Source organism: Fonticella tunisiensis (assembly GCF_004364155.1).
Classification (GTDB): domain Bacteria; phylum Bacillota; class Clostridia; order Clostridiales; family Caloramatoraceae; genus Fonticella; species Fonticella tunisiensis.
This window is the reverse complement of sequence record NZ_SOAZ01000003.1, coordinates 57672-173014: the sequence shown is the minus strand read 5'-3', so window position 1 is coordinate 173014 and position 115343 is coordinate 57672. Positions and strand designations below refer to the sequence as shown.

108 protein-coding genes, 4 pseudogenes, 1 riboswitch and 1 other annotated feature (2 of these 114 cut by a window edge) are annotated in these 115343 nt (G+C 36.1%); of the genes and pseudogenes, 70 read left to right on the top strand and 42 right to left on the bottom strand.

Translation table 11 applies throughout. The features are described from left to right. From EDD71_RS03090 to asnA, 9 genes are all read left to right on the top strand, one after another. Positions 1-250: the 3' end of a citrate transporter gene (locus tag EDD71_RS03090; protein ID WP_133627275.1), read on the top strand. Its footprint begins 1046 nt before the window's first position; only the last 250 of its 1296 coding nucleotides appear in the window; its start codon lies beyond the left edge, outside the window; its stop codon occupies positions 248-250. 207 nt (positions 251-457) lie between these two features. Next, positions 458-2593 carry a hydantoinase/oxoprolinase family protein gene (locus EDD71_RS03085; protein WP_133627274.1) on the top strand — a complete coding sequence of 712 codons (2136 nt, stop codon included), beginning with the start codon at positions 458-460 and terminating at the stop codon, positions 2591-2593. Then, positions 2590-3255 (top strand): hypothetical protein, encoded by a 666-nt coding sequence (locus tag EDD71_RS03080; protein ID WP_133627273.1) that lies wholly within the window; start codon positions 2590-2592, stop codon positions 3253-3255. Before EDD71_RS03085 ends, EDD71_RS03080 begins: the two co-directional genes overlap by 4 nt. Further along, positions 3248-4195 (top strand): sugar kinase, encoded by a 948-nt coding sequence (locus EDD71_RS03075; RefSeq protein ID WP_133627272.1) that lies wholly within the window; start codon positions 3248-3250, stop codon positions 4193-4195. The genes EDD71_RS03080 and EDD71_RS03075 overlap by 8 nt, the downstream gene beginning before the upstream one ends. A gap of 1 nt (position 4196) precedes the next feature. Next, positions 4197-4511: an orotidine 5'-phosphate decarboxylase / HUMPS family protein gene (locus tag EDD71_RS03070; RefSeq protein WP_133627271.1), complete on the top strand. Its 315-nt coding sequence runs from the start codon at positions 4197-4199 to the stop codon at positions 4509-4511. A gap of 19 nt (positions 4512-4530) precedes the next feature. Further along, a complete protein-coding gene (locus EDD71_RS03065) occupies positions 4531-4815 on the top strand; it encodes a hypothetical protein (protein WP_166636312.1) in 285 nt (94 codons plus the stop codon). 75 nt (positions 4816-4890) lie between these two features. After that, entirely contained in the window at positions 4891-5355 is a 465-nt protein-coding gene (gene hxlB / locus EDD71_RS03060; RefSeq protein ID WP_341472330.1) for a 6-phospho-3-hexuloisomerase, read from the top strand. Positions 5356-6397: 1042 nt separating this feature from the next. Continuing rightward, a complete protein-coding gene (locus tag EDD71_RS03055) occupies positions 6398-6685 on the top strand; it encodes a M48 metallopeptidase family protein (protein ID WP_133627269.1) in 288 nt (95 codons plus the stop codon). 142 nt (positions 6686-6827) lie between these two features. Next, positions 6828-7078 (top strand) — a binding site (T-box leader). Between the two features lie 145 nt (positions 7079-7223). Then, positions 7224-8240: an aspartate--ammonia ligase gene (gene asnA, locus EDD71_RS03050; protein WP_166636311.1), complete on the top strand. Its 1017-nt coding sequence runs from the start codon at positions 7224-7226 to the stop codon at positions 8238-8240. Between the two features lie 303 nt (positions 8241-8543). Here the strand turns inward: asnA and EDD71_RS03045 are convergent, their stop codons facing one another. Next, complete coding sequence (locus EDD71_RS03045) at positions 8544-8834, bottom strand: YmaF family protein (protein ID WP_133627267.1); 291 nt, start codon at positions 8832-8834, stop codon at positions 8544-8546. Between the two features lie 213 nt (positions 8835-9047). Continuing rightward, positions 9048-10193 carry a M20 metallopeptidase family protein gene (locus EDD71_RS03040; RefSeq protein WP_133627266.1) on the bottom strand — a complete coding sequence of 382 codons (1146 nt, stop codon included), beginning with the start codon at positions 10191-10193 and terminating at the stop codon, positions 9048-9050. Between the two features lie 507 nt (positions 10194-10700). Between EDD71_RS03040 and EDD71_RS15210 the strand changes: the two genes are divergently transcribed. From EDD71_RS15210 to EDD71_RS03010, 10 genes are all read left to right on the top strand, one after another. Beyond that, positions 10701-10877 (top strand): hypothetical protein, encoded by a 177-nt coding sequence (locus tag EDD71_RS15210; RefSeq protein ID WP_166636310.1) that lies wholly within the window; start codon positions 10701-10703, stop codon positions 10875-10877. Positions 10878-11250: 373 nt separating this feature from the next. Then, on the top strand, positions 11251-12039 hold the full coding sequence (locus EDD71_RS15700) for a transporter substrate-binding domain-containing protein (protein WP_243116381.1): 789 nt from the start codon (positions 11251-11253) through the stop codon (positions 12037-12039). A 30-nt stretch (positions 12040-12069) separates the two neighbouring features. After that, on the top strand, positions 12070-12720 hold the full coding sequence (locus EDD71_RS15695; protein WP_166636308.1) for an amino acid ABC transporter permease: 651 nt from the start codon (positions 12070-12072) through the stop codon (positions 12718-12720). Then, positions 12717-13439, top strand: a complete 723-nt coding sequence (locus EDD71_RS03030; protein ID WP_133627265.1) for an amino acid ABC transporter ATP-binding protein — start codon at positions 12717-12719, stop codon at positions 13437-13439. The genes EDD71_RS15695 and EDD71_RS03030 overlap by 4 nt, the downstream gene beginning before the upstream one ends. 248 nt (positions 13440-13687) lie before the next feature. Then, entirely contained in the window at positions 13688-13885 is a 198-nt protein-coding gene (locus EDD71_RS03025) for a hypothetical protein (protein ID WP_133627264.1), read from the top strand. Positions 13886-14184: 299 nt separating this feature from the next. Continuing rightward, entirely contained in the window at positions 14185-14352 is a 168-nt protein-coding gene (locus EDD71_RS15195) for a hypothetical protein (RefSeq protein WP_166636307.1), read from the top strand. A 13-nt stretch (positions 14353-14365) separates the two neighbouring features. Further along, entirely contained in the window at positions 14366-14782 is a 417-nt protein-coding gene (locus EDD71_RS03020; protein WP_133627263.1) for a secondary thiamine-phosphate synthase enzyme YjbQ, read from the top strand. A 198-nt stretch (positions 14783-14980) separates the two neighbouring features. After that, the gene (locus EDD71_RS15190) at positions 14981-15151 is read left to right on the top strand and encodes a hypothetical protein (protein WP_166636306.1); all 171 of its coding nucleotides are present in this window, start codon (positions 14981-14983) and stop codon (positions 15149-15151) included. A gap of 52 nt (positions 15152-15203) precedes the next feature. Further along, entirely contained in the window at positions 15204-16421 is a 1218-nt protein-coding gene (locus tag EDD71_RS03015) for an L-lactate MFS transporter (RefSeq protein WP_133627262.1), read from the top strand. A gap of 161 nt (positions 16422-16582) precedes the next feature. Then, positions 16583-17356: an ADP-ribosylglycohydrolase family protein gene (locus EDD71_RS03010; RefSeq protein ID WP_133627261.1), complete on the top strand. Its 774-nt coding sequence runs from the start codon at positions 16583-16585 to the stop codon at positions 17354-17356. A 100-nt stretch (positions 17357-17456) separates the two neighbouring features. Here EDD71_RS03010 and EDD71_RS03005 read toward each other — a convergent pair whose 3' ends face one another. Genes EDD71_RS03005 through EDD71_RS02995 form a run of 3 tightly spaced genes read right to left on the bottom strand, consistent with a single transcriptional unit; the run spans position 17457 to position 19359 of the window. Next, a complete protein-coding gene (locus tag EDD71_RS03005; RefSeq protein WP_133627260.1) occupies positions 17457-18122 on the bottom strand; it encodes an ABC-2 transporter permease in 666 nt (221 codons plus the stop codon). Continuing rightward, on the bottom strand, positions 18104-18982 hold the full coding sequence (locus EDD71_RS03000; RefSeq protein WP_133627259.1) for an ABC transporter ATP-binding protein: 879 nt from the start codon (positions 18980-18982) through the stop codon (positions 18104-18106). The genes EDD71_RS03005 and EDD71_RS03000 overlap by 19 nt, the downstream gene beginning before the upstream one ends. After that, a complete protein-coding gene (locus EDD71_RS02995) occupies positions 18982-19359 on the bottom strand; it encodes a GntR family transcriptional regulator (RefSeq protein WP_133627288.1) in 378 nt (125 codons plus the stop codon). Before EDD71_RS02995 ends, EDD71_RS03000 begins: the two co-directional genes overlap by 1 nt. A 295-nt stretch (positions 19360-19654) precedes the next feature. Between EDD71_RS02995 and EDD71_RS02990 the strand changes: the two genes are divergently transcribed. Next, positions 19655-20224: a nitroreductase family protein gene (locus EDD71_RS02990; RefSeq protein ID WP_133627258.1), complete on the top strand. Its 570-nt coding sequence runs from the start codon at positions 19655-19657 to the stop codon at positions 20222-20224. 122 nt (positions 20225-20346) lie between these two features. Here the strand turns inward: EDD71_RS02990 and EDD71_RS02985 are convergent, their stop codons facing one another. From EDD71_RS02985 to fba, 4 genes are all read right to left on the bottom strand, one after another. Next, entirely contained in the window at positions 20347-20550 is a 204-nt protein-coding gene (locus EDD71_RS02985) for a fumarylacetoacetate hydrolase family protein (RefSeq protein WP_133627257.1), read from the bottom strand. Positions 20551-20739: 189 nt separating this feature from the next. After that, on the bottom strand, positions 20740-23979 hold the full coding sequence (locus EDD71_RS02980; protein ID WP_133627256.1) for an ABC transporter permease: 3240 nt from the start codon (positions 23977-23979) through the stop codon (positions 20740-20742). Position 23980: 1 nt separating this feature from the next. Continuing rightward, complete coding sequence (locus EDD71_RS02975) at positions 23981-24685, bottom strand: ABC transporter ATP-binding protein (RefSeq protein WP_133627255.1); 705 nt, start codon at positions 24683-24685, stop codon at positions 23981-23983. A gap of 346 nt (positions 24686-25031) precedes the next feature. Continuing rightward, positions 25032-25895, bottom strand: a complete 864-nt coding sequence (gene fba, locus EDD71_RS02970; protein ID WP_133627254.1) for a class II fructose-1,6-bisphosphate aldolase — start codon at positions 25893-25895, stop codon at positions 25032-25034. A gap of 424 nt (positions 25896-26319) precedes the next feature. On the opposite strand from fba, the gene EDD71_RS02965 reads away from it, so the two are divergent. Next, positions 26320-26508 carry a family 4 glycosyl hydrolase gene (locus tag EDD71_RS02965; RefSeq protein ID WP_243116380.1) on the top strand — a complete coding sequence of 63 codons (189 nt, stop codon included), beginning with the start codon at positions 26320-26322 and terminating at the stop codon, positions 26506-26508. Between the two features lie 125 nt (positions 26509-26633). Here EDD71_RS02965 and EDD71_RS02960 read toward each other — a convergent pair whose 3' ends face one another. From EDD71_RS02960 to EDD71_RS02945, 4 genes are all read right to left on the bottom strand, one after another. Then, positions 26634-26813 carry an H-type small acid-soluble spore protein gene (locus EDD71_RS02960; protein WP_133627252.1) on the bottom strand — a complete coding sequence of 60 codons (180 nt, stop codon included), beginning with the start codon at positions 26811-26813 and terminating at the stop codon, positions 26634-26636. A gap of 476 nt (positions 26814-27289) precedes the next feature. Continuing rightward, complete coding sequence (locus EDD71_RS02955; protein ID WP_133627251.1) at positions 27290-28621, bottom strand: 6-phospho-alpha-glucosidase; 1332 nt, start codon at positions 28619-28621, stop codon at positions 27290-27292. 2 nt (positions 28622-28623) lie between these two features. Next, positions 28624-30201, bottom strand: coding sequence for a PTS transporter subunit EIIC (locus tag EDD71_RS02950; RefSeq protein WP_133627250.1), 1578 nt, complete (start codon positions 30199-30201; stop codon positions 28624-28626). A 136-nt stretch (positions 30202-30337) separates the two neighbouring features. Beyond that, positions 30338-31096, bottom strand: coding sequence for a MurR/RpiR family transcriptional regulator (locus EDD71_RS02945; protein WP_207669267.1), 759 nt, complete (start codon positions 31094-31096; stop codon positions 30338-30340). A 224-nt stretch (positions 31097-31320) separates the two neighbouring features. Here EDD71_RS02945 and EDD71_RS16200 point away from each other — a divergent pair, with 224 nt between their 5' ends. From EDD71_RS16200 to EDD71_RS02870, 15 genes and pseudogenes are all read left to right on the top strand, one after another. Next, entirely contained in the window at positions 31321-31767 is a 447-nt protein-coding gene (locus EDD71_RS16200) for a reverse transcriptase domain-containing protein (protein ID WP_479724189.1), read from the top strand. Positions 31768-31945: 178 nt separating this feature from the next. After that, positions 31946-32287, top strand: coding sequence for a hypothetical protein (locus EDD71_RS02935; protein ID WP_133627248.1), 342 nt, complete (start codon positions 31946-31948; stop codon positions 32285-32287). Between the two features lie 613 nt (positions 32288-32900). Beyond that, positions 32901-33218 (top strand): annotated as a pseudogene (locus EDD71_RS02930) (transposase); the annotation flags it as partial. A 156-nt stretch (positions 33219-33374) separates the two neighbouring features. Then, positions 33375-34103: a MurR/RpiR family transcriptional regulator gene (locus tag EDD71_RS02925; protein ID WP_133627247.1), complete on the top strand. Its 729-nt coding sequence runs from the start codon at positions 33375-33377 to the stop codon at positions 34101-34103. A 140-nt stretch (positions 34104-34243) separates the two neighbouring features. Next, a complete protein-coding gene (mngA, locus tag EDD71_RS02920; RefSeq protein WP_133627246.1) occupies positions 34244-36151 on the top strand; it encodes a PTS 2-O-a-mannosyl-D-glycerate transporter subunit IIABC in 1908 nt (635 codons plus the stop codon). 19 nt (positions 36152-36170) lie between these two features. Further along, positions 36171-38789, top strand: coding sequence for a mannosylglycerate hydrolase (gene mngB / locus EDD71_RS02915; RefSeq protein ID WP_133627245.1), 2619 nt, complete (start codon positions 36171-36173; stop codon positions 38787-38789). 886 nt (positions 38790-39675) lie between these two features. Further along, the gene (gene fni, locus EDD71_RS02910; protein WP_207669264.1) at positions 39676-40722 is read left to right on the top strand and encodes a type 2 isopentenyl-diphosphate Delta-isomerase; all 1047 of its coding nucleotides are present in this window, start codon (positions 39676-39678) and stop codon (positions 40720-40722) included. Beyond that, positions 40719-41690 (top strand): mevalonate kinase, encoded by a 972-nt coding sequence (gene mvk / locus EDD71_RS02905; RefSeq protein ID WP_133627244.1) that lies wholly within the window; start codon positions 40719-40721, stop codon positions 41688-41690. Before fni ends, mvk begins: the two co-directional genes overlap by 4 nt. Next, entirely contained in the window at positions 41691-42665 is a 975-nt protein-coding gene (gene mvaD / locus EDD71_RS02900) for a diphosphomevalonate decarboxylase (protein WP_133627243.1), read from the top strand. Between the two features lie 134 nt (positions 42666-42799). After that, positions 42800-43072, top strand: coding sequence for a hypothetical protein (locus tag EDD71_RS02895; RefSeq protein WP_207669263.1), 273 nt, complete (start codon positions 42800-42802; stop codon positions 43070-43072). 1 nt (position 43073) lies between these two features. Next, complete coding sequence (locus EDD71_RS02890) at positions 43074-44429, top strand: tripartite tricarboxylate transporter permease (RefSeq protein WP_133627242.1); 1356 nt, start codon at positions 43074-43076, stop codon at positions 44427-44429. 222 nt (positions 44430-44651) lie between these two features. Then, on the top strand, positions 44652-45761 hold the full coding sequence (locus EDD71_RS02885) for a phosphomevalonate kinase (RefSeq protein WP_133627241.1): 1110 nt from the start codon (positions 44652-44654) through the stop codon (positions 45759-45761). 352 nt (positions 45762-46113) lie between these two features. After that, the gene (locus tag EDD71_RS02880) at positions 46114-46620 is read left to right on the top strand and encodes an MATE family efflux transporter (RefSeq protein WP_243116379.1); all 507 of its coding nucleotides are present in this window, start codon (positions 46114-46116) and stop codon (positions 46618-46620) included. An 89-nt stretch (positions 46621-46709) separates the two neighbouring features. Beyond that, positions 46710-47564, top strand: coding sequence for a GNAT family N-acetyltransferase (locus EDD71_RS02875; protein WP_133627239.1), 855 nt, complete (start codon positions 46710-46712; stop codon positions 47562-47564). 128 nt (positions 47565-47692) lie between these two features. Next, on the top strand, positions 47693-48625 hold the full coding sequence (locus EDD71_RS02870; protein WP_133627238.1) for an HDOD domain-containing protein: 933 nt from the start codon (positions 47693-47695) through the stop codon (positions 48623-48625). Positions 48626-48939: 314 nt separating this feature from the next. On the opposite strand, the gene EDD71_RS02865 is transcribed toward EDD71_RS02870, so the two are convergent. Continuing rightward, on the bottom strand, positions 48940-49422 hold the full coding sequence (locus EDD71_RS02865; protein ID WP_133627237.1) for a hypothetical protein: 483 nt from the start codon (positions 49420-49422) through the stop codon (positions 48940-48942). 168 nt (positions 49423-49590) lie between these two features. Between EDD71_RS02865 and istA the strand changes: the two are divergent. Continuing rightward, positions 49591-50709: pseudogene (gene istA, locus EDD71_RS02860) on the top strand (IS21 family transposase); the annotation flags it as partial. 63 nt (positions 50710-50772) lie between these two features. Beyond that, positions 50773-50862 (top strand): annotated as a pseudogene (locus tag EDD71_RS16075) (glycosyltransferase); the annotation flags it as partial. A 175-nt stretch (positions 50863-51037) separates the two neighbouring features. Here the strand turns inward: EDD71_RS16075 and EDD71_RS02850 are convergent. After that, positions 51038-51328, bottom strand: coding sequence for a YmaF family protein (locus EDD71_RS02850; RefSeq protein ID WP_133627235.1), 291 nt, complete (start codon positions 51326-51328; stop codon positions 51038-51040). A gap of 313 nt (positions 51329-51641) precedes the next feature. Here EDD71_RS02850 and EDD71_RS02845 point away from each other — a divergent pair, with 313 nt between their 5' ends. After that, on the top strand, positions 51642-52739 hold the full coding sequence (locus tag EDD71_RS02845) for a UvrB/UvrC motif-containing protein (RefSeq protein WP_133627234.1): 1098 nt from the start codon (positions 51642-51644) through the stop codon (positions 52737-52739). A 138-nt stretch (positions 52740-52877) separates the two neighbouring features. Here EDD71_RS02845 and EDD71_RS02840 read toward each other — a convergent pair whose 3' ends face one another. From EDD71_RS02840 to pyrB, 10 genes are all read right to left on the bottom strand, one after another. Continuing rightward, complete coding sequence (locus tag EDD71_RS02840; protein WP_133627233.1) at positions 52878-53276, bottom strand: hypothetical protein; 399 nt, start codon at positions 53274-53276, stop codon at positions 52878-52880. A gap of 191 nt (positions 53277-53467) precedes the next feature. After that, complete coding sequence (gene carB, locus EDD71_RS02835; protein ID WP_133627232.1) at positions 53468-56656, bottom strand: carbamoyl-phosphate synthase (glutamine-hydrolyzing) large subunit; 3189 nt, start codon at positions 56654-56656, stop codon at positions 53468-53470. 61 nt (positions 56657-56717) lie between these two features. Further along, positions 56718-57779, bottom strand: a complete 1062-nt coding sequence (gene carA, locus EDD71_RS02830; RefSeq protein ID WP_133627231.1) for a glutamine-hydrolyzing carbamoyl-phosphate synthase small subunit — start codon at positions 57777-57779, stop codon at positions 56718-56720. Positions 57780-57892: 113 nt separating this feature from the next. Then, positions 57893-58450: an orotate phosphoribosyltransferase gene (gene pyrE / locus EDD71_RS02825; protein WP_243116378.1), complete on the bottom strand. Its 558-nt coding sequence runs from the start codon at positions 58448-58450 to the stop codon at positions 57893-57895. A 47-nt stretch (positions 58451-58497) separates the two neighbouring features. Beyond that, on the bottom strand, positions 58498-59394 hold the full coding sequence (locus EDD71_RS02820) for a dihydroorotate dehydrogenase (protein ID WP_133627229.1): 897 nt from the start codon (positions 59392-59394) through the stop codon (positions 58498-58500). Continuing rightward, positions 59387-60127, bottom strand: coding sequence for a dihydroorotate dehydrogenase electron transfer subunit (locus tag EDD71_RS02815; RefSeq protein WP_133627228.1), 741 nt, complete (start codon positions 60125-60127; stop codon positions 59387-59389). Before EDD71_RS02815 ends, EDD71_RS02820 begins: the two co-directional genes overlap by 8 nt. After that, positions 60111-60977 (bottom strand): orotidine-5'-phosphate decarboxylase, encoded by an 867-nt coding sequence (pyrF, locus tag EDD71_RS02810; RefSeq protein WP_133627227.1) that lies wholly within the window; start codon positions 60975-60977, stop codon positions 60111-60113. The genes EDD71_RS02815 and pyrF overlap by 17 nt, the downstream gene beginning before the upstream one ends. A gap of 2 nt (positions 60978-60979) precedes the next feature. After that, positions 60980-62194 (bottom strand): dihydroorotase, encoded by a 1215-nt coding sequence (locus EDD71_RS02805; RefSeq protein ID WP_133627226.1) that lies wholly within the window; start codon positions 62192-62194, stop codon positions 60980-60982. 28 nt (positions 62195-62222) lie between these two features. Beyond that, positions 62223-62654, bottom strand: coding sequence for an aspartate carbamoyltransferase regulatory subunit (locus EDD71_RS02800; protein ID WP_133627225.1), 432 nt, complete (start codon positions 62652-62654; stop codon positions 62223-62225). Next, entirely contained in the window at positions 62641-63579 is a 939-nt protein-coding gene (gene pyrB, locus EDD71_RS02795; RefSeq protein WP_133627224.1) for an aspartate carbamoyltransferase, read from the bottom strand. The genes EDD71_RS02800 and pyrB overlap by 14 nt, the downstream gene beginning before the upstream one ends. A gap of 433 nt (positions 63580-64012) precedes the next feature. Between pyrB and EDD71_RS02790 the strand changes: the two genes are divergently transcribed. After that, positions 64013-64495, top strand: coding sequence for a CYTH domain-containing protein (locus EDD71_RS02790; RefSeq protein ID WP_133627223.1), 483 nt, complete (start codon positions 64013-64015; stop codon positions 64493-64495). 49 nt (positions 64496-64544) lie between these two features. On the opposite strand, the gene bglH is transcribed toward EDD71_RS02790, so the two are convergent. From bglH to EDD71_RS02775, 3 genes are all read right to left on the bottom strand, one after another. Further along, entirely contained in the window at positions 64545-65984 is a 1440-nt protein-coding gene (gene bglH / locus EDD71_RS02785) for an aryl-phospho-beta-d-glucosidase (RefSeq protein WP_133627222.1), read from the bottom strand. A gap of 404 nt (positions 65985-66388) precedes the next feature. Beyond that, the gene (nagE, locus tag EDD71_RS02780) at positions 66389-67774 is read right to left on the bottom strand and encodes an N-acetylglucosamine-specific PTS transporter subunit IIBC (protein ID WP_133627221.1); all 1386 of its coding nucleotides are present in this window, start codon (positions 67772-67774) and stop codon (positions 66389-66391) included. Between the two features lie 450 nt (positions 67775-68224). Then, on the bottom strand, positions 68225-69484 hold the full coding sequence (locus tag EDD71_RS02775; RefSeq protein ID WP_133627220.1) for an Nramp family divalent metal transporter: 1260 nt from the start codon (positions 69482-69484) through the stop codon (positions 68225-68227). A gap of 465 nt (positions 69485-69949) precedes the next feature. On the opposite strand from EDD71_RS02775, the gene EDD71_RS02770 reads away from it, so the two are divergent. Genes EDD71_RS02770 through EDD71_RS02760 form a run of 3 tightly spaced genes read left to right on the top strand, consistent with a single transcriptional unit; the run spans position 69950 to position 73536 of the window. Next, positions 69950-70594, top strand: coding sequence for a TetR/AcrR family transcriptional regulator (locus EDD71_RS02770; protein ID WP_133627219.1), 645 nt, complete (start codon positions 69950-69952; stop codon positions 70592-70594). Beyond that, positions 70595-71293, top strand: a complete 699-nt coding sequence (locus tag EDD71_RS02765) for an ABC transporter ATP-binding protein (RefSeq protein WP_133627218.1) — start codon at positions 70595-70597, stop codon at positions 71291-71293. It begins immediately after the preceding gene. Then, a complete protein-coding gene (locus tag EDD71_RS02760) occupies positions 71293-73536 on the top strand; it encodes an ABC transporter permease (protein ID WP_133627217.1) in 2244 nt (747 codons plus the stop codon). Before EDD71_RS02765 ends, EDD71_RS02760 begins: the two co-directional genes overlap by 1 nt. 216 nt (positions 73537-73752) lie before the next feature. On the opposite strand, the gene EDD71_RS02755 is transcribed toward EDD71_RS02760, so the two are convergent. Beyond that, a complete protein-coding gene (locus EDD71_RS02755) occupies positions 73753-75447 on the bottom strand; it encodes a bifunctional diguanylate cyclase/phosphohydrolase (RefSeq protein ID WP_133627216.1) in 1695 nt (564 codons plus the stop codon). A gap of 516 nt (positions 75448-75963) precedes the next feature. Here EDD71_RS02755 and EDD71_RS02750 point away from each other — a divergent pair. The 3 genes from EDD71_RS02750 (at position 75964) to EDD71_RS02740 (ending at position 79458) form a co-directional block, all read left to right on the top strand. Next, a complete protein-coding gene (locus EDD71_RS02750; RefSeq protein WP_133627215.1) occupies positions 75964-76344 on the top strand; it encodes a PH domain-containing protein in 381 nt (126 codons plus the stop codon). A 322-nt stretch (positions 76345-76666) separates the two neighbouring features. Next, a riboswitch (cyclic di-GMP riboswitch) is annotated at positions 76667-76751 on the top strand. Between the two features lie 131 nt (positions 76752-76882). Further along, a complete protein-coding gene (locus tag EDD71_RS02745) occupies positions 76883-77887 on the top strand; it encodes a ketoacyl-ACP synthase III (RefSeq protein WP_133627214.1) in 1005 nt (334 codons plus the stop codon). A 35-nt stretch (positions 77888-77922) separates the two neighbouring features. Then, positions 77923-79458: a methyl-accepting chemotaxis protein gene (locus tag EDD71_RS02740; RefSeq protein ID WP_133627213.1), complete on the top strand. Its 1536-nt coding sequence runs from the start codon at positions 77923-77925 to the stop codon at positions 79456-79458. Between the two features lie 572 nt (positions 79459-80030). Here EDD71_RS02740 and EDD71_RS15185 read toward each other — a convergent pair. The 4 genes from EDD71_RS15185 to EDD71_RS02725 all read right to left on the bottom strand — a co-directional run bounded on the left by EDD71_RS15185 (position 80031) and on the right by EDD71_RS02725 (position 82419). Next, positions 80031-80174, bottom strand: coding sequence for a hypothetical protein (locus EDD71_RS15185; RefSeq protein ID WP_166636304.1), 144 nt, complete (start codon positions 80172-80174; stop codon positions 80031-80033). Positions 80175-80191: 17 nt separating this feature from the next. After that, positions 80192-81148: a hypothetical protein gene (locus EDD71_RS02735; RefSeq protein WP_133627212.1), complete on the bottom strand. Its 957-nt coding sequence runs from the start codon at positions 81146-81148 to the stop codon at positions 80192-80194. Continuing rightward, entirely contained in the window at positions 81129-81815 is a 687-nt protein-coding gene (locus tag EDD71_RS02730) for an ATP-binding cassette domain-containing protein (RefSeq protein ID WP_207669262.1), read from the bottom strand. Before EDD71_RS02730 ends, EDD71_RS02735 begins: the two co-directional genes overlap by 20 nt. Positions 81816-82029: 214 nt before the next feature. Continuing rightward, positions 82030-82419 (bottom strand): hypothetical protein, encoded by a 390-nt coding sequence (locus tag EDD71_RS02725; RefSeq protein ID WP_133627211.1) that lies wholly within the window; start codon positions 82417-82419, stop codon positions 82030-82032. 491 nt (positions 82420-82910) lie between these two features. Here EDD71_RS02725 and EDD71_RS15180 point away from each other — a divergent pair, with 491 nt between their 5' ends. Continuing rightward, the gene (locus EDD71_RS15180; RefSeq protein ID WP_166636303.1) at positions 82911-83147 is read left to right on the top strand and encodes a hypothetical protein; all 237 of its coding nucleotides are present in this window, start codon (positions 82911-82913) and stop codon (positions 83145-83147) included. Between the two features lie 276 nt (positions 83148-83423). Here EDD71_RS15180 and EDD71_RS02715 read toward each other — a convergent pair whose 3' ends face one another. Further along, positions 83424-84335: a LysR family transcriptional regulator gene (locus EDD71_RS02715; protein ID WP_133627209.1), complete on the bottom strand. Its 912-nt coding sequence runs from the start codon at positions 84333-84335 to the stop codon at positions 83424-83426. 275 nt (positions 84336-84610) lie between these two features. Here EDD71_RS02715 and EDD71_RS02710 point away from each other — a divergent pair, with 275 nt between their 5' ends. The 22 genes from EDD71_RS02710 (at position 84611) to EDD71_RS02605 (ending at position 105157) form a co-directional block, all read left to right on the top strand. After that, positions 84611-86608, top strand: coding sequence for an NAD(P)/FAD-dependent oxidoreductase (locus EDD71_RS02710; protein ID WP_133627208.1), 1998 nt, complete (start codon positions 84611-84613; stop codon positions 86606-86608). Between the two features lie 118 nt (positions 86609-86726). Beyond that, a complete protein-coding gene (locus EDD71_RS02705) occupies positions 86727-87590 on the top strand; it encodes a shikimate dehydrogenase (protein ID WP_133627207.1) in 864 nt (287 codons plus the stop codon). Positions 87591-87719: 129 nt separating this feature from the next. Beyond that, positions 87720-88937: an MFS transporter gene (locus tag EDD71_RS02700; RefSeq protein ID WP_243116377.1), complete on the top strand. Its 1218-nt coding sequence runs from the start codon at positions 87720-87722 to the stop codon at positions 88935-88937. Positions 88938-88956: 19 nt separating this feature from the next. Beyond that, positions 88957-89727 (top strand): type I 3-dehydroquinate dehydratase, encoded by a 771-nt coding sequence (gene aroD / locus EDD71_RS02695; protein ID WP_133627206.1) that lies wholly within the window; start codon positions 88957-88959, stop codon positions 89725-89727. Positions 89728-89801: 74 nt separating this feature from the next. Then, positions 89802-91013, top strand: a complete 1212-nt coding sequence (locus EDD71_RS02690; protein WP_133627205.1) for an MFS transporter — start codon at positions 89802-89804, stop codon at positions 91011-91013. A gap of 308 nt (positions 91014-91321) precedes the next feature. Further along, complete coding sequence (locus tag EDD71_RS02685; protein ID WP_133627204.1) at positions 91322-91597, top strand: hypothetical protein; 276 nt, start codon at positions 91322-91324, stop codon at positions 91595-91597. Positions 91598-92026: 429 nt separating this feature from the next. Beyond that, positions 92027-92665, top strand: a complete 639-nt coding sequence (locus tag EDD71_RS02680) for an RQC-minor-1 family DNA-binding protein (protein ID WP_133627203.1) — start codon at positions 92027-92029, stop codon at positions 92663-92665. 487 nt (positions 92666-93152) lie between these two features. Then, complete coding sequence (locus EDD71_RS02675) at positions 93153-93452, top strand: P-loop NTPase family protein (RefSeq protein WP_133627202.1); 300 nt, start codon at positions 93153-93155, stop codon at positions 93450-93452. A gap of 475 nt (positions 93453-93927) precedes the next feature. Next, positions 93928-94251 (top strand): PadR family transcriptional regulator, encoded by a 324-nt coding sequence (locus EDD71_RS02670; RefSeq protein ID WP_133627201.1) that lies wholly within the window; start codon positions 93928-93930, stop codon positions 94249-94251. 1 nt (position 94252) lies between these two features. Next, a complete protein-coding gene (locus EDD71_RS02665) occupies positions 94253-94444 on the top strand; it encodes a hypothetical protein (RefSeq protein WP_133627200.1) in 192 nt (63 codons plus the stop codon). 41 nt (positions 94445-94485) lie between these two features. Further along, complete coding sequence (locus EDD71_RS02660) at positions 94486-94926, top strand: hypothetical protein (RefSeq protein ID WP_133627199.1); 441 nt, start codon at positions 94486-94488, stop codon at positions 94924-94926. Positions 94927-95076: 150 nt separating this feature from the next. Further along, positions 95077-95502: a hypothetical protein gene (locus EDD71_RS02655; RefSeq protein WP_133627198.1), complete on the top strand. Its 426-nt coding sequence runs from the start codon at positions 95077-95079 to the stop codon at positions 95500-95502. A gap of 296 nt (positions 95503-95798) precedes the next feature. Continuing rightward, positions 95799-96008 carry a hypothetical protein gene (locus EDD71_RS02650; RefSeq protein WP_133627197.1) on the top strand — a complete coding sequence of 70 codons (210 nt, stop codon included), beginning with the start codon at positions 95799-95801 and terminating at the stop codon, positions 96006-96008. A gap of 258 nt (positions 96009-96266) precedes the next feature. Beyond that, a complete protein-coding gene (locus tag EDD71_RS02645) occupies positions 96267-96815 on the top strand; it encodes a hypothetical protein (protein WP_133627196.1) in 549 nt (182 codons plus the stop codon). A gap of 345 nt (positions 96816-97160) precedes the next feature. Next, positions 97161-99053, top strand: a complete 1893-nt coding sequence (locus tag EDD71_RS02640) for a sigma 54-interacting transcriptional regulator (protein ID WP_133627195.1) — start codon at positions 97161-97163, stop codon at positions 99051-99053. A gap of 356 nt (positions 99054-99409) precedes the next feature. Further along, positions 99410-99976 (top strand): putative sulfate exporter family transporter, encoded by a 567-nt coding sequence (locus EDD71_RS02635; protein WP_133627194.1) that lies wholly within the window; start codon positions 99410-99412, stop codon positions 99974-99976. Continuing rightward, positions 99977-100945 (top strand): 4-hydroxythreonine-4-phosphate dehydrogenase PdxA, encoded by a 969-nt coding sequence (gene pdxA, locus EDD71_RS02630; protein ID WP_133627193.1) that lies wholly within the window; start codon positions 99977-99979, stop codon positions 100943-100945. It abuts the gene before it with no gap. A 133-nt stretch (positions 100946-101078) separates the two neighbouring features. Further along, complete coding sequence (locus EDD71_RS02625; RefSeq protein ID WP_133627192.1) at positions 101079-101708, top strand: YhbD family protein; 630 nt, start codon at positions 101079-101081, stop codon at positions 101706-101708. Between the two features lie 2 nt (positions 101709-101710). Then, a complete protein-coding gene (locus EDD71_RS02620) occupies positions 101711-102445 on the top strand; it encodes a polymer-forming cytoskeletal protein (protein WP_133627191.1) in 735 nt (244 codons plus the stop codon). A gap of 49 nt (positions 102446-102494) precedes the next feature. Beyond that, complete coding sequence (locus tag EDD71_RS02615; protein ID WP_133627190.1) at positions 102495-103493, top strand: ABC transporter ATP-binding protein; 999 nt, start codon at positions 102495-102497, stop codon at positions 103491-103493. Between the two features lie 8 nt (positions 103494-103501). Next, positions 103502-104326 (top strand): ABC transporter permease, encoded by an 825-nt coding sequence (locus EDD71_RS02610; RefSeq protein ID WP_133627189.1) that lies wholly within the window; start codon positions 103502-103504, stop codon positions 104324-104326. A gap of 9 nt (positions 104327-104335) precedes the next feature. Further along, positions 104336-105157 carry an ABC transporter permease gene (locus EDD71_RS02605; protein WP_133627188.1) on the top strand — a complete coding sequence of 274 codons (822 nt, stop codon included), beginning with the start codon at positions 104336-104338 and terminating at the stop codon, positions 105155-105157. Between the two features lie 202 nt (positions 105158-105359). Here the strand turns inward: EDD71_RS02605 and EDD71_RS02600 are convergent, their stop codons facing one another. Genes EDD71_RS02600 through EDD71_RS02590 form a run of 3 tightly spaced genes read right to left on the bottom strand, consistent with a single transcriptional unit; the run spans position 105360 to position 106624 of the window. Next, entirely contained in the window at positions 105360-105641 is a 282-nt protein-coding gene (locus EDD71_RS02600) for a hypothetical protein (RefSeq protein WP_133627187.1), read from the bottom strand. Beyond that, complete coding sequence (locus EDD71_RS02595) at positions 105634-106080, bottom strand: hypothetical protein (protein ID WP_207669261.1); 447 nt, start codon at positions 106078-106080, stop codon at positions 105634-105636. Before EDD71_RS02595 ends, EDD71_RS02600 begins: the two co-directional genes overlap by 8 nt. Before the next feature lies 1 nt (position 106081). Next, positions 106082-106624 carry an RNA polymerase sigma factor gene (locus EDD71_RS02590; protein ID WP_133627185.1) on the bottom strand — a complete coding sequence of 181 codons (543 nt, stop codon included), beginning with the start codon at positions 106622-106624 and terminating at the stop codon, positions 106082-106084. A 747-nt stretch (positions 106625-107371) separates the two neighbouring features. On the opposite strand from EDD71_RS02590, the gene EDD71_RS02585 reads away from it, so the two are divergent. Further along, the gene (locus tag EDD71_RS02585; protein ID WP_133627184.1) at positions 107372-108511 is read left to right on the top strand and encodes a sensor protein KdpD; all 1140 of its coding nucleotides are present in this window, start codon (positions 107372-107374) and stop codon (positions 108509-108511) included. A gap of 88 nt (positions 108512-108599) precedes the next feature. Here EDD71_RS02585 and EDD71_RS02580 read toward each other — a convergent pair whose 3' ends face one another. From EDD71_RS02580 to EDD71_RS02560, 5 genes and pseudogenes are all read right to left on the bottom strand, one after another. Then, positions 108600-109235 (bottom strand): K(+)-transporting ATPase subunit C, encoded by a 636-nt coding sequence (locus EDD71_RS02580; protein ID WP_133627183.1) that lies wholly within the window; start codon positions 109233-109235, stop codon positions 108600-108602. A 12-nt stretch (positions 109236-109247) separates the two neighbouring features. Beyond that, positions 109248-111308 carry a potassium-transporting ATPase subunit KdpB gene (gene kdpB, locus EDD71_RS02575; RefSeq protein ID WP_133627182.1) on the bottom strand — a complete coding sequence of 687 codons (2061 nt, stop codon included), beginning with the start codon at positions 111306-111308 and terminating at the stop codon, positions 109248-109250. Positions 111309-111322: 14 nt separating this feature from the next. Further along, positions 111323-112999, bottom strand: a pseudogene (kdpA, locus tag EDD71_RS02570) (potassium-transporting ATPase subunit KdpA). A gap of 17 nt (positions 113000-113016) precedes the next feature. Further along, positions 113017-113094, bottom strand: a complete 78-nt coding sequence (gene kdpF, locus EDD71_RS16070) for a K(+)-transporting ATPase subunit F (protein ID WP_423244797.1) — start codon at positions 113092-113094, stop codon at positions 113017-113019. A 1841-nt stretch (positions 113095-114935) separates the two neighbouring features. Continuing rightward, a protein-coding gene (locus tag EDD71_RS02560) for a response regulator transcription factor (RefSeq protein ID WP_133627180.1) crosses the window boundary here: on the bottom strand, positions 114936-115343 show its 3' portion. The gene runs 288 nt beyond the window's last position; only the last 408 of its 696 coding nucleotides appear in the window; the start codon falls outside the window, past its right edge; its stop codon occupies positions 114936-114938.

Here is a 115343-nt window from a genome sequence, read left to right as displayed (position 1 = left end):
TGGAGCAGGTTCTGCCACACTTGGAATACTAAACGCAATTGGAGGCTTTACTCCAACATTACTCTTCCCATTAATCTACATACCAACAATCACAATGAACATTTCAGCTTGTCCAACACAGTCTTGGAACCTTTGGGCACTTAACTATTCAAAGGTTAGCGTAAAGGAATTTCTTTCCTCAGGTTTTTTATGGGCATGGGCGATATGTATTATTAATACAGCAATAGCGTTTATAATGTTTGGTGCATAAAAATATAAGAAAAGTACTGGTCGCAGGTCCAGGTCGCCGCGTCTTAGTATTTACAATTGAAAATTGACAAAATATTCAATATTAAATATAAACTGGTCTGCAGAGAACCTCTGCAGGCCAGTTTTAAAGATAAATATTTTTGGAAATTAAAGGGTTCTGTGAGTTTTTCTTTGTTTCCGATGAACTATAGGTAAGGAGGAATTAGATATGATAAAGAGATCAGTGAGGGTTGGTATTGACGTTGGCGGAACTCATACCAAGGCCGTTGCCATTGACAATGATACCCACGAGATTATTGGTAAAGCATCGGTTATGACAACACACGACCATGAGCTTGGTGTTTCGGCTGGTGTAATTGAGGCCTTTGAAAAATGCCTTACCGCCAACAATATTAATCCGGATGAAGTAATTTTTATAGCTCATAGCACAACTCAGGCAACTAATGCTTTGCTTGAAGGAGACGTTGCTGAGGTCGGAATCATAGGAATAGGTGCAGGAGGGCTAGAGGGATTCTTGACTAAAAGACAAACAAGAATTCCAGACATTGATTTAGGAACAGGAAGAATCATTAAAACTCATCATACATACTTAAAGAAAAAAGAAGTCAACGAAAATACAATAACTGCAGCTGTTAAAGAGCTTACTGACAAGGGTGCAACTGTTATTGTTGCCTCAAAGGCTTTTGGGGTTGACGATATAAGTGAGGAAGAGCAGGTTCAGAAGATTGCAGAAAAGAGAAACATACCTGTAACTGCTGCATCAGATATTAGTAAGCTTTATGGACTTACAAGAAGAACAAGAACAGCTGCAATAAACGCAAGTATTCTTCCAAAGATGCTTGAAACTGCAACAAGTACGGAAAAGAGCGTTAGGAAGGCAGGAATAAAGGTTCCTCTTATGATAATGCGTGGAGACGGTGGTGTTATGGACATTTCTGAAATGAAGAAGCGTCCTGTTCTTACAATGCTTTCAGGGCCTGCTGCCAGTGTTGTTGGAGCCCTTATGTACCTTAGGGCATCAAATGGTATTTACTTTGAAGTTGGTGGAACAAGTACAAACATTGGTGTTATAAAAAACGGAAGGCCAGCAGTTGATTACTCAATAGTTGGAGGGCATTCAACATATATAAGTTCTCTTGATGTAAGAGTCTTGGGGGTTGCTGGTGGAAGTATGGTAAGGGCAAACTCAAGGGGAATTGTGGACGTGGGACCAAGAAGTGCCCATATAGCAGGTATGCCATATGCAGTTTACACTCCGGAGGAGGAAATAGTTGACCCTCAGGTTGAATTCTTCTCACCTAAAAAAGGTGATCCGGCGGATTATGTTGCTATAAAGCTTAAAAACGGCAAGAGGGTAACAATCACAAACAGCTGTGCTGCAAACGTATTTGGAATTGTAACGCCTGAGGACTATTCTTATGGTAATGTAAATTCAGCAAGAAAGGCAATGGAACCCCTTGCAAAGCTTCTTGGAACAACCGTTGAGGAAGTTGCAAGGCAGATACTTCAAAAGTCCTTTGAAAAGATTAAGCCGGTTATAGAGGCTCTTGCGGAAAAGTATAAACTTGAAAGGGAGCAGATTTCCCTTGTTGGTGTTGGTGGAGGAGCCTCAGCACTGCTTCCATTTACAGCAAAGAATATGAACCTTGAATACAGTATACCTGAAAATGCAGAGGTAATATCCTCAATAGGTGTTGCTCTTGCCATGGTCAGGGATGTTGTTGAGAGAGTTATACCAAACCCAACCTCAAAGGATATTTCAGAGCTTAAAAGAGAAGCGGCGGAAATGGCAATTGCAAGCGGTGCTGTTCCAGACAGCATAGAGGTTCAGATAGAAATTGATCCTCAAACTTCAAAAATAACAGCAATAGCCTTAGGTTCCACAGAAGTTCAGACCACAGACCTTCTTAAGGCCTGCACAGAGGATGAGGCCAGGGAAATAGCAGCCAAGTCTATGGGAATATCGATGGATAAGGTGAAGCTTGAATGCAACAACAACGTATTCTATGTATTCTCAGGGGTAAAGGATGAGAAACCGGATAAGAAGCAAATAAGAGTTATTGATAAGAAGGGCTTTATAAAAATTCAAAGGGGAGACGGAGTAGGAAAGCTTTGCAGAGTAGCGGATCTTAACAATCTTGTAACTGGAATGTGGGATACCCTGTCGGTTTACAAGAGCGATATAAGGCTAACACCTGATTTTTACTTATGTATTGGAGGAAAGGTGCTTGATTATTCTGGAATGATGAGCCTTGATCAGCTATTCATGGTTATGGAAACAGAAACAATGCTACTTCAGCCGGAAGATATGGTAATAATCGTTGGAGCTAAGAATGACTTATGATTAAAGACATGGTCAGAGAGTTAAAGAATATAGATAAAAATATCTGGGGGCTTTACACCTTTAAGAGGGAACCCCTTAACAATAAAATTTCCCAAGGTGAAAAGCTTGTGATGATTGAAAGGGCTAACGAGTGTGGACATCAAGAGGCCATTAAGATAATAAACAAATATGGAAAAAGGTCCTGCCGTGAATATGCAAAGCTTCTTGGAATAAGCATTTCAGAGCTTGATAACGGTAAGAGTGGGGATTACATTTTGTTTGCTAAGTTTAATTCTCCCAATAAGATAACCGTATATATGGATAATGTTAAAAAGACAAAGGAAATAGTTACGGAGCAAAATCTCAATCTTCTTATAGATGAAGTTAAGATTGATGATGTTCTTATAGCCCATGAAATGTTTCATTTTATTGAGGACAATAACAGGGAAATATATACAAGAAAAACAGAAATAATGCTGTGGAAGTTTGGACCCATAAAATACAAATCAAAACTTGTGGCTCTTGGTGAAATTGCAGCTATGGCCTTTGCAAAGGAACTTCTAGGCCTTAGCTATTACCCAAATTTATTTGATATATTGCTTTTATATCCACATGATGAAAAAAGAGCAAAGGCACTTTATGACGAGTTGTATGCAATGAAAGGAGATGATCGCAATGCCTGAGATTATATTAGTAGGCGAACCTATGGCAATGTTTATTGCGGATTATGTTGGCAAGCTTGAGGATGTTGAGAAGTTTACAAGATCCCTAGCGGGGGCGGAGGTTAATGTTTGTATAGGTCTAAAGAGGCTTGGTTATGATGTTAGCTACGTAACAAAGCTTGGGGTAGACCCCTTCGGAAAGTATATTAAAAATTTCCTGGATAATGAGGGGATAGACACAAAATATATAACCTTTGATTCAAATTATCCAACAGCCTTCCAGATGAAAAGCAAAGTTGAAACCGGAGACCCAGAAGTTGTTTATTTTAGAAAGGGTTCTGCAGCATCCCATATGAGCAAGGAGGATATTGATAGGATAGACTTTGAGAGCGTAAGGCACGTTCACGTTACAGGAATACCTCCGGCCCTTTCTCTAAGTTGTAGGGAAGCCACCTATAGACTGATTAAAAAGGCAAGGGAGAAGGGGCTGTTTATAACCTTTGATCCGAATTTAAGACCTTCACTTTGGCCAAGCAAGGAGGAAATGGTCAGGGTTATAAACGACATTGCATCCAAGTGCGACATGGTGCTTCCTGGAATTTCTGAGGGAGTAATGCTTACGGGAAGCGAGAATCCGAATGAGATTGCAGACTTCTATCTGAAGCTTGGGGTTAAAATCGTAATCGTTAAGATTGGAGAAAAGGGTGCATTTGTTAAGACAAGAGAGGAGTCCTATACAGTACCAGGCTTTAAGGTTCCAATGGTAGTAGATACTGTTGGAGCGGGAGACGGATTTGCTGTTGGTATTATAAGCGGGCTTCTGGAGAAATTACCACTTAGAGATGCAGTAGTAAGAGGTAATGCCATAGGATCCCTTCAGGTAATGGTGCCTGGTGACAACGAAGGATTACCAGATAGAGCAAAACTCAATCAATATTTAAAAGAACAGGCGAGGGGATAGAATGCAAATACAACTTGCAATAGATAGGGTAAGTATTGAGAGGGCTAAGGAAATAGGAAGAGAAGCGTGCCCTTATGTAGATATAATTGAAGTTGGTACTTCATTGATAAAGGATTTTGGAATGAACTCCATAAGGGAACTAAAGGAGACATTTCCGGATAAGGTTATTCTGGCTGATATAAAAACAATTGATGAAGGTGCCTATGAATTCAAGGCTGCTTATAACAGTGGTGCAGACATTGCAACGGTTATGGGTGCAGAATCAATTGATACTACTTTAAGGGTATGCTACAAAATTAGCAAAGGAATTTCATAAAATCATGCTAATTGATCTTTTGGAAGTGGAGGATACTAAATTACAGAAGCTTAAGGAATTTACAGAGGCTATATTTTGTGTCCACCTATCCACAGATTCTGTAGGAGGTAACATAATCTCTCTTATAGAGGAATTCAAGGATAAGTTTTCCGAGATAACTAGAATAGCGGTAGCTGGAGGAGGCAGTTATCAAACTATAGCAGAAATAAAAGAAGCAAATGTGGATATCGTTACAATTGGCGGGGCTATAACGAAAGCACCGAATATAGCAGACGCTGCTAGGAAGTTTAGGGAGATGATATAGATGGATACGCTAAATGTAATACTTAATGAAATTAATTCTGTCATATCAAAGGTAGACAGAGCATAGCTTGAAGAAATTGTAAATTTCATATTCAAAGATAAAAGAATATTTGTAGATGTAGAAGGCCGTTCAGGTCTTATGGGAAAAGGCTTTGCCATGAGGCTCATGCATCTTGGCTATACGGTATATTCTGTAGGAGAAACTATAACTCCGGCCGTTGATAAGGGCGATATATACTTTTCAATATCAAGTTCAGGCGAGAGCGATAATGTGGTTGTAAACACCAAAAAGGCAAAGAATAAGGATTGCCATGTAATTGTTGTTACAAGCAAAGAAATATCAACTCTTGCAGCTTTGGCAGAGAAAGTATTAATAGTTCCAGGAACTACAAAGGGGGATGACGGAGAGCAGACAAAATCCGTTCAGCTGCTTAGTTCCCTTTTCGATCAAAGCCTGCACATAGTACTTGACGCATTATGCCTGATGCTAAGCTACAAGAATAATATTTCAAATAGTGAGGCTACCTCCAAACACTGGTAGGGAAGAAGGTGGCGTGTTCTTAATCTTAAGGATATGCCATCTTTTTGAATGATATTTTTAAGATGTTTTTGCAACGGCCTCTCTCCAGTTATGAACTAAAAAATATTTCCTGAGGATTTCATCACGAAACATTTCTATTATTTCTATTTTTAAGGGAAACAGTACCAGCATTTCAAAAATAACCACAAAAAAGGATAGAGAATTCCAATTTGAGAAAAAGGATGAAGGCTGGGCATCTATTTCTCCGATAAAAGTATGGAGCCCTCTATAAAGCCTATAGGTAATCAGAAATAACATTTACCTATTATTTAAAGGAAAAGAATGAGATTGTAAAAGTGGACTTCATATTCAGGGATAGTGAAAGCTACTATGTATTAAAAATAGCAAGTATATAGTCTTCACTGTGTAAAAATTAAGTTTAACGCACTGGAGTTTTAAGAGAAGTCTATAAGAATATGATGGCAGCTGTAAAGGCTCGATAATAACTTATTCATTTTCTTGCAACAAAACTGCCACAAAGCCATCTTATAGTAAAATCAATCCTATTGAAGAGCGTGTTAAATCCCTTGTAGATTATGGAACAATTCACAAGGTCAAGCAGATCAGGTTGTAGAGACTCTTACGGCAAATATGGGACAATTTAGTCTTCGGATAGGAAAAAGAAACCAAGAGGGTAATGCTAAGGAACAGCAGGGCAATACTTCTCAAGACAATATTGCGGAATATAATCGGAACAATAAACAGATACCGAGACAAAATACAAGAAGAGATAATACCCTAGATAAATTAATTTCTGACGGGGTAATTACACAAGCTCAGGTTATGCCGTAATGTAGGCGGTAGGCTTGGTTTCGGTCAACGAAACGCTAATACCCAAGGTAATACTTCTACTTCTAATGGCAAATCAAACAAATAAGAGCACTACAAGCCATTAGGCTTCTTACATATGAAATAAAAGGACGATATGCTGTTAATCCATCGGGCTTTGGTTTACATGCATGGTACTAAAATGATGTGAAACCAGTTTAGTCTTTTGCTTTATATGTTAGTTTCAATAAAAATTCCCCGCTTATGGGAAAGGTTTAGGGTAGTAGTAAAGGAACAAAAAAGCATTTGGGGAAGCTGCTCCAGCAGGGGAAATATAAATTTTAACTGGAGGCTTATAATGGCCCCCTTGTCTGTAATTGATTATGTTGTTATACATGAGCTTTGTCATCTTAAGCACCAGGATCATTCAAGTAAGTTTTGGAGTTTGGTTGAGTACGTTATGCCGGACTATAAGGAGAAAAAGAAGTGGCTCAGGGAGAATGGGGGAAGATTAAAGTTATAAAAATTTATGATAATACTATGCATGAGTTTGATGCTAAAAATTGATAAAGTATATGATGCATAAAAATGTTAAGCGAAAAATGTAAAAAAGTATATTGACACAACAACAGCTGAATATTATAATGGTAATAATTTAAAGATAACTAAAAACTATGAAGAGAAGAGTAGGTAAAAGCTGTAGTCAAAGCGAGTTGGCGGTGGTGGGAGGCCAATACGAGGCTTTTATTGAAGAACATCTCAGAGTTTCTAACCGAAATCCTTTTGGAGAGTAGACTTAGACGGAGCCTAACCGTTACATATAGGACAGTATCGAACGTTATTGTTCCGTACTGGTAGAGTGAGCAATTTTGCTAATTTGGGTGGTACCGCGGAAGTTAAGTCTTTCGTCCCTTTTTTGGGATGAAAGACTTTTTTAATTTATATTGCATGGCCATGCTTTATAAATAATATATGTCTTTTATTATATAAAATTTAACGATGAAGTTAGAGAAATATACACATGAAATTTACTAATAGTAAAAATTTAGGAGGCAATAGAAATGTTGAAAAATGATCTTATTATACCTGAAGGATATAGTTCTAAACTTGATCTTAGGGAAACTGAGGTTGCAATAAAGAGGATTAAGGATTTTTTTGAAAGAAAGCTCTCTGAAAAGTTAAATCTTACAAGGGTTTCAGCTCCATTGTTTGTAAAGTCAAACACAGGAGTTAATGACAACTTAAATGGTGTTGAAAGGCCCGTTTCCTTTGATGTAAAAGCAATAGGAGGAGCAGAGGTTGAGATAGTTCAGTCCCTTGCAAAGTGGAAGAGGATGGCTCTTTATAAATATGGATTTAACGTTGGAGAAGGGCTCTATACAGATATGAATGCTATAAGAAGAGATGAGGATTTAGACAACCTACATTCTATATACGTTGATCAATGGGACTGGGAAAAGGTTATAGATAAAAAGGATAGAACTATGAAAACATTAAAGTTAACGGTTGAGGCCATATATGATGTTTTTAAAGAGACAGAGAAGTATATATCTGAAATATATCCGTTTATTGAAAAGATTCTTCCTGAAAGGATAACCTTCATAACTACCCAGGAACTTGAGGATATGTATCCGGAACTTACTCCAAAGGAGAGGGAAGATGCGATATGCAAGGAAAAGGGCGCCGTGTTTGTAATGCAAATTGGAGGAGAATTAAAATCTGGCACAAAGCATGATGGAAGGTCTCCTGACTATGATGACTGGACCTTAAACGGAGATATAATATTCTGGTATCCGGTACTTCAGAGAGCATTTGAGCTTTCTTCCATGGGGATAAGGGTTGATGAAGAAGCTCTTCTTAGACAATTAAAACTTGCAGATTGTGAAGAGCGCAAGAATTTGGAATTTCATCGTCTCCTCCTCGAAGGAAAGCTTCCATATACCATGGGAGGAGGAATTGGTCAGTCCAGAATATGTATGTTCTTTTTGAGAAAAGCCCATATAGGGGAAGTTCAGGCTGGTATATGGCCAGAGGAAATGATTGAAGAATGCAGTAAAAACAATATATTTTTGTTGTAGGCATTAGATATGCTGTTTTCCCCTTTTTGTATACCAAGTAGGTGATTCTGGAAATTATGAAGAGCCTAAAATATATTCCGAATCGGACAGGATTAAGGCAAGAATATTTGATTCCTTGACTATTGACTTAAAGGAGATATTTAGATAAAAATTTATCTGGCTTGATAGGACTGATATTTTATTTAAAGTTTCAGATGTAAAACCCAAGGAGCGGGTTTAAATACTCGCTCCTTAGTCAGAGAAATGTATAGCGGCAGTTGAAGAGACTTTAAGCCATTCAACAGCCTCCTTTTTCGCACTTATCTACATGATTTCATCGCTTGAATAAACCTTCATGCGATGGATATGGCCTGCGGCATATGCTGTTTTCCCCTTTATAAGGTGGGTGTGCCCCCCTTCTGGCAGCGGGACAGCAGGTCCGGTATAAAAACCATATTCATGAACATGACCGTCATCGTAGGTTGTTACACCCTGAATATAGTGTACATGCCCTGGAGTATCAGGGGCATAACTTGTAATTCCAGCAAAGCCGTGGACGTGTCCATGCTCATAGGAGGTTATTCCTTCATAATAATGGGTATGACCATAGGTCATAATATCACCTTTTGCATTAACTTCCTATGGTATAATATTCAGGATGGAGTCCTGAGTTGCAAAAAAAGTAGTAATTTAGGGTAAAATGTCGAGTGCGATATGGTAATGAGGTTGATTTTTGCTACCAATATAAAAAGTGCCAGTCACCGTCGCCTGAAGAAACGATTATCCGATGACTGGCACTTTTAATTTACTTAGGAAGTTATTGCTGATCTATAGCGCACCTAGAGCTCTACATATTTTAATAAATGCCTCTACCCCATGTATTAAAATATCTTCATTGAAGTTGAAGTAGCAGCTGTGAAGGGGGTGAATGAAGCCCATAGCTTCGTTTTTTGCCCCCAGCATCATGAAAAAGCCGGGTATTGCCTGCTGGTAGTATGAGAAATCCTCAGCAAGCATCATGGGCCTGATGTCTACGGCCTTATCTCCTAAAGCATCCTTTACGATTGAGTAAAGGTTAGGGTCATTAACTACAGGAGGGTAAAAGTCCCTTATCTCAAGCTCAATTTCGCAGTTAAAACTCATCTCAAGGCCGCGGTTAATCTCCTGCATTCTTCTTTTAAGGGTGTTGTATATCTCTGGGCTGAAGGCCCTCATAGTTCCTTCAAGTCGTACCTTTCCCGCTAGAACATTTCTTGCCTCTCCGCCCTCAATTTTGCCTATGGTCAGAACGGCCCCGTCAATAGGGTCTATGCTTCTGCTTATAACGCTTTGATAGGCTTGAACCAGATGAGAGGCAATGATGATTCCATCAACACCCTTGTGGGGCATGGCGCCATGGCTGCTTTTAGCGTGTATTGTAATATCTATTTCACCATTTTGGGCCATCAGAGGACCTGAGGCGATACCTATTTTCCCTTCTTCAATGCCGGGGTAAATATGAAGGCCGAATATAGCTTCAACGTTATATTTATCCAGGTATCCTTCCTCAACAATGTTTTTTGCTCCACCCGGGCCCTCCTCGGCAGGCTGGAATATAAGGACAATATCCCTTTCTACGGTTTCAAGCCTTGACAGGTACATGGCAAGGCCGAGAAGTATAGCAATATGGCCATCGTGACCGCAGGCATGCATCCTTCCCTGGTGCTGTGAAGCGTAGGGTACGCCTGTTTTTTCTTCAACCATTAGAGCATCCATATCCGCCCTGAAGGCAATGGCCTTTCTGCCTGAAATACCCTTTTTGCGAACGATTATGCCGGTTTGTGCCGCCTCTTCAATTTCATATTCATATTCCCTTAACTTTTCCTTGATTACCTCTGAGGTTTTAAATTCCTTAAATCCTGTTTCAGGAATTTGATGAAGTCTTCTTCGTATTTCTATTATTGACCTGTGAATTTCTTGAAGTAACGCTTCCATCAGTATCCTCCTTGTAGAAAAATGACAGCCTAAACCTGTCATTGGCGACTGCTCCTTTACAACAAACTTTTGTTTGTGGTACTCTTGACACATGGCAGTCTTTTAAACACATTGGTATTCCCTTTATTAATTTTTTACTACTTTAGCATACAAAAGGTTCAGATGTCAACATAGGTTTCTTTTTCAGACAACCATTTGCTGCATGAACCAATCTATATAACTTCATCCTCGTATAAAAATTCATGGGATGAATATGCCTGCAATATGGCTTGCTTTCCCTAAGGTAAGATATATATGGCCTCCTCCTGCAATATCCTTTGCAGGACAGGTATAAAAGGCTTATTCATGAACATGGCCGTTATCACAGATTGTTATTCCCTGGATATAGTGTATGTCATGGAGTATCAGGGTCATAATACACCTATTTGAATAAAATTTCTATGATGTAATATTTATTTCACACATTCTGTTTGCAAAAAAAAGCAGGAATTTGTAATAAAATGTAGTATGTGCAATTGCATCAAAGACCAGACCTATGGGAAAGTAAAGTGGCAGGTTTTAAATACCTTCCTGAAAAGTAAATCCAGCAGCTGCAGGCATGTTGTGATTTCTGATAAGTGGCTGAAAACTCCTAATAGTACAAGCCTTGACAGGGCATCGCCCTTGGCCTCCGACAGGCTGTGAGAAAATTAAAAATATATACAATATCTTCATTAGAAAATTTGATAAAAGTTAGTTTTTTCACAGTCTGGAGGAGGCAGTTAACAATTGTAAATAGCTGATAAAGTTTTATGACCTTCTGCCAATATTATGCTTGAAACTATGTTTACTATATTATTCACAATGGTAGCATAAAAATGGCCTCCAATATGATTTTTAATATGGTAGCAAAAACTTATCAAGTTTGGTCATCTTATTGCTTTTATGCCAATCCAATTTGTTAAAATTTACTTCACAACTAAAGCTATATAAATGAAATTTTGCATATTGAAACTTGCAAATCTCTTTGATATCATAAGTACATGATAAAAATTAAAAGCTATAAGTTTAAGGGGAGATGAAAATGAAAAAATTTACGGCTGTTATTCTATCAATTTTTTTAACAATGTCTATCTTTGCAGGTTGTGCTAAAAAAGAAAGTTCAGCAGCAAATTCAAATGGAAAAACAAAAAAGAAATATATAATATCAACAGATGCAACTTATGCACCCTTTGAATATGAAGAAAACGGTAAGTATGTAGGTATAGATATAGATTTATTAGATGCTATAGCAAAGCTTGAGGGCTTTGAATATGAACTTAAGCCAATGAATTTTAAAGGTATAATACCGGCGCTTCAGGCTGGTCAAATTGATGGTGCTATAGCTGGTATGAGTATAACAGATGAAAGAAAAAAAGTTTTAGACATGTCTGAAGGCTATTATGAATCAGGCTTAGCTTTGGTAGTTAAAGAGGGTAATAACACAATAAAATCTTTAGAGGATTTAAAAGGAAAGACTTTTGCAGTTAAAAAAGGAACAGCTGGAGCTAAATTTGCTGAAGATAATAAAGAAAAATTGGGTGTAACTATAAAATACTTTGACAATACTCCTTCCATGTTCCAGGAAGTTAAAAACGGCAATGCTGATGCTACTTTAGAAGACTATCCTGTAATTGCATACATGATTAAAGTCGATCCAAACAGTGGTCTTCAAATAGCGGGAGAAAAGCTTACAAAGAACTACTATGGTTTTGCAGTTAAAAAGGGTCAAAATAAGGAACTTTTAGATGCTTTCAATAGAGGGCTTAAAAAGCTTAAGGAAAATGGAGAGTATGACAGGATTATAGCAAAATATATTAAAAAATAGCGGAGGGATAATATAAGGAGTTGAGATAGAGTGGACTTTATAGAACTATTTAGAGAAAGTTTTCCAAGCCTATTAAGTGGCTTAACAGTTACTTTAAAGATAACTGCTTTGGCTTTGGTAATTGCAACACTTTTAGGACTGTTATTCGGGCTTATGTCCATAAGTAATAACAAACTATTAATGTTTATAGCAAGAATTTATGTAGATTTAATAAGAGGAACTCCACTTATTGTTCAAGCCTTCTTTATATATTTTGGTCTTCCCACTGCGCTGGATTTTAAAATAAATGCTTTTTCAGCAGGAGTGGCTGCCGTAGGTATAAATGCAGGAGCCTATATGGTGGAAATTTTTAGAGCAGGAATTATGGCTGTAGATAAAGGTCAAATGGAAGCAGCCAGAAGCTTAGGTTTATCCTATAGAAAATCCATGGCAAAGATCATTCTTCCACAGGCTGTAAGAAAAATGATACCTGCTTTCATAAATCAGTTTATAATATCTTTAAAGGATACATCAATACTATCTGTTATTGGCATAAGAGAGCTTACGCAAAGTGGTGAAATAATAATAGCTTCTAATTATAGAGCCTTTGAAACTTGGGGCATGATAGGAATAATGTATTTTGTTATAATAATGCTTTTATCTTATACGGCTAGAAGCTTGGAGAGGAGGCTTGTTATATGATAGAAGCTAGAGGTATAAAAAAGAAATTTGGAAATTTGGAAGTGTTAAAGGGAATAGATTTTAATGTAGAAAAAGGTGAGGTGCTGTGCATTATAGGACCTTCGGGTTCCGGAAAAAGCACACTCTTAAGGTGTTTAAACAGACTGGAGGAGATTACTGAAGGAACTATAAAAATTGATGGTGAAGATATTCACGACAGAAAAACTGATGTAAATAAGTTAAGAGAAAAGCTGGGTATGGTTTTTCAATCCTTTAACTTGTTTCCGCATTTGAATGTACTAAATAATATAACTTTTGCCCCAGTTGAATTAAAAAAGATGGATAAGAAGCAAGCCGAAGAAAAGGCTAGATACTTGCTAAGGAAAGTAGGGTTGGAAGATAAAGCATTAGTATATCCGGAAAAACTTTCAGGGGGTCAAAAACAAAGAGCAGCCATAGCCAGGGCCTTAGCCATGGAGCCGGAAATAATGTTGTTTGATGAACCTACCTCTGCTTTAGACCCTGAAATGGTAGGAGAAGTGCTTCAGGTTATGAAGGACCTGGCAAGGGATGGCATGACAATGGTTGTTGTAACTCACGAAATGGGCTTCGCTCGTGAAGTGGCAGATAGAGTTATATTTATGGATGATGGACTTATTATAGAAGAAGCTGCCCCGGAACAACTGTTTACAGCTCCACAAAATCCGAGAACAAAAGATTTTTTAAGCAAGGTACTATAATTTTATATATAGCTCAAATGTTAATTATAAAAAGAACTAAAGCTATTTGATTTAGTTCTTTTTATAATTAAGCTCGAGCCAGTACCCACAAAGCTCATTTCATGCAGCCGCCATTGTTCTATCTGTAAATAGAAATTTACATTTATAAAGGCATGTTAAACTCTATTGTAGTTTAACATGCCTTTATAATTATATGAAAACAAAATAATTGGTTATGCTTTTAATAGTTTCAAAGCAAAGGAGTTTTTATGGGAGCAGTAAAATCACCGGAAGAGAAACTTTTACATTCATATTTTGATAGATTAAACCTGGTACCAAGCAAAAATATGGACGAATTTTTGTCTTATCTTTGTTTAAATCACGATGAGGAAGTTGTAAATAGGCTTGAGGATATTATGGATGTAAGGGCCGATGGGCTGGAGGAAAAAGCACTGGTCGTTATATGATTTGAATTTTTATATTGATGAGAATACTACGAAATTGCTGCTGTTAATCAAAGATCTGTTAAACGAAGAAATGGAAATATTTATTACCTGGGAAAGGCTGACTGATTTTGAACAATATTTTTGGTGAATAAATGCATTAAATAAGGCAGGTTTATATGTTGAATGGGAGAAGAGTTCAAAAAAGGAAGAAATCATAGATATATAAAGGAAGCAGGAATATGAAGAGGAAGCTGCTGAAGCTGTGTTTATTATATTTAAGGACAAGGAATTAATCGCCGGTTTTCAAGTTAATTATGAAGATGAATCAGGTAGCAAAAGGTTTGAGCTGTGGAAGAGAGGATGAGCTGTTTGAATTAAGGGAGTTCCAATATGGTACTTTTGCAATGGTATCATTTGTATATAATTATAATATGGATAAACTCTGCAAAGACGTACGTGATGATCTAACTACTATAAATTTAAGTTGAGTGGAGGGATAGCGTGAAAAGTTACAGAAAAGAGCTATGGTTTGAAATTAAAAAGAGAAGGGGTTTCGTTAACATTACCCATGAGCTTGAGGAGTGCCTGCGTGAAAGCGGCATAAAGGAAGGGCTTCTTCTTTGCAATGCGATGCATATAACTGCAAGTGTTTTTATTAACGATGACGAATCAGGTCTGCATAGGGATTTTGAAAACTGGCTTGAAAAACTTGCGCCTGAAAAGCCATATTCACAATATCATCATAACGGGTATGAAGATAATGCAGACGCCCATCTTAAGCGCACAGTAATGGGACGGGAAGTTGTTGTGGCGGTAACAAACGGAAAGCTTGACCTTGGCCCATGGGAGCAGATTTTTTACGGAGAATTCGATGGTATGAGGAAAAAGAGGGTTCTGGTAAAGATAATAGGGGAATAAATTATCGAAGACGATGAAACTACGTCATAGCCATATATTCCAAGAGAGACTTGGAAGTAATGTTATGGATTATGGAGGCTACTTAGCCCGGCTTTAGCCGGGCTTTATTTTTTGTTTAAAATTTAAGTAGCATTGTAAAAAAACATATTATGTAGAAAAAACTTAAAAAAACGCTAATGATAATCATATTCAATTAAAATGAAGATAAATGAACTCTCATATGGAATTAAACAATTTGAAAAGGTTCAGAAAGAGGTTGATAATGGAGTAAAAGATGTTGATGTAAAAATTCCAGGTCCTGAAGTACAGCCTTTATTAGAAAATTCGATTGTTTATGAAATTTTGAGGGATAGGAATAGGGAAGCATAAAAATTCATGGGATAAAATATACTTCAAGGTTCAATGAAAGGAGAGCAGTGAAATGAAAAATACGTTAAAGCGTAGTATATTAATATTGATAGGTACAGTTATTACTCAAATTGGTTTGGGTACAATTTATACATGGAGTTTGTTTAATCAACCATTAGTTAATAAATTTGCCTGGGAATTGAACAAAGTAGCCCTTACTTTTTCGATAACGAGTTTTTCTTTAGCATTTGGAACATTGTTTGCTGGAAGGCTTCAAGAGAAACTTGGCATTAGAAGGCTGGTGTCCCTGGCAGGAATAATAATGGGAGCGGGACTCATGCTATCTTCCAGAGCTAATTCTCTTCCCATGCTTTATATAACGGCCGGTATACTTGTTGGGGCAGCCGACGGCATTGCCTATATGACGGCTCTTTCAAATTGTATAAAGTGGTTCCCGGAGAGAAAAGGGCTAATATCGGGTATATCCATTGGGGCCTATGGAACTGGAAGCCTTATATTTAAATATATTAATGCAAGTTTGATTAATTCAAAAGGGGTTTCAGATGCATTCCTCTATTGGGGTCTTATGGTAATGGTACTCATATTAACCGGTGCTCAGTTATTAAGGGATGCAGCTCCTCAAAAAATTAACGCCTATAATAATTTAGGGAAGAATAACTTTACTTCCAGGGAGATGTTAAGGACTAAGGAAGCTTATCTTTTATTCATAGCATTTTTTACAGCTTCTATGAGCGGGCTCTATATAATAGGAGTTGTTAAGGATTTAGGCGTTCAATTAGCAGGAATTAAGCCCGAAGCAGCTGCAAATGCCGTAGCGATGGTGGCGATATTTAATACTGCCGGAAGAATAATACTGGGGGCTTTGTCAGACAGACTGGGAAGGCTAAGGGTAGTATTATTTAACTTTATAATTACTGCTGCTGCCATATTTATAATGAGTTTTGTACATTTGAATTCTGTGATTTTCTTCGCATGTGTTTCTGGAATAGCATTTTGCTATGGAGGAAACATTACAATTTTCCCTGCAATTGTAGGAGATTTCTTCGGTTTATTAAACCACAGCAAAAACTATGGAATTATATATCAAGGCTTTGGACTTGGAGCACTTTCAGGATCATTTATAGCGGCAGTTTTAGGAGGTTTTAAAGTTACGTTTATGGTTATAGGAACTTTATGTATTATTTCAATTATCATATCAGCCAAAATAAGACCTCCTAAAAATAATGCTAATTATTATAACAACTTACAATTGCCAGGGAAAATTGCTTAAAAAGTATCCTTTTCCAAACGCATATAGATGAAATAGCGGCATTTGCAACTGCAGTATGTTTAGTAGTAACTCCACTTGTCTTTGAAGCTGCAGGCCAAATAATGAAGTGAAACAGAATTGAGGTTGTTTCTAAGATTAAATGATTTTAGGAGGTGGAGAAAATGTTAGGTGCAATAGCTGGGGATATAATAGGCTCGGTATTTGAGTGGAACAACAACAGGAGCAAGGACTTCCCTCTGTTTTCAAGTGGAAGCGATTTTACTGATGATACTGTAATGACCATAGCAACAGCAGATGTCCTGCTGCATCATGGGGATTATGCAAAGGCCTACAAGAAATTTGGAAGGCTTTATCCTGGTAGAGGCTACGGTGGAAGATTTGCATGGTGGCTTGGCTCAGAGAGCTATGAACCATATAACAGCTTCGGAAACGGATCAGCTATGAGGGTAAGCCCAGTGGGCTTTGCCTTCGATACCCTTGAAAAGGTCCTTGAGGAAGCAAAGAAAAGTGCAGAGGTTACCCACAACCATCCTGAGGGGATAAAGGGAGCACAGGCAACGGCTGCTGCCATATTTCTTGCAAGGACGGGGAAGAGCAAGGAGGATATAAAGACATACATTGAAAAGGAGTTTCAATACGACTTAAGCCGAAGGCTTGATGACATAAGGCCCACCTACGAGTTCAATGGAACCTGCCAGGGTTCAGTTCCGGAAGCTATCATAGCCTTCCTTGAGTCAGAGGACTTTGAGGATGCCATAAGAAACGCCATCTCCATAGGCGGAGACAGCGATACAATTGCATGTATAGCAGGTGGAATCGCAGAAGCCTATTACGGTGGAGTGCCTGGTGAGATAAAGGAAAGGGTTATGGAGATACTGGACGAGAGAATGAGGGGGATTGTGGAGGAGTTTAGGAGTAAGGTGCTTAAAGAATAAAAATCTCTTCAATAAATTATTGTGGAGGTTATTTTCTTCGTACAAGATAATTGGTTAAACTATATGAAAACAATATGAGGCTGGTTAGATACCAGTCTCTTTAAAAATCCTTTGATTTATATATCCTTGTAGAAGTTCCAATGGATATTAGTGATATTAACGCAACCGCTGCAAAAGAAAGTATCTGAATTACAGATTTTGGACTGTTTCTTATAAAATTTAAAACTTCTTTGATTAAAGGATTGTTTTCGTGATTTAATATAAATTCTCCAAGTGCTTTAGGAAGTACTATTATAGTCATGAATAAAAAAACATTTACTATGTTCATCTTTACAGCACCAAACCTAAAATATAATGGATAATAAATCGAGTACATAACTAAAAGTACCCCAAAGACCATCAAAACGTTATTTATAGCTACATAATTCTTGGGCATGGCAAACCCGAATAGTTCAGCTAAAAATCCATCAATTATCATAGTGAAAATGCCGATGCATCCAAAAAGAACAACTGACAGATATTTTGCCAGGACAACTTCTATTCTTTTAACCGGAAGGCTGTTTAAGGCTATATGGCAGTTGTTTTTGTCGTCATAACTAACCGCATAGGTTATGAAAAGATATCCTATTGCCACTGCTCCTGCAACAAAACCTCCATTTGTATAATACTTTACGCCAAAAACATAAATTGCAAAAAAGCCATAGATGAAAGCAGTTAATAGAGTTTTCTTCTGTATAAGAATATCCTTTAATATGAGTCTAAGCATTTAATCTCCCCCCTAACTGTATAGACCATGATATCCTCAAGTGTAGGTCTTTCAATAATAACTTCGTTTTTAAATATTTTCTTGATTCTGTCAGTATTATCTGTTAGAGCTTCAAACCCAAAGCTGTTTTCCTTTATTGCTAAAAACTCTTTCCTTGTATCCTTGTCCAGAAGTTCTTTTCCTCCCTTTATTAGGGCAAAGCTTTCAAGTATATCATCCTTTGGTCTTGAGAACACTATGCTGCCATCATTTATGAATGTTATATAGTCTGCAATTTTCTCAAGGTCTGTAGTAATATGTGTCGAGAAGAACACACTGACTCTTTCATCTTGAATAAGGGATTGAAGAATCTCAAGCATCTCGATTCTAAATACGGGGTCTAGTCCTGAGGTAGGTTCATCCATTATAATGAGTTCAGCTCTGTGAGAAAGGGCAAGTGCAAGGGAAAACTTCATCTTCATCCCTTTCGACAGGTCCTTTATTTTCCTGCTGGGTGGAAGATTGAAATCCTTTATATACTTTTTAAAAGTTCCGTCATCCCAGTGCTTATAAAAAGGTGCGATTATCCTTTTCATCTCCAGGATTGACAAGTGTTCATAGAAATAATTCTCATCATATACAAATCCTATTTTCTCCTTAATTTCCTTTTCGTTTTTAATGTTATCAAGGCCAAAAACCTTAATTTCTCCTGAATCCCTTTTAATAAGATTCATTATTAGTTTTATCGTCGTGCTCTTCCCTGCTCCATTAGGGCCTATAAATCCCATTATATACCCTCTTTCGAGGCTGAAGCTTATGTCCTTCAGGGAAAACTTGTCATATTGCTTTCTTAGATTTCTTATTTCCAGAATATTGCTCATTACACTTCCTCCTCATATAAAAGTTTTAACATTTCCTCCAATTCCTCAAGACTTACTCCAAGGGATTTACCCTCTGCGACTATTTCCCCCATCTTCTCCTCAATCATTTTTATTCTCTTTTCCTTGAGCAATTCTTTGTTTTGAGAGGATACAAATGAACCCTTTCCCGGTACCGTTTCAATAAACCCTTCCCGTTCAAGTTCCTCATAGGCCCTTTTCGTTGTGATTACACTAATTTGAAGCTCCTGTGCAAGCCCACGTATAGATGGAAGGGCTTCGCCCTCTGAAAGTTCGCCTCTAATTATCAAGTTTTTAATTTGTTTTGATATTTGTTCGTATATAGGTTCCTGTGATGAATTTGAAATTATTAACCTCATAACAATCTCCTTTATGTATATATTGTATATACTGTATATCGTGTATATATACAGTATATACTTTTCTGTAATAGTTGTCAAGCTGCTTACAGCAGGGTTAATTTTCATTTTATCCATAGGCTTGAGTATTGTCGGTCCTATATCAAAGCCTCTCTGGTGTCCGGTTTTAGGATAAGGATACAAATAGACAAAATAGGGAAGGTAAAATCTGCATAATTATCATGTTTTTTCTTTGACACTACCTTTTGTTTAGAGTTAAGCTATTATTAGTGGATTTATTTAAAGGAGGGGTTATATGTTTAGGGATTTGGTATTAAAGAACAGAAGTTACAGAAGATTTTATGAGGAGCATGAAATCGACAGGGACACGCTTGTGGAGCTTGTGGACCTTGCAAGGCTCTCACCTTCTGCAAGAAACATGCAGCCTATTAGGTACATGCTCGTAAATGAAAGGGATAAAAATGCAGAGGTTTATACAAACCTTGTATGGGCAGGTTATCTTAAGGACTGGCACGGGCCTGAGGAGGGAGAAAGGCCTTCAGCTTACATAGTTATGCTTGGTGATAAAAGGCTTTCCAATAATTTTGACTTGGACACAGGAATATCTGCTCAAACAATACTCCTTGGAGCAGTTGAAAAGGGTCTCGGCGGCTGCATGATAGGCTCCATCAACAAACCAAAGCTTAGGGAAGTTTTAAATATTTCAGGTGATTATGAAATTCTCCTTGTTATAGCCCTTGGGAAACCAAAGGAGCCTGTGGTTATTGAGCCCGTTAAGGAAGATGGAGACATTAAATACTGGAACGATGTCGATGGAGTTCACCATGTTCCAAAAAGAGCATTAGAGGATTTGATAATAAAATAAATTAGCTGGAGCTGTCTTCTGTGAGGCGCTAAGATAATTAATTTCAGTTAACAGAGAGGCTTGAAAAATTAAATAGTTAAAAAGAAAACCTCCTCATGGTTTAATAGGTTTAATGCTTAAATTTAACCGTGGGGAGGCTTTTTATATGATGCGAGAATACGAAAAACTATTTTTACTTTAACCCTGTTTCTCAATCTTCCAATCCCTTCAATAACAACCTCCATAACATCTCCATTCTTAACCTCACTTATTCCTGAGGGGGTGCCGGTGGCTATTATGTCGCCGGGCTTCAGAGTTAAAATGGAGGTTATGTATTTCGGAACCATGGGTTTTTAGCGCTGAAGTCTTTGCTTTGCATATCCCTTGCGGTAAGGTATCATTATTCTAAGGGTTTTTATACTACCTAACCCATCTGCTAAGTTAGTTATTATTTCCATGCTTATCAGTTACACATGCATAGATAAGAGCATATATAGATGTGATTTACACAACTATATATGCTCCCTAATCTTGCCTTAATCCACTGATTTCAACGATTCTACCATGTCTATCTTTGTAAGCCTAAAATACATTACAAAGTTTACTATGACCGAAAAGAAGATTGTAAGTATTGAAGAATATATATAACTTAAAATGTTGATATTTCGTCCAAACATTACATAATCTATTTCAGCAGTTTCAACGATGAACTTATGAAGGAAAATGCCAAGTAGGAGGCCAAGGGCCATTCCCATCATGGTAAGCACCATATTTTCCCTGTAAACATAGGCCGAAACTTCATTATCATAGAAACCAAGGACCTTAATTGTTGCGATTTCCCTGAGCCTTTCAGTTATGTTGATGTTTGTTAAGTTGTAGAGCACTACAAAGGCCAGTACACCTGCTGAAACGATAAGTACCAGTACAACATAGTTGAGGCTGCCTATTATATCCTTAAAGTTTTTACTTATGCCTGTAGTAAAGCTTACAGAACTAATCTTTGAATTTTTTAGTAGGTCCGTTGATAGCTTGTTTTCAAAGGCCTCAGAGGTATCGATGGTTTTTGCTGCTATCTGCTGGAACTTTACCTTCTCGCCATATAACGACTCATAAAGGGTGGGTGACATGTAAACATAATGGGAAACGTAATTTTCCGTAATCCCTATAATCTTTACTTTAGTTTTTTTGGTATCTCCTTCCTTAATATATATATCATCACCTTTTTGAACCCCAAGCATTTTAGCCAGTTTTTCGGTTAATACAACGCCTTCATTGGTTAGGGACACCTTTTCTCCGGTGGTGCGAACCCTTAAAGTAATAAAATCCTTAAGCCTTTCGGTACTTTCAGGAATAACAAGTGTGGCACTCTTTTCATTGTTTCCATATACTGCATAAATGTTCTGTTCCTTCATGAACATGTAATCGGAAATTTTACTATTGTTGCCAAAAGTATCTATTATTTCCTTGATATCACTTAAATCTGTATTTTCCTTTAAGCTTACTATCATATCGTACTGGTATAGCTCGTCAAACTGCTTTGTAACAATGGACACTATTGAATCCTTTAACCCAAATCCCGAGAGCAGCAGTGCAGTACAGCCTCCAATACCAAGTACAGTCATAAAGAAACGTTTTTTATATCTAAAAATGTTTCTTGCAGTGACCTTTTGTATAAAATTAAACCTAGTCCACAGGAAATTTATTCTTTCAAGGAAAATCCTTTTTCCCAGCTTTGGAGCCTTTGGTCGCATGAGTATTGCAGGTTCTACCATAAGCTCCTTATAGCAGGCGGCCCAGGCAGCTGCTGTGGTTACAAGAACTGCAAAGGCTGTTGAAATTACAGCGTAAAAGACATTGAAATTCGTTATAACCGGAGGAAGAGTATATATGATTCCGTAGGCATTAAAAATTACCGTTGGGAACACCTTAAAACCTGCTAAAACCCCGAAAATGCTTCCTCCAAAGCTTGCAAGCATCGCATAGAGAAGGTATTTTGAAGCTATGGATAGCTTGCCATACCCTAGTGCCTTCAATGTTCCTATGTTAATTCTCTGCTCATCAACCATCCTTGTCATAGTAGTCAGGCACACCAGTGCGGCTACAAGGAAGAAGAAGGCTGGAAATACCCTGGCTATGGCATCTATTCTATCTGCGGCCTTCTCATAATCAACGAAATCCATATGCATATTTCTGTCGAGCACATACCATTTAGGCTTTTCAAGTTTGCTTATTTCCTTTTCGCCATCAGCTATTTTTCTTCTGGCATCTGCCAATTTTTCATCGGATTCCCTTTTTTGCCTTTCATATTCCTCTTCACCTTTTTGAAGTTCCCATTTAGAAGAATCAAGTTTTTTACGGGCGGCTGCAAGCTCCTTGAGGGCCTTTGACTTTGAAGCCTCAAGGGTTTTCTTTTCGTTATCAAGCTGTGTTTTAGAGGCATCCAGGGTTTTTCTTAAACTAATAAGTTGAGCCTCTGCATCTGAAAGGTCCTTCTTATTAGCCTCAAGTACAGCCCTGGATTTTTCAAGCTCTTCCCTTTGTCTTTCATACTCTTTTATTATGGCCTCTTTGGCATGCCTTTCCTCCTCTGGCAGGTTTGGGGTTATAGCCAGATATTCTTTAAGCTGATTAATTTCAGGTTCCTTTGCCTCAAGCTCTTTCTGGGCATTATTTAGCTGCTGTTCCGCAGCAGGAAGCTCTTTCTCAGCCTGCCTTTTTTTCTCGATAAATAGCTGGAGATTTTGGTTATATTCCTTTTCACCTTCCTGCAGCTTAACGTATCCATCGTTTATTTTTGCCTCTGCCTCTTTGATTGTCTTATTAAACTCATTTTCCTTATTTTTAAGTTCCTCTTCACCTTTAGCTATTTGTTTTCTGGCACTTTCAAGCCTGGATGCAGCCTTTGCAAGCTCAGATTTTTGTTCTTCTTCGCCCTCTGAGAGTTCCTTTTTGCTTTCCTCAAGTTTTGCATTTGCTTCGGATATTATTTCATCATACCGGATTTGAGCCCTGGCCTTTCCTGTATCCTCAAGGGCATTCTTTACGGGCTCAACAATTTTGTCATATTCATCATCATAACAAAAAAGCTCACGTGCACCTTTAACTGTCAGAAAAACATCGGTGTAAACAGGTATTTTAAAGTCTTCCTGGGGAACCATTATGAAGCTGTTGATCTTCCCACTTCCAATGGAGCTTGTTCCCCTCTCAAAGGAAATATAATAGGGAGTTTCAACTATACCTACAATGGTATATTCATTTACCTTCAAGCTTTCACTTATATCCTTGTCGGTTCCCGACGACAGTTTGATTTTAGAGCCAATGGATAGTTCAGGGTTTAGCATTTTACCCCTTTCGGTTACACATTCCCCGGGCTTTTCAGGTAATCTTCCTTCAACCAGCTTAACTCTGTTTATGTAGGATTTATCATCACCTTTCATTTTATCAATTGGAAGCCCTAAAACTTTAATAACCAGCTCTTTTTCTCCTACATCAACCAGTGCATCCATAGAATAGGTAGGCAAAACGCCTTCAATTCCTGGCACCCTTTCTACAGCCTTTATATCATCATCATTAAACCCCATTGTAGAAAGAAGCTTTATATCCATCAAACGGTAATCATCGAAATACTTATCGGCAGTTAATTTCATATCGGGAGACGTAGCTTTAACCCCTGCAAAAAAGGATACTCCTAAAGCTACTATGGCAAATATAGAAAGAAACCTGCTGAGGGTGCGCTTTATTTCCCTAAAGGTGTCCTTCATTAAAGCGCTCTTCATATCACCATTCAATCCTTTCTACAGAAATTGGATTATCATTAATTGATATGCCGTCCACCCTGCCATTTTTAATTTTGATAACCTTATCTGCCATAGGCGCTATAGCAGAATTGTGGGTAATAACCACTACGGTCATACCCATGTTTCTGCAGGTATCCTGAAGCAGCTTTAAAATGGACTTTCCAGTGTTATAATCAAGCGCCCCTGTTGGTTCATCACACAATAGGAGTTTTGGGTTTTTAGCCAGAGCCCTTGCTATGGCTACCCTCTGCTGCTCTCCACCCGAAAGCTGGGCTGGAAAGTTTCCCATCCTTTCCTTAAGCCCCACCAACTCTAAAACCTTTTTGGGTTCAAGGGGATTTTTGCATATTTGTATAGCCAGTTCCACATTTTCGAGGGCCGTTAGATTTTGAATCAAGTTATAAAATTGAAAGACAAAGCCTATATCATTTCTCCTGTACGCAGCCAGCTGTTTTGATGTATATTTACTTATCTCTTTTCCATCAACAATTATTTGCCCACTTGTAGGAGAATCCATTCCCCCAAGTATGTTTAAAACAGTGCTTTTTCCTGCACCGCTCGGGCCTACAACCACAACAAATTCTCCCTTATCTATGGAAAAGGATACTCCATCTACTGCCCTTATTTCCACTTCACCCATGCGATAGATCTTTTTAACATCCTTCAATTCTATATAACTTGCCAATTTAATCCCCCTTTCAATTTAGACTGAGTAGTACAATTATATATTTTACTTCTATCCTATGGAGATATCAAATTAAACAATGCTGAAGTATTACATCAGCATTGTAGTAATTGACTCTTCGTCAATATCATATCTCTTTAATTATATGGTTATATGGTATGAATATAATTATATATTATATGATTGATTATTTAAAGAATTGTTATAATTAACTCGTTGTGCCAGTTTTATTTTTAAAAGACGCTGTAATAAAAAATATATTGCTCTTACAACTACGCCTGCGCATTGTGGTCTTAATTAAACTGAAAAACCGCCTAACCTTAGGTTAGGCGGTTTTTCAGTTTAATTAAGCCTTGTTTATTGAACCGAAAAGTTCCATTTTTTCCTTAACTACTGCCTTGATAGCTTCGAAACCAGGAGCCAGGAGTTTACGCGGGTCGAAGCCCTTGCCCTGTAAATCTTTGCCGGCTTCGATGTACTTACGAGTTGCTTCTGCAAAGGCTAATTGACATTCAGTGTTAACGTTGATTTTGGCAACTCCAAGGGAGATAGCCTTTTGAATCATATCTGCAGGAATTCCTGTACCACCGTGTAAAACTAATGGAACGTTGCCAGTTGCAGCTTTGATTTTAGCTAAAGCGTCGAAGTCTAATCCCTTCCAGTTTGCAGGATATTTACCGTGTATGTTACCAATACCTGCAGCCAGCATTGTAACGCCTAAATCAGCAATTAGCTTGCATTCATTGGGGTCAGCTATTTCTCCTGCACCCATAACTCCATCTTCTTCTCCACCAATTGAACCAACTTCAGCTTCTACGGAAACTCCCTTTTCCCCTGCTATTCTGATTATTTCCTTTGTCTTTTCGATGTTCTCATCGATTGGATAGTGTGAACCATCGAACATAACTGAGGAGAATCCAGCTTCAATTGCCTTTAAAGCGCCTTCGTATGTGCCGTGGTCCAGGTGAAGTGCAACAGGAACGGTAATCTTTAATTCTTCCAGCATTCCATTAACCATTCCGACAACAGTGCGGTATCCACACATGTATTTTCCAGCGCCTTCGGAAACACCTAAAATTACTGGTGAGTTATTTTCCTGAGCAGTAAGTAGTATTGCCTTTGTCCACTCTAAGTTATTGATATTGAATTGGCCAACGGCATATTTACCATCTCTAGCCTTGTTTAGCATTTCTTTTGCTGATACTAACATTAAATCTACCTCCATAGTTATATATTTTGCAAAAAAAGAGTCAATATTAAAAACTGTGCTTGACAGTTTATTACCATAAATTATAGATTAATACTGCACCTGCTGTCATATATTCTATAAATACTATCTTAACAGAAAGAAAAGAGAAATTGCAAGTTCACATACAGAATATCAGTAAACTATTAAATTTGCAAGGTATAAATACTGTCAATATTTCAGAAATAGTCAAAGGAGTTTAACGAATTTACTTGGCTTGCCAGCCATATTGACTTTAGAACTTCTTTAAAGCGTATTGGTGAGTGGAATATATTTTTTATTGCAACGACAATTACGTTCATACTAAATCTGCAAAGGGAAAATATATAAAGCAAAGTTTCTCAAGTATGGAATACCGATGCTCGCGGGGACAGTTCATGGAAACATGATGGTAGAAGTTGCTGAATCTATAGCATACGATTTAAAGAAAGTTTTTGTTGTTATAACTAGAAATGAAGGTATAATATCTAATCTTCCAGAAGATGCCATGGTGGAAGTAGCTGGGAAACTAACAAAATATGGCGTAGTTGCGTATAAGGTTGGGAAGAGAGGAATATATAATACCAAGGCCATTTGATTTAAAGGTTCAAAAGGCTGTGGCAGAGGCTGTAGCGAGGGCTGCAGAAGTACAGAAATTAAACTTATAAATAAAAACCTCAGGTGTCTGTCATCATGGCACACCCTGAAAGGGATACAGGAGAGCTATTTGCCCTCCTGTAACTTTGAAACAGGAACCTCAATTTCCTTATTTGTAGTAAGATCCTTTACAAGGACTGACTCAGTGTCCTTATGTACTTCCTCAATCCAAACATTATTACCATTGTACTTCACATCAATTACGCCCGGTGAATTTTGAATTTCTATTGCTCTCTCGATTCTCATACCTGCACCCCTTTTTATTATATGGTGTGCAGATAAACATTAAAATATACCTTCAAAACTTGATATAAAAGAATTGGCTGAGATCTTCTGTGTTACTCCTTTGGGGCAAATAATATTATATAAAGGTATATCTATTACCATTAACGTGATAAGTAGAGCCCACGAGGAGAATCTGAGAATAGAGTATATAATTAATAATGATGTAGTACTCATGTATTTTACCATCAGGGGACTTTTAACCCCTAAAATTGGATAAATATTGCTACGCATTTATATTTGTCCATAATTGGCAATTTCATTTTTAAAATTGCCTATCTAAAGTTAATGAAATTGTTTTTTCATCTTTTTCAGTATTATTATCATTTTACCACATTGATATTAACATTTTTAAGCATATCTTTATTAACAATCATAAAAATAAAAAGCCAAAGGAAAGGCAGCTTTTGCTGTCCTTTCCCTGTGACTTTCCAAATTTATTATCTTAACTCTGGCCAGTATTCCTTATTAGCCTCAATGAGGTCATCAAGTATTTGTTTTGCCTGGAACGCTGATTTTACAGTCTTATTCATTGTAAAGGCCATAAGTGCCTTTTCATATGAATTTTCAAGTGCAGCATCCACAAGTAGTTTTTCAGCTGCTAATTGCTGCTCAATAAGCCCTTTGTAAAATGTTGGTATTTCTCCTACTCTAACTGGTTCCGGGCCATTTGAAGTAATATAAGCCGGAATTTCTACCATTGCATCATCTGGAAGGTTTTTTATTGCTCCCTTGTTTTCAACAATTACAAGGAATCTCTTTCTAAGATCGAATGCCAGTGATATTGCAACATCAACGATAAAAAGACCATGCACACCCACATAGAAGGCATCCTTATTCATTTCTCCTGTTGCTAAATATTGATCAACTGCATCGAATAATCTCTTTTCTCTTCCTTCCATTACTTCATTTGCTCTTGTTCTTTCTTTATTGGTATTTGCAACTATATGGTCTGATAGCAGATAGTATTGCATATATGGGTTTGGTATATATTCAGGGAACATATCCACCAAGTACTTAATGTTCTTATAGGTCTTTATCCAGGATGGATCTGAGTGCTGAACATCTACTTTGGACATATCTTCAGTTAGAAGTCCATGTACTCTTGCATGCTCCCTTAAAACAGGTAGCTTGTCTTCTCCGTTTACATATACTTTAGTAAACCATCCAAAGTGGTTTAATCCGAAGTAATCAACTGTTAATTCTTCTCTGGCTACTCCAAGAATTGCTGCCATATTTCTCATTACTCCAACAGGCATGTCGCAAATATTCATAATTCTGGAGTTTGGTCTGAGTCTTCTAATGGCTTCAGCAACAATTGACGCAGGATTGCTGTAGTTTACTATCCAGCATGTTTTCTTAGCATACTTTTCAACAAAGTCTATAAGCTCAATCATCGGAAAGATTGTTCTAAGTCCATATGCCATTCCTCCCGGACCGCAGGTTTCCTGTCCAACTACGTCATATTTAAGCGGAATCTTTTCATCAAGTTCACGCATCTTGTATTTTCCAACTCTCATTTGAGCAAATACGAAGTCTGCATCTTTAAATGCTTCCTCGGGATCTGTCGTAAGGACTAATTTTAAGCTTGGGTCCATCTCTTTGACAACCTCTTTAACAATTACAGCAACTTTATTTTGCCTTTCAGCATCTATATCATACATTCTAAGCTCTTCAAGCTTGAATTGATCCTTTCTCATTAATAAGCTTTTTACAATACCTGGGGTATAGGTACTTCCCCCTCCAGCTATAGTAAGTATAAATGTCTTCATAGTCATTCACCTCTTATGCCTAAATATTCATCTATCATTTTTCTAACCTTTGTAACATGCAGTCCATATACTACCTGAACATTTTTGTCCTTTATGATTACACCGCTAGCTCCAGTTTCATTAAGAGCTGCCTGGTCAACCTTGCTTGTATCATCTATTATAAGCCTTAGCCTTGTATAGCAGTTGTCAACCTTCTTGATATTTTCCTTTCCTCCAAGGGCAGACACGATTTTTGCTGCAACCTCAGCATTGGCTTCTGACTTAGACTTAGTTTTTTCAATGTAATCTTTCTTCATGTAAAGCTTAACTTCCTGTGTTTCTTCTTCTCTTCCTGGAGTTTTTAAATTGAGCTTTATTATAAGGAATCTAAAGATTACATAGTAAACTACTGCCTGTAAAAGCCCAATGAGGATGAACATTGGCCAGCCTGTTTTTTGAATACCCAGTGGAACATTGTATAATAAGAAGTCAATAAATCCATTTGGACCGATTGCTCTTACGTCAAAGATGTTTAATACAACCATTCCAAGTCCGTTAAGTACTGAGTGTATTACGAATAATAATGGTGCTGTAAAGAGGAATGAGAATTCAATTGGCTCTGTAACACCTGCGATTATAGATGTAGCAGTTGCTGGAATTAAAAGTGCTTTAATCTTTTCTTTCTTGTCAGGGTGTGCAGTTTGATACATCGCTATTGCAGCACCTACAAGACCAAACATCTTTGAAAGTCCACGAGCATCATAGATTACAGTTTTTGACAATTTTAGTATGCTTGGATCTGCCATTTCAGCAAAGTATATGTTTCTTGAACCTTCAATGATTTTTCCACCAATTTCAGCAACTCCACCTAATGGACTGTAAAGGAATGGCGTGTATACAAGGTGGTGAAGTCCCGTTGGAATTAATATTCTCTCTAAGAATCCATATATGAATATACCAAAGTTTCCTGTTGCCCTAATGAATTCTCCCAAACTTGAAATACCTTTCTGGATTGGTGGCCAAACATATGATAGTATCACAGCCAGAATAACGACTACGGGAATTAATATCATAAATACAAGCCTTGGTCCTGAATATATTTGCCATGCTCCCTCAAATTCAACGTTTACATATTTGTTGTGGAAGTATGCAACTATGATTCCAAGTATAATCCCAAGGAAAACTCCCATATCAAGGATTTGAACGCCCATAACCATAGCCTGTCCTGAACCTCTAAGTTTATCTACAGGAACTAATCTTTGAGTAAGGCTAAGGAATATATTCATAGCGTTAATAAATACCAGATAAGCTAGAACTGCTGTGAAGCCTGCATGTGACTTTTTCTCTTTAGCAAGCCCAACTGCAAGACCGACACAGAATATTAATCCAAGGTTAACAAGGATTGAAACCAGAGAGCCTGATAGCATCTTACCAAATCCAAATACTATTGGATTCTTCATGAAAGGTAATAGCTTTGCCAAGTTTGAGTTGGTAAGTATATTCCCAATCGCAATAATTATACCAGCAATTGGCAGTATTAGAATTGGTACAAACATACCTTTTGAAAATTGCTGCAGAGCGTTTACAATTTTCTTTTTCATAATTTTCTCCCCCCCATAGTTTTTTAAAAATTTTTATATTTAAAACTTTTACTAATTAGATTATATTTGCATCAATTGTTTATGAGAATAGTTGCAGATGATAAAGAAACATGTTATCACTAAAGATAACATGTTGTCATTTTTGCGTATTTATTTCTTCATAATATCTGAATATAAGATATTCTATAAGCATACATGTACTGGGGAAAAAGCTGTTTGGATAGATGTTTCTGTCATCGAGCTTATTCATATCGAATATTTTGAAGTTAATATCAGAAATTCTTGAAATGCTATTATCAATTTCTCTAGTAAATGAAATTACTTTTATTCCTCTTTGCTTTGCATAGTTCACCTTATCAAGAACCATCTTGGTTTCCCCGGATCTTGAAATAACAATCAAGGCTTCAATATCCATTATATTGTTTTCAAAAATACCAACGGTATCACCGCCGCTTGCAAAGAGGCATTTCTTACCAAGAACAAGAAGCTTTTTATTTAAATACTCAGCTATAATTCTAGAAAAACCCGTAGCATAAATAAAAAGAAATTTTTCTCTAGTGTATGTCAACAAATTTACAAAGCTTTTAACATCTTCATCTACTACGTATTTAAGCAATTGAGTTAAATCCATTCCATACAAGTTGGAAGCTATATTAATAACTGATTTATTATCTTTATGCACAAGAGGTTTTATATTATATACCATGTCAACAAAGCCTTTGTATCCAAGTTTTTTTGCCAATCTCATTATTGTAGAAGTTGACGTAAAATTTTTCTTTGCAACACCTCGAACTCCTAATTTCATAGCCATATCAATGTTGTTGATAATATATTCGAGTACTTGCTGCTCAAGATCTGTTATATCCTTATTTTTGGTTATTTTGTCCAGATCTATTTTCATTGTGTTCTTCCCCCACGTGAATCAATTTACTTTTTAATTATATCTAAACAAAAGCATAATTGAATAAAAATTATGATAAAATATTTTTAACAATAGAGGAAAATTTAGATGAAATCTATTATTACCTGAGTTCAGGATAATGATGTAAAAATTCCATATATAGCTCTGTTTTTTTACATGTATATTTTTGGACTTTTATCAGAAAAATTATTCTTCTTATGATAGTTAAGCAATTAAATGAGGATTATGGAATATATTCAGTATTCCATAATCTTCATTTTGTCTGTCTAATGGAACAGTTTTATAAACTTAAACCCATGCCTTTTCATTTGTTCAATATAAGTGCCTCAATATTATTTGCTACTTATCTAGGGTTATCACCTAATGCCATTTTACCTCAAGTTAAACCTTCTACATCTTCTGTAAGAAGCTTCACAAGCTGTCTTGCTTCTGTTAAAAATGGAGTTGGTGATAGCCCTCAGGGTGGAGTAATTTCTCCATTATTGGCTAACATCTACTTGGATTACTTTGACAAGAGGATGATGGCTAATAATATACGCATAGTGAGATATGAGGATGATATATTAATTTTGCAAGGACTAAGGCCGAAGCCGGTAGGCATAGAATGCTTGCCACAAGAATACTTGAGAAAAAACTCAAGTTAATGCTTAATAAGGAGAAGACGCATATAACCAGTGTTGATGAAGGCGTAGCCTTTCCAGGTTTCATATATATGGTTTGATGAAACAAAACTGTTTGACATTTCTAAGATGCAAGTCGGTACTTTGTATTGTTACTATGAATAGTAACATCTGAGGCTTTCCGGGAGCCGCCTTTTCTTTTTTGAGTGTCATTGGGCTGGCATTTAAAGTATCCTATGGTACATTATTTTTATATACAATACTGGATGCAATCTTTATTCCATTTTTTACAATACAACTATCTTCTTCTACCTTTAACGTGATAAGTAAAGCCCACGAGGAGGATCTGAGAATAGAGTATATAATTAATAAGGATGTAGTACTCAACGGAGGACGAATTATTAGCTCAATTATATTGCTTATACTGCTAACAGCTTTTAAGGATTTTACTATAATAAAAGTTTACTTTTTGTTTATAGGTTCAGCACCTATAGCATCCGGGTATTTTCTTTCAAAACTTAAAGGGGTACTTGAAGGTAAATAAACATAGCATTTTTCCCTGAGAATTATACAGAAAGGGTGGTAGCGGATGAGTTTACTTCCCTTTTTTATTATACCCTTATTTGCTTTAGAGGGACTTATGATGAAACGAAAAGCAGAGATAGAGGATTGCGAGAAACTGTACATGTCATAAATGATGTAGAATGTTCAAAAAGGGTTGAAAGGGCAGTTGAGAAAATCTCTGGCAAAGAGGTGATTGTTACTTTGGAGAAGGGTGCTGCATATCCAAACCATATTTACCCAAAATCACTTTTCGCTAAGCATTTAAAATTTCATTGAATATGGACAGGCATTGATGTATAAGAATTATATGGTATAATAGGATTATAATTGAAATTATTTTGTAAACCTCCCGTCCATTTTTAACGACTGGAGGTTTACGAAAAAATCTTTGCTTAAGCACCCTCGGAAGCATTATAAATACTGGATTCCCCGGCGGGTTTTAATCAAACCATATTGGAATTGAAACAAAATTGTCTATAACTTTAGCGTATTGTGGGTTAAAGGTTTTAATCAAACCATATTGGAATTGAAACACAACAGTAGCTTTCAGGCCTTCAAAGTTTTCTCAGTTTTAATCAAATGAGTGTAATAATCCTAGCAAAGAGGTTATATTACATAGTGATTTGGGATCACAATATACAAGCTTTAAATTTGCAGAATATATTTCAAGTATTAAAATCATTCACTCATTCAGTTCAAAGGGAAATCCCTATGACAATGCCTGTATTGAGTCTTTTCATGCTACCCTAAAAAAGGAAGAGGTTAACTTAGTAACCTATTATGACTTCAATGCTGCTAAGCTAGCAATATTTGAATATATAGAATCCTGGTACAACATAAAAAGAATCCATAGTAGCATAGGGGATATTACCCCTCAGCAATGTGAGGATAGGGCCAGAAAATCATCATAAAAAATTCGAGTTTTTGTGCCTACTATATTGATATAAGCCCATCTGTATTAGTGGTAACAATGGGATACAAACGGATGTAATGTTTAAAAATATTCAATTTTGTGATAACATTATATAAATGTAAACCTATGAAAAATTAAATGAAAGGTGAACATTATGAAGTTTGAGGAAAGGGTACGGATCTTTGAGCATAAGCTGAATGATACTGATGATCAAATAATCGATTATATAAGATCAAATAAGGAAGAAGTAATTAATATATCAATTCAGAAGCTGGCACAAAAATTATTTACGGTGCCCAACACCATAATAAGATTATCTAGGAAGCTGGGGTATGAGGGCTTTTCGGAATTAAAGTTAGCCCTTAAATCAGAAAATGATATCCGGCCAATGAAGCTATCTGATATTTCAGAGAATATCAGAAAGTCCTATGAGTTTGTGGATATGGAGGTAATTGATAAAATTGCAAGGAAGTTTGAGGAGTCAAAAAAAGTACTGTTTTATGGTGTTGGAGATTCAATATATTTCTGCGAGATGATGGCTAAAAATTTAAGATGTGTTGGGAAAAAAGCGGAGTTTTTTGTACATCGCCATGATATGATCTATAGTGCCGAAAATATAAATCCAAAGGATTTAGTATTTGTTATTAGTGCCTCAGGTGAGACAAAACAGGTATTGGAACCTACCGTTATAGCTAAGGAAAAGGGTGCCTTTATTATTAGTCTTACTCATCTCAGCGACAACTCACTTGCAAAGCTGGCCGCAATAAATCTTTATTGCTGGGCCCCTAAGCAAAAACTAAACAATTATGATATAACAGATAGAACCTCAATGATGATAGTGCTGAGAAAATTAAGCGAGCATTATTGGAAACATTATTGTTAAATCTATGTTAATAAATACACATATAAACCTTACAATTGATGATTATTGTGAAAAAATGAGAAGATTAAAGTCTTCTTATTTTTTTTTGCTATCATGAAGATATAAAGATATTATGTATATCTTATAAGGGAGTGATAAGGGTGGAGTTAAAGAAATTAACCAGTACGAAGTTAATTTCACTAGACTTGGATTTAAAAACAAAGGATGAAGTAATAAGATTTTTAGTAAAAAAGTTGGCAGAAGAAGGTAAGTTACACTCAGAAGAAGAGTTTTATAAAGATGTAATAGCTAGGGAAAAGCTGTCACCAACAGGTCTTGAGGCGGGCCTTGCAGTGCCCCATGGCAAGTCAAGGGCTGTTAAGGAAGCATCCTTTGCAGTTGCAAAGCTTAAAAAACCAATAGAAGACTGGGAGAGTGTTGATGAAAATAACAAAGTTGAATTTGTATTTTTACTTGCGATACCTGAAGAAGAGGCAGGCTCAACTCATTTAGAGCTTTTAGCAGAACTTGCAAAGAGAATTTCTAACTCTGAGTATAAAGAGCGACTTCAGAATTCCAAAAGTGCGGAAGAGCTTTATAGAAATTTAGATGATTATAAGCAGGAAAATTATAAGTTTGATGTTGTTAAGCCAGAGAAATCAATAGTTGCCGTAACAGCCTGTCCTGCTGGTATAGCACACACCTACATGGCAGCAGAGGCTCTTCAAAAAGCAGGAAGAGAACTTGGCATAGCTGTTTATGTTGAAAAGCAGGGGGCAAATGGAATAGAAGATCCTCATACAGATGAACAACTAAGAAATGCAGATGCAGCTATATTTGCTGCGGATGTAGCAGTTAAGAATGAAGAAAGGTATAAGCATTTACCAATATATAGAACAAATGTTACAGCTCCTTTAAAGAATGCTAAGGAAGTTATAGAGAAAGCTTTTGAATTAGCTAAGGACAAAGGAAAGAAAGAGTATAAACAAGAAATAACTAATAGGAAAGAAGATAATATATCATTAAAAAGTGAAATAAAGAATTCAATTTTAACTGGTATTTCTCACATTATACCTATAATCGTTGCAGGCGGAATGATATTAGCTTTCGCTGTATTAGTAGCTCAAGGATTTGGCTTACAGGAAATTTATAATAAAGAAAACTCATGGCTGTGGATGTTCCGTAAGTTAGGTGGAAATATGCTGGGAACCCTTATGGTACCTGTATTATCCGCTTACATGGCATACGCAATTGCAGAAAAACCAGCATTAGGTCCAGGATTTGCAGCAGGGGTTGCCGCTAACTTAATTAATGGTGGATTCCTTGGAGGTATGCTTGGGGGTTTCTTAGCCGGTTATATAATTAAGTACATGAAAAAATCATTCCCTGCAAAGGGTACATTTGCAGGATTTATAAGCTTCTGGGTATATCCTGTTGTTGGATCACTTACTGTAGGTGCATTAATGCTTTTAGTATTTGGAAAACCAGTTGCAGCTCTAAACCAGGGATTGTTAAATTGGTTAAATAATCTTTCGGGAAGCAATGCAATATTGTTAGGTGCGGTTATAGGAATCATGGTTTCATTTGACCTAGGCGGGCCAATAAACAAGGCTGCATATACATTCTGTATCGGTGCTATGGCAAACGGCAACTTTGTACCATATGCAGCATTTGCATCAGTCAAAATGGTTTCAGCCTTTGCAGTAACAGCAGCAACTCTGCTATTCAAAAGATACTATGAAGAATATGAAAGAGAAGTTGGTAAATCAACCTGGTTATTAGGGCTTGCAGGAATTACTGAAGGTGCCATACCTTTCATGATAGAGGATCCGCTTCGCGTAATTCCATCCCTTTGTATAGGTTCGGCTGTAACAGGTGCTATAGTAGTATCTTCAAATATAGGGTTAAGCGTTCCAGGTGCAGGTATATTCTCACTATTTGTTCTGCAGGGTGCACCATTAGTTAAAGCCGGAATTATATGGTTTGGTGCAGCGCTTATAGGTGCCGCTATTTCAACGTTACTATTAGTCGCAACACGTATACACAAACTTAATAAGAAGCAGCAATAAAGCAAAGGAAGTGTGCATAGTGAAGAAAAATGTTCATATAGTTCCACATATGCATTGGGATAGAGAGTGGTATTTTACTACGGAAGAGTCAAGAATTCTTCTAGTAAACAATATGGAAGAAATACTGGACATGCTTGAAAATAACCAGGATTATCCCTGTTATGTGCTGGATGGCCAAACAGCAGTTTTAGAAGATTATTTTGCTGTAAAGCCTGAATACAAAGAAAGAATAAAAAAATTAGTACAGGAGGGAAAATTAATTATAGGACCATGGTATACTCAAACGGATGAAATGGTTGTTGGAGGGGAATCCATAGTTCGTAACCTTTTATATGGTATAAAAGATTGTGAACAATTTGGGGAGCATATGAAAATAGGATATCTTCCAGATTCCTTTGGGCAATCTGCCCAGCTCCCCCAAATATTAAATGGATTTGACATAAAGTATTCAATATTCTGGCGAGGAGTTTCAGAGCGTCACGGTACAGATAAAACAGAATTTTATTGGGAAAGTGACAACGGCTCAAAGGTACTCGTTCAGCTGTTCCCATTAGGGTATGCCATAGGTAAGTATCTTCCAACTGATGAGGTGAAACTAAAAGAGCGTTTGGATAAATACTTTAGCGTGCTGGATAAAGGAGCAACTACAGACCACATAATTCTTCCAAACGGACATGATCAAATGCCTATACAAAAGAATATTTTTGAAGTTATAGAAAAGCTTAAGAAACTTTATCCTGAGAGAAACTTTTTTTTAAGTGGCTATGAAAATGTGTTTAAGGAACTAGAAAAACAAGACGGGCTGTCTACAATAAAAGGTGAATTTTTGGATGGTAAATACATGAGAGTTCATAGAAGCATTTATTCAACAAGGATGGATATAAAGGCAGCAAACACAAGAATAGAGAATAAAATCACAAATATGTTAGAGCCTATAGCATCAATAGCATATAGCCTTGGATTTGACTATCACAGTGGATTGATAGAGCTTATATGGAAGGAAATTATGAAAAACCATGCCCATGACAGCATCGGCTGCTGCTGTTCAGATAAGGTGCATAAAGAAATAATGTCAAGGTTTTTCATTGCAGAGGAAAAAGTTGATCAGTTAATTAACTTCTATATGAGAAAGATAGCTGATGCAATGCCATGTGATATAGCACTTGATAAACTGGTTGCCTATAATCTTCTTCCATATGAAAGAGAAGAGGTAGTACAGGCAGAAATAACAACAAAGATGAAAAGCTTTAGACTACTTGATGAAAATAATAATGAGCTTAAATTTGAAGTAGTAAAGAAAGAAATAATAGATCCTGGCTTAATCGATAGGCAAATAGTTCATTACGGTAATTATGATCCTTTTGTTAGATATACTGTACAATTTAAAGATATAATTCCTGCTATGGGATATAAGTCATATTTCATAAAGGAATCTGACTCAATGGTGGAGAGTATGCCCCAAGAGGTTAATAAAGTAGAAACAGAGTTTTATACATTATCTGTAAATGAAAATGGAACCATAAAAATTTATGACAAAAATCTAAATAAAACTTTTGATAATGTACTACTAATAGAAGATGGAGCTGATGATGGCGATGAATACGACTATTCACCGCTGTTGGATGACTTCATAATTTTAAGTGACAGGGTAAAAGCAGAATATTCAATGAAACAAAACAAGTATTTTGCCTATGTAGATATAAACTACAGGCTGGAAGTACCTAAAGATATTGAAAGCCGTAAGAAAAAGGTATGCGACAGCTTTATTGATGTAAAAATAAGTTTGAGGCTGCCGATGAATAAGCCATTGATAGACATCAAAATAGATGTAGAAAATATGGCAAAGGATCATAGGGTAAGGGCTTATATACCAACAGGTTTAAAATCCAAATTCTCTATATCCGATAATCAATTTGGCAGCATCGAAAGAGCGGTTGTTGATCCAGCAATGGAAGTTTGGGAGAAGGAAGGCTGGGATGAAAGGCCGGATTCAATATATCCAATGTTAAGCTATGTAGGTTTATCAAATGAAGAATATGGTGTGGCAGTTTTAACTAACAGTACAAGGGAATATGAAATTGTAGGAGAAAACTACGATACAATAGCTGTTACACTCTTTAGAAGCGTTGGATACCTTGGAAAGGAAGAGGTGTTGAGAAGGCCTGGTCGCCCTTCAGGAATTAAAATGGAAACTCCTGATTCCCAGATGATAGGAAATATAAAGCTGCATTTTGCCTTAACAACTCATGAAAAATCAACACTAAAGGCTAATGTTGCAAGGATAGCCAAAGAGTTTTTAACTCCTATATATACTTACAACAAGATGCCATACGACGCAATGAAGCTAAATAATGTTGATTTTAATGTTCCATGCAGCTACAGCCTGTTTACTCAAATGGATAAAAATGCAGTTATAAGTACTGTTAAAAAAAGTGAAAAAAATGAAGGCTTAGTAGTGCGTTTTTATAATCCAACAGACGATGAAAAGACAGCAGTCTTTAGATTTAATCGTGAATTAGTGGAAGTTCATAAGACAAACCTAAACGAAAGGGAAATCGAAATTATTAACTGCAATAACTCTGGAGAGTTCGAAGTTAATATTAAGAAGAATGAAGTTCAAACTATTTTAATTAGATAATAGGTAGTGTAAAATATTTTGTGTATTTATCTTAAATACTTTTCTTTCTTAGCAAGAATAGATTGATATTTCATATAATTTCATTTGTGATTGCAACCAATTTTTAAAGTTTTATGAATTAAGTTGCATAAAATTGGATAAAATATTTCATTAGGGGTAGTTTAGGCTTTGGTTAAGAACCTTTGAAGGCCTTGGTCTAAGAAGGTTCTTAACCAAATTTTTTAAGTTCATGTTACTATCATTTAATATTTATATATTTTTCAAGTCTACCAGGGTACATTATAATCAGTTTTCGCTAAGCATTTAAGATTTCTTAAATGTGGACAAGCATTGATTTACAAGAATTATACGGTATAATAGGATTATAATTGAAATTATTTTATAAACCTCCCGTCCATTTTTAACGACTGGAGGTTTACGAAAAAATCTTTGTTTGTGCACCTCTGGAAGTACTATAAATACTAGATTTTCCGGCGGGGTTTTAATCAAACCATATTGGAATTGAAACATAATAGGTGTCTGTATTATCGTTCTTGTCAAGAAGCGTTTTAATCAAACCATATTGGAATTGAAACTCATAATATTATTTTTAATAAGAACATCAAGATGATTGTTTTAATCAAACTGAGTATGCCACTTTATAGGGAGCCACTACAATAGAAAAGGAAACCTATAAAACCTGGAAAATTTTATCAGACTGAGAATGATCGTAGGAAAAGGAGAATTTGCGACATGTTAATGGTCGGGCGATTACTAATCGCCTCTTTTTAGTGATAATATTTATCATTTACAAATATATTTCATTATGTTACAATTTTATTGTTTTAATAAGGCCGAATTGGAAGGAAGCACTATATTTGAATAAATTATAGGGGGAAAGACAACCTTGGAAGATTTAAAATCAAAGAGCCAAATAAGAAGCGCACGAAAAAAGGAACATATACATCATTTTTTGCACAGTAATTTCGAGGGTGATAATTATTTTAAATATATATATCTGGAACACAATTCTCTGCCGGAGATAGATTTTAATGATATAGATACAAAAATTAGCTTTTTGGGAAAGAAGATAAGCTTTCCCATAATGATTAATGCCATGACAGGCGGTTTTGACAGGGCTGTAGAAATAAACAGCAGTCTTGCCAGAGTTGCAAAAAAATTAAATATACCGATGGCAGTGGGGTCCCAGGCCATTGCTGTAAATGATAGGGAGTATGAATCTTCCTTTAGGGTTGTGAGGGAAATATTAAAGGATGGAGTTGTTATTTCAAATATCAATGCCTTTGCAGGGGTAGATGACGTGCAAAGAGCCATCGATATGATTGAGGCAGATGGGGTTCAGATTCATTTAAATCCTGCCCAGGAAATTGTTATGCCGGAAGGGGACAGGAATTTTAAGGGGCTATTGAAAAACATTGAAAATATCGTAAGGAAAATAGATAAGCCCGTTATCATAAAGGAAATTGGCTTTGGCATTTCAAAGGATGTAGCCAAAAGACTTCTTGAGGTTGGAGTTAAGTACATAGATATAGGCGGAAGCGGGGGAACCAACTTTATAAAAATTGAGAGCGCAAGAAATGAGAAGTTCGACTTCAGTGAATTATTCGAATGGGGGATACCAACGGCCCTCAGCCTTTTAGAATGCAGGTCCCTAAGCAGTGATTTAAACATCATCTGCAGCGGCGGAATAAGACGTGCCGAGGAGGTAGTTAAGGCCCTGTGTGCAGGTGCGGATATGACAGGAATCAGCGGGCCAATTTTAAGGGAACTTTTAAATGGTGGAATTGAAGGCGCTGAGAAATATCTTCAAAACATTATATATAAATCCAAGGTAATCATGCTTCTTTTGGGCAAGAAGAATATACAGGAACTAAAAACTGTGCCCTACAAAGTGAAGGGCGAGCTTAAGGAACTCCTGAGTGATTCCATATGAATAGGGTTTCTACAAGAAAGGCTTTGGGCGAGGCACACAGCAAGCTAATTTTAGTTGGCGAACATGCGGTTGTTTACGGCAAGCCTGCAATAGCCATTCCCTTCCCGCTGAAGGTGAGATCTATTGTGGAAGAGTCATCTGGAAACATTATGTTTGAATCTGCTGTTTATACTGGACCTATTGACAGCATGCCCATGAGAATGAAAGGAATCTCAGAATGCATAAAAGAAACGCTGCATTATTTAGGTAAGCCCCTTGAGGGTTTACGTATTCGAATAGATTCAGCCATTCCATTAGGCCGTGGTTTAGGCTCTAGTGCCGCAGTAGCTGTTGCCTTAGTAAGAAGCCTGTTTTCCTTCTGTGGACAGGAGCCTTCACAAAGGGAACTCTTTTCCTTTGTTCAAATTGCTGAAACCCATGCCCATGGAAAGCCAAGCGGAATTGATATGGCTGCGGTATCAAGCGAGTGTCCGATTTGGTTTGAAAGGGAAAAAGAGCCAATCCCCGTTAAGACGAACGGTCCTCTATATATCGTTGCTTCGGATACTGGTAGAATCGGTGATACACGTATAGCAGTGGAAAATGTGAGAAAGAGATATCTTTTAGAGCCTGAAAAAGTGGAAAAATCCTTGGAGAAAATAGGGAAAATTGTGGATGAGGCAAAAAACGCCCTTTTGAATGGAGATATGTATTTACTTGGGCAATTACTCAATCGCAATCAGGAGGAACTTATATCTCTTGGTGTCAGCGATGACGGCCTCAATAGATTGATTGAAAGGGCAAGAAATGCAGGTGCATTGGGGGCAAAATTGACAGGCGGGGGTCTGGGTGGGTGCATGATAGCCCTTGCCGACAGCCTTGAAAGTGCCAGGATAATCTCAAGTGAATTAATGAAATCAGGTGCCTTCAGGAGTTGGTATTTTTCAAGCCAGGATGATAGTCTCTATGCTTCACAGGAGGTTAAATAAATGAAGGCTACAGCAAAAGCAAATACCAATATTGCGCTGATTAAATATTGGGGAAAGCGTGACGAGGAGCTATTTTTGCCTATGAACAGCAGCCTGTCTATTACACTTGACAGTTTTTACACCATAACAAACGTTGAATTTAGCAGGAATCTTAATAAGGATATTTTTATGCTGAATAACCATCAGGCAAGTGAAAGCGAATCAAATAAGGTTTTCAGATTTCTTGATAAAATAAGGAAATTAGCTGGTACTCATTTACATGCAGTGGTTACCTCTGAAAATAAAGTGCCAACAGCGGCAGGATTTGCTTCTTCTGCCTCGGGGTTTGCGGCACTGGCGGCTGCAGCAGCAAAGGCCCTGAATTTGGAGCTGGATGAAAGGGAATTATCCATATTGGCACGTCAAGGCTCAGGCTCTGCTTGTCGCTCTATTTACGGTGGCTACGTGGAATGGCAAAGGGGCGAAAGGGCAGACGGAAAGGATTCCTATGCCAAGCAGCTTTTGTCTGAGAGGGATTGGAATATCAGCATCCTCTCTTGTTTGGTAGCTTCCGGCCAAAAACAGGTATCCAGCAGGGAAGGCATGAAACGTACGGCTCTTACCTCGCCCTTTTATTCAGGCTGGCTTAATACTGTTGAAAAAGACTTGGAAAGGGCAAAGGAAGCAATAAGGCTTCGGGATTTTGAAAGCCTGGGGAAGATAGTGGAGGCAAACGCCCTGAAGATGCACGCCACAATGCTTGGGGCAGAGCCCCCAATTTTATATTGGCAAAGTGGAACCATGGAGGTAATGCACCATATCCAGAACCTCAGGTTGTCAGGTATCTCTGCTTATTTCACCATAGATGCCGGACCAAATGTGAAGGTTCTTTGCCTGCCAGAGGATGAACAGAGGGTGTATGAATCTCTGTTAACCCTGCCTTCTGTGCAAAATGTTATTATTTGCCATCCGGGGGCGGGGGTATCTTATTTATAAAGGATTTTCTTTATTATTGTAGGGGTGAATATTATTCACCCGCAAACGTCCATTTACGGGGGCGGGCGATTGATAATCACTCCTACGGATAATTAGTATTTCTATATACTAAATTAACAACAGGAGTTGAGCATATGAAAAGCACATATACAGAAATAAAAGAATCCCCTAAGGGCAAGGATTCAAAAATGAACATTGAAGTTTGGGAAGATCTTGTTAATATTAAGGACTTGGTTATATCACTTATTGTCTGCAGCGTAATGGCCCTTGGTGGATATTTCCTTGCGCCTAATAAACCTCCAAAGCCCTTATTTTTTGGTTTATCCGGTGCAATCCTTGGTTTTGTGATTTGCAGCATTTTTATTAAACCTAATAGGATATTTATAGAGACAGAGCAGGAGGATTAATATGACTACTACTTTAATTTTACAAATGATTGTTGCAGCTGTTATTGCAGCAATCATGTATACCATTATAGGTGCCGCTCCCGGGGCGGATGAAACAGCAACTATTGCGCCCATCACATTAGTATTGGTTTTATCAGGCCTACACCCTGCTGTGATTCTGACATTTTTTATATCAGCTATTGTGGCATGCAAATTAATAGATGCGGTTCCTGTTTCCACAGCAGGAATCCCTGCCGGGGTCATGTCTACTCCAATGGTAGAACACGCCATGGTACTCAAAAAATTTGGATTAACGGACACAAGCATTCGAAAAATTGCTTCAGGGGCTGTTGTCGGTACCTTTGTTTCCGTACCCGTAAGTTTATTTCTTGCTCGGGCTTTAGTTCCCTTCTCAACCGTTATAAAACAGTATGGAGACCCGGTATTTTTTATTGGAGCGGTATTATTAGCCCTAATGTCTAAGAATAGATGGGTGGCTCTAGCTTCAATACTGCCCTTTGCCCTGTTGATTCAAGGCCTTCGTCATCTATATTGGGGTATTGGAGCTGTGCCAAAGGGAACCAATGTATTTACATCTTTTTTTCTGGCAATTACCATAGGCCCTGTCATTTTAACTCTATTTGAGCTGCTCAATAAAGAGAAAAGAGAAAGTATGAAAAGATTTGATAAAAAGAGTATTTATTTAAAAAAGGCACAGGAAATCGGAAAATTCCCCAATCCCTTTAGGATTTTAACGAAAAAGGAGATCGTCTACAGTACGATGGCTTCTCTTATTGGTTCAGTTGCTTTTATTTTAAGCCCTGTTGGGCTTACCACCTTCTTTGGAGAGCTCTTTGCCAGCCGTACAAAGGATCCGGTGGAAAAGGCCTCCCTTGCAATATCAACCATGGAAGCCCTGGCTCAGGCAACCTATTTTTCAGGAACCTTGATTCCACTTATTGCCTTGGGGATTCCTTTATCCCCTATGTCCCTTGGACCGGCAAATCCACTATTTAATGCCCCACCGGTCTTTACTCTCCAGCATAATATGCATCACATATTATCTGGATTGGATTTTATTTCTGCAACTCTTATTGGAGCAGCTATTGCCTCAGCCTTTACATATTTTGTTGCGGTGAAGTATTCGCAGCAAATTTGTGCCTTTGTGTTTAAAAAAATCCCCCATGAGGCCTTGTTAGGCTTGTTCTTTAGCCTTGTATTATTGCTGGCCTTTATGGATGCAGGTTGGATTAATATTGCCGGTGTTCTTCTAATCGGGATTGTTGCGGGGGTATTATATCGTTTGGGAGTTAATTACGGCGTATTATTTATGATTTTATACTCGGCACCATGGATTATTAAGACATTAGCAGGTTAATAGAGAAAGTATTCCATTGAGCTGTGTATCATTCTGAACGCAGTAAAGAATCCCGGGATGCTCGGTAGGAGAATGCTAATATGAAAATAGGATACTGCAGGGGCGATTATAAATCGCCCGTTCATGTAGACAGTCACCTGTGGGCGAATGATATTCGCCCTACAATAATGATTTTCATTTTAAATTGTGTCGTTAATTAATAATTTGAAGGGATGTAGAGCCATGACACAATCAAGCTATAGTGCTAAAGCACCAGGAAAGCTTATGATTGCCGGAGAGTATGCTGTACTTGAGCCGAACCAAAGGGCTGTGGTCGTAGCCGTAAATCGTTATGTAAAAGCATATATAGGGCCATTCTCCCAGAATAAACTTTCTCTTCCACAGATGGGATTAGAAGATATTACCTGGGAAACAAGTGGCGAGAGAGTGCAATTTAGTGTATCGGATTCAAGGTTAAGCTTTATACAAAATTCAATTACTGTGGCAAGCCAATTTTTGCAGGAAAAATCGATTATACTTCGCCCATTTCAATTACAGATTGAAAGCGAACTTGATGACCCTGAAACAGGTAAAAAATACGGGCTTGGTTCAAGTGCGGCTGTTGTGGCTGCAGTTATTTCAGCCATATTATATTTACATAGCGATAGGGAAGAGCCTACTGCACTTGATGAAATTTTTAAGCTCTCAGCCATTGCCCATTTAAAAACCCAGGGAAGTGGTTCGGGAGCCGATATTGCCGCTGCTGTTTATGGTGGCTGGCTTGAGTATTCTGCCTTTAGTGCAAAATGGGTATTAAAGGAGTTTAAGCAGGGGGGAAAATTAACTGAGTTGATAGAGAAACCCTGGCCAAATTTGTTCATCAGGCCATTAACTCCGCCATCAACTCTTCAATTAGCTGTGGGCTGGACAAAGGAAGCAGCAGCAACAGGGCCTATGATTAAGAAGGTCCAAAGCTTTCGTGAGAAGAATTTACAAGCTTACAACGAGTTTCTAAAAGAAAGCTCTATTTCAGTTGCAAGGCTCATTAAAAGTTTTGAGATGAACGACTCCACAGAAGCCATTAATGCCCTTAAGCAAAACCGTAAAGCCCTCCAAAAGCTTGACGAAAATGCCGGCATAGCCATTGAAACAGCAAAGTTAAAAATTCTATGCTCTATTGCTGAAACCTTTGGAAGCGGCAAACCCTCAGGAGCAGGGGGTGGGGATTGCGGCATCGCCTTTCTAAAGGATGACGCTAAAATCCAGGAGATGTACAAAGCTTGGGAGGAGGCTGATATTAGCCCTTTAGATTTAAGTGTATCAAAAAAGGGGATTTCGGTGACAGGCTCATGAGTTGATATTTCTGGGAAAAAAGGCGGACAGTTATTCCTCAGTTTTGAAATCTTCTGGCTTGCTTATCCAATATCATCCGGGTATTTTCTTTCAAAACTTAAAGGGGACTTGAAGGTAAATAAACATAGACATCTCTTTCTAAGAATGTATAAAGGTTAGAAGGATGATGTCTATTTTTTCACGTATACTATTGATTTGAAGATGTTAATGTTAAGGTTTATAATTAATAATGAATTATATTACAATGATTTTATTGGTTAAATATTATAGTCCGGGGAATTGATGGAAACATAACGTCTGTTCGCTTTAACTTGCCATCATCTTTTGCTCATCTATAACCACTATGGTAAGTATGAATGTTGGAGCTGGACAAGGTGATAAGGCACGCAGATCCTGTTTTGAAGGCTGCATAATAAGTGCAATTACTGCAGCAATTTTAATTGCTATAGTTGTTCCTTTATCTCCTTATCTTACTATTTTATTTACACATGAGCAGGATGTACTTGATATTGCAAATAAGTCCCTGCATATTTACACCTACTCAGTTGTTGGATTTGGCATATGTATGGTTGAACAAGGTGCCTTTATAGGGTTAGGTCGTACAGGAATACCTCTAATCATGAGTATACTTAGAATATGGCTTTTAAGATATGTTTTTATTTTAGCAACGGAACATGTACTAGGATTTTATTCAGTATTTTGGGGTAATTTATTTTCTAACTACATGACAGCAATAATCACTACTATTTTAATTATGAGAATAAAATGGGTTTCTACTATATCACATAACTATATTAAAAATGATAATTCGATAAAAGAACCTGCTATTAGAAAATATCAACAAACTCATAGCAGCTAACGACATTAACATCTACCTTCCTTAAAGTGCGGATAATCATTAACTATTCCAAAAATTAAATAAAGTTTATTTTTCCTGGAGGCGATAGAATGATTATTTTTAAAAAAGTTACACACCTTGACTATAACGATTTACTTGATATAGCTAAGGATATTTGGGATGGAACTGATTATTTACCCTATGTTTTTCATGATTGGGTGGAAGATGAAGGTTACTTTTTAGGGGCATACGATAGGAACAATGACAAGTTAGTTGGATGTGCAAAACTTTCCATTCTTTATGATGGGACAGGCTGGCTGGAAGGATTGAGAGTTCATAGTAAATATAGGGGAAAGGGAATTGGTAGAGAACTTGCCATCAAAATATTAGATATTGCCAAGGAATTTTTGCGACAAGGAAGAATAAATCAAATTGCCTTTGCTACCCATGCTACAAATGTTGAAAGCATAAGTATAAATACCAAGCTTGGATTTGAAATGAAATACTCAAATATAATTTTATCAAAGGATGAAAATTATGCTCCAAGAATGAAGAAAGAGGATTTTACAGTGGAAAATTTTTATATAAGTTTTGATGATTTTAATAAACTTGATTATATTAGAAAACGTCAGGGACTTATTCCTCTGTCATTTAAATTTGAAAAGGTTACAAAGGATTTAATCGATAAAATGAATAGGAACAAGCAGTTTATTTCGATAAACGGATTCAAAGGAATGTATTCAATTAAGGGCGAGATAAGTTTTGAATGCTTTGAAACAAGTGTAGAAGCCCTGGATACCTTCTATGAATATTTTAGTATAATTTCTAAGGAGAAAAAATTATCCCCTCCATATACAACCATAATAAATGAAGATTTGCATTTAAAGGATAAGGCTATAGAACGGAAATTTATAACCTGGTTCGATTGGAAACCGGATTGCTTTTATTATGTCTTTACAAAATAGGCTCATGGACAAATATTGAGGATAAGATGGGTATGATTTGGCAAAGGGCGTAATAGTAAAGTTTCATCTTAATTTAACGAAAACTTAGCTAGATATTAAATGGAGCCAGATTGAATAGGAGGACAGTTATGAATTATACGGAGATAATTAAGCGCATAGAGGAATCTAAGGATTTACCAGTAGTGAACCGAGAGATAAATGAAATAATGGTTATGCTCAATGACTCTGAATCCCTCAATATAGAAGAACTTGCAGAAAAAATATCTAAGTGTGGTAATTTAAAAGAGACTCTGCTGGTCAATATAAATTCTGGCTATTTTAAATTAGCAAGAAGAGTGGAGTCATTATCGGATGCAATTATTTACTTGGGCATGATGACCGTAGAGAAACTGATAATAGCTTATCTGATTAAGTCTCTATTTCCAGATAACCTGGGGAAACCAACGAAATTAAGCAGAGATAAATACTGGAAACATTGTTTAGGCACTTCGATTGCAGCTAATATATTAGCAGAAAAATTAGGAAAGCAGGATAATTATAGATATTTCGCATATGGTTTAATCCATGATATCGGGGTGATGGTTATAGATGTATGTTTACCGGATGTTATCGATGAAGTAGTAAAAATGCAATATAAAGGTATTCATCAGATCGTGGCCGAGAGATTAATTATGCAAGGATATACACATACACATGCAGGGGCTTTGTTATGTGAAAAATGGAATTTACCTAATGATGTTAAGGCTATTATAGAACATCATCATACTCCATTAATGGCTGATGGTTATTTAGAAGATGTAATTATTATGAATGTAGCTGATTCTATTAGTACATTGTACTATGAAAGATTATTGTGTATGAATACTAACTATGTTTTTGATAAAAAGGCTATGGAAGTTTTAGGCATTTCAATGCAGGATATTGAAAGTATAAGTGAAGTTCTTCCACAGAAAGTCGATGAGGTAAGCAAACAACTTGGGTGGCAGCCTCTTGAGAATTGTAATCCTTTGCCGCAGTTTGGACATATGTTACTATCATCCAATTCGCTTTCACAAAAATAGCAATAAACGACTTTGCTTATGTTTGGTATAACCATCTAAGACCTCACACATATAATGGAGGACTTACACCATTTGAAGCGAGATATAGAAAATCAAAAGTATTAGGTTAAAGTGTTACAAAAATGCTTGACCACTGCACTTTACTTTTGTGTGTAAAAGTATGAAATAGCGACTACCTTAATCAAGGCCACTGGGCTAACTGAAGGACAGATTATTAAGATTAAGGAAAAACATTGGCAAGTATCTTTAGGGGAAGCATCCATAGATGTGATTTACACAAAACTATGGATGCTCCCGAGATTAAACCAGAAGCATTAATCTTTAATAATATACTTAATATCCAACAAATATATCTCTGCATTGGAATCTGGTGTTAGAGCATCTCTTCCAACAATAAGATCTCCCTTATGAGAAAATGAAATTGAATCGATTCGAGAAATTTCTGTTAAGTTTTTAACTTGATGAATTTCACCATTCTCATTCTTATATATTTCAAGCAGATCTTCATTACTCTTAACACACACAGTATCCTTATAAACATTGAATCCATTAATATGCTCGGATTTTATCCTGGTGTATTTTCCCGTTGATAAATCGTATACTCCCAATTCATTTGTCCTCCAGCTTGAGAAATCATGGAAATTAATGGAGTATATTTTATTATTGCTCAGCCTAGCATAACCTGGATATCTAAATTCAGATTTATATTTTTTAATCTCTGAGGTATTTAAATCATAAATTATATAATAACCCTGATTATCTATACAATCAGTCCATAGCAATTTGTTGTCTTCCATATGTTTATTGCATAATAGAAATGGACAGAGTTGCAAATAAAATTCCCCACTTTTGCAAACAAGAATTCCCCAGAATTGCAAAAAGCCATTGCAGGCACCACACCATAAATTTATCCTTGTAATAGAGAGACCAATCTCATTACAAGGGAGGAATGGGGAGTGCTAACAATGACTCAAGAACATAATACCAGAGGAATGTTCTTCGTGGAAGGAAAAAATATTTCTCAAATTTCAAGAGAAACTGGTTTTGACAGAAAGACTGTGAGGGCACGGCTTGAAAAGGATGATTGGAACAAAGAAAAACCAACGATTTCACATGGGTGCAGTTATCCGAGCCTTGATCCCTACAAAGCTACAATTGATGAGTGGCTTAATGCTGACAAAATGGCAAAGCGAAAGCAAAGGCATACTGCAAAGCGTATTTATGACAGGCTGATTGAGAAATATCCAGAAGACTTCGATGTCTCCTATCGTACAGTAGCAGGGTACGTTGCTGAAAAGAGAAAAGAGATTTTCGGCAAGGAGAAATGTGGGTATATTCCCCTTGAGCACATTCCGGGCGAAGCCCAGGCAGACTTTGGCGATGCAGAGTTTTATGAAAATGGAAAGCTATTCAGTGGAAAATATTTAAACCTATCGTTTCCGTATAGCAATAAAGGCTTTTTCCAACTCTTTAAGGGTGAAAACCAGGAATGCCTCTTTGAGGGTCTGACTGCAATTTTTGAATACATTGGTGGAGTGCCTCAAAGAATATGGTTTGATAATACAAGAACAATAGTAACTAAAGTATTGAAAGATGGTGGTAGAAACTTAACTGATGATTTCGTGAGGTTTATGGAACATTACAGGTTTGAATCGGCCTTCTGTAATGTAGAAGCAGGCCATGAGAAGGGCAATGTTGAACGAAAAGTTGGGTACCATAGAAGCAATATGCTCGTGCCAGTGCCTGAATTTCATAGTCTCAAAGAGTTTAATGAACAGATTTTAAAAAGGTGCGATGAAGACTCGCAAAGAGAGCATTATCGAAAGAATGCCACAATAGAAGAACTCTATGCAGAAGATAAAGCAGCTCTCCTCGATTTACCTTCAGTCTCATTTGACACTAGTAAATACCTTACAGTAAAGGCAAACGGGTATGGTCGGATTCACCTTAACAATGGCCTTCACGAATACTCTGTGTCACCTAAGTATGCCTACAGCCGTGTTGTTGTAAAGATAACTGCAAATCATGTAATTCCTCTTGATGAAAGCTATAGAGAAATTGTCAGGCATAATAGGCTTTACGGGCTAAAGTGACAGGCTCATGAGTTATGAGTTATTTAAGTGCCTGGCACTTGAGTTTACACAGATTCAGATATTTGTTTGTTTACATCATGGTATGAAGGTTTTGGTATGATACCTTTAGAAGCAATGGCATGTGGTACAACCGGATGCAGTTAAGAATATATTTGCATAAAAAAAATTTAGGTAGCCTGATAAAGGCTGCTATTTTATTTAAAGTTTGTGGCGGAAAACTCAGGGAGCGGGTTTCAACGCCCGCTCCTTAGTCAGATCAATGTATAGCGGAAGTTGCAGAGATCCTAAGCTATTCAACAGCCTCTTGTTTCGTACTTATCTACATGATTTCATCGCTTGAGTAAACCTTCATTCGATGGATATGGCCTGCGGCATATGCTGTTTTCCCCTTTATAAGATGGGTATGGCCCCCTCCTGGCAGTGGGACAGCAGGGCAGGTATAAAAACAATATTCATGAACATGTCCGTTATTATAGGTTGTTACACCTCGGATATAGTGTACATGCCCTGGAGTATCAGGGGCATAACTTGTAAATCCAGCAAAGCCATGGACGTGCCCATGCTCACAGGAGGTTATTCCTTCATAATAATGGGTATGACCACAGATCATAATATCACCTCTTTGCATTAGCTTCCTATGGTATAATATTCAGGATGGAGTTCTGAGTTGCAAAAAAAGTAGAAATTTAGAGTAAAATGTAGTATGAGCAATTACATTAAAGACCAGGCCTATGGGAAAGGGGAGTGGCATAAGCTGAATCATTGGGCATGAACCGAAGAATATAGCTGCAATAAAAACCTATGAAAGGGCAGGTTTTAAATTCCTTAAAACAATATAGAATATAGATAGATGGTGAGGATGAGCCGGAGTATGTTATGAGAATCTATAGGGATGAGGCTCAACATATTTTGGAGGAGATAGCGTGGACTTAAAGGAAAAAATCAAAAGACTCCCATCCTGTCCGGGGGTATATCTTATGAAGGATTCCCTGGGCAGCGTGATATACGTAGGAAAATCCAAAAACCTAAAGAGCAGAGTTTCATCATATTTTCAAAGCTCAAGGTCCCAGCCACCAAAGGTTGTAAAGCTAGTACAAAACTTAAAGGATTTTGACTATAAACTTACTGATACCGAGTTTGAAGCCTTTATGCTGGAATGTAAACTGATAAAGGAAATGAAGCCTATATACAACAAGCTGATGAAAAGCCCTAAATCCTATGTTTATATAAGGGTAGGAATCAAGGAAAAATATCCTGAAATTGAAATCACCAGCGAAGCCAACAGGGATGATGAAAGCCTGCATTTTGGGCCATACACCAACAGGAACACAGTGGAAAGAGGGCTTCAAGGTATTAAGGAATGCTGCAAAATACTGTGCAGCAACAACTCAAGAAGGGGTTCGGCCTGCCTTAATTATTCCCTGGGGCTGTGTATCGGCATGTGTTTGGAGGATTCTCCAAATGAAGAGTACCTTGCAATAGTTGATAGAATAGTAGGGCTCCTAAAGGGGAGCGATGAAAATATACTTGAGGAAATGAAATATAACATGAACAGTGCCGCGGAGAGCTTTGATTTTGAAAGGGCTGCCAGGTATAGGGACTATATAAGTGCGGTAAAATATCTAATCAATAAGGCCAGGGTTGTTGAATATACGGAGGAGAACAAAAACATAGCTGTTGTTGAGGATTTAAGGGACGACAGCTTTAAGCTTTTCCTTATTAAGGGAAACAAGGTGCTTTTCAGCGAAAGGTATGTGCCAGGGGATATTGAAGAATTAAAAGCTACATTAAAAACTAATATTATATACTACTTTAATAATAAAGCCAAAAATAACTCAATAGAAGTTGGAAGAGAGGATATTGACGAGGCCCAAATAATTTATTCCTACCTGAAAAGTAAATCCAGCAGCTGCAGGCATGTTGTGATTTCTGATAGGTGGCTGAAAACTCCGGATAATATAAACCTTGACAGGGCAATTAGCAAACTGCTGGATTTTATGATAAAAAGCAGGGAAGCATGATATTTGAGATAAATTTGAAGGTAGTTACAGAGATCAACTTGTTGGTTAAACCATATGGAAACAATAAGGGGCTGGTTAGATACCAGCCTCTTTAAAAATCCCTTGATTTATATGTCTTTTATTAAGGTTACAAGTACACTATCTGTCTAATTCTTTGCCGCAGTTTGGACATATGTTACTATCATCCAATTCGCTTCCACAAAAATAGCAGAAATCTATTTCAACATCTTTATACTTTGTTTTTTCCTGTACTGAATCTTCTGTTTGATTTTCATTTTTAATCCATAAATACAAGGAAATTGGTATAAATAATATAATTTGAATTATTTCCGTGTTTATGCCTATGGAATTTAAATAGTTATTTTTAAAAATTTCTATAAGTATGAAAGCGATAAAGGAAAATATTGTACTAAATATAACGATATTTCTAAAGCCTTTATAAAATTCATACCTTGCACGCAGTGCATATTTTTTTTCTAACAAACTAAATACTATGTAAATAACTATAATAAATCCCAGTTCTTTAATAAAATTCATTTACTCAACCCCATTCCCAAATATTAGAATTACATTTATTGAAATTTTAACATATAATTTTACATTTTTAAAGGATGAAGCAGAGCCTTAGAAGGGTTCGCGGTGTTTGAGGGAGAGCGAACCTTCTTAGGCTCTGCGAATCCGGTGCCATAGAACTTCTTTTCGAAGCGTAGCAGCGACAATATCTTTACTTATAAATAATATTCCTTTAGGGACAGCACATGAATTTCTTCCTGCCTTTGTTTTACGATAATAGCTTTCAAAAATTGACGGACTGTATCCAGACAGGTAAAGAGGGGAATTCTATACTCCAATGCCTTTCTTCTGATTTTAAATCCTTTTCTTTCCGTATCATTTCCCTTCGTAGGGATATTAAGAACTGCCTGGATTTTTCCTTTTTCTATGGCTTCCATGGCATGCTGGAAGGATAGGGCTTCACTGGGAATGTTGTTATCCTTTAAAAATTTCCATGTACCCTCTGAACAGTAGATTTTAAAGCCCTTGCCTATATAGTCTTTTATAACTTTAAGACCTTCCTTTCTGTCCACTTCTTTTAAGGAAACATATATATTTCCAGAGGTTGGGATATTAAAGCCTGCAGCAATAAATCCCTTGTAGAGTGCTTTATCATACTCCTTATCGATTCCCAAAACCTCACCGGTGGATTTCATTTCAGGCCCCAGGTAAACATCAACTTCCTGAAGCTTTTCATGGGAGAATACAGGAACTTTTACAGCATATAAATCTTTATTTTCTATTAGCCCCGTATTTGGAAGGATTTCGCAGAGCCTATCGCCAAGTATTACCTGAGTGGCAATCTGTATTATGGGAACTCCTGTAACCTTGCTTAAAACAGGTACAGTTCTGGAAGCCCTGGGATTTACTTCAATAATATAGAGATCTTTTCCATTATATACAAACTGGATGTTTATAAGTCCTTTTATATTTAAGCCCCTTGCTATTTTGCGTGTCGCTTCAACCAGCTCATTAACAGTTTCCTGCTTTAGGCTTCGAGCTGGATAAACGGTGATGCTGTCTCCAGAATGGATGCCACTTCTCTCGATGTGTTCCATAATACCCGGAATTAGAACATCATCTCCGTCTGATATGGCATCCACTTCTATTTCCTTACCTTTTATGTACTGGTCTATTAAGATGGGATGTTCACTGGAATAATTTATCGCTTCTTTCATATATTGAATTAACTTTTCTCTGTCATATACCACTTCCATAGCACGGCCGCCAATGACGTATGAAGGTCTTACTACTACTGGAAAGCCTAATTTATCCGCAGCATAGATGCCTTCCTCAATATTTTTTACTGCCATTCCTGCTGGAGTTTTGATTCCCAGGGCTTCCAGGAAACTTCTAAATTTATCCCTATCCTCGGCTAAATCTATAGAGTGAAAGGATGTACCAAGAAGTCTTACTCCATTTTCCTCTAACTCCTTTGCCAGGTTAATAGCCGTCTGTCCGCCGTATTGTACTATGACTCCCTCGGGCTTTTCCTGCTCTATGACGTTCATAACGTTTTCAATATTAAGGGATTCAAAATACAGCTTATCGGAAGTATCAAAGTCAGTGCTTACGGTTTCAGGATTATTGTTAATGATTATGGACTCATAACCGGCTTTTTTGATGGCCCAGATTCCATGAACGGAGCAATAGTCGAATTCAATTCCCTGGCCTATGCGAATAGGACCGGAACCAATAACGACTATCTTTTTCCCCGAAGAGATATTATTTTCGTTCTCTTCTTCATAACAGGAGTAGTAGTAAGGGGTTTTTGCATCAAACTCTCCTCCACAGGTATCTACAATTTTATATACAGGATAAATGTTGTATTCTTTTTTTATCTTATTCAATTGTTTCTTATCAATTCCTGTGAGGAAAAGAATTTCTCTATCTGTAAATCCCAGCTTCTTTGCCTCCTTTAGAAGGGGTGCGTTTAGTTCTTCCTCCTGAAGTCTTCTTTCCATATGGATGATCCTTTGTATGCCGTGCAGGAACCAGTTATCAATTTTAGTGATTTCATGGAGTTTTTCTATGCTTATTCCCTTTCTCAAGGCTTCTGCAATGGCAAAAATCCTTTCATCATCATGCTTATCTATTTTATTTAGGAGTTCTTCCTTTGTGAGGGTGGAGAGCTTTTCAAGTCTTAGTCCGAAAATTTTCCCTTCTAATGAAGTTATTGCTTTTAAAAGAGCGCTTTCAAAGGTTCGGTCAATGGCCATGACTTCACCGGTGGCTTTCATCTGTGTTCCTAGGGACCTTTTTCCATTTTGAAATTTATCAAAGGGCCATTTTGGAATTTTTACTACTACATAATCCAGGGCAGGTTCAAAACAGGCGCTGGTACTTTTTGTGACATCATTTTTTAATTCGTCCAGGCAGTAGCCAATTGCAATTTTTGCTGCAATTTTTGCTATGGGGTATCCTGCAGCTTTGGAAGCTAGTGCGCTTGAACGGCTGACTCTGGGATTTACTTCTATAACTACATATTTTTCGCTCTTTGGATCCAGTGCGAACTGAATATTGCATCCTCCCTCAATTTTAAGGCTTCGGATTATCTTTATGGCTGCTTTCCTAAGCATTTGATATTCCTTATCCCTTAAAGTCTGGGAAGGAGCTGCTACGATGCTGTCTCCCGTATGGATTCCTACAGGATCTATGTTTTCCATATTGCAGATGACGATGCAGTTATCCTTTTTATCCCTCATAACCTCGTACTCGATTTCCTTCCAGCCTGCTACACTTTGTTCCAGCAGAATTTGTCCAATAGGACTGCTGGATATTCCCTTTTTACATAGGTCTATGAGCTCCTCTTCGTTTTTAGCGATTCCACCACCTGTTCCTCCGAGGGTATAGGCTGGACGGATAATTACCGGGAATCCTGCTTCTTTAACGAAGGTCTTGCACTCTTCAAGAGTTGTTGCGATAATGCTCTTAGGAACCGGTTCACCAATTTGAAGCATGAGCTTTTTAAAGGCTTCACGATCCTCTGCCATGTGTATTGCAGATTCATGTATACCTAAAAGCCTTACGTTATTTTTTTCCAAAATTCCTGAAGTTTTAAGATCCATGGCGAGGTTCAATGCAGTTTGTCCACCAAATCCGGCCAAAATACCATCTGGTTTTTCTCTTTCAATGATTTTTTCGAGGATCTTTATATTTAGAGGTTCTATATATACTTTGTCTGCCATATTCATATCCGTCATAATGGTAGCGGGATTGCTGTTTACGAGTACAGTTTCAATGCCTTCTTCCCTTATAGCTTTGCAGGCCTGGGTTCCTGAATAGTCGAACTCAGCAGCCTGCCCAATAATAATAGGACCGGAACCGATAATCATAACTTTTTTTAATGTTTTATCCACTGGCATATACATTCCTCCCTAAGCCTTTGTAGTTTGATAGATACTTTAGAAATAATAGGTGCGGCAGTTAATTCATGGAGCTCAGGAATTTTTCAAATAGATAAGCTGTATCTTCAGGTCCCGGTGCTCCTTCAGGGTGAAATTGTACTGAGAATACAGGAAGTTCCCTGTGCCTCATTCCCTCTACTGTTCCATCGTTTAAGTTGACATGGGTTACAATCATTCCCTTGTCCTTTATGCTCTCAGGGTTTACGCTATACCCATGATTTTGAGAGGTTATATAGGCTTTTTCTCTTTCCATATCATAGACTCCGTGATTTCCTCCACGGTGACCATATTTCATCTTGTAGGTGTCTCCACCCAAGGCCAGGGCTAGAACCTGATGCCCCAGGCATATTCCAAAGGTAGGAAGTTTTTTAATGATTTTTCTGATATGGGGAAGATATGGCGACATACTCTTTGGGTCTCCCGGCCCATTGCTTAGGAGGACCCCATCGGGATGAACAGCCATGATCTCATCATAGGTTGAGTTATATGGAAAAATAGTAATGTCACAGTCAAACTCTTTTAAATTTCGAATGATATTTGCCTTTGAGCCAAAATCGATGACGGCAACTTTTGGACCTGTTCCTGGAATATGAATAATTTTGACGGTACTTACATCCTGTATAAGATCCTCTTTAAGAGGGACTGTTTTTATATATGTTTCAAGCTGTGCAATAGATAAGTTTTCGTTGGAAATTACGCATTTAACAGTTCCTTCTTTTCGGATCTTTTTTGTGATACTCCTTGTGTCTACATCATATACTCCAACTACATTCATTCGCTTTAGAAATTCATCCAGGGTTTCTTCCTTCATATAGTTTGAAGGGTGTTGAGAGATAGATTTTACAACAAATCCCTTTGCGTGGACCCTGTTAGATTCTTGTTCCAGCTTATTGATTCCATAATTTCCTATTAGTGGATAAGTCATTGTGATGACTTGACAGGCGTAGGAAGGATCGGTAAGGATTTGCTCATAGCCTGTCATAGAAGTATTAAATACCAGTTCACCAACGGATGTGCCTGTTTTTCCAAAACCTTTACCTGCATAAATTGTACCATCTTCCAAGTATAAAATCCCTTGCATTATATCCACCTCATTTTCTAAATTTTATTTGAGGCAGAGGGCTGCAGCTTAAGCATTCCCTTATTAGCCTCACTGGACTAAGTTAAAGGTTTTATCATTTTTATATTATAGCTTTATTTAATATTTCTACTTCCAGGTTTTATATAAGGAAGCCCCTGGTTACAAAGGGGGCATGATCCCTCCTCAAAACTTTCTGTTTTCATTTTTATTGCGCTGTAGATTGGGTAGTCAATATTGCTGTTTTCTCTATCTACTATGCAGGCAATCCCTATGACCTCTCCACCGAGCGATTTGATTACTTCTGCAGTTTCCAGGGAGGACTTTCCAGTAGTTACAACATCCTCTGTAATTAATACTTTCTGGCCTTTTTTGATTTCAAATCCTCTTCTAAGGGTCATTTTTCCATCTGCTCTTTCAGTAAAGAGAGCCGGCTTTCCAAGCTGTCTTCCTATTTCATATGCAACGATTATTCCTCCCATTGCAGGACCTACTACTATGTCGAAGTCTAATTCTTTTATTTGTTCTACCACAACATTTAAGACTTTTTCTGCTTTATCCGGATATTGTAGAAGCTTTGCACACTGAAAATATTTGCTGCTGTGGCGTCCTGAAGAGAGGAGAAAATGTCCCTCCAGAAGTGCCCCTGATTCCTTTAATAAGTCAATTACCACGGTATCCCCTCCTTGAACTTTTTCGGTATATATTATTAATACTGAGCTTATGCAATTCCACGGATTTCACTGATATCTTTAATACCCTCTTTTTCCATAAACTCCTGTATCCCTGAAAGAATATCAAGACATATGTCCGGTTTTATAAAGTTTGCAGTTCCAATCTGTACAGCATGGGCCCCCGCCATAATAAATTGAATGGCATCCTTTGCTGAAGTAATACCACCCATTCCCACAACTGGAATATTCACGGCCTTTGAAACATCGTAAACCATTCTTAGAGCGACAGGCTTTATGGCAGGGCCAGACAATCCGGCATAAATATTTTCAAATACGGGCTTTCTTTTATGAATATCGATTTCCATTGCCTTAAAGGTATTCACTAAAGAGAGGGCATCTGCACCTCCTTCACAGCATCTAAAGGCCATATCCACAATATCCTCCGCATTGGGAGACAGCTTTACCATAAGAGGTTTTTTGCAGCAGCTTTTTGCCTCCCGTACTACTTGATAGGCGATGCTGGATTTAACTCCAAATGCCATTCCACCATATTTCACATTAGGGCAGGAGATGTTGAGTTCTATCATGTCAACGTCCGTCTGGTTTAAAAGTTCTATGCCCTTGATATATTCATCTATGGTACATCCCCCAAAATTTGCAATGATTTTTGTTCCCAATCTTTTCATTCTGGGGAGTTCCTCATCAATAAATCTTATTACTCCGGGATTCTGAAGGCCTACACTGTTTAACATTCCACCTGGGGTCTCGTAAATCCTAAGTCCATTATTTCCTTCCCTGGGGTGCAGGGTTAGCCCTTTTGTTGTGATAGCTCCTAATTTTGATACATTATATAGTGAGGAATACTCCTGTCCAAATCCAAAGGTTCCGGAAGCAGCGATTATTGGGTTTTTAAAATTCACTCCTGCTATGTTTACATTAAGCATCCCATATCACATCCTCCCCTAAAAATACCGGTCCGTCCTTACAGGTCCTTCGGTTTCCATTTTTTGTTTTGCAGGTGCAGACAAGGCAGGCGCCTATGCCGCAGGCCATATGTTTTTCCATAGATACAAAAATTGGAACATTATATTCTTTACATAATTTAACTGTTTTCATCATCATTTTTTCCGGGCCACAGCATAACACTATATCATAGGATGAAGGGTTAAAAATTTCGGTAATGTATCCTTTCACTCCTGTATTTCCGTTTTCTGTAGTCAAATAAATTTTATCTGTATACTTCTTCATGTCATCGATACCGTATACTTCATCACGAAAACCGGCATATAGATGAAGGGTGGAAACCTTGAGATTTTTAGAGAGGTAAAGCATCGGTGCAATTCCTATGCCTCCGGATATAATGGCGGCTTTACCCTTTATATTTTCAACGTTAAATCCCTTTCCTAAAGGCCCCAGGATTTGTAATTGTTCTCCCTTCCTTAACTGGCTTAGAAACTTTGTGCCTTCCCCAACTACAGAATACAGAAAGGATATTTTATTTTCATGTATATCATGTATGCTGATGGGCCTGGGAAGCAGAGGGTTTAGTCCATAGGTTTTTAACATATAAAATTGTCCTGGGACTCCTTTGAATTTTCCACTTAGAGAGAGTTTATATATTCCTTTAGAAATTTCCATGTTTTCATCTACGATTTCAACTCTATATTGAAAGTTCATTCTGGATTTCCTCCCTCATTTTTATCACTTCATTCCTTGCACATATATCGAATTCATTCTCTCCACCCTCAACTTTTTTGTATGCAAGGAGTACCGCCCTTGAGGAGTTTACAACGCCTCCATTTCCATTTCTTAGATATACGGCTGCTTCTTTTGCTCCTCCCCCCTGAGCACCATATCCGGGGATGAGAAAGAAAGTGTGATTGAGTTTTTTTCTAAGATCCAATCCTTCTTCTATATGAGTACAGCCCACAACCCCTCCAATTGAGCTATAACCGCAGCTTCCCATAAAATCTAAACCTAGTTTTTGGAGTTTTTCACCAACATGTTGATAGACTCTTATTCCCTTTCTATCCTCAATGTACTGGATATCCTCAGCCCCGGGATTTGAAGTTCGAATGAGAGCAAATAAGCCCTTTTGATTTTCTTTTACATATTTTAAATAGGGAGTAAGACTATCAAGTCCCATGTAGGGGTTTACGGTGATATAATCGCTTTCAAAGTCTCCTTCAAAATGTGCTTTTGCATACATTTCAGCCGTCTTTGCTATATCTCCTCTTTTGATATCTGCAATGGTGATTAGTTTAAGGCTTCTCAGATATTCCAGGGTCTTTTTATATGCCATGAGTCCATTTAAGCCACAGGCTTCATAATAGGCGATTTGTACTTTAAAGCAGGCGGCTATATCAGAAGTTGCATCTATGATTTTTTGATTAAAGCGGAAGATAGATTCCTCTATGGTATTGAACTTTTCCATAAAATTTTTAGGAATGTAACTAACGTCTGTATCAAGCCCTACGCAGATTGGGCCCTTTTTCTCTACTTCATGATAAAGTATATCTGCAATCATGATTAGCCCTCCAATCCCTGAGATACATAGGATGAATTCTTATATACCACTTTTCCGGATTTAATTGTCATTACTATAACTCCATATAGCTTCATACCTTCAAAGGGGGTGTTTTTCCCTTTGGAAGCGAATTCTTCAGAGGAAACATTAACTTTCCTTTGAATATCTATTAAGGTTAGGTCACCGTCATATCCTATTTTGATTTCTCCCTTATTTAATCCCATGATTCTTGCCGGGTTTTTTGACATGATTTCCGACAGCTTGTTAAGTGTAATATATCCTTTCTTTACGAGTTTGCTGTAGCATACCGAAAAGGCAGTTTCTATTCCGGATATTCCAGGGACTCCATTTTGTTTATCCTCTAAAGTATGGGGAGCATGATCCGTACCTATGGCGTCTACCCAACCTTCTTGAATGCATCTAATTAAAAACTCTATATCTTCTTTTTTACGAAGAGGAGGATTGACCCTATATTCCACGTCTTCTGTAAGTGCAATATGATGTGGTGTTACTTCGCAGGTAATGTCATATCCACTTTTCTTTGCTTCCACTATATATTCCATAGCTTCCTTTGTGCTTACATGGGCAACATGAAGGGGACATCCTGTAAATTTTGCCAGAGAAATATCTCTCCAGGTCATTGTGTTTTCTGCGAGACGAGTATCTACTTCAGTAAGTTCTTCATTTTCTGCATGGGTAATAATTCTAATTCCTTTTTTCTTTGCCTTCATCATTGCCTCAATCATTACTTTGCTGTTTAAAACTCCTTTACCATCATCTGAGATAAATTTTACAGAAGGCTCAAGTTCATCAATGTGGTTTGTATCTTTACCGCCCAATTCTCTTGTAATGGAAACTGTTTGATGTACATCTACGATGCCAACTTTTCCAGCTTTTTTTAGCACATAATTTACAATATCCATGTTGTCACAAACAGGCTTTGTATTTGCCATCAGGTTTACTGCTGTATATCCTCCCTTTATGGCTGCTAAACTTCCGGTTAACAGGTCTTCTTTATGTGTTAAGCCTGGATCTCTAAAATGACTATGCAGGTCTATGAAGGAAGGTAAAAGCATAAGTCCTCTGGCATGCAGGGTTTTACAATCTTTATTTAAATTTTTTCCGATCTCCTCAATAAACCCATCTTTAATGTAGACGTCCCCGGGGAAGTCCTGGGATGCGTCCACAATCCTTGCTCCCTTTATTAAAAGTTCCATTGCTGCACCTCCAGGCTCAATTATCTTTTTATATTTCTGTAAGTCTATAGATTTCATCACAATACCTGCATCTATATTCCCCCTTTGACTCATCAACCAGATAGAATTCATGGGGGATGTAGTTTTCCATGGAAGTTATGCACCTTGGATTTTTACATGTTATAATGTCCTCAACTTTTTCCGGTAGTTTGGGATAAATCTTTTCTACTATATTTTCATCCTTTATGATGTTAATTGTAATATTAGGATCTATAAGCCCCAGTGCTGTAATATCCACATCGATTGCATTTTCTATTTTAATCATATCTTTTTTACCCATCTTTGAACTTGAAGCATTAATAATGAGGGCCACAGAAAAATCTGCTTTATTCAGCGCCAGATAGTTAAATATTTTAATTCCTGTTCCTGCTTTAATGTGATCTATAACAATTCCTTTTTTTATACTGTTAATCGTTAACATGTTCATCCACCCCCAATAATTTTAATATGAGTGCCATTCTTACAAACATTCCGTATTTTGCTTGCTTGAAATAACAGGCCCTGGGATCGGAGTCTACTTCATAGGCAATTTCGTTCACTCTGGGAAGAGGGTGGAGAACAATCATGTCTTTGGGTGCTTTCTTCATTTTTTCTGCATCCAATATATAACTGTCTTTCAGGCGGATATAATCCTCTTCATTGAAAAACCTTTCTCTTTGTACCCTGGTCATATAGAGGATATCAAGGGAGTCTATGACTTCCTCCAATTTTTCATTTTCGATAAAATCGATGTTTCCCTTACGTAAAACTTCTTTCTTTATATAATCAGGAATTTTTAATTCTTCGGGAGAAATTAGGATGAATTTGTTGTTTTCATACCTTGACATGGCTTTTAGAAGGGAATGTACAGTTCTTCCAAATTTTAAATCGCCACATATCCCAATGGTAAGATTAAACAGACGTCCTTTTAGGATTCTTATGGTTAAAAGATCCGTTAATGTTTGTGTGGGATGCTGATGCCCTCCATCTCCTGCATTGATTACTGGAATATCTGAATACATGGAGGCAACTTTAGGAGCTCCTTCCTTTGGATGTCTGATAACGGCAATATCAGCATAGCATGAGATGGTTCTTATCGTGTCTGCTACGCTTTCACCCTTTGCGACTGAGCTTGAATTGGGCTCGTAAAAGCCAAGTACCTTTCCACCAAGTTTTAACATTGCTGATTCAAAACTCAACCTGGTTCTTGTGCTGGGTTCATAAAAAAGAGTGGCTAAAATTTTTCCGTCACAGAGATGAGAAAAATCTTTTGGATTGGATATGATTTGCTCGGCTAATTTGAAAATTTCTTCTAATTCTTGAACGGAAAAATCCATGGGATCGATTAGGTGTCTTCCTTTTAACATAATTTTCTCCTCCTTTTTAGCCTCACTGGACTAGATTTAAAGGATAATAAAAATGCCTTCCTTTTATGGAAGGCATATGTATACTTTTCTATAATATACTTTAAAAGGTATAAAAATTATGCGTATACTAAAAAATTATCATCTGAATTTATGCCTTCCTGGCCTCACTGGACCAAATTTAAAGGTTGATTTTTATTAAAGATATCATACTATTTTTTTGTTGTCAAGAATCAAATGATAATTTTATGCCGGGGATTGCAAAACGGAAGTGATACGGTTGTATATTCCGTGTTATAAGAGCAGTGCTTGGGGAAATTTTAATAAACATGTCAGCCAGAAAATCAGTCAGCATAAAGGCTTGTTGCTGTCCACAAAAAACTTAAGAGATGATAGAATAGAGATATGCATATTTAAAATTTACCGAGGTGATTAAATGGCTGTGGAAATAGAAAGAAAGTTCCTTTTAAGTTTCATACCCGATAACCTTAAAATCCAGGAGAGGAAAACCATATATCAAAGCTATCTTGCAACTGGAAAGGAGGAAGTAAGGATTAGAAGGGTTGAATGGGAAGATAAAAGCAAGTTCTATATGACCTACAAAAACAGGCTTAATAATAAGCAGGGCAGGGAAGAGATAGAAATCGAAATTACTGAAAATACCTACCATCAGCTAAACAATAAATCCGTACCTGTCATAAAGGATAGGCTTGTTATTGAACTTGGGAATGGCCTATATGCTGAAGTTGATATTTTTAAAAATATAGGTTTTGAGCTGAAAACTGTAGAAGTTGAGTTTAAATCCTATGAGGAAGCTGAGGGTTTTGTGCCGCCTGACTGGTTTGGAAGGGAACTTACGGGGACAAAGGAGTATAATAATCAGTCCCTGTGGATGAAGGTTAATGGAAGGGATAGTTGACATGGAAGTAAAAACAAGGTGTGCTCCTTACAGGAACACACCTTGTTTTTTATAATTCTTCTCCATTGCTTTCTATAACCTTTTTATACCAGTTGAAGCTCTTCTTTTTAATTCTCCTCAGGGTTCCATTGCCTTCATTGTCCTTATCAACATAAATGAATCCATAGCGCTTTTTCATTTCTCCAGTTGATGCGCTCACAAGGTCAATTGGCCCCCAGGTTGTATATCCTATTAAATCAACACCGTCTTCAATAGCTTCGGCCATTTCGATGATGTGATCCCTCAGGTATTGAATTCTGTAGTCATCGTTTATAACATCGCCCTCTTCAACAACGTCAACTGCACCAAGGCCGTTTTCAACAATGAAGAGAGGTTTCTGGTAGCGATCGTAGAATTGATTTAAAAGATATCTCAATCCCTTGGGGTCTATCTGCCATCCCCAGTCTGAGGATTTGAGGTATGGATTCTTAACCCCTCCAAATATATTTCCAGAGGCTTTCTCTGCATTCTCACTTGCTGTGCTTACAACAAGGCTCATATAGTAGCTAAAGCCTATATAATCCACTGTATGTGCCCTTAGTATTTCCTCATCTCCAGGAAGCATTTCAATATTTACGTTGTTTTCCTTGAAGAAGCGCTTTATGTATGAAGGATAATATCCCCTTGCCTGAACATCCCCGAAGAAGAGTGAAATTCTGTCCCTCTGCATCGCCTCAAAGACATCATTTGGATGACAGCTGTATGGATAGGTAGGTATACCTGCTATCATGCATCCTATCTTTGCATCAGGGATAATTTCGTGGCAAGCCTTAACTGCAAGTGCACTTGCTACAAACTGATGATGGATAGCCTGGTAGACTACCTGGTTTCTATTTTCTCCCTCCTTGAGGATGATTCCACCGCCTATAAAGGGAACATGTGCCATAACGTTGATTTCATTGAAGGTCATCCAATATTTAACTTTATCCTTGTATCTTTCAAAAAGGGTTTTAGCATATCGTACATAGAAATCAATGAGCCTTCTATCTCTCCAACCACCATAGTTTTTAACAAGCCCCAGAGGCATTTCATAGTGGGATATGGTAACCACAGGCTGGATGTTGTATTTTAAAAGTTCGTCAAAGAGGTCATCATAAAACTTCAGGCCCTCTTCATTTGGAGTTTCCTCATCACCATTTGGGAAGATTCTTGTCCATGCTATTGATGTTCTAAAGCATTTAAAACCCATTTCGGCGAACAAAGCTATATCTTCCCTGTATCTGTGGTAAAAGTCGATGGCTTCATGGGATGGATAGTATACTCCCTCCAAAGTATCTAAAACTATTGAAGGATCCGATGCTATTTTGAACCTGTCAGGGCCAACTGGTAAAATATCTGCTGTTGATAGCCCCTTTCCACCTTCACGGTATGCGCCTTCAGCTTGATTGGCCGCAATAGCGCCACCCCAGAGAAAGCCCTCTGGAAAGCGTCTTGATTTTATAGTGCCCATTTTGATTCCTCCCTGCTATATATTTTTCTGTGAATTTCTATAAATCTTCAAAGGCCTTTCGAAATTTTTACGATAATTATTATATTATAAAAGTAAGTATATTATTATATAATGCATGCTACAATCGAAAATTAGAGAAACTGTACCGGTACAGTTTGTTGTTGAGTGGTCAGTAGATATCTCATTAAGTCATATTTGTATTGTGAGGTGCACTACATACAGGGCTGGACTTTTAAAGCAGTACATCAGGCTGAGTGAGAAGAGCTTATGTAGGAACCAAGGGCACAGGCAAGTTCTGCAAAGATAAAAAAATCCTTTTTGTTACGCAAAAAAGCTGTTGACAAAATATGTATGTCAACAGCCTGACAGGAGTCTTTCGACTCCTGTATATAAGCTTATAAAATTTACATTATGGTCTTAATATGTGTTACAAGTGGATCGGCAATTGTACCTACGACTACCTGGAAGTTGTTTGAACCCATCCTTAGAACTCCAGTTGCTCCAAGTTCCTTAAGTCTTGCTTCGTTAACCAATGAACTATCCTTTACAGTAACTCTTATTCTTGTTACACATGCGTCAATTACACTTATGTTTTCCTTTCCACCAAGGGCCTTAAGTATTTCTGACCCCTTTTCCTTGAGTTTGTTGTTTCCAAGGTTTGAAAGCACAGCGGATTCCTCATTTATTCTTCCTGGAGTTGGCAGGTTATATTTCTTGATAACATAAAGGAATATGATGTAGTAGAATATAGCAAATATTAAACCTATTACAATGGCAAGTAAAGGTTTGCTTGCTATTCCAAAGCTTAATATATAGTCTATGAGACCAGCCGAAAATCCAAAACCTAATCTTATGCCAAGGGCTGTTGTTAATGCCAGTGATAAACCGGTAAGAACAGCATGTATAAAATAAAGAGCCGGAGCAATAAACATGAATAGGAATTCTATTGGTTCAGTTATTCCTGTTAGGAAAGATGTTAGGGCAACTCCAAGAAGCATACCGGTAACTGCTTTTCTATTTTCTTTCTTTGCAGCTGATATCATGGCAAAACATGCCGCTGGGAGTGCAAACATCATAATTGGGAAGAATCCTGTCATAAAGGTTCCTGCAGTTGGATCCTTGGCAAAGAACCTTGTAAGGTCTCCGGTTACAACTTTACCCGATGCATTTGTAAACTCACCGAATTGGAACCAAACAAAGGAGTTAAGAACATGGTGAAGTCCAAAGGGTATTAATAGTCTGTTTAGGAAGCCAAATATTCCAGCGCCTATTGCCCCGGAATTTGCAATTGCATTTCCAAAGGAGCTTATTGCATTTTGAATAAGTGGCCATACATATCCTGCCAATACACCAATGATTAGTGTATAGAAGGATGTAACAATTGGTACAAATCTCTTTCCACCAAAGAATCCTAAGAAATCTGGAACCTTAATAGCCTTATATTTGTTGTATAAATATCCTGCTAAAACACCTACGATAATTCCTGCGAGAACACCCATATTAATTTTTTCATTAAAGGTAGCTGCAACCTTTGTAAGAACAAAGTATCCAACTGCAGCTGCGAGTCCTGCCACACCGTTATTTTCCTCTGCAAGACCGATGGCGATACCAATGGCAAAAATAAGAGCAAGGTTTCCAAACACAGCATCACCCGCTGCATTCATCCATTTGATGTTTAATACGTCCTCTGCTCCAAGTCTTAGTAAAAGTGCTGCTGCCGGAAGAACGGCAACTGGAGTCATGAGTGCTTTACCAAGCTTTTGTAAGCCGGCTAGAAATTTGTTATTCATATGATTCCCTCCTAAAAATATATTTTTAATTTGATTGGATTAGGCTAATTAACAGTTTTAAAATAAAAAGAGCAGAAAGGAATTGTAATCCTTTCGCTCTTGCCTCGTTGCAACTTATATTTATAATCAATTTTATCCTAATTATAAATTATTTTATTGTTCAATGTCAATATCCAGGGAGTAACTTTTATATATCCATGGCTATATATTCAAATCACATCTTCTGCAACCATGGCTATTTGAATGGAGGTATTCGATTGTATATTCTATAAGGAATGATAGAATAGAGATATGCAGGGAGCATAACAAGGTAATTTGGGGCGAACCAGGTAGTTTGTCAAATCTAGACTGGGCAGAGGCTGATATACCGGTCTTTAATGGATATGTAGACTACATAAAGGGGAGGGGGAGTGATATTGGGCTATAAAATTCGATGGAGTCAATGCTTAATTACCTTAAATAGCTTATCAGAAGCATTATGTTAAGCGTTGTTACGATCAATCCGATTATCCAGAGATAAAGCTTTTGAAGGTTGTTGTTTGCAAACTTGCCCATAACAGTTTTAGATGATGTTAAATATATTTGAAGGAATATTGTTATTGGAAGTTGAATGCTCAAAAACATCTGAGAGTATACCAGACCATTAAAGGGGTTTTTTATAAAGAATATGATTAAAGCAGCAGTTATTAGGGTTATGCCCACTCCGGTTTTGGTATGGGAATCATGAATATCGTACGGTTCCATGAAAAATCCCGAGAAAATGCTTCCTCCAGCCATACCTGCTGTAACGGATGAGGAAATTCCAGAGAACAAAAGTGCAAGGGCAAAAACTACCGAAGCAGTATTTCCAAGCATTGGTCTAAGCATCTGTTGAGCCTGAGAAAGCTCAGTTACGCTGATGTTCTGGGTGAAAAAGGTTGCGGATGCTATTAATATCATTGCACTATTTATTGCCCATCCCGTTATCATTGAAAAAAGGGTATCCAGGAACTCATATCTCAGCTGTTTTGTCATAATAGATTCATCCTTAAGGTTCCACTGCCTGCTTTGGATAACCTCAGAGTGTAGAAATAGATTATGGGGCATTACAACGGCTCCAAGAACGCTCATTATAACAGGCATAGAGCCAGGAGGGAAGGAAGGAGTAACCCATCCGGCAGCTGCCTTATGCCAGTTTATATGAACGAGGCTTAACTCAAAGATGAAGGAAATACCTATTAAAGATACAAATCCAATAATCCATCTCTCCAGTCTTCTGTAGGAGTTAGTTAAGAGCATCCATAAAACTATGATTAATACCAGTATACTGCCTAATTTTATAGGGATGCCAAACAACATGTTGAGTGCAATTGCCCCGCCAAGAAGTTCCGCAAGAGCAGTGGATATTGCTGCCATAACGGATGATGATAGCGCAATTTTGCTTATCCAGGGTCTTACGAACTTGGTTGAAGCTTCAGACAGGCAGTAACCAGTAGCTATTCCAAGGTGGGCAGCATTGTGCTGAAGGACTATTAGCATAATGGTAGCCAGAGTTACCATCCAAAGCAGCGAGTATCCGTAATTAGAACCTGCAGCAACGTTTGAAGCCCAGTTGCCGGGATCTATAAATCCAACAGTTACTAGAAGTCCGGGGCCTATATACTTTATGAAATCGAGAGCCATAAATCTGGGTTTATGTTGTCCACTAAACTGTTTCTTCAAAAATTTCATTCTTATACCTCCTTCATATGGGATAAATAGCAATTAATAATTAATATCTATTGATAATATTATAATTCTTCAAGTTTAAAAGTAAAGTTATCTTATTCATAATTTGAAGGATTGCATAGGTTTTTACTTCTTTTTTTGATTTTATAATTGAAAAACTATATAAATCCACTGCTGCAGAAATTAAACACTGTTAAACAAAATTATTTCATTGATTTATGGCTTAAACCATAAGGCTGCAGTTATATTAACCTGATTTATAAAAATTACTTCAGATATCATCTCTCTATAATGCTTATCATATTTTAAATTATGCAAATCATATATTTTTTAATATCATATTGATTTAGAAAAATTTTAGCTCTATAATATGACTGTAAGGTCATATGACCAATAAGTCATATATTTCGATTCAAAATGTCGCTATATAGATTATGCTTATTAAACGAAGGAAAAAGGAGTGATAAAGTGCCAAAGGATACATTTTTTAATCTCAGTGAGGACAAACGGGAGAAGATAATGAGGGCTGCAATCAGTGAATTTTCGAAAAACGGTTTTGAAAAGGGAAACGTAGGCAACATTGCAAAAAGTGCCGGAGTTGCGAAGGGCAGCATGTATCAGTACTTTGAGAACAAAAAGGAGCTTTTTCTATATTCAGTGCAGTGGTCCATGGAGCTTCTTGTGAAAAAATATAATAAATACATCACCATGACAAATAAGGATGTCAATATTTTCGATTACTTTTATCAGAATAGCAAGGATATTTGGGTTCAGCTAAGGGATGAAAGGGAAGTTGTTATTTTCATTCAGGATGTATTTCTTGGTAAATACAGCAGATTTACTGATGAATCTATGGCCTGCATGATGAAATTTTCAGATGAATATATACTTAAACTGATTCAGGATGGCAAAAGCAATGGTTCTATTCGAAAGGACATAGATGATAAGCTGCTTTCTCTTTTTCTTACAGGAGTATCGTTTAAATTTAAGGAATACCTCATGAAGAAAGCGAGAATAGCAGGTGAGGATATAGTAGATGAAGATTTTGAAATGATGGAAAAGGAAATTAAAGCCATGATTGAATTATTAAAAAATGGAATGGGGGCAAAATAAATGTTTATAAAAGTAGAAAATTTGAAAAAGAGCTATAGGACTGGAGATGTGAAAACGGATGTTTTAAAGGGCGTCAAAATGAGCCTTGGTAAGGGCGAGATTGGAGTGATTCTTGGGCCTTCAGGATCGGGTAAATCAACTTTACTTAATATAATAGGTGGAATAGACCGCTGCGACTCTGGAAAAGTAACGGTGGATGACATTGAAGTTACTAATCTCACAGATGATCAGCTTACAGATTATAGAAGGGAAAATATAGGCTTCATATTTCAGTTTTATAATTTAATACCAAACTTAACTGTAGGTGAGAATATTGAAGTGGTTTCAAACATCAGCAGGTCTCCATTGGATACAGATGAAGTGTTAAAGGCTGTAGGAATGCTGGATAAAAAATATAGATTCCCAAGGGAGTTAAGCGGAGGAGAGCAGCAGAGAGTTTCAATTGCAAGGGCAGTGGTTAAAAACCCGAAACTCCTATTGTGCGACGAGCCAACAGGAGCTCTGGATTTTTCAACATCCAGAGAAATATTAAAGCTTTTGCAGCAGATCAATAGGGATTTTGGCACAACCATACTTATGATAACCCATAATACGGCTATAAGCGCCATGGCTAACAGGGTTTACAGGATGAGAAGTGGAGAAATTGTAGAGGAAATAATAAATGAAAGGATTATCCATGCAGAAAGGATTGAGTGGTAATGGTAATTAATAAAAAAATAAAAAGAACCATGATGGAAAGCAAGTCTCAATACCTGGGATCCCTAATGCTCATTATAATAAGCTGTCTTCTTTATACCATGTTTAATCAGCTAACAACTAACATGGTTAATCTGACTTCTTCCTTTGAAAAAAATTATGTACAGGAAGATGCAAGCTTTATAGCTGATAAGAAGCTTGATAACATTGAGGATTTAGAATCAAGGTTCAACATGATAATAGAAGAAACAAGGTCCATTGATTATTTAGTTTCTGAGGATAAAACCCTCAGGATATTCAGCGAAAATACAAAGGTTAATATACCTGCAATAATTGAAGGGAATAAGCTAATTGGCAGTGATATCCTAATCGACCCTGCCTTTGCAAAGGCAAATAAACTGAAAATAGGAGACAGCATAAATATATATGGCAAAGATTTAAAAATAGCTGGCTTCATGTCTCTGCCAAACTATATATATCCAATAAAATCAGAAAGCGATATATTAAACGACCCAAACAGATTTGGAATAGCGGTAATAAGCAAGGATGATTTTAATGAAATCAATAAAGGAAGCAGCTTCTATACTCTAAAATTCAATGGAGATAAAAAGGATGTAGATAATAGAATAGCACAATTTAAAGATTATTTGAAAAGTGAAAATATAATTATACTAAAATGGACAAATATTGATGAAAACCCAAGGGTAACATATGTAACCTTAAAAATTGATGGTATCAATCAAATAAGTACCTATATGCCTGTATTTATACTGCTTCTCACCTGTATATTAACAGGGATAGTAATGTGGAGAATGCTAAAAAGGGAATTTATACTAATTGGAACCCTATACGCACTTGGCTACAAAAAAAGAGAGATTGTGAAGCATTATCTAACATATCCCTTATCCATAGCACTGGCAGGTGGAATAATAGGGACAATATTAGGGGCTTTCACCTTAAGGCCCATGCTTAACTTTATGGTAATGTATTTTAATATACCAGTAGACTATGTAAGCTTTGACCTAAAGTATGTTGTAATTAGTTTACTGCTGCCCATATTCTTCCTTGGAATTTCTGGATACTTTGTTGTAAACAGGGCACTGAAATATTCCCCCGTTGAGTTAATGAAGGGTGGAAAGGAAAAGGGTAAGGTTAGCTTCATCGAAAGGAAGCTAAAGCTGGACAGGCTTAAGTTTTCAACCAAGTTTAAAGTGAGGGAGCAGCTTAGAAGTATACCAAGAAGTGTATTCCTTTTACTTGGAGTTGTTTTTGCAACCATGCTTTTGCTCTTAGGTTTTGCATCAAAAAGTTCTATGGACTTTTTGATGAAGGATGCCTATGAGGATACCTATAAGTATCAATACCAGTACATTTTTAACTCTCTACAGCATGGAGCGCCTTCAAATGGTGAAGTTTTCTCAATATCACCCTTTACATTGAAGTCGGACAGTAAAACAGGATTTTATGTTTATGGAATAAGTCCGAACTCAAAATATATTTTGCTTAAAGATAAACAAGGAAACTGGCTAAGCACTGATAAGGTTATTATCACAAAACCTCTGGCAGATAAGCTCGGCGTAAAACCTCATGATACAATAAAGGTTGTCAACAAGCTTGATTCAAAAGAATACAGCATTACCGTCGATTACATTGCTGAGACATATACAGGTGAGTACATCTATATGCCCCTTGTAGAGTTTAATGATATGCTGAAATATCCATCTGACAGCTACATTGGACTATGGAGCAGTGATAAATTAAACATATCTGAAAGCAGTTTACTAAGCATAACGACAATTGATGACTTCAAAAAGGCATTAGATTCTACGATGCAGCCCCTTAAGTCATCAATAGGTATCATGGCCTTTATATCCTTTATAATAGGGCTTATAGTCATATATGTTGTGACTTCGCTGATTATAGAAGAAAACAGGGAAAGCATATCCCTTTTGAAGATTCTTGGGTACAGAAGGAAGGAAGTGTATTCCCTTATATTAAACAGTTCTTCATTTATAGTTTTGATTGGATACATTTTAGGAGTGCCTCTGCTTCTTGTGTCATTGAGGGCAATGTTTAAGTCAGTAACAAAAAGCATGAATTTTGCCTTTCCCGTAACCATCGAATACGGCTACGTCTTTATTGGATTTGTGGTAATTTATCTTACCTACGAGTTGTCCAAGTTTTTAAGCAGGAGGAAGATAAACAGAATTTCAATGGCTGAAGCTTTAAAGGCTTCAAGAGAGTAAAAAAGAGGCGGTTAACAACGATGAATATAACCTCAATCCAGTGTTAATAATGAAAGTAGAAAATTGGATTGAGGTTATTTTAATGCCAGGAAGGTCAGAGGAAAATCATATTATACAATTTTTATATTATGAGTAGAAGCATTGGCAAAGTGGACTTTTTAAAGATGATAATGATAAGGCAAGGCGGCTCATTCTTAATAATGAACCGCCTTCATTTTATATAGCATCAAATTTATCCTTATTCTCTTCAATTATCTCTATAAATGCCCGAACAATAATCGGGTCAAACTGAGTTCCACTGCATCTTTTTAATTCTAAAATTGCATCATAGCAAGTCAGCTTACTATTATATGGCCTGTTGGAGGTCATTGCATCGAAACTGTCTACAACAGCAAGTATTCTTGCAAGATATGGTATTTCGTTCGCCTTAAGGCCATTTGGATATCCGGTACCGTCATATCTTTCATGATGGTGCCTTATTAGTGGAATTACATCTTTAAGTGATTCAACATTTTTAATTATTTCTACTCCGCTTATCGGATGATGCTTAAATATTTCCCATTCTGCATTTGTCAAGGGCGTTTTTTTAATTAAAATCCCCTTTGAAATGCTTATCTTTCCAATATCATGTAAGTAAGCTCCATATTTTAATACTTTTTTATCCTCATCTGTTAGTCCAAGTTTTTCTCCCAATAACTCTGAATACATAACTATTCTTTCAGTATGTTCATAGGTATATTTATCCTTAGAATCAATAATGCTTAGAATTGTTTTAGCAGTGGTTATTATATCGATATTAGCTTTTTCAATATCTTTTTTCAATTTATCCAGAATAGAGCAGCAACTATCCAGCCTGTTCTTATCAAATAATTTAACTCCATTTAACGCATCATCTGCACTTTCTATTAATTCCAGATGAGTTTTTCCATGTTGAGGAAATGTCGATGTACCAATCGAAACTGTAATCTTTCCCTCAGGTTGATTTTCTTTACCTTTAAACTTCCAATTTTCAATATCAAATCTAATTTTCTCAGATAATTCAGCAGCACCTTCTTCATTTGTATTTGGAAGTATAATGGCGAATTCATCTCCTTTATATCTTGTAAGAATGTCTTGCTGCCTTATATTTTTCTTTAATAAAAGGGCTATTTCCTTTAAGAGCTGATCGCCACAGTGACAACCATTAAGTTCGTTGTAATAGTTAAAATGGTTAATGTCCAATAAAATTATTGAAACTGGACGTCCTGATTTCTTGGATATTTCAATTTCTTTTTTTAGTGAGGCATGGAAGAATCTGTGGTTGTAAACTTCTGTCAACCCATCAATATTAACCAAGTGTGATAGATTTTCGCCGTATTCTCTTTCGATCTTCACATAATATCCTAATGGCCATGCAGTGAGTATGAAAACTCCTACCAAAATTAAGTCATTCTCAAAATATTTGTTTACCAGGGTTTTAGAAATGAAGCTAAGGTCAATTGCTAATATTATTAAGGATGATATAGTTGCTAAAACTGCTCCCCATTTAATACCGGACTGTATGGTTGAGGTTATAATAATAAATAGAAATAAGAATTTATACTGGCTTGTGTAGCCTCCGGATATAATAATTACCACTGAAAATATTAAAATATAAATGGAATCTTCTATACAGCGTTTTATTTTATCCTGTTTCGTTATGTAATTTCTTTTAGAAGAAAATGACCATATACTAAATATAAGTATTAATATAATAAATGTCAGCGATAAGGAAAAAACACTAAAATATTCGGTATTGCTAAAAACAACATCATTGTCGTCATTGGAAATGAGTGTAAAAACAATTATTGCGCTTAGAAGTAAGGAAGCTAATTTGACAATTGATATTATTTCGCGTATTTTCTGTTGTCTATTATACTGTAAACCTGTCATATTGTCCCCACCTACCCTGGCAAGTTAATATAAATATAAAAGATGGGAAGACCATTCTTTTATACTTTTCTACCTTTAACGTGTTTGAAAGTTTAAAAATGGTTCTAAATAAAAGTTCTGATATTGATAATTTTAACATATCGTAATTATTAATACAATTAAAGGAGTCGTTTCCTGCCCAATTTAGGCCTATATTACTAAATAATGTAAAAATAACCGTTGAACACGAAGATATGTTTAAAACCTAAAGGGATTTTTACAAACTCTATGGGGAATTGTTTCAGTTGCTTCAAGAAAGCAGATAGAAAAACACAGTGATATCTATAATGAATTCTAAAAAAGTACGACGGGATTCACAAAAGGTCCCGGGGCTTGGCGTTATAGTTTAGGTGACAGAGAATTAATTAAAAAAGCCTGTTAAAAATCAACTATTAAGATAGTACCAATTGAAGGTAATATAGATAAATATTATAAAATAGGATAAAATAGTAAATAATACAATTGGGAGGTATTGTTATGGCTGAGGCTGTAAACAAAATCTTTAACTTCTACAATGAAGTGCCTGTAACCGAGGAACTACAAAGGTTGGTTCATCCATCGGAAAAAATTCAGTTTTCAGTAAAAACAATCAGAGATGTTGCGGTTTTTACGGATAAACGTATGCTAATAGCAGACAAACAAGGTTTAACAGGCAAAAAAGTTGAGTACTATTCCATACCCTATAAAAGCATCGTTACCTATGCAATTGAAACTGCAGGGACATTTGACCTGGATTCAGAAATAAAATTAACACTTTCCGGTGGACTGAACATTGAACTTAAATTTTTCAAGGATAAAAAAATGGATAGTTTATTGTTCAAGGTTTATCATACTATAACTGAGTTTATGTTTGGGTAGAAACTATTAAATACGATTTAACCATGCAGGATGCCAATCGCTTACGATAGGCATCTTTTCTATTCTACTAAGGTTATATTTAGATCCCAGTTACATCAATATATCACATTTCAGGTGCATCATAAATAAAGGTTAAGGCTATAGAATGAAGGATGTTGATTAAATAATCTTAACACATATGAGAAAGCTAGATAAATCAGAGCTTTAACCTGGAATTAATCTTGTTTTCCAGTTTATCCGCCAACAAAATATGTAAAGATATGTAGTAATCAGTCGAAAATTCTATATGTGATGATTTACTATTTTAATATTACAACTTTATACTTAATAAGGGCAAACTTATCGAAAGGTAAGGACGCAAAGCCATGGGTCTAAGGAGAGTTTTCTAAGATAGCCAGGCTGCTAGGTATAATGCTGCTAGATTTTATGGTGGATAGTACATTCTGGGGCTATCAATTTTTGTCTAAGGGCATTATCCTCAAGAAAAAGCATAATAATTAGACCGACTTAAAAATTATCATTTATGGAGGAGATGCGTATGTTTAGAAATGTTTGTATTATAGGAGTAGGAAGTTACCATCCGAAAAGGATAGTAAACAATGAATATTATGCTAATCACTTTGAGGCCTATGGAATGAAGGAGCATGCCATTGGTTTAATGAACAAGCTGGGCAGGGAAACAAGGACCCTCGCTGAAGAACATGAAAACAGCATAACGATGAGCGTTGAGGCAGCTCAAAGGGCTCTGATAAATGCAGGAATTACTGCAAGGGATATTGATGCAATTATATCGGCATCGGACACACCAGAATATTTAACTCCGTGTTGTGCACTAATTATAAAAAATGAAATAGGAGCTGAAAATGCAGCAAATGTATTTGATATAAATAATGACTGCATAGGAATGATTACGGCAATGGATATAGCTGCAAGATATCTGAAAACCGATAAGAAATATCGCAGAATAATGGTTGTAGGAGCTATAAATATAAGCCCATTTGCAAGGGAAAATGACCTTGTTGTTTACTCATGTATATCAGACGGTGCAGCAGCCGTCATATTGGAGGTACGAGAAGAGGAAGAAGAAAGAGGAATTATAGGTTCAAGGATGTTTACTGATGATACATACAATAAAACAATAAGATTTCCAGCCTGTGGGCTTTCAAAGATCACAGATGAAAGCATCAGTTCATACGACAGGAAAATGGAATGGAACCCATTTGATTTTAGTTTTCTTTCTGATGAATGGGCAAAACTTATTACAAGTTTGCTTGGGGAGTATGGGTATACTACAAAGGATGTTACCCATTATTTTATGTCTCAGTTTTCAAAGGCCGACGTTCAATTAACGCTGGAAAAACTAGGAGCTTCATTCTTGCAAACTACCTTTGTGGGAAATAAATATGGATATACAGGCTGTGCAAGTCCAATTATGGCACTGGATGACAGATTAAAAAGAGAAAAGTTCGACAGGGATGATCTAATAGTATTCTGCTCCGTTGCCGGAGGATATACAATGGCAGCTTTATTATATAAGTGGTGATTCGAATAATTTCAATGGGGATCAGGTGATTAAATGTGGAAAAGAGAGTAAGTACAATAGAAAGTTATCAAAGGAAAACACTTAAGTTTGTTTTAACCATTTATTCCATAAGCGCTTTTTTAGCAGGTGTATTATTTATTGGGATGAAGCTTTTAGGATTGTACTATGAAATATCATGGAGAAAGCTAATCATATTAGCAGGATTAGTTGCAGTTGAATTGGCGATATTCATGACAATGTATAAGATAACAGTGAAGAATGCTGAATCTTGGAAAAAGAGATTCCCACTTTTAAAGTGTATAATCCTAATAATTTCATATACAAACTATGCTTACCTAGTTTTTATGGTTCCATCAAAGGAGCTATGGATAAGCGTTTTTTATTTTATAATATTGGGGGCATTATTCCTGGATGTAAGGATGATTACAATTTCTATAATTATAAGCATTGGATGCCAGGTAGCAGCCTTTGCCATTAACCCTTTGCTTATGCCTGAGAATCAGGTGTTTGTTCGTGAATTAATAATAAGAATTATTGACATAAGCTTAATATCCTTTGGTATATTTATTTTTACACTGTTTGCATCAAGGCTTTTAAAAGATATTGAGAAAAATGAGGAAGAACTTAAGGAAAGCAATGAAAACATTCTAAAATTGTTTAACAGGGTGTCGCACTTTGCCCAGACGCTTTTAAGTGCCAGCGAAACTTTATCGGATATCGCCGAGGAGGGAAACAACTCAATACAGGAGATAGCAAGTACAAGTGAAGATTTGAATGAAGATAGTAATGAAATGCTTGATAAGTCCAATTTGAACAGGGAAATACTTCAAAAGCTTCTTAATATCAATAAAACTGTTTCTGCAAAAATAGCAAAAACTCAGGAGGCTTCAGAGACCTTAATAAGTGTATCGAACGAAAATGAAAAATCATTGAAGGACGTCCTAGACATTATTGAGGATATAAAGTTAAGCATTGAAACTACATTTGAGGCTACAAAGATTCTTGAGGAAAAGTCAAGAGAAATGGACGATATTCTATCAATAATAAGCAGCATAGCTGATCAGACAAATCTACTTGCTTTGAATGCTTCCATTGAGGCTGCAAGGGCAGGTGAAATGGGTAAAGGATTTGCAGTAGTTGCCGAAGAAATTAGAAAGCTTGCAGAGAACAGCAGAAAATCTTTAAATGATGTTGGTAAAATTGTAGGCGAATTTAAGGCAAGAACCAACATGGTAGAGGAACTTATGACAGAGAATAATGGAAAAATAACATCAGGTAATACTATTCTAAGGAATACGGCTGAAAGTATAAACAAAATGATTGAAGAGCTGAAGTTATCTGGAGCAAACATAAAAGAAATAAATGGACTTATGTCTACTCTTCTGTCAGAAACGCAAAATGCTGTATCATTCAATTCAAATATAGCTGCCATTACAGAAAGTGCCATGAATAAATTTAAAGTTTTGAATGAATCCCTTAATCAAAATGCCGCAATGAGTGAAGAGATAGCAGCAAGTGCAGAACATTTAAGGAGCATTGCAGTAGAGATGAACGAGCTTATAAAGAAATAGGTGCCAGCTATATCATTTTTAGGGATAGACAACAATGCAATAAATTGTACCATTAAGAATGAAAACTTAACAGCAAGTTAACGATCCCTTAAAGATGCCTTTAAATTACTTAATAAATAGTTATTTCAAGGCATCTTTTTTATTAAATTAACTTGTTTTGCTAGTTCATTTTTTAATAAGCTGTGATAAAAAAATATATGAAAAGAACTATTTTAGCGAGCAACTAGAGGTTCGTAGCGAGAGGGTAGCTGACAAGCCAAAGTAGAGTTCAGGGAAAAAGAGAATGATTTGCCATTAATCGTCCCAATGGTTCTCAAAACAAAGTATAAAAACAACTCCGGTATAACCTTTATATCACTTATCTTTAGTCATTATTATCTTAACGTGGTTAAAAATAATGTTTTTAGTACTTTGGATGTGCAGGAAATTACGGTGAGATAGTGAAAAGTCGATCAGACCTTGTTTGCCTGACCGACTTTTATTGTTTCAAATGTTGCATATTTTGAAGTTCATATTCTCATGAGTCACGCATTATAGTTTGAGTGACTTTTGTACTTAACCGTCCATAGTCCCTACCTAGTCCCTATAATCACTTCTTCACTTAAGAATCCAATACTTCTATTATTAAATCCTAAATTGCCTAAAACTCCTAAAATAATAATTACCCCTATAATTATTAATAAAATGATTATAATGCTTATAATTAATTTTTTCATTCGTTTGGTATCTCCTTTTATATAAATTTACTTTGCTTTTTGGCTAAAATTAAAGATGTTGCCACGAATCCAAATGTAATAAATATAATGTAAAATACAGAAGCTCCTACGGAAACTTCAATTGGCTTAAGCAACTTGAATGTACCTTTAAAAGAATAATATTTATGTCCTATAACGCTAATAATATTTTTTAAGTCATACTTACCTAAAGACGGAATAAACATGTTATAAACAACAATTATTATTATTGGAATTACACTGCTCTTAAATATTGTTGTAAGGGTGAATCCTATTAAAGCGAATAATAAAGCAAGAAAACCGCTTAATGTAGCTGCACTGAAAATATTTTTAGAATTTGAAAAAATAGTCATATTGAACTCTGAAATAGGTATATTTTTTATAGCATTCTTATACATTAAGCTGCCAGCAAAGATACATATAGAATAACTTATAATTAAAGTTATAAGGATACCTAAAATCATTGAAAGTATTTTAGCTAATGTTACTTTATACCATTCTTCTCTAACTGCCTTAACCTTTATCGTTTTAAACTTCAAATCATAGTTTGCAATTAAAACACCATATATACCAAATATAAAGGGAAATATTAGAAAAGTGGAGAATTCTAATATCTGCCAAATTAAATACTTGGGATTATTTACAGAAATCATTCTAGATACATTATCGTAGTCGTACTTTAAAACATTATCAACTTGAACTACAGTAGTTCCATTAGGATTTTCAGTTTCTTCAACCTTAGCTTCACTTGACAAGGCTGCTTTTACATCTTGTCCGCTTTGAATATAAAAATCCTTACTGCGCTGATATTGAGCATATGAATTTTTCATATTATTCATATTTGAATATATATTAAAAACCATTATTAGAGTAATAAAAGCTGTAATAACAATTAGGATTTTTGAATAAAATTGATATTTTATTTCATTTATAACATTAAATAATATTTTCATCATATATATCCCCCAGATTTTCCTTATTTAAATCCAAATTTTCAAAATATGTTATTTGGGAATCTTTAACAATATAAAGTTCATCAATCAAATTATTATAAAAGTCAAATTGATGTCCTGTTAGTATTATAGTCATATTTTTTGACCATTCTTTGAGGCTTTTCTTTAACCCTTTCATAGACTCATAATCTAAACCATTTGAGATTTCATCCATTATTAAATATTTAGGCGAACATATCTCAACAAGAGCAATAAAAAGCTTTTTTCTCTGGCCATAAGAATATGTACTTACCTTTCGTTTTAATATATCCCCACTCAAATATTTTAGTGCAATGTTATAACATTCTTTTTTCTTTAATTTTCTGAAGTTCATTAAATCAAGATTCTCAATTCCTGAAAGATTAGTATATAAAGGAGCATCGTCATAGATTGCTAAAACTTCATCCCTAACATCTTGGAATTCCTTTTCATCAAACAAAATTTGTCCTTTGTAATTTTCAAGCTGAACCAAACATTTGATAAATGTAGTTTTTCCTGCACCATTCTCCCCCATAAGGAAAGAGATTTTATTCTCTGGAATATTTATATTTACATCCTGAAGCACCTTGTTTTTGCCATAATTTTTACTTAAATTTGTTATAGTTATCATAAAGCTATCTTTTCCTTTCAAGTACTAAAATATTATATTAAAAAGCAATTCATTATAGTAATTTACTTGGTCGTTTAGATTTATAATAAAATAATAGTTTCACTTATTCAACACTTTTTCAAAATAATGTTAAATTTATTAAGCAAACAGGAAATCTTATAGTATTTCATAAAACATGAGAAGGCATTTATACCACGCCTTCCCATTAATCCCTTAATAATAAGTATTCAAAATCTTATTCCCAAAGATAAGAGCCTGAACCATATACTCGATAGTAGTCTGAATAGTCAGTTTCATAAACAGTCACGTCTCCCCATGGAGTTACTATTCCTGCACCTATAGTTTTGTCCCCTCTGTATCTATGCATTGTTGACGTAGTTGAGATTCTAAAAATACCGTTTACTCTAGCTATATTTGGAAAGATATATCCTTTTTGTTGATATGCATAGCTAGATGAAATAGTACTTCCGTTGTAAGTCCATTCAATTATGTCTTTTGTCCACATAAGAACTGAACCTCTCTTGAATTCAACACGGCTTGTTTGTGCATAAGCAGGTATACTTACTAGGAACAGCACTAGAAGTGAAGCTACTCCTATTCTTTTAATTAATCCAATTATTTTCACTTAATACCACCTCTCAAAAGAATTAGAATATATTTAAGTAATAGTGCACAATACTCATCATTATATTACCATATTTTTGATATATTGTAAATAATTTCACATTAAATCTTTTAAAATCTTTGCATTAAATATATAACTTTGAATTAGATATTGGCAACAAGAATTACATTAAATTTCACAACAAAATTCACACATTGGTAGGTTATGGAATCGGGTATGGTTAACGCAGTTTAAACTTTCCCCCTAGATTTCTACTGATGGAACATCGAGGCTACTTAAGCTGTTATAACTGCAAATAAAGAAGAAATTAGTCAATCGAAAGAACAACTTTAAATTTAGTCTTAAATTGCAATATTAAATGCAACACTAAGAAGTTCAAAGAGGAATTTGAATTTCAAAATGAAGGAACAGAATATAGAAGCGGAAGGACGATACTCGTTAGATATGTTTCATCGGATAGGATAATTGAGTTTATAGCTGAGAAATTTAAAGTGTCTAAAGTAGACATAAGAATGAAAAACTCAAGGAGAGTTATGAAAGCAAAGGCACTTTTAGTTGTGCTTATGAGGAGTTTATGTAACTTTAGATGTACAGATATATCAAAAACCCTGGGGAACATAACGCAATCAAGGATGTCGAAACTAAGCAGCAGGGGCTTTGCACTTATTGGCGAGAAGGAAGAGCATAGAGGGATTATAAAAGAATTTATGAAGAGTTATATATCTTAGGCATAGATGAACTTTTTTAAAAAAATATAATAGGAATGATGACAGGATATCCCTGTGAGAGACGGAGCTGATTGTCATTAATCGTCCCAAGGGAAATAGATAATGGAATATAACTGTTTTGTTTCAGATTCAGAAAATTAATTGACAAAATACTTACTAAGAGATGTAAGGACGGTTATTAATTATTATTATTTACAGTAATTTGGACAAGTTAAATTATAAACGATACAGTAAATTAACCGTCCCCATTAATTACTTCTCGATTAAAATTAATTATTATAGTGAATTATCTTCAATAAAAAAATGATTTTTGCAGTAATTCACTGCGAAATCTTTGAACCGATGTACTGTAGGGCTCAAATACTTATTTTTCAAATAAGCAAGATAAATAAATCGCTTATGAGGTGGGTTAATTATTGGTAAAATCTTCACATTAAAATGCTTCAGTATCCATATATTTGGTACAACAGCAATGCCATAATCAATGGAAACTAAACCGGCAACGGCACTATCTTCCTCTACTTCACATCTAATTTTTGGTGTAATATTAACTTTGGCAAATAAGCTATCGATAAGAGGGCGAATACCACTCTCTTTATTATAGTATACAAAAGGAAAAGGCGCTGTATCTCTTAAATCGATGCTGTCATAAGCTGCAAGTGGATGGTTGCTTGAGACAATGAGCACCAGTTCTTGCCTGGCCAATGGTATAAAATCAATAGCCGGTTCATTCTTTGCAAGAGAGCAAAATGCCAAATCGAATTTTTCTGCTTTAAGTCCTTGAATAATATTTTTAGTGTTTCCTTGACTGAAGTTAAAGGATATATTTTTATTGGCTTCGTTACTGAAAAAATTCTCAATCATTTTAGGTACAAAATGAGGACCTAATGTATAAATGAAAGCCAAATCAATGGTACCATGAGAGGGGCTTACTAGTTTTCTCAATTCCTTCTCGCCTTTTTCAAGTTCACTTAGCGCAGTATCCACATAATTAAGAAAAAAGCGGCCATATTTGGTTAAACGTACATTCCTTCCCTGCTTTTCAAAAAGATAAGTTCCTAAATCCTTTTCTAATTCTGAAATAGCATATGTTAGAGTTGGCTGAGTAATAGATAACTTTTCAGCTGCCAATGTGTAGTGCTCTAGCTTGGCTAATACTCGAAAATACTCCAGATGTTTTAAGTTCATTGGGGCTCAATCCTTTCCATACTGGATACAAGTTATTATATCAAAATATATAAAAAATTTCTATAAATAAAGCTATAAAGTTTGATTAGATTTATGGTAGTATCCATATTACAATAAAAGTGTGTTAAGCATTTAACACTATTAAATGGTTGTATGTTTGCGATTTAAATATATTAAACAGGTTGAGAAAGTTGATTAAGATGAGTTTTATAGCTATAAACTCAAAGAGTTAAGTGAATTTAGCATATGCTACATTTAAATATGGAGGTAGGGAAATGACAAAATATCCTAATATTTTTAGCCCATTTAAAGTTAAAAACATGACAATAAAAAACCGAATAATAATGCCGCCAATGGGTACAAATTATGCTGGACAAAATGGTGAAATTAATAATGATCACATTAAATATTATGAACAAAGAGCTAAAGGAGGAACAGGATTAATAATAGTAGAAAATGCAGCAGTTGATTTTCCTTTAGGATCAAATGGTACAACGCAACTTAGAATTGATCATGATAGTTTTATACCAGCTTTGTATAGGCTAACTGAAAGATTGCATAAATATGGCGCTTGTGTTGCAATGCAAATTAATCACTCCGGTGCTTCTGCAGTTCCTGAAAGGATAGGTTGTCAGCCAGTTTCAGCTTCAAATATTCCTTCTAAAACTGGTGGAGCAATCCCAAGGCCTCTGGAAAAAAAAGAGATATTGGACATAGTAGAAAAGTACGGCAAGGCAGCAAAAAGAGTACAAACAGCAGGCTTTGATGCAGTTGAAATACATGCTGGCCATTCATATTTGATTTGTCAATTCTTATCACCTATTTATAACAAACGCAGCGATGAATTTGGTGGAAGTTTGGAAAATAGGGCTAGATTTGCAAGAATGGTAATTGACAGCGTAAGAGCTGCAGTAGGACCTACGTTTCCAATCCTGCTTAGAATCAGTGCAGATGAGCTTTTAGAGGGTGGCAATACTTTAGAAGATACATTAAAGATTTTAGAATACTTAAATGATGAAGTTGATATATTCGATGTTTCTGCAGGTCTAAACGATTCCCTTCAATATCAAATAGACAATATGAACCTCCCGGATGGTTGGCGTTCATATATGTCTAAAGCTGTAAGAGATAAGTTTAATAAACCAACGATAACAACAGGAAACATTAGAAATCCAGAAATAGCTGAAAAAATTTTAGCTGAAGGACAAGCTGATCTAATAGGAATAGGACGTGGTTTAATAGCAGATCCCAACTGGGTTTCAAAGGTTAAAAACAATCAAGAGGATATGATAAGAAAGTGTATTTCCTGTAATATAGGCTGTGCAGGTCATAGAATAGGTTTAAACAGGCCTATAAGATGTACTGTGAATCCAGATACAATAAATGAAGATGCTTATAAAAATAAAAAGGTGAATAAGCCAACTAATGTAGTAGTTATCGGTGGGGGAACTGCTGGACTTGAGGCAGCCTGTACCGCTGCAGAGGTAGGCTGTACAACATTTCTTTTTGAACAAAAGCCATATCTTGGCGGACTAGCAAAAGAAATTTCAAAGCTGCCGGATAAAAATAGAATTTCCTACTTGCCTGATTATCTGGTGAAGAGGGCTGAAAAGTTAAAGAATTTAATTATTTATACTGGTACAAAAGCTGATGTCAAAGCTATAAAAAATCTTAAACCCGATGTTATAGTAAATGCTACCGGTTCTAAACCGCTGCTTCCTCCTATCAAAGGTTTATTGGAACGCATCGATAAAGAAGGAGAAAAGTTATATTCAATATTCGGACTTCTAAATAATATTGATAAGTTTAAGTTTAAAAATCTTGAAGGCAAAAAAATTGTAGTCATAGGTGGGGGAGCTGTGGGACTGGATGTTGTAGAGTTTTTTGCTGAAAGAAAAGCAAAGGTTTCAATAGTTGAAATGCTTCCCATGCTTGGAAGAGATTTAGACGTTATAACTAAACTCTCTATGATGAATATAATTAAAGAAAACAACGTAGATGTTCTTACAGAAACAACACTTGTTGAAGTAGCCTCAGACCATTTCAAGGTAAAGAAAGATGATAAGGAACAAAACCTATACTTTGATTACGGATTTGTGTGCCTTGGTATGAGGCCGGAAAATTCTGGATTAGAGGAGCTGCAGGAATATTTTAAAGATGAAGCTGTTGAGGTAATTAACATTGGAGACAGTGCCAGAACTAGAAAAATAATAGATGGCATGGGGGAAGGTAGAGATATCCTTCTGACACTGGAAAAGATAGGTGCAATGTAAATAATGATTACTATAACTTGCTATTCTGCTATGCTAAATTATAGCAGAATAGCAAGAATATAAAATATTAAAAATATGCTTATTTATTACAATAAGTAAATGAAAGGAAGGATTTAAAATGGCTGAACGCATCACTGGAAAAACACAATTAATTGGTTTAATTGCAACACCAATTTCTCATTCTTTATCACCAACAATGCACAATGAAGCTTTTGCAAAACTAGGATTGGATTATGTATATCTTGCCTTTGACTGTGGCATTGAACAATTGGAAGATGTTGTAAAGGGCTTTAGAGCATTAAATCTTCGTGGATTCAATGTATCAATGCCAAACAAAACTGTAATTCATAAGTACCTGGATAAACTATCACCAGCGGCAGAATTAGCAGGTGCCGTTAATACAGTGGTTAACGACAACGGAGTTTTAACAGGTCATATTACTGATGGAGTAGGATATATGCGTTCACTTAAAGAAGAAGGCGTTGATATTATAGGAAAGAAAATGACTCTTATTGGAGCAGGTGGAGCTGCAACAGCCATTTGTATTCAAGCAGCTTTGGATGGAGTAAAGGAAATTTCTATTTTTAACCGTAAAGACGATTTCTATAAGCGTGCTGAAAAAACAGTTAGAGATATAAATGAAAAAACAGGATGCAGGGCACAATTGTTTGATTTAGCTGATACAGAAAGATTGCGTGCTGAAATTGCAGATAGTGTAATTTTAACAGATGCAACTTCTGTAGGTATGAAACCTTTAGAGGATTTATGCAATATACCTGACCCTTCCATGCTAAGACCTGACCTGGTAGTATCAGATGTTGTTTATATTCCTAAAAAGACAAAACTTCTTGAAATGGCTGAAAAACAAGGCTGCAAGATTATTAATGGTTTAGGTATGATGTTATGGCAGGGAGCTAAGGCTTTTGAACTTTGGACAGGACAGGAAATGCCAGTTGATTATGTTAAAGAGATTCTCTTTTAATCAAGAGAATCTTAACAAATTCATAAATTTTTTATACCCTAATTTGTGAAATTTTAAACATAACACGAATAAATTTAAGACTTAGGAAAGAAGTATAACTTCTTTCCTAAGAGATAGGAGGGATTAATCTTGAAAAAAAATAAATATATGCCAACAGCGATTTCGTTATATGTCAACTATTTTGTACACGGCATGGGTGCTATTATTCTAGCACAAAACATGCAATTCTTAATGAAACAGTTTGGAACAGACAAGGCTGGAGTAGCCTATGTTATTTCCGCACTTGGAATAGGACGTTTACTAGTTTTATTCGTTTCCGGTGTATTATCTGACAAGCTTGGTCGTAAGCCTTTTGTTTTTGCAGGAATGGCTGTATACTCAGTTTTCTTTGTAGGAATTTTGTTTAGTAAAAGTGTTTCAGTAGCATTTGTATTTGCACTACTTGCAGGTATGGCAAACTCAATACTGGATGCAGGAACTTATCCAGCTTTAATGGAAGCATTTCCGGAAGCTGCAGGTACTGCAAATGTTATAATAAAAGCATTTGTATCAGGTGGCCAGTTTGTTTTACCACTGCTTATTGGATTTTTAATTAATAACAACTTGTATTTTGGATATTCATTTATATTTTGTATAGCAATCTTTGTAATTAATGCAATATTCCTTATCAAATTACCCTTTGCTGATCAGGCTAAAAAAGAAGAAAAGGCTTCCAGTTTGGATGAAAATTCAAATAATCGCTTTAGAAGTAACCCTAAGTTTTGGGTTGAAGGGTTAGCTCTTATTATAATTGGATATACTGCAACAGCAACATTTTATCTTATATCTGTTTGGCTTCCAACCTATGGTACTGAGGTAGCCAAGATGTCGAAAAGCGCTTCCTTAACTTTAATAAGCTATTATAGTATTGGTTCTCTTTTATCTGTATTTATTACATCATACCTGGTAAAAAGCTTGGTGAAGCCTGTAGTTTTTGTATTTATCTATCCACTTTTTTCATTAATGTCTCTTTTACTTCTATGGCTAGTACCAACTCCTACTGTTTGCATTATAAGTGCATTCTTAATTGGATTTACAGCAGCTGGAGGAGTACTGCAGTTAGCGTTAACAACAATGGCCGAACTGTTTCCTTCAAATAAAGGTAAAATTACTGGTATTGTTTATACTGCATCGAGTTTGGCAACCTTTACCATCCCAGTAATGACTGGTATTATATCTAAAACAAGTATTAGCAACATAATTTTGCTTGATATCATTATAGCAGCTATAGGTGTTCTATTAGGATTAATTGTTAATGTACGCTATAGAAAGGTTATGAATGTAGAAGCTAAGCCAATAAATGCTTAGATTTAGAAAGGGGATAGAAATGACTAAAGTAGTTAAGATTAGAGATGTTGTTATTGGTGAAGGTATGCCTAAAATTTGCGTGCCAATGGTAGGGGAGACTATTTCTCAGCTTATTGAAGAGGCTAATTATTTAAAAGGTCTTGATTTAGATGTTGTAGAATGGCGCGTAGATTTTTACGAAAATGTTACTGACATCGATAAGGTTAAAGAAGCATTACAGGAGATTAGAAAAGTTCTAACTACTCAGCCTATAATTTTTACCTTCCGCAGTGCTAAAGAAGGTGGACAGAAGGAAGTAAGTACTTCATATTATGTTGAATTAAATAAAGCTATAGCTGCAACAAAGCTTATTGATGTTATTGATGTTGAACTATTCAACGATGAGAAGGATGTAAAGGAGTTAATTGAAGCAGCCCATGCAAATGGTGTAGCAGTTATTATATCTAATCATGATTTTCATAAAACACCAGCAAAAGAAGAAATTATATCACGCTTGCGAAGAGCTGCCGAATTAGGAGGAGATATCCCTAAAATTGCAGTGATGCCTACTTGCACTGCAGATGTAATCACACTGTTAGATGCCACACGTATTACAAGAGAACAATATGTTGATGGTCCTATAATCACAATGTCTATGGCTGGAAAAGGTGTTATAAGCAGACTCTCCGGTGAGCTCTTTGGTTCTGCGTTAACATTTGGTGCAGCTAAAAAGGTTTCTGCACCAGGACAAATTCCTGTGGTAGATTTACGTAAGATCATTGAATTACTTCATAACAACCTGAAAAAGTAATTTATACCGCTAATATAATAATCTATTAGTGGTCTCTTTTGCAACACAATGTATGATAATAATGGGAGGAAGCCATGTTTAAAAATGAGTATTTTACAACGGCATTAGGGATATATATAAGTTATTGTATGTTAGGTATGATCCTAATTTTACTTTCATCTAATATGGCATTTTTAACAAAGCAGTTTAACACTGATGCCGCAGGAATAAGCTTTCTAATTTCTACGGAAGCCCTGGTACGTTCGGCAACATTATATGCTGCTGGAAGGCTATCAGATAAATTTGGCAGAAAGAAGTTTTTATGTTTAGCTCCAATTTTAATGGTAGTTTTTTTACTAGGCGTACCTCTTTCAACAAGCTATGAATTAGCTATGATATTTTCAGCATTTGCAGGTATATCTCATGCTTTTATGGATGCTGCGAGCTATCCTTCTTTAATGGAATGTTTCCCAAAGACTCCAGGAACAGCAAATGTTTTAATAAAGGCTTTTGTAGCCACTGGAGGGGCAGTTTTGCCATTTATCATAGCATTTTTTATAGGGAGAAATATGTTTTATGGAAATACGTTCTTTGTAATAGCTTTATTAGTATTTTTAAATGGGTTATTCATATTTAGCAGAAAGTTCCCAAAAGTAAATGAACCCAATAGTACAGATAATAGAGTAAAATTAGAGAAAAAGTTTGCAGAAGAACCTGTATTTAAAAAAGAAGGTATAGCGCTAATAATAATTGGTTTTACTTCTAATGCTATTTACACAGCATTTACAATATGGATACCTACTTTTGCAAAAAAGGTTTTAGGTATGAGTCAAGTAAGCTCCTTAAAATTTATAACTTATTATAGCATAGGGGCTATTGTTTCTGTTTTAATATTAGCAATACTTTTACAGAAAACAATAAAGCCTGTATCAGTTACAGTGGCTTATCCAATAATAGGACTAACTTTACTTATATTAGTATTAGTTTTTAAGACAACAGCAGTTACAACAATAGGTTTTTCTTTAATAGGATTATCGTCAGCAGGAGTGCTGCAAATGGCTCAAACAACAATGGGTGAGCTTTTCTGGAAAAATAAAGGTGCGACAATAGCCTTAGTTTCTACCGCCAGCGGTGTAGCAGCAGCAGTAATTCCAGCTTTAACAGGTCTTATTTTAAGATATTATGGTATTTTATATGTATTCTATTTTATGGTGATCGTATATGTAATTGCTATTTCAGCAGCTGTTTTTGTGAAGTTAAGATATGATAGAGTTGTTGTGAAAGAGAGATATGTGATTAAAGGGTAGGTTGTTTATCAACAAAATAAGTAAATAAATTTATAAAATCATTGCGCAGCAAGCAGTCTAATCACGCTTGCCGCGCTTTTTATTTAATCCTCGTCATCCTCAAAAAGATCAATCTCGCTAATACTTCTGCTCATGACATGAAATATTCATTATAGGTCTTTTCCTTTGCCTTTCAAGGCATAAATGTCATCCCAATTCTATTGCTATTTTATTGAGGTGGTATTAATTGTACTTAGTTGTTACTTAGGTTTGTGTGTCTTTAAACATTCATAATACATATATTAATATTGAGGGAGGGATAATTTATTATGTATTTAGGAATAGCAGCACTGTTGATCATCATTATTGCATATTATTTTTTCAACAAAGAATATGCTAAAAAACTGGCTCTTGAATTCATGTTCTATGTTGAAAAGAAGGCTGAAGAACTTGCTATAACAGAAGGAAAAGAAAAATTCGAATGGGTAGTTTCACAATATGAAAAATTACCGGCTTATGTTAAATTAATGATAAGCAAAGAAAAATTTAGAGAAATTATTCAGCAACTTTTTGATGAAGCTATTTCGAGATTAAATAATCAATAAGAGATGTTTTTTCGGTAAATTTCCTTTTGTTTCTTGAGGTTTTGTAACGTTCCAAGTAGAAGAAAATTCATTAAATCTACTTGGAATATTTTATGTTAATTATTATGTTGAATTTATAGCCTTTGGGGTGTCGCTTGATTAGTATATCAGCGGTCTCCAAAACTGCTGGCCTGAGGCTCGAGTCCCTTCGTTTCCTATAGACAAAATCTTCTTGTTTCTGCATTGATATCTATTCATTACTTTATAAAGAATTTCACCGTTTCGCAAATATTATATTAACTGATGCCTTATACTGCAATTCTACTTGGATTAGATGAATATTTAAATTGGAATGGATGTGGTTGATATGCAACTTATTTTTATGTAGTATAAAATTATATTGCCACATTAATAATTTAAAGTTGATTTTTACTACAAGGAGCTTATATTATGGCAAGGAAAAAGAGAGTATCCTATACCCTTGATACAAAGGGAATAAAAAGCCTTGATGAGGAAGAAATAAGGGCAATTCTTAGGGCTGCAGACGAAATAATAGGAAATGCAGGCAGAAGTATGCTTGCTAAAATCCTAAAGGGTTCAAGGGACAAAAAACTTCTTGAACTTGGATTGAACAGCTGTTCTGTATACGGCTTTTATAGCAGATTAAAGCTTGAGGACATAACAGCAAGAATAGATTGGATGATAGCAGAGGGCTACCTTGAAATAAAATACTACGGAAAACTTCCGATGATCATTTTCTCGGAAATGGGATGGGAAATGGAAAGGGAAACATATGCCGGGGAGCTTTTGAACAAGCTTATGGACCTATTTGAAAGCGATGATTATTCCTTTGTAAATGAACTTAAGGATAGAAATAGAGGAATGATACTTCTTCTACTTCAAAAAATAAAAGATTCTAAGGATACACGCTTTATACCAATTCTTAAGGCTTGGGGGGAAATAGAATATAAAAAGGTACGAAAGGCAATATCTGAGGTTATAAATTATATAGTTAAGGAAAACACTGTATCTGATAATGTACTCATTTTGGATGCCTATAGGAAGGGAAAAGTTACGCATGGATATTAATAAGCACCTAAGGGTGACGATTAATGATATTGTAGGACAGCACACAAAATAGATACTCTCTACCCTTCAGGTCAGTTATGTTCTAATTGTGGGCACCAAAATACAGAGGTAAAAGACTTAAATATATATGTTTCCAATTATAAAATTAAAAATAAAAGGAAGTAGAAACCTATATAATTCTCCAAGTTATGAATTAAGGTAATTTTATTTTTAAACTTGGAGAATTATAAGAGAATGGGCATGTCCTAAAGGAGGTACCAACCAAGATAGAGATATTAATGCAAGAGAACTATTCTAAATCAAGGGTTAAAAGAGTTAAAAATGTTGGTGGTATAAGCCTGTTGAGAAGTACGGTAGAAACTATCGGAATTTAAGTCTGTGGAGATAATAGATTGAGAGATCATTGATGCAGGAAGTCCCATTTGAATTTATGGCCCATGCCTATGGTATCAAGGGTCATAAGTAAGAGGTTGAAAGGCTTTTAACGATGTGCAAACTCTGGGACAGGAAGGATAAGTATGGCAGTGAGCTTTCAAAGTGGATGATGCAGAAGGTGAGTATATGCAGCTGCCTCATTACTCAGCTTAAGATAATACTTATAAATGAGCCTGTGATAGGGCTTGGCCCAAAGACCATAAAGATTACTAAAAATATAAATATCCGAACTCAAGGGAAAGGGTGTATCCATACTTATAAGTACGCATCTTCTGGATTCGGTTCAGGATTTGTGAGACAGGATACTCATTATGAAGGATGGAAAAATAGTTTGCACCCGCGACAGGAATGACTTTGAAGAAGGGGATACTTCCCTTATAGTTACACTAAAGCTTGAAAAGAAATTGCTAGTGAAATTAACATAGTAAAGATTTAAAACAAAGGCTTTCTGTGCTGAACTTTAAGGAATTAATAGAAAAGGATGGGGATTTGGACCTATTCTTTTCGTTAATACTAAAGCCTGAATCTCCCTAACTTATCCATCATGTCCCTGTTCATTTCTATAAGAATTTTTGCAGACTCTGCTACTTCCACCTAAGAAAAAATATTATATGCATTACAAGCATAGGAAAATTTCATGCTTTATGCTTGTTTGGAGAAGTTTTTTTAAGGCAATTAGCGGTGAGATTAATTATTTATCCATAGGTTGTTAGCGATCCTCCATAAACATGAAAAAATTATCTTATTTTCATTAAGCAGCACTTTACATCAACACTACCTTGCAATACAATATAGTTAGGTAATATGTATTGCAAGGTAGTGAGGGTATGGCTAACAGGACACAACTATTAAAGGGTATACTTGAGGGATGTGTATTGAAAATAATTGAAAATCATGAAACCTATGGGTATGAAATAGTTGAAAAACTTAAAAATATTGGGCTTATTGATATTAGTGAGGGAAGTATTTATCCTCTTTTAATAAGGCTGGAAAAGGCAGGGTATCTTAATTCCCAGTTTAAGGAGTCTCCCTTCGGACCTAAGAGAAAATATTATACCCTGTCAAAGGCAGGAGAGGACGAACTTAAGGACTTTGAAAATATGTGGACTGAAATGAAAAATATTGTGGATAAAATAATGGGGGATGAGTAAAATGGGTAAGATTAATAAGTATGTTAAAGAAACAAATCATTTTAAGAGTATTCTTAGAGAGGAATATCTAAAGGTATTCGACGAAATTATATCCTACATAAGAGCATCAGAGCTTCCAGAAAGTGACGCAGAGCTTTTAATACAGGATATTCTCAGCAACTTCCTTGAAGGACAGAAAAGGGCAGGAGTGTAGATGAAATAATAGGGGGTGACTACAAAGCCTTCTGTGATGAGATGATAAGGGAAATTGCAGGAGACAGCGACACTAGAAAAAGAATGTTTTTCAGCAAAATGTTCATATTCTTCCAGATAATATTGCTATTAACGGCAATAGATTTTGGTATAAGCGTTTTAGTTGATGGCATGCTGATTAATAAGCGCATTAATCTTATATACAGCATAAGGATTTATAATGTGCTTTTGTGGGGTATAGGAGTAATAGTAATCAAGTGGGTATTCTATGGAGTCAAAAAGTCAGCCTTTAAGGGCAAACCAGTGGTAACTATGAGGGATAGATTGACATTTGGAGGCCTATTCGCTTTACCCGTTATTTTATTACTGGTTTTGAAGTACATGAAGCTAGATAACATAGTTCTTTTTTCAATAAATGGATTAGTTTTTATATTTATTCTTCTAGCTCTAACATACGCTTTTAGAAGGGCATCTTATAGGTGACAGGCACATGAGTTATTTATGATATAGTTGTAATTATCTTCTATATTATATATTGAATCCATAATAAAGTATTTTCGTACCAAATTAATTTAAGGCTCTGTTAAAAAACAATGTTCAAACATATTTATAGTATAAGAAAGGAGTAAAAATATGAAAAAAAGAAAAGCTTTCTTGAAATATTTTATACTTATTTTAGCAATAAGTAATCTAATTATTGCTATTAGCAGATTCAACATACATAAACAAAGAGGCTACTACATAGGAAAAATTGAAAGTATAAATCAGAAAGACGGCATTGCCACAATGGAAGTTTCTCCCATATCAAGTAGGCGTTATTTTATATCTGAAATCAAAGCAAATCATCAGATAAAATATAAATTAGATAGTATATCGGTTTCAGGAATAGCCGACCCAAATAAAAAACATAAAATACCTAAATTGGGTGAACTTGGCGAAATGGTCAAAAAATTTAAAGTAGGTGATACTATTATATTTAAAGTTGCGAACAATCACTACGATAAGAATGAATATATTTTAGAAATTGAAGAACTTGCAGTAGACCTAACTTTGGAATAATTGCTTTTTATACAAATAAAAAAGAACATAATATTCTTAAAATATGAATTGAGGAAATTTTATATTTATAAATCTTTGATATAACTAACTTTTTCTTAATACAAAAGAAATTTATCCTAAATGTTGAATAAATTAAATGGCACCAAAATAATCCAACAAAGATGTGAATTCCATTTATCTATATTCGACAAGAATGCTTTTTATCCTTTGAAGAAATTATAAAATTCAGAAAGAAACAAAATTACAAATGGTTTTGGCTCAACTTGATTTTAGTATTTTCACCAAAATACTTTATTATGGATTCAATATATGATATAGAAGATAATTACAACTATATCATAAATAATACAGAGGGTCAGGCAATTATAGCCTACAATAAAAGAGGTAGTTTTGCTCCGCCTGAAGGATTGAATGAAAACCTTCATCCGGTATGTTCAATGGGTTATGAACTTACCTACTGGGGAAAGGATGAAGATTACCTCAGCTGCTTAATACAAACTTATTAATTTTTAGTTATCCACAGGTAAGTTGGATAGCTTATTAAAGTGCACTTAAAATTACAAAAAATTATGCACGATCGAGGATTTGCATAAATTTGAATTGTGCAATTTCCTCAATTACCATCAATACAAATATGTGGTATAATATTAAAAATAATTAAGAATATGTTGTATAATATAGAAATAATTGGAGGATATAACCAGTATAAGTTTATGCGGTAGTTATGTGAAATCTATAGGTTTATTTTATTGGAGGGAATGATCTTGCTGGATGACAAAGAAAAAATGATAAAAGCAAAAGAAATTCTGCAAAAAATAGCAAATGGTATTAACCCTGTAAATGGAAAACCCATAAATGACGAAAGCTTTTTAAACGATCCAAGAATAATACGGTGCTTTTTTTATGTATCGGATGTATTAAGCAAAGTGATTGAGGGGAAGGTTAACAAAACTGGTAACAAACCGAGTAAATTTATCATTACGGATGAGGAAAAGAAATTGGTCGTATTTCCTGAACGTAAGATTGGAGTAAATGAAATTGCAAGATGTATCAATAGTGTAATTGATTTAAGCAGGAGTAAGAAATTAACTGGTGTTGAATTAAACAAACAGTTAAAGAAAATGGGTTTATTAAGTGAGCATAAAAATGAGCATGGAAAAATGCGAACCGTGATCAATGAGAAGTCAAAAGATTATGGAATGGAAATCGAAAAAAGAAATTATAACGGAAACGAATATGAAATGGTAGTTTTCAACGATATTGGAAAGAGGTTTATATTAGATAACATAGACATGATTATGAATTATGAATGATAGACTTCACCTATCGCATCAAATTATTGGAGGAGTATTTTAACAAGGCACTCTCGACGCCACCAATCTGTTCATGAGCTTGGCAGGTTTATTTTTAGTACAAAAGTATGTTATAGATGATTTGAACATTAAGGGGAGAAGTGTCTTTTTTATCTTTGCAGTATTAGTGACAGTGTTTTCTTCAATTACAGGAATGACTGCAAGGAAATATCTTAAAATTGTATTTCAAGGTTATATTTGATATTATCGAAAAAGAAGAAAAATTTATAAAAGGCAGAATATGTGATTAAAATGTGATTTTACAGGATCTTGACGTAATGATGAAAATATCGGGAGGCATTATGTATGGGCGAAATTGTGCTTATTGCTCCCTATGAAAATCTGGGGAATATGGCCAGGGAGGTTATCAAGAAAAACGGCTTTGATATTGATGTTGTCATAGGGGATTTGAGCGATGGTGTAAAGGCTGCACAGAGGGCCGTAAAGGAAGGAGCTCAGGTTTTAATTTCGAGGGGAGGAACCTACACCATGATTAAGGGGGCCGTGGAGGTTCCGGTAGTTGAAATAAAGATGAGCTCCTTTGACATACTGAGGGGATTTAAAAATTTAATGAAATACCCGGGGAAAATAGGGGTTGCCGGATATAGAAATGTCATCTACGGATGCGATACGGTTGCTGAGCTTTTAAACGTCGATGTTGAGATGTTTCTTTTTGATAATGAAGTAACTGCCCCATTGGTGATAGAAGAGGCGATTTCTAGAGGCATTAAAGTTTTTATTGGAGATGCCATAGGATATAAAAGTGCCAGGGCATATGGCTGTGAAAGTTATTTAATAACCTCCGGAAAGGAGTCTATATATGACTCAGTACAGGAGGCAATGAGGATACTTGAGGTGACTAAAACTGAAAAGGCAAAGGCTGAAAAATTTAAAACCATTTTGGATTTTATAAACGATGGAATACTTGCTGTAGACAAGCATGGTATAATCACCACTTTTAATCCGGCAGCTGAATGGATATTTCAAAGGAGGGCATCGGAGGTTGTCGGAAGAAAGGTAGGAGAGGTTATTCCCAATACCGGCATGCTCAAGGTTATTGAATCTGGGAGCAAGGAAATAGGCGTTCTGCAGGATATAAACAGGTGTAAAATAGTCACAAACAGAGTTCCTATTGTTGTGGATGATAAGATAGTCGGAGCCGTTGCAACCTTTCAGGATGTTACGCAGATACAGGATTTGGAGTATAAAATAAGGCGTGAACAGGTTAAGAAGGGTTTCGTTGCAAAGTATAACTTTGATAATATAGTTCATGTAAGCAGGGCGATGGAGGAGTGCATTGAAAGGGCTAAAAAGTACAGCAAAATAGATTCTCCAGTTTTAATCCTTGGGGAATCCGGTGTAGGAAAGGAACTATTTGCTCAGAGCATTCATAATGAAAGTCCAAGGAGAAATGGACCCTTTGTCGCTGTAAACTGTGCAGCACTTCCGCCAAATCTTCTTGAAAGCGAGCTATTCGGATATGTTGAGGGGGCCTTCACGGGGGCAAAGAGAGGCGGTAAACCGGGGCTTTTTGAACTTGCCCACAAAGGAAGTATATTTCTGGATGAAATAGGGGAGCTTTCAATGGAATTTCAGGCAAGGCTTTTGAGGGTTCTTCAGCAGAAGGAGGTTATGAGGATTGGGGATGATAAGGTAATCCCCATAGATGTAAGGATCATAGCTGCAACTAACAAGGACATCGCCAAAATGGTCAGTGAAAATAAGTTCAGGGAGGACTTATATTACAGAATTAACATACTAACCCTTTACATACCGGCATTAAGGTTTAGGCGGGAAGACGTTATTCCCCTTATAAACCATTTTATAAATAAGTATTCTCTTAGATATGGCAAAAATATAACAGGCATAAGCAGTGAAGTTCAGGATTATTTATTATCCTACAATTACAGGGGTAATATCAGAGAGCTTCAGGGCATTATGGAAAGGGCCGTAGCTCTTTGCGAAGGGGATATAATACAGCTAAAGGATGTAGAAGCTGTTTCTAATGTAAAAGAAGACACAACTATAAATAAAGAGTTTTGTGATGATGTTCCACTTATAAGCCTTCGGGAGCTTGAGATAAACTATATAAATAAGGTAATAGAAAAGTGCTGCGGAAACATAAGCGAGGCTGCAAAAATACTTGGAATAGATAGAAGCACCATCTGGAGAAAGCTTAAAAAGGACACTGTTGTCTAATACAATAGTGTCCTTTTTGCAACATCAGAAAGTTGCATTATGCAACGAGAGAAATCCAAAATTAATGAAAAATCATTAAATTAACTCGTTGTGCTAGATAAATTTACAGATCAACACTGCGATAAAAAATATATTTCATTCACCAGTACGCTTAGCAAAGAAGTTCTAAGGCTTGGGATTTGAAAAATCAAGAACTTTCGTTAAACTCGCCTTGCTTAAGCCACGAAAGTTCTAGGATTTTTCTGCATCCCTTCGCCAAGAACTTATATTTGATCGCTTTATGTGAATTTCATATATTTTTTATCGACCCTCTGCCCCTGAACTAGCACAAAGTATTACATTAGGTTTGGCATGGTATTTGCATAAATATACTAAGAAGAAGTACACATGGAAATAATGAAAACTATTCAAAAGGAGTTGCCTTAACCACGAACGATGGGCCCTTCTATACAATGATAGTCCTTGGAGCAGCTCTTGACTTTAAAACCATAATTAAGGCAGGAGCTCCTGGATTACTCCTTGGATTTATGGTGGTTATTTTAACAGGACTTGCTGGATATTATACTTATTCACTTTTTGGCGTAAAGAAGGCAGTTGGTGCTGCAATCGGTACAACAGATGGAAGCGCGGTAGCAACGCCTTCAGCTATTGCAGCAGCTGATCCAAGGCTTGCAGACATGGAAATAGTATCGAAGGTTAAGGTTTCAGGATTGTTTCTCACGGGGGGAGATACTGCAATTGGAGTAATTAAAAACCTGGGGTCGGGAGGATCAAAGATATTAAGTGAACTTCTGCCTGGAATACCACTGATGTCCTTAAAGGGAGGAAATTGGGACGGACTTAAGGCTGTAACAAAGGCAGGAGCCTTTGGGAAGGAAGATTCAATAGATTACTGTATAAAAAGGTTAAAGGAGAAATGCTAAATGTATCTGATAGGAATTACAATGGGAGATCCGGCAGGCGTCGGACCAGAGGTTACACTGAAGGCAATAACTTCAAAGCACAGCTTTAAAGCCCAATACGTTATCTATGGGAGTGTTAAAGTTATAGAATATTACAGAAACCTGCTTGGGATAGAGCTTCCCGTAAATAAAATCTCAAGGGCCGGCGATTACAAGGGCGGCAGAATAAACGTTATAGACGTTGTAGATATTGCTATGGAGGACTTTGAAATAGGAAAGGTTTCACCAAAATGCGGTGATGCAGCCTTCAGATATGTTGAAGCTGCTGTAAAGGATGCCCTAGAGGGGGATATCAGGGCAGTAGTTACTGCACCCCTTAACAAGGAAGCCCTTCACCTAGGCGGGCACAACTTTGATGGACACACAGAGATATTTGCAAAACTTACAAATACAAGCAAATACTCAATGATGCTATTTGGAGGACCACTTAAGGTTATACACGTATCAACCCATACATCCCTTAGAAACGCATGTGACAGGGTAAAGAAGGAAAGAGTTTTTGATGTTATAAACCTTGCAAACGATACCCTCAAGAAAATGGGCATAAAGGAGCCAAGGATTGCAGTTGCAGGGCTTAATCCCCATGCAGGAGAATCCGGCATATTTGGAGATGAGGAAATAAAGGAAATAACCCCTGCAATAGAAATGGCCAGGGAAAATGGAATTAATGCAGAGGGGCCTGTTCCCCCTGATACTGTGTTTTTAAAGGCGGTAAAAGGTAAATACGATATCGTTGTGGTCATGTACCACGACCAGGGTCATATCCCGGTTAAGCTTCTCGGCTTTGATACAGGAGTAAACATGACCGTTGGCCTTCCAATCATTAGAACCTCCGTCGACCATGGAACTGCATTTGATATTGCAGGAAAGGGTATAGCAGATGAAAAGAGCATGATAGAAGCTATGAAAACTGCGGAGATGTTTAATTAGGTGCCAGGCTCGTGACAAAGATTCCATTTGTCACGAGCCTGGCACTTTTCTTTAAATATTTTCAAAAAAATGGTGATGGCATTTGCAATATAACAGTGTTATGTTATACTGAAAATGAAAGGAGGATATTTCCATGGAAGAGGAACTTATATCTAAGAAAGAGCTTTTAGAGCTAACGGGTATATCCTACGGGCAACTCTATAGATGGAAACGAAAAAATCTTATACCAGAAGAATGGTTCATTAGAAAATCCACCTTCACAGGACAGGAGACCTTTTTTCCAAAGGATAAAATCCTTGAGAGAATAGACAAAATCAAGAATATGAAGGATGATTTATCCCTTGATGACCTTGCAGACATATTCTCACCTAAGCCTGCAGATATTTTTTTAAAGGGTGAGGATCTTGTTAAAAGAAAAATTGTTTCATCAATGGCCCTTGATATATATATGAATATAAGGGGGAACACAGAAGTTTTTTCCTTCGAAAAAATTCTGTCTGTGGCAGTTTTGGAAAAGTTCCTTCAAACAGGTTCTGTAAGCATTGAGGAAAGCAGTATAATACTTCAAAATCTTGAGGACGGCTACAAAAACTTCAAGGATAAGAATTGTGAGATGGTTTTCATTAGGAAGCTTGGGGTTGCAACTTGCTTTCTTTTAAGTATTCCAAATGAACTATATATCGAGAAGACATCAAAGCTTGTAGAGAGAGTCAATATTTCAAAACTTATTGAAGAAATAAAAATTAAGCTGGGAGGTATATGATTATGGAATTTGAAGGAAGACAGGATTTAAAAATATCGGGTGCAGGCAGCGCATCCGGCGGAAGCTATAACGAAGTCAGGATAAGCGGTGCAGGAGAAATTAAGGGAGATATTGATTGTAATGAATTCAAGGTTAGCGGTGCATCAGAAATAAAAGGAAACGTTAAGGCCAAGTTTGCACGCATAAGTGGTGCATCGGATATAAGGGGTAACCTTATAAGTGATGAAATATTGGTCAGTGGTGCCTCAAACGTTGGAGGAGATGTTATTGCTAAGAGGGTAAAGATATCAGGAGGATCAAATATTAAGGGAAACCTTTATGTGGAGGACGTTGAAATATCAGGAGGAATAGAGATAAAGGGGGATTGTGAAGCTGAAAACTTCGCAGCAAGGGGAGGATTTGATATTGGTGGCCTTCTCAATGCAGGAAATGTTGATATTAGAGTAGGAGGACTCTGCAGGGTTTCTGAAATTGGCTGCGAGAGGATAGAGGTAAAGGTTGCAGATTCTGGTTTTTTTGCACTCAAGAAGCTTATAAGCGATATATTTAACTTTAGAAGCAGCTTAAAATGCACAGTGATAGAGGGAGACGATATATATCTTGAAGCAACAACAGCAAAAATTGTAAGAGGAAACAATGTTGTAATTGCTTCGGACTGCGAGATTGAGCTTGTAGAATACAAAAACGATCTTAAGGTACAGGGAAATGGAAGAGTAAAGGAACAGAGAAGAATATAAACACTGCGAGTTAAATTGCTTATTTTTATTTAGGGATGGTGATGGTTATATGGAAACAGCTGTTGAGGTTTTAAATTTAAAAAAATATTTTACAAGCTATAAAAAGAAATTGTTTAAAAGGACAGAAAAAAAAGAGTTTAAAGCTGTTGATGGGGTTAGCTTCAACATATACAAAGGCGAGATATTTGGGCTCCTTGGTCCTAATGGAGCTGGAAAAACAACGATCATTAAGATGATAACGGGACTTCTTCGTCCCACTGAAGGTAGTGTAAAGGTCATGGGAATGGATGTAGATAAAAACCCTATGGAGGCTCTGGGAAGCATTGGAACTGTTCTTGCGGGGGATAGAAGCGTCTACTGGAAGCTGACTGCAAGGGAGAATCTTGAATATTTTGCTGCACTTTACGGATGTGATAGAAGGGAAGCTAAAAAGCGTACAACAGAGATTTTAGAAAAGCTTGGGCTTATTGAAAAAGCTGATGAGTTGGTTGAGAAGTTTTCTACCGGAATGAAGCAGAAGGTTGCCCTGGGAAAGGCACTTATTCCAAACGCTCCCGTGGTTCTTCTTGATGAACCAACCCTTGGACTCGATCCACAATCGGCTCTTAATCTTAGGGAAATTATACTCCAGCTAAAAAAGGAAGGAAGAACTATACTTTTAACAACTCATTACATGGAGGAAGCTGATTTTTTAAGTGACAGAATTGCCATTATAAACGGGGGAAGGATAATCGCTCTGGATACTCCTGAAAACCTAAAGAAGAGCATCAATGAAGTTAAGTCTGTGAAAATTGAGCTAACAGGTGTTGGGGAAAAGCTGATTGAAGAGTTAAAAGGACTTAATGGTGTGAAGAATGTTATAAGCAGTTACGATGTTAATAAAAGGTCATATACCCTTACAGTACATCATGTAGACGGAGAAGCTTTGATGCAAAGGTTTATTGATATCATATCAGAGAATAATTCAAGAATACTCAATATCAACGTATTAGAACCATCCCTTGAAGATGTGTTTATAAATCTCACAGGCAAAAGCCTTAGGGAGTAGGTGAAGCTATGAGGAGAATAAGAACTATTGCTGCTGTTGCCCGTAAGGAATTTATAAAGATGGTGAGATATCCCACCTGGGTGATACAAATGTTGATCTGGCCCTTAATATTTCCATTATTATATATTTTGAGTGCCCATGGATTTGCAGGACCGGATAAATCAGGACTTGAGCTGTTTAAAGCAGCCACAGGCACCGAGAATTACGCAGGTTTTATAGTTGTAGGAATTATGGCCTGGATGTGGGTTAATATAACGATGTGGAGCTTTGGAAGCTATTTAAGGGAGGAACAGATGCTTGGAACCCTTGAGTCGAACTGGCTTTGTCCTATTAACCGTTTTGATTTCCTCATAGGAGCCAGCCTGGTTTCAGCCCTTCAAGGTCTTTTTATAGCAGTGGTATCCATGCTTGAATATAGATTTATATATGGAATACACTTTGATGGAAATGTATTTTTATGGCTGCTTATGTTCCTTGTTACGGTTCCGGCAGTTTATGGGATGGGGATGCTTTTTTCAGGCGTTGTTCTATGGCTTAAGGAAATAAATGCAGTAGTAAATCTTGTAAGAGGTACCATGATGGTACTCTGTGGGATAACCTTCCCGACAGCAATAATGCCTGGCTGGATGCAGATCCTTTCAAAGGCACTTCCCTTTACCTTTGGACTTCAGGCTGCAAGGACTGTAATGGTAAAGGGAGGAACACTTAAAAACGCTTCTGGCGACATATTCATGTGCCTTGCGGAAGGGATATTGTTGCTTTTTCTGGGGAGAATTGTATTTGATAGAATAGAAAAGAAGGTAAAAATCTCCGGTTCTCTGGAGAGGTTTTAGGGGGGCCTTATGAAAAAAATATGGAATGTTTTCAGAGCAAGATTTTCAATAAGCATGAAAATTTACTTTAGATATCCTGTAAACTTCATTATGACTCTATTTGACCCCATAATTTGGCTTACGCCATTTTATTTTATGGGAAAGAGCTTCAGCAGTGGAGGCAGCGTTGTTGGTTTTGAAAGATATACAGGAAACTCGGATTATATGGGATTTCTCATAATAGGATATATGATAACAAGCTATGTGAGCACAGTTTTCTGGACCACTGGCTTTTCCCTCAAGGAGGAGATGCGCCAGGGAGTGCTTGAATCAAATTGGTGTGCTCCAGTCAATAAAATAGTTATGCTGCTTAGTAAAACGGTGTTCTATTTCTGTGCAACTACCTTTGAGATAATATTAACCTTTATCGTATGCCGTATTGCCTTTGGGTTTAAATTGTCTTCAGACCTTTTTCAAGCAGTAGGATTTTTAATTCCAGGTATCATAGGCATGATAGGCATTGGAATGGCTGTTGCAGCCCTTGTGCTTGTTGCAAAGGATGCGAACCCCATAATAGACCTTGTAAACTCAGTGCTTTCAGCATTATCTGGCAGTTTCTTTCCTGTAAAGGTTATGTCCAAGGGATTTTTATTCGTTGCACTTGCCATTCCATTAACCTATGTATATGACAGCAGCAGAGCAATTCTTATAAATCAGGTGCCATTATTTCCACTTTGGCAGGAACTTATAATAATTATATGTGCAATGTTTATATTATGCTTTGTTGGAAGCTTTATTTTTATCAAGGTTGAGAAAAAGTGCAGAAGCCTTGGAATACTTGGGACGCACTAGTGTGATATGGTCAAGAACGTACGCTTGCAATTGGAGGCTGCATAATACTTGTAGATACGAAAAAGGCACTGTGACTTGTTTAGCACAGTGCCTTTCTTATACATCAACTGCCTTTTTCATTATTAACTTTTTAAATCTTATCTTGTCAATCTGTAAGTTTCTCTTTGATGCAACAGCAGAACCCCCTCAGAGCTTCCATTTATTAATTCACTATCTTAAACTCCTTAACAATATTATCAAACCTTGCTCCATGTCCTTCACTTGCTTCCACAAAGTACTGCTGCTTGATAACAAAGGTACCTCCCTTTGTATTGTCTATGAGGTAATACTTAATCACCTTATCATTCCATTTATTTCCTCCTTGGGCCTGAATGAGTATTGCATTAGTAGGTTCTGTAACCTTTCCCCTATTATTTACGATTTTAAAATCTTTTTTAAGAGCTTTTTCTATTTCAGCTGATAAATCTTCAGGCTTCTTAATCAAGCACCTGCTCTATTGTCATGGATACCTCAGGAAGGTTTTGTGCTACATTTTTAGGAGTTATTACATCCTTACCATCAATGTTATCCATTTTATACATTTCCTTGTCTAAATATATAATATATTTCATTGGGCTTATTTCAAGGTCAACCTTGGTTTTCTCCCCTGTACCCTCAAGGTTTTGTTCTATTGTTTTGTTAGGCACAAAAAGTTTTCTTATCTTATCAGCTGCAGCACTTCCATATCGAGTGTTTGCAAGTAGTATAATAACAAGGACAGCGGCTACGATTCCATACTTTAAAAAGCTTCTTCTTTTTATAGGAATCACCTTTCTTTCTTCTAGATTCAACCTATTCTCTATGTTCTTCCAAACCATATCCTTAAGCTCGACAGCCTCATCTGTTCCCTTAAGCAGGACTTCTTCAATTTTTTTATCCTTCATATCATCCATGGTGTTCACTACCTCCTTCTAATAGTTCAATATACCTTCTAAGTTTTTGTCTTCCCTTAAAGAGTCTTGATTTTACCGTATTCAAATTTATTTCTAGAATTTGTGCTATCTCACCTTCACTAAAACCCTTAAGATATTTAAGCACTATGGGGATTCTATTGATATCATCAAGTTTCTCTATAGCCTTATATAGACTTTCATATTCCTCAAACCTATACCTATCCTCATCACAACCAGGGAGTCCACTTTCGATAAAGTCATCCATAGGAATTGTTTTAGAATTTCTGCTTAATATTCTATTGCATTCATTGATCAGGATCCTATAAAACCATGGTTCAAATGTTCTATTTATGTCAAACTCACCTATATTTTTATAAACTCTTATAAAGGTTTCCTGAACAGCATCTGCAGCATACATCTTATCCTTAGTAATTGCCATTGCGGTCCTTAATGCAGATTCAGAATATTCATCATAAAGTTTTGCAAAGGCGTTTTTATCGCCCTGCTGTATTTTTAATAATATGTTTTTTTCCACATCTACACCTCCTTAGCGAAGCTATAAGCATATTCTAGCCAAAAACCGTGATTAATGACTACTTTCATATATATATACCCTGTAATAAGGTAAAAAGTTTTCACTCAACTGAAAGTTGAGTATAATAATTAATCCTGCAAACGTAAGTGATAGTATAATTGCAATGTCTTTAGTAAAAGAACTTAGAGAATTCTATGGTTCGGTATTTTGTAAAAATAATTCATTATGGATTCAATATATGATATAGAAGAATTTGTAAAGGTAGTTTAATGATTGGAATTTGTATTAGCTTTAAATTTTCTTTTTCAAACTAATGTAGTATAAGTCGTTTTTTTCTGTTGTGCATATATAGTTTAATGGAAATTTACTAGCCTTAGCTTCATACACTTTTAATAATATTTTCAAAAGCTTATAATATAATAATAGTTATATATAAAATTCAAGGATTTATAGACACCTGCTGCGATAAAAAATATATTCCATTCACTGCTGCGCTGTGTAAGAAGTTCTAAAGCTCGGTGTGGCTGACAAGTCAACAACATTCGTTAAACTTGCATAAGCTCAAACACAACTAATAGTTGTAAGGTTTTTCAGCACCCTTTCACTAAGAACTTCTTCTACCTGCTCGTTAAAGTGTTCATTCTATATATTTTTTATTTCTGCCACTTTTATAGTATAAAAATATTTAAAGTTGTATTATTAAAAGAATACATGAAATAACATTATAAATTAAAGGGACTGATAATTATGGTTGAAGAATTTAAGAGAATAACTCCTAAAGAAGCGTTAAAGAAACTAAAAGAAGAACAAAGAGGGCATTTGAAAATATATTTAGGCTATGCTCCAGGTGTAGGTAAGACATATTCAATGCTTAACGAAGCTAATAATAGACTTAAAAAAGGCGAGGATATTGTTATTGGATATTTAGAGTCTCATCAGAGAAAAGAAACTGAAGCTCAAATTGGAGAGCTTGAAATTATCCCAAGAAAAAAGATAGAGTACAATGGAGTTATCATGGAAGAAATGGATACCGAGGCTATTATAGCAAGAAGGCCAACAACAGTTTTAGTAGATGAGCTTGCACATACTAACGTTCCAGGCTCCAAAAATAAAAAAAGATATGAGGATGTTGAAGAGATTTTAAACCATGGAATTAATGTAATATCAACACTAAATATACAGCATTTGGAAAGTTATAATGATGTCGTAAGACAAATAACGGGAGTTACTGTGAGGGAAACAATCCCCGATAGAATAGTTGAAAACGCTGATGAAGTTGTGGTTATAGACATTGCTCCGAATGCTCTCATCAATAGGCTGAAGGGTGGATACATATATAAACCTGAAAATATTGGAAGAGCCTTGAAAAACTTCTTTAGAAAAGGCAATCTTAATGCTTTGAGGGAATTAGCTCTAAGAAAAACAGCAGAAGAAGTTGATGAAGAGCTTGAGGAATATAGAAAGGAACATGGAATTAAAGAAAACTGGCATGTTATAGAAAGAGTAATGGTATGCATAAGCTCCAGTCCAACTTCTAAAAAATTAATTCGAAGAGGTGCAACAATAGCAAGAAGATTTAAATGTGATTGGACTGTTGTATATGTTAATTGCACAAAGATATTTGCACCTAAGATGACAGAAAAGGATAAGAAAATGCTTGAAAGTCATTTTAGATTGGCAAAGCAGCTTGGGGCCGAAGTTGTAACTTTAACAGGGAAGAGTATTCCAAAAGAACTCGCAAGGTTTGCTGCAGAAAAATATATTACTCAAATAATAATTGGTCATAGTACAAGGACAAAATGGCAGACAATTCTTAGAGGGTCAACTATTACAAAGTTACTTAAATTAATTAGAGATATAGAAGTTCATATCATACCAAATCAATAAAAATGTCCTAATATTTAACAGATAATGTTTTGTAAAATATATCTAATAGATTTTATAAAAAGCTTCCCATGCAGGGAAGCTTTTTAAATCATAACTTTCCTTTCTGTTTAAGTATATTAGCAATTTCCAAGTTAAGTTTTAATACATTTACTCTAGGCTCTCCAAAAATTCCAAACTGCCTGCCTTCAGTATGCTTTTCGATGAGTTTTTCAAGATCTGAAACCGGAATTCCAGTAGCTTTTGATATAGAAGTAACCTGTATTCTAGCTGCAGCAGGGCTTATGTGAGGATCAAGCCCTGAACCTGAGCTTGTTAGAAGGTCTGCTGGAATATCTTCCTTTTTAACTCCAGGATGAGATTTTATAAAATCATCAATGTCCTTTTGAACCCTTTCATAAAGAGCCTTATTTGAAGGAGCAAGGTTCGCTGAACCTGATGATACTCCTGCATAGGCTGTTTTTCCGCTCGCATCAGGAATAATATCCTCTTTTTTATAGGTATTATAGTTTACAGAAGAAATCCTTCCATGAAAGAATCTTGGATCACCAAACTGCTGTCCTATAAGCTCAAACCCTACTTTTGTGCCGTTAAACTCTACTATGCTTCCGTTAGCTTTCCTTGGAAAGATTACCTGGCTTATTCTTGTCATTGCAAGGGGATAAGCAAGACCGCATATGACCATTAAAACTAAACTAACAAGTATTGCCCTTATGAGAGTTTTCATTATTTCTACCTCCTACCCCAAGTTTAGAACTTTTAAAATAGGGTTTATCAACATATCTATTACTTTAATGCCTATGAAAGGAACAATCATTCCACCTAATCCATAAATTAAAATATTTCTTGTAAAAAGAGCTTCAGCCTTCATAGGTCTATATTTTACTCCTCTCATTGCAATTGGAATTAATGCTGGAATTATTATTGCATTAAATATTAATGCTGATAGTATTGCACTTTGTGGAGTAGCAAGTCTCATTATATTCATTACATTCATTTGAGGAATAGCAATTGAAAATATAGCAGGAATAATAGCAAAATATTTTGCAACGTCATTTGCTATACTAAATGTTGTTAGGGCTCCTCTAGTTATAAGAAGCTGCTTTCCAATTTCTACGACTTCAAGAATCTTTGTTGGATCTGAGTCAAGGTCAATCATGTTTGCAGCTTCCTTAGCAGCTGTAGTACCGCTATTCATTGCAAGCCCTACGTCAGCCTGTGCCAATGCAGGAGCATCATTTGTACCGTCACCAGTCATGGCAACAAGCTTTCCTTCTGCCTGCTCTCTTTTAATAGCCTCTATTTTATCCTCAGGCTTTGCCTCTGCGATGAATTCATCAACCCCTGCTTCCTTTGCTATTGTTGCTGCAGTAAGAGGGTTATCACCTGTACACATAATAGTTTTAATTCCCATCTCTCTAAGTCTTTCAAATCTCTCAACAAGACCAGGTTTTACAGTATCCTTAAGATATATAACACCTATTATGTCCTTATCGACTGACACTGCAAGGGGTGTACCACCGATACCTGCTATTTTTGTTGTAACTTTGTCAAGATCATCTGGAATCTTACCGCCTAAATCCATTACGAATTTTTTTATAGCGTCTGCAGCACCTTTTCTAATCTTAGTACCGTTTTTCAAATCTACTCCACTCATCCTTGATTGAGCTGTAAACTCAATAAATTCGGCATCTTTATATTCATCTGCATTTACCTGAACACCTAACTTATTCGCAAGTTCTATAGTTGATCTTCCTTCAGGTGTTTCGTCCTTTAGGGAAGATATCAGAGCAAACCTTGTGATTTCTTTCTCTGTATGCTTTCCAACAGGTATAAACTCTGCTGCAAGTCTATTTCCATATGTTATTGTGCCTGTTTTATCAAGAATCAATGTATTAACGTCACCACAGGCCTCAACAGCCTTACCTGACATAGCAATAACGTTAAACCTTGTAACTCTATCCATGCCTGCAATCCCTATAGCAGATAATAGACCACCTATAGTTGTTGGTATTAAGCAAACAAGCAGGGCAATCAATGTTGATACAGGTATAGTAATCCCAACGTATTTTGCTAATGGATATAAGGTTACAACAACGATTAAAAATATCATAGTTAAGCTAACAAGTATCATTGTTAAGGCAATTTCATTAGGAGTCTTCAGTCTTGAAGCACCTTCAACAAGATTAATCATTTTATCAAGGAAAGATTCTCCAGGTGTTGCCGTTATCCTTATTTTTAACCAGTCGCTAACAACTTTTGTTCCACCTGTAACAGAGCTAAAATCCCCGCCTGCTTCCTTCAAAACAGGTGCAGACTCACCTGTAATTGCAGATTCATCAACCGATGCAAGACCCTCGATTACCTCACCATCGTTTGGGATTAAATCTCCTGCCTCAACAAGAACGATATCTCCCTTTTTAGTTTCACTTGCATTTATAATCTTAATATTTCCGTTTTTATCTATAAGCTTTGCTTTAGTGTCCTTACGTGTCTTTTTTAAACTTTCTGCCTGTGCTTTTCCTCTTCCCTCTGCTACAGCTTCTGCAAAGTTAGCAAATAAAACAGTAACAAAGAGTATAAAGAAAACTATTCCGTTATATAAATGAAGATTAGAACCTGTCTCCCCAAAAGCATTAGGGAAAATAGTAAGGAAAAGCGTAATAAAAGTTCCAACTTCAACAATAAACATAACAGGATTTTTTATCATATATTTAGGGTTAAGCTTTACAAAGGATTCTTTAATGGAATCCCTTAAAATCTCCTTTGTTATAAAGCCTTTTCTTCTATCATTACTCATTTATTTTCACCTCATCAATGTCCTAATGTTAAATGTTCAGCGATAGGTCCCAGTGCAAGTGCAGGAAAGAATGTTAATGCACCTACAATTAAAACAACTACAACAAGAATAACAGTAAATAGTGCATTGTCAGTTCTAAAGGTTCCAGGCCCAACTGGTATGGGTTTTTTTGAAGCAAGGGATGCTGCAACTGCAAGGAGTGCAATAATTGATATATAACGTCCAAGGAACATTACAAGGCCTGTAGAAATATTCCAGAATAGCGTGTTATCTATAAGCCCTTCAAAGCCTGAACCATTATTTGCTGCTGATGAAGTAAACTCATAAAGAACCTGTGAAAGTCCGTGAAATCCCGGGTTAGTTATTCCTGCAAGTCCTTGCTTTGTAAGCAGTGATATTGCAGAAGGAACAAGTATAATAAATGGATGAATTAATATTACCAGTGCAATCAATTTTATTTCTTTTCCTTCGATCTTTTTACCTAAAAACTCAGGGGTTCTACCAACCATAAGCCCACAAAGGAAAACTGCCAGAATTGCATACATAAGCATATTCATAAGCCCAACGCCTTCTCCACCGAATATGACATTAAGCATCATCTGCCATAGCGGCACAAGCCCTCCAAGTGGTGTTAGGGAGTCGTGCATGTTGTTTACAGATCCTGTTGTAAAGGCTGTCGTTATTGTTGTAAATAATGCTGAGTTCGCAATACCGAATCTTACTTCCTTACCCTCCATGTTACCCATTGATTGATTTAATCCAATGTTTGTAAGTGCTGGGTTTCCGGATTTTTCAGCATAGTAGGCAAGTGACAGGGACATTAAAAACAGCATTGCCATAGAAGCAAATATAGCCCACCCCTGCTTTCTGTTTTTAAGTGTTAGACCAAAGGCATACACCAGGGCTCCTGGTATTGCCATCATAGAAAGCATTTCAATTAAGTTGCTCAGCGGAGTGGGGTTTTCAAATGGATGAGAAGAGTTTGAGCCAAAGAATCCTCCTCCATTTGTTCCTAAATGTTTAATTGACTCAAGGGATGCAACAGGCCCTAAAGGAATATCCTGCAGATTTCCTTGTATTGTTGTTACTGTTTGATTAGGAGTTAATGTTTGAGGAACTCCTTGAGAAACTAAAAGCAGTGTAACAACAACTGAAAATGGAATTAGAATTCTTGTTATTGTTCTTACTAAATCTACAAAAAAGTTTCCAGGGATTTTCTTGCCTGCAATGCCTCTAATAAAGGCAGTAGCTGCTGCAAAGCCTGTGGCTGCTGATGTAAACATTAAAAACGTAATAGCAGCCATCTGACTTAAATATGATAGCCCCCATTCTCCTGAGTAATGCTGTAAATTTGTATTTGTTATGAAGCTTATTGCTGCATTAAAAGCAAGTGAGGGTTCCATTGCCTTATTTGAATTGGGGTTAAACCCTAAAAGGCTTTGAAATCTAAATATAATATATACGAGCAATGCCATTACTCCATTTGTTAATAGTAATGCAACAGTATATTGCTTCCAATTCATAGCATGCTTTTTTATTCCTGTTATTTTATAGATAAAGTTATCAACTACATCAAAGAACCTGCTGCCAAAGGTTTTCTCAAAATTTATGACCTTATAAACATATTTTCAAATAAAAATTGAAAGAAGAACAAATATGGCCAAAGTAATTGCTATTTGTAAAAAATCCACTTAAACCAACCTCCAAGTTAAAATTTCTCAGGATTAAACAGTACATAACCAAGATAAATAAATAAAAGAAAGACTATTATCAGAAGTACTACCATTTTCATAACCTCCATCTATTATTGAATTCCATCAATTTGCTTATCGCACCAGTATGTGAAAATTATCATAAATCCGAAGCATACTAGTAGAATAGCTATAAATATTAGGTCAAACATTATATATCCTCCTTTAATGGTCAATTGGATTTACAGATACTTATCATATTATGCATTACATTTAAACAAAAGTTTGTTAAAATTGTTGATTTTGAATTTTTATATTGTTTAAATCCAATCTAAGAAGATTATTCGCATAGCTCATAGTTATTTTTCCTTTTTTTTAAATTTTTTATTGGTAAAGTCAATTGATTTATATTTTTATTAATTCAAATTTTATTCTTATGTCCTTTTCTCTTAACTATTAATACATTAAAATTTTGAGAAAGATAAGCTAAAAGGAGGTATACATAAGAGAATACCTCAATTACCAAATATCATGTTAATGTAGAGCCAATAGAGATGACAGAGAAAACAGACTAGAGCGATTTCAAGATAGTTCCTTGATTTACATTTGTGACGGTTTGGATATACTCCTATTATGTGTCATATTTAGTGTTATTTGGTGAAATTCCCTTTGAATATTTTGGTGTCTGTTGAGAGTATAGGGTGATGTGGGGATACCACCTGAGCGCCCAGTAGAATTCTATATAAGATAAATTGAGAAAGGATAGTATGAAAATTATCTTTTTTCATTTATCTTTGAAGAACCAAATGTACTAAATTTATATAATTTGCATTTTAGGCTAATTTTACTAGAAGCATTTTATTTAATCTTCTGTTTTTAGAATCATTTTTTATTATTTTAATGTTATTATATTGTGATTTTATCAGCATATTTTATTGTGCTGTGTAATAACAAAGCAATGATCCTGATTATGAGGTTAAAAAAAGATATTATAGATCTTTATATCGATCCTCCCAAACATGCAGTCGCACTTTGTTCTAATAAAAATGGACCGCTTTCCGTAAGGCCATATTTAGGTAGTTCTTGAACAAAATCAGGATATTCCAAAAGATTACCTGCAACATATAGGCGGACAGAGCCTGCAGTGCAAATAGTTGCAGCTTTTAATCCCCATAATGGTAAAGATTTTGCCAAGTGTTATGATGTTGAAAATTATGAAATTTTTTAGACTTTTTTACCGAGATTTAAAAAAGTATCCAAACAAAGAAGTTCATATTATTTTAGATAATCTTTCTGTATATAAAACAGCAGAAAGAGTCTGGAATACGCATAATCCTAACCAATAAATTTAAATTTTACAATACATCAAGTAATGCAGCATAGCTCAATCTAATAGAGCCTTGGTTTGGTATAATTAATAGGCTTGTACTAAATAACTCAAATTATCAAACGCGTCAAGAGTTAATAATTGCATTATACTAAGATATATTTTATAGCAATGCGCATCTAAAACATTATGTTTAAAAAATTGTTTGACGTTAGTAGGAAGCTATACACCTAATTATTTGTATTACTTTTTAGTTTTAGCACTAGCATAATACGTTAAATTAAAGGAATGTCCTTAATTTTTCCTAATACAATAATATCCTTCCATTATCTGTAAAAATAGTGATTACAGGAATAACTTTTCGTGGCAATTGTCATGATTAATGAATGAAATATATTTTTTATTGCAGCGTCTCATGGAGCCAAAACCAGAACAACAAGAAAATTAGATAAAAAATAATAATTAAGAACAGTCATACTATCACATAATTTGGCAATCTGCAAAAATTAAAAATTACTACAGAAGTTGCCTCCTGTAGTAATTTCCAGTTTGAATTAATCTCTTCCATATAAATTTACTCATATCTGCGAGAGCTCTCGGAGCGTGCTTTTAATAAACGGAAAACTGATAACCGATTCCCCATACAGTTTTAAGATATTTAGGATTGCCTGGGACTTCTTCGATTTTGTTTCTAAGGTATTTTATATAAACCATGATGCTATTGTAATCTACTGAGTTTTCATGCCAAACATTCTGATACAGTTCCTCTTTGGAAAATACGCGATTTGGATGTTCCATAAAGAATTTTATGAGTTTTATTTCCTTTGAGGTTAGTTTAATTTCTATGTCATTCTTATAGAACTTATAGTTCTTCAAATCAAATTTAAAAGGTCCATGAATTATAAAGTCTGAGGGGGTATTATCAAGCAATATTTCTCTTCGCCTTTTGATTTGTGATCTTACTTGTGCACAAAGAACAGGAGGACTAAATGGCTTTGTTATATAACTATCTGCTCC

What these genes read in the sequence shown, in the direction of transcription:
- EDD71_RS02955 (WP_133627251.1), bottom strand. Translation starts at nt 28,621, where the DNA reads ATGAAGACATTTATACTTACTATAGCTGGAGGGGGAAGTACCTATACC.
- EDD71_RS02625 (WP_133627192.1), top strand. Translation starts at nt 101,079, where the DNA reads ATGGAAGAGGAACTTATATCTAAGAAAGAGCTTTTAGAGCTAACGGGT.
- EDD71_RS02650 (WP_133627197.1), top strand. Translation starts at nt 95,799, where the DNA reads ATGGATTCAATATATGATATAGAAGATAATTACAACTATATCATAAAT.
- kdpB (WP_133627182.1), bottom strand. Translation starts at nt 111,308, where the DNA reads ATGAGTAATGATAGAAGAAAAGGCTTTATAACAAAGGAGATTTTAAGG.
- EDD71_RS02925 (WP_133627247.1), top strand. Translation starts at nt 33,375, where the DNA reads ATGAAGTTTGAGGAAAGGGTACGGATCTTTGAGCATAAGCTGAATGAT.
- EDD71_RS02745 (WP_133627214.1), top strand. Translation starts at nt 76,883, where the DNA reads ATGTTTAGAAATGTTTGTATTATAGGAGTAGGAAGTTACCATCCGAAA.
- EDD71_RS02895 (WP_207669263.1), top strand. Translation starts at nt 42,800, where the DNA reads ATGAAAAGCACATATACAGAAATAAAAGAATCCCCTAAGGGCAAGGAT.
- EDD71_RS02670 (WP_133627201.1), top strand. Translation starts at nt 93,928, where the DNA reads ATGGCTAACAGGACACAACTATTAAAGGGTATACTTGAGGGATGTGTA.
- EDD71_RS15195 (WP_166636307.1), top strand. Translation starts at nt 14,185, where the DNA reads ATGAATCAGGTAGCAAAAGGTTTGAGCTGTGGAAGAGAGGATGAGCTG.
- pyrB (WP_133627224.1), bottom strand. Translation starts at nt 63,579, where the DNA reads ATGTTAAAAGGAAGACACCTAATCGATCCCATGGATTTTTCCGTTCAA.
- EDD71_RS02675 (WP_133627202.1), top strand. Translation starts at nt 93,153, where the DNA reads ATGTGCAAACTCTGGGACAGGAAGGATAAGTATGGCAGTGAGCTTTCA.
- EDD71_RS02820 (WP_133627229.1), bottom strand. Translation starts at nt 59,394, where the DNA reads ATGCTTAATGTAAACATAGCAGGAGTGAATTTTAAAAACCCAATAATC.
- EDD71_RS02990 (WP_133627258.1), top strand. Translation starts at nt 19,655, where the DNA reads ATGTTTAGGGATTTGGTATTAAAGAACAGAAGTTACAGAAGATTTTAT.
- EDD71_RS02610 (WP_133627189.1), top strand. Translation starts at nt 103,502, where the DNA reads ATGAGGAGAATAAGAACTATTGCTGCTGTTGCCCGTAAGGAATTTATA.
- EDD71_RS02850 (WP_133627235.1), bottom strand. Translation starts at nt 51,328, where the DNA reads ATGATCTGTGGTCATACCCATTATTATGAAGGAATAACCTCCTGTGAG.
- EDD71_RS15700 (WP_243116381.1), top strand. Translation starts at nt 11,251, where the DNA reads ATGAAAATGAAAAAATTTACGGCTGTTATTCTATCAATTTTTTTAACA.
- EDD71_RS02680 (WP_133627203.1), top strand. Translation starts at nt 92,027, where the DNA reads ATGGCAAGGAAAAAGAGAGTATCCTATACCCTTGATACAAAGGGAATA.
- EDD71_RS02790 (WP_133627223.1), top strand. Translation starts at nt 64,013, where the DNA reads ATGGCTGTGGAAATAGAAAGAAAGTTCCTTTTAAGTTTCATACCCGAT.
- EDD71_RS02665 (WP_133627200.1), top strand. Translation starts at nt 94,253, where the DNA reads ATGGGTAAGATTAATAAGTATGTTAAAGAAACAAATCATTTTAAGAGT.
- EDD71_RS03075 (WP_133627272.1), top strand. Translation starts at nt 3,248, where the DNA reads ATGCCTGAGATTATATTAGTAGGCGAACCTATGGCAATGTTTATTGCG.
- EDD71_RS03015 (WP_133627262.1), top strand. Translation starts at nt 15,204, where the DNA reads ATGAAAAATACGTTAAAGCGTAGTATATTAATATTGATAGGTACAGTT.
- EDD71_RS03055 (WP_133627269.1), top strand. Translation starts at nt 6,398, where the DNA reads ATGTTAGTTTCAATAAAAATTCCCCGCTTATGGGAAAGGTTTAGGGTA.
- EDD71_RS02690 (WP_133627205.1), top strand. Translation starts at nt 89,802, where the DNA reads ATGTTTAAAAATGAGTATTTTACAACGGCATTAGGGATATATATAAGT.
- aroD (WP_133627206.1), top strand. Translation starts at nt 88,957, where the DNA reads ATGACTAAAGTAGTTAAGATTAGAGATGTTGTTATTGGTGAAGGTATG.
- EDD71_RS02595 (WP_207669261.1), bottom strand. Translation starts at nt 106,080, where the DNA reads ATGAAGGATAAAAAAATTGAAGAAGTCCTGCTTAAGGGAACAGATGAG.
- EDD71_RS02585 (WP_133627184.1), top strand. Translation starts at nt 107,372, where the DNA reads ATGGTTGAAGAATTTAAGAGAATAACTCCTAAAGAAGCGTTAAAGAAA.
- EDD71_RS02710 (WP_133627208.1), top strand. Translation starts at nt 84,611, where the DNA reads ATGACAAAATATCCTAATATTTTTAGCCCATTTAAAGTTAAAAACATG.
- EDD71_RS03025 (WP_133627264.1), top strand. Translation starts at nt 13,688, where the DNA reads ATGGGAGCAGTAAAATCACCGGAAGAGAAACTTTTACATTCATATTTT.
- EDD71_RS02980 (WP_133627256.1), bottom strand. Translation starts at nt 23,979, where the DNA reads ATGAAGAGCGCTTTAATGAAGGACACCTTTAGGGAAATAAAGCGCACC.
- EDD71_RS02890 (WP_133627242.1), top strand. Translation starts at nt 43,074, where the DNA reads ATGACTACTACTTTAATTTTACAAATGATTGTTGCAGCTGTTATTGCA.
- EDD71_RS02660 (WP_133627199.1), top strand. Translation starts at nt 94,486, where the DNA reads ATGATAAGGGAAATTGCAGGAGACAGCGACACTAGAAAAAGAATGTTT.
- EDD71_RS02580 (WP_133627183.1), bottom strand. Translation starts at nt 109,235, where the DNA reads ATGAAAACTCTCATAAGGGCAATACTTGTTAGTTTAGTTTTAATGGTC.
- EDD71_RS02885 (WP_133627241.1), top strand. Translation starts at nt 44,652, where the DNA reads ATGACACAATCAAGCTATAGTGCTAAAGCACCAGGAAAGCTTATGATT.
- mvk (WP_133627244.1), top strand. Translation starts at nt 40,719, where the DNA reads ATGAATAGGGTTTCTACAAGAAAGGCTTTGGGCGAGGCACACAGCAAG.
- EDD71_RS15190 (WP_166636306.1), top strand. Translation starts at nt 14,981, where the DNA reads ATGAAGATAAATGAACTCTCATATGGAATTAAACAATTTGAAAAGGTT.
- EDD71_RS02705 (WP_133627207.1), top strand. Translation starts at nt 86,727, where the DNA reads ATGGCTGAACGCATCACTGGAAAAACACAATTAATTGGTTTAATTGCA.
- EDD71_RS03000 (WP_133627259.1), bottom strand. Translation starts at nt 18,982, where the DNA reads ATGAGCAATATTCTGGAAATAAGAAATCTAAGAAAGCAATATGACAAG.
- fba (WP_133627254.1), bottom strand. Translation starts at nt 25,895, where the DNA reads ATGTTAGTATCAGCAAAAGAAATGCTAAACAAGGCTAGAGATGGTAAA.
- pyrF (WP_133627227.1), bottom strand. Translation starts at nt 60,977, where the DNA reads ATGATTGCAGATATACTTTATCATGAAGTAGAGAAAAAGGGCCCAATC.
- EDD71_RS02620 (WP_133627191.1), top strand. Translation starts at nt 101,711, where the DNA reads ATGGAATTTGAAGGAAGACAGGATTTAAAAATATCGGGTGCAGGCAGC.
- EDD71_RS02815 (WP_133627228.1), bottom strand. Translation starts at nt 60,127, where the DNA reads ATGAACTTTCAATATAGAGTTGAAATCGTAGATGAAAACATGGAAATT.
- EDD71_RS16200 (WP_479724189.1), top strand. Translation starts at nt 31,321, where the DNA reads ATGATAGTTAAGCAATTAAATGAGGATTATGGAATATATTCAGTATTC.
- EDD71_RS03070 (WP_133627271.1), top strand. Translation starts at nt 4,197, where the DNA reads ATGCAAATACAACTTGCAATAGATAGGGTAAGTATTGAGAGGGCTAAG.
- EDD71_RS02960 (WP_133627252.1), bottom strand. Translation starts at nt 26,813, where the DNA reads ATGAGAATCGAGAGAGCAATAGAAATTCAAAATTCACCGGGCGTAATT.
- EDD71_RS02760 (WP_133627217.1), top strand. Translation starts at nt 71,293, where the DNA reads ATGGTAATTAATAAAAAAATAAAAAGAACCATGATGGAAAGCAAGTCT.
- EDD71_RS03010 (WP_133627261.1), top strand. Translation starts at nt 16,583, where the DNA reads ATGTTAGGTGCAATAGCTGGGGATATAATAGGCTCGGTATTTGAGTGG.
- EDD71_RS02950 (WP_133627250.1), bottom strand. Translation starts at nt 30,201, where the DNA reads ATGAAAAAGAAAATTGTAAACGCTCTGCAGCAATTTTCAAAAGGTATG.
- kdpF (WP_423244797.1), bottom strand. Translation starts at nt 113,094, where the DNA reads ATGGTAGTACTTCTGATAATAGTCTTTCTTTTATTTATTTATCTTGGT.
- EDD71_RS02805 (WP_133627226.1), bottom strand. Translation starts at nt 62,194, where the DNA reads ATGGAACTTTTAATAAAGGGAGCAAGGATTGTGGACGCATCCCAGGAC.
- EDD71_RS02715 (WP_133627209.1), bottom strand. Translation starts at nt 84,335, where the DNA reads ATGAACTTAAAACATCTGGAGTATTTTCGAGTATTAGCCAAGCTAGAG.
- pdxA (WP_133627193.1), top strand. Translation starts at nt 99,977, where the DNA reads ATGTATCTGATAGGAATTACAATGGGAGATCCGGCAGGCGTCGGACCA.
- EDD71_RS02965 (WP_243116380.1), top strand. Translation starts at nt 26,320, where the DNA reads ATGGTAGAAGTTGCTGAATCTATAGCATACGATTTAAAGAAAGTTTTT.
- EDD71_RS02800 (WP_133627225.1), bottom strand. Translation starts at nt 62,654, where the DNA reads ATGTTAACGATTAACAGTATAAAAAAAGGAATTGTTATAGATCACATT.
- EDD71_RS02655 (WP_133627198.1), top strand. Translation starts at nt 95,077, where the DNA reads ATGAAAAAAAGAAAAGCTTTCTTGAAATATTTTATACTTATTTTAGCA.
- asnA (WP_166636311.1), top strand. Translation starts at nt 7,224, where the DNA reads ATGTTGAAAAATGATCTTATTATACCTGAAGGATATAGTTCTAAACTT.
- EDD71_RS02875 (WP_133627239.1), top strand. Translation starts at nt 46,710, where the DNA reads ATGATTATTTTTAAAAAAGTTACACACCTTGACTATAACGATTTACTT.
- EDD71_RS02755 (WP_133627216.1), bottom strand. Translation starts at nt 75,447, where the DNA reads ATGACAGGTTTACAGTATAATAGACAACAGAAAATACGCGAAATAATA.
- EDD71_RS02775 (WP_133627220.1), bottom strand. Translation starts at nt 69,484, where the DNA reads ATGAAATTTTTGAAGAAACAGTTTAGTGGACAACATAAACCCAGATTT.
- EDD71_RS03005 (WP_133627260.1), bottom strand. Translation starts at nt 18,122, where the DNA reads ATGCTTAGACTCATATTAAAGGATATTCTTATACAGAAGAAAACTCTA.
- EDD71_RS02605 (WP_133627188.1), top strand. Translation starts at nt 104,336, where the DNA reads ATGAAAAAAATATGGAATGTTTTCAGAGCAAGATTTTCAATAAGCATG.
- nagE (WP_133627221.1), bottom strand. Translation starts at nt 67,774, where the DNA reads ATGAATAACAAATTTCTAGCCGGCTTACAAAAGCTTGGTAAAGCACTC.
- EDD71_RS02765 (WP_133627218.1), top strand. Translation starts at nt 70,595, where the DNA reads ATGTTTATAAAAGTAGAAAATTTGAAAAAGAGCTATAGGACTGGAGAT.
- EDD71_RS02985 (WP_133627257.1), bottom strand. Translation starts at nt 20,550, where the DNA reads ATGGTTCCGAAATACATAACCTCCATTTTAACTCTGAAGCCCGGCGAC.
- carA (WP_133627231.1), bottom strand. Translation starts at nt 57,779, where the DNA reads ATGCAAGGGATTTTATACTTGGAAGATGGTACAATTTATGCAGGTAAA.
- EDD71_RS03085 (WP_133627274.1), top strand. Translation starts at nt 458, where the DNA reads ATGATAAAGAGATCAGTGAGGGTTGGTATTGACGTTGGCGGAACTCAT.
- EDD71_RS02840 (WP_133627233.1), bottom strand. Translation starts at nt 53,276, where the DNA reads ATGAATTTTATTAAAGAACTGGGATTTATTATAGTTATTTACATAGTA.
- EDD71_RS02750 (WP_133627215.1), top strand. Translation starts at nt 75,964, where the DNA reads ATGGCTGAGGCTGTAAACAAAATCTTTAACTTCTACAATGAAGTGCCT.
- EDD71_RS02865 (WP_133627237.1), bottom strand. Translation starts at nt 49,422, where the DNA reads ATGGAAGACAACAAATTGCTATGGACTGATTGTATAGATAATCAGGGT.
- EDD71_RS15210 (WP_166636310.1), top strand. Translation starts at nt 10,701, where the DNA reads ATGTGCAATTGCATCAAAGACCAGACCTATGGGAAAGTAAAGTGGCAG.
- EDD71_RS02685 (WP_133627204.1), top strand. Translation starts at nt 91,322, where the DNA reads ATGTATTTAGGAATAGCAGCACTGTTGATCATCATTATTGCATATTAT.
- EDD71_RS03045 (WP_133627267.1), bottom strand. Translation starts at nt 8,834, where the DNA reads ATGACCTATGGTCATACCCATTATTATGAAGGAATAACCTCCTATGAG.
- EDD71_RS02995 (WP_133627288.1), bottom strand. Translation starts at nt 19,359, where the DNA reads ATGAGGTTAATAATTTCAAATTCATCACAGGAACCTATATACGAACAA.
- bglH (WP_133627222.1), bottom strand. Translation starts at nt 65,984, where the DNA reads ATGGGCACTATAAAATCAAGACGCTTTCCAGAGGGCTTTCTCTGGGGT.
- EDD71_RS02615 (WP_133627190.1), top strand. Translation starts at nt 102,495, where the DNA reads ATGGAAACAGCTGTTGAGGTTTTAAATTTAAAAAAATATTTTACAAGC.
- EDD71_RS15185 (WP_166636304.1), bottom strand. Translation starts at nt 80,174, where the DNA reads ATGAAAAAATTAATTATAAGCATTATAATCATTTTATTAATAATTATA.
- EDD71_RS03040 (WP_133627266.1), bottom strand. Translation starts at nt 10,193, where the DNA reads ATGGAAGCGTTACTTCAAGAAATTCACAGGTCAATAATAGAAATACGA.
- EDD71_RS02640 (WP_133627195.1), top strand. Translation starts at nt 97,161, where the DNA reads ATGGGCGAAATTGTGCTTATTGCTCCCTATGAAAATCTGGGGAATATG.
- EDD71_RS02880 (WP_243116379.1), top strand. Translation starts at nt 46,114, where the DNA reads ATGAATGTTGGAGCTGGACAAGGTGATAAGGCACGCAGATCCTGTTTT.
- EDD71_RS03080 (WP_133627273.1), top strand. Translation starts at nt 2,590, where the DNA reads ATGATTAAAGACATGGTCAGAGAGTTAAAGAATATAGATAAAAATATC.
- mvaD (WP_133627243.1), top strand. Translation starts at nt 41,691, where the DNA reads ATGAAGGCTACAGCAAAAGCAAATACCAATATTGCGCTGATTAAATAT.
- carB (WP_133627232.1), bottom strand. Translation starts at nt 56,656, where the DNA reads ATGCCAGTGGATAAAACATTAAAAAAAGTTATGATTATCGGTTCCGGT.
- EDD71_RS02735 (WP_133627212.1), bottom strand. Translation starts at nt 81,148, where the DNA reads ATGATGAAAATATTATTTAATGTTATAAATGAAATAAAATATCAATTT.
- EDD71_RS03030 (WP_133627265.1), top strand. Translation starts at nt 12,717, where the DNA reads ATGATAGAAGCTAGAGGTATAAAAAAGAAATTTGGAAATTTGGAAGTG.
- EDD71_RS02870 (WP_133627238.1), top strand. Translation starts at nt 47,693, where the DNA reads ATGAATTATACGGAGATAATTAAGCGCATAGAGGAATCTAAGGATTTA.